We start from the raw sequence: 115343 nt of genomic DNA, 5'->3' as shown, positions 1-115343 counted from the left end.
TTTTCGGCTGCCTCCGCCCCTTCTCCTCGGCGATCTCCTCGCCCAAAAACGAGAGCGCGAGCGCCCGCGTCACGAGCTTCCGCGACGGATCCCGCGTCGCCTCGTCGAGCGCCTCGGCCAGCGCCTCGGCCAGCGCGTCTCCGTCCTCGAACCGATCCTCCGGCCGCTTCGCCAGGCAGCGCATCACGATCCGCGAGAGCCCTCGCGGCAGCACGATCCCGTGCCGATCGAGCGGCTTCGGCTCCTGGCTCCGCACCCGCCGCGCGAGCTCGTCGCGCCCCTCCGCGCCCTCGTCCCACGGCCGCGCCCCGGTGAGCATCTCGTAGAGCACGACCCCCAGGGAAAACACGTCCGATCGCGGGCTCGCCGGCTCCCCCACGATCTGCTCCGGCGCCGCGTACTCCGGCCCGGACAGCCGCTCGCTCCCGTCGAACGGCGAAGGCGCGGCGGGCGCCGACAGATCCATCGCCGCCCCGAAATCCACGAGCACGCTCCGCCCGTCCGGCGCGAGCGTGATCCCCTCCGGCCGCACGTCCCGATGCACGATCCCTCGTGCATGCGCGTGCCCGAGCCCCGACGCGACGCCGAGCGCGATCGCCGTCGCCACCTCGTGCGGCAGCCGCTTCGTCCGCGCGAGCACGGCCGCGAGCCGCGGCCCCGGCACGTCTTCGAGCGCCACCCACGTCGCGCCCGACCCCGGCGACACGTCGAGGCACCGCACCACGGACGCGTGCCCCATCTTCGCGAGGATCCGCGCCTCGCGCCCGAGCGCCGACCCGAGCGGCGACCCTTCCGCGAGCGTCCCCTTCAGCGCCTTGACGATCGCCACGCGCCCGAGCCGCTCGTGCTCGGCGCGGTAGAGCGTGGCGATCGCCCCTTCGGACAGCTTCTCCCGGACCCGGTACGGCCCTATCTGCGCCTGCAACACCAGCCCCTAACGCGGCGAGCGGCCACCCGTCATCCCGCTCGGCGCCTCGATCCCGAGCACCTCGAGCACCACCTTCGCCACGTCCGCGAGGCTCTGATCCTCGGCGAGTTTTCCACGCGGGTGCGTCGAGACGTACGGCACCACGTTCGTCGTGTGACCGCCGCGCGGCTTGCCCTCCGCGTCGAGCATCTCCTCACAGCCGCCGTGTGTCCCCACGACGAACAGCGCGCCGCCCTTCTCCTCCGTCGCCGCCGCGATCTGTGCGACCGCCGCGTCCACGGCCTCGACCGCCGCGATCGCCGCCGCGAGATCACCCCGGTGCGCCGCGTGATCCGTCGCCGCGAGGCTCACGATGACGACGTCGTGGCTCCCTTCGCGGATCGCGCGCGTCGCCGCCTCCGCGATGTTCTCCGCCTCGACGACGCGGATCTCCTCGCCGTCCTTGCGGGTCCTGCGACCCCCGTCGAACCCTTGCGCCACGTGCCTCGCGCGGTCCGGCTCCGCGATCCGGAGCTGCGTCAACCCGGCTGCCGCGAGCACATCGCCGAGCGTGCCCTCCGGAGGCTCGTCCGGGAACGCGCTCATCACTTCGAGCGCCGGTTCGAGCCCCACGAGCGAGAGCAGGCCGAACTCGTCGAACGCGTACACGGGCTTCTTCCGGTCGGTCAGGTACGCCTCGACCTCGGGGGGGATGCCGCGACGAACCATCATCGCCGCGAGCTGCTCCACGCGATCCGCGCGGTGCGTGAGGAAGAGCCCCGCCTCCTCGCCGAACCACGACCAGCCAGCGCTTTGCCCCGAGGCGAAGTCGGCCATGAACGACCCGACCATGCCCTCGTACTCGCCGATCCGCGTGGGCTCGACGTTCCCGTCCGTCTGCTTCGCCTGATACGCCGCCTGCAGCGCCTCGTACGGCGTCTCCTTCGTCTTCGCCTCGCCGCGCACGATCGCCGCGTAGGCCTTCTCCGTGTGGTCCCAGCGGCCGCTCCGATCCATCGCGTACGACTGCCCGGAGATCGTCCCGATCACGCCTTTGTCTTCGAGCTCGAAGGCGAGCGGCTCGAGCAGCTTCCACGCGCTCCGCGGCGCCGCAGCCTTCTCCTCCAGGAACGCGTGCACCACGACCTTCACGTCGTGCGCCTCGCACACCCGCACCATCATGCGCAGGTGCTCCAGCGTCCCGTGCGCGCCGTCCGCCGAGATCGGCGCGAACAGGTGCAGGCGGCAGTTCCGGTCGTGGGCGATCCACATCGCCCGCTCGATGACCTTGTTCGACCAGAGCTTCTTCGCGGCGATCGCCTCATCGATGCGCGTCCGGCCAGGGCGCGGCGTCCGGCCCGTCCCGATCGCCTCGTACCCGAGCGCGCCGGCGCCGACCTTGCCCGCGCCGAGCCCCACGGCCTCGCCGCTCGCCCGCAGGCGCGTCTTTCCGAACTGCTCGCCGAGCCGCGTGAGCGCCTCCGTCTTCGCCAGCCGGACCGCGTTTCCCTCGCGCGCGTCGCGCTCCCCGAGCCCGTCGAGCAGGCACAACACCACGGGCTTCTGCCTCGCCACCACCATGCGTGTACTCTACTCGCTCTTTGGGCTCGCTTGCCGGGTCGTCCGCCGCGATCGCACGGCTTCCCGGGCCAGCGTGTCCGCGCGTTCGTTCCCGCGGACGCCCGAATGTCCAGGGACGTACTCGAGCCGCGTTTTGCTGCGCTTCAGGGCATCTTTGACCTCGGCCACGAGGTCCGTGTTGGCCTTCGCCTTCCAGCCCTTCTGGAGCACGCCGATCGCGTACTGGCTGTCCGTGCGGACGAGCAGGGATTTCCCCGTGTCCGCGACGGCTTCCACGGCCCGCAAGATCGCCGTCAGCTCCGCGATGTTGTTCGTTCCGTTGCCGAGATACTCGCTGATCTCGATCCGCCGATCCCCATCTTCCACCAGCACCCCGAGCCCCGCCGGCCCCGGATTGCCTGTGCAAGCGCCGTCCGCGTAGGCGACGACCTGCCCCTCCGCAGGCGGCGGCGCCGCGTCATGCGCGGCCTTCGCGGCGGCTTTGCGCTCCTCGGACGTCGTCGCCTTGGCCCGGCTCGTCCCCGCGGACTTCGTCGCGCCCTTGGCCTCGCCCTCTTTTTTCTCGACGGCTTCGGCCTCCCCACACGCGTCGTCCGGCAGCACCTCGCCCGGGACCACCTTCAGGTTGTCCTCGCGTGCTCCGTACTTCCGCCCGTCGTTCGGCTTGTACCGGATCTCCACACGACCGCCGTCCGAGACCAGGCGGCCCGCCTCGTCGGCCTTCGCATACACCTTTTGCCCGCGCAGGAGCGCTCGTACCCACGGCACGCGCGCACCTTGGCACAGACCCCCGCCCTGACGAAAGCAATCGTCATCGGTTCCGTCACGCCGTCGCCCCCGTGACAGCCGGCCCGGCCCGTTGTACACGCCCCCTTCGTGAACGAGAACGAAGACGTGCGACCCTTCTTTGCGCCTGGCCTCTTCGAGGGGCAGGTGGCCATCGTCACCGGAGGCGGCAGCGGCATCGGGCTCTCCGTGGCGCGGGAGCTCGGTCGGCTCGGCGCGAGCATCGTGATCTGCGGGCGAAAACCCGAGAAGATCGAGGCCGCGCTCGGCACGTTGCGCGAGGCAGGCCTCGCCGAGAGCCGCCTCCTCGGCTTGCCTTGTGACATCCGTGAGCCTGCGCAGATCGAGGCGTTCGTCCGCGCCGCGATGGATCGCTTCGGCCGCGTCGACATCCTCGTGAACAACGCGGGCGGCCAGTTCCCGAGTCCGGCCGAGCAGATCTCGCCGCGCGGTTTCGAGGCCGTCGTCCGCAACAACCTGAACGGCACGTTCTACATGACCCGCGAGGTCGCGAACGTGGCCATGATCCCGCAGAAGCGCGGCCGCATCGTCAACGTCACGGCCATGGTCGTCCGCGGGTTCCCGGGCATGGCGCACACCGGCGCCGCGCGCGCGGGCGTCGAGAACCTCACGCGCACGCTCGCGGTCGAGTGGTCCTCGCATGGAATCCGGGTCAATGCGGTCGCGCCGGGCACGATTCGTTCGAGCGGCACGGCGCAATATGGCGACGGGATGCTCGAGGTCGCGCGCAAGGCGACGCCCTTGAAGCGCCTCGGCGGCGTGGACGAGGTCGCGCGTGTGGTCGTGTTCCTCGCCAGCGAGCGCAACGATTTCATCACGGGCGCGGTGATCCCGATCGACGGGGGCGCCTCGCTCTGGGGCGACATCTGGCCGATCTCCGACCCCTAGCGTGAACGCCGGCGATCCCCATACCTCCCCGGGGGGAGGAGCTCCCGAGAGCCCGCGGCCCGCGCCCGAAGCGCTCGCGCCCGCGCCCGCGGCGCCCGTGCCCGCGGCGCCCGTGCCTGCGCCCGCACCCAGGACAAACTATTTTCGCGCCGCCTACGCGTGGTGCCGTGAATACGTCCTCGGGTACGACCCCGGGTTTTTCTGGGTCCTCGCGCCTTTCATCCTGCTCTGCATGGTGCTCTATACCCGGGCGCCCACGACGAACTACATCTTCGACGAGCAGGAAGCGCTCCTCGCGAACCCGTACGTCAACGCCACCGGGGGCTTGCGCTACATCGACGCCATCTTCCGCGATTTCTGGGGCCTGCCGCCCGATCGCAGCGTCGGCTCGTATCGCCCGGTCCCCAATTTCTTGTGGCGCGCGCTCTGGGCCATCTCCAAGCAGCCCTTCTTTCACCATTTCTACAACGTCCTCTTCCACGCCGTGAATGGCGCGCTCCTCTCGCTCGTGACCTTCCGGGTCACGCGCAGGCGGGGCACGGCCTATCTCGCCGGCGCGATCTTCGTCTCCGCCGCCATTCTCACCGAGGCCGTGAGCGGCATCGTCGGCATCGCCGACGTCTTCGGCGGCATGGGCGCCCTCCTCGCCGTGCTCGCGCTCGCGCTCCCGGGCTGGCTCATGCCCGCGGGCGTCTTTTTCGCCCTCCTGTTTGGCCTCTTCAGCAAGGAGAGCGCGGTCGTCTGCGTCCCGCTCGTCCCCTTCGCCGCGCTCGTCTTCGCGCCGCACCTGCACCCCGAGCGCCCCGCGCGTTTCCTCCGCACCACGGCCGCGCTCGTCGCCTCCGTCTTCGCGTTCGTCTTGTACGTCGAGCTGCGCAAGCGCTGGTTCCCTTCGCCGACGCCGGCCGAGCTGCTCGAACCCTTGCCCGAGGGTGCCTCGCAGCTCTCGCGGGCCGCGCGCGCCTTCCTCCTCTGGTTCCACCAGGCGCCGCTCCCGCGCGACCCGCTGAACAACCCCCTCGCCGAGATCGATCTCCCGCACCGCATCGCCGGCGCCCTCCGTGTCTACTTTCGTGGCCTCGTGCAGGTCGTTTTTCCACGCACCCTGAGCGGGGATTACTCGTTCCCGCAGGAGCCCGCGCCCGAGCGCCTGGTGTTTGCCGAGAGCGTGCTCGGTGGTCTCTTCTTGATCGGGCCGCCCCTTGCGGGGATCGTCGCGTGGATCGTCGGCGTCGTCCGGGAGCGCGCGGCGCGGAGGGAGATCGTGCGGCTCGGGCTCGCCGGACCCACGGCGCCGGGCCGTCCTCGGCTCGCCGTCGTCGCGGCTGTCCTCTTTGCGCTCGCGCCCGCGCTCGTGGCCATCGAAGTCTTCGTCCTCCGGCCGCGCGGGATCTCGCTCACGTTGCGCGGGTTTTCCTGGGCCATCCTGGCCGTGCCCGTCTTCGCGATCTCGCTCGGTCTCTTCGCCGAGGGCACGCGCGGCGTCGTCCCGCCCGACGCGCCCGGGGCCCCGCGTCCGCTCGGCCGCGCGGGGCTCGCGCTCGTGGCGGTGGGCCTCGTCTGGCTCGTCGTGAGTTATTTCCCGCACTCGAACATCCCGGTCGTCCTGCCGACCGTGCGGGCCGAGCGATTCTGGTATTTCCCGGTCATCGGCACCTCGCTCGTGCTCGCGGTCGCCTTCGCGGCGGTGCACGAGCGTCTCGCGAAGCGCCCCCGCCTCCGCTTCGTGGTCCCGGCCGTGTTCGTGGCATTTTTCGTGTTCCAGTGCGTCAAGGCCTATACGCACGCCATGGATTACCGCTCGGACCTCACGTTCTGGGAGGCGACGAAGGACGCGGTGCCGATGTCTGCGAAGGCGCACCTCAATTTCTCCGTCATGAAGGGCGCGCGCCAAGACATGGAGACGCGCCTCGCCGAGAGCCGGAAGGCGCTCGAGCTCGCGCCCGACTGGGCCATGGCGCACGTGTATACCGGCGACACGCTTTGCCGCATGGGCCGCCCGGACGAGGCGTGGCCCCATTACGAGATCGGCTTTGGCAAGGGCGCGAACGAGATCGGGCTCCTCGCGCTCGGGCTGCAGTGCCTTTACGACGTGAAGAAGCTGAAGGAGCACGAGGACGCCCTGCGCGCGCTCGCGGAGGAGCACCCCGGGACCTGGCTCGCGTACCTCGCGATCGACACGCTCGACAACGGCGAGAAACACGGCGGCGTCGATCCGAAGCACCGCCCGCGCAACTACAACGAAGGGCCGAAGGACAACGCCGAATAAAGTCCGGGGCCTTCGAAACGAGAAACCCCGCCTCGGCTGGACCGAGGCGGGGTTTTTCCTTTTATCCGACGATCAGACGGAGAGGCTCACTTGTTCTTGCGGTACGAGGCCCACTGGGCCTGCATCCGCGAGCTCTGGCCCTCGGTGAAGGTGTTCATGCAGGCGTCGTCGGTGTAGTCCATGAAGTTCAGGATGGGATCGACGCCCGAGAAGCTCGAGCCCGTGCAGGTGTCGCGGCCCGTCGGGCAGCCGTACGCGGCCGATTTCTCGGCCGGCGTGTCGGCGACGCCGTCGCCGCCGGTGCTGGCGTTCTTCGCGCAGGCACCCTGGAACGTGTGGTAGAGGCCCATCCAGTGGCCGACCTCGTGCGTGCCCGTGTCGCCGAGGTTGTACGGCGTCGCGGTGCCGCCGGGGACCGACGAGTAGAGGATGACGACGCCGTCATCCTTCGGGTTGCTGTTGTAGCTCGAGGGGAACGTCGCCCAGCCGAGCAGGCCGCCGCCCGGGTTCGAGCTGTAGACGTTGAGGTCGTCCGCCGTGCCCTGGCGGAGGGCCGTCTTCATGTTCTTCTCCCCCGTCGAGCCCGGGGCCGCCGTGTACCACGTGCTGTTCGTCGTGCGGTCGACGCTGATGAGGTTGAAGCTCACGCCCCAGGGCGCGTATGCGTCATTGAGGACCTTGATCTGCGCGTCGATCTGGCTCTGCGGGATATCGCCGTTCGCGATGCCCGTGCCCTTGTTGATGACGTGCCAGTAGACGGGGATGGTCGCGCCGACGCTGACGTTGAGGTTGTCCTTCCAGGGAGCGAGCTGCTCGAACTCGGCCTCGAGCTTGGCGAACTCCTCCGCCGTCAGCTCCTTCGTGCCGCAGGTGCGCACGACGGGCACGCCGGCGGCTTCCGTCTCGCCCCCGACATCCACACCCTCGCCGATCTCGGTCGAGTCGGCGCTGCAGCCCGCGCCGAGCAGCGCGAAGGCGGAGAAGAGACCCCCGAGAATGACCGTGTACTGAAGATTGCGCATGCGGCTCTCCTTGTGCTGTCGGAAAAAAAGGACCCACGCAATGTACAGGGCGCGCACCGTTTTATTCAAGTGAAATCGATTCGAAATCGACGCCATGCCGGGGCGCGTAATGACGCGGCCGGTATCAAAAGCAATCAAATTGCAAAACAATTGGCCGCGGCACTTGCGGAGGGAAGCCCACGTCCGCCTGGGGCGTGACGCGTAAATATCCGAAGCAGCGGATAATTTGGTCCAGCTTCGTCAATCGCGGCGCTGCTGGCATGGGTCGCGTCACACGCTCAACGGTGCAATTGCAAATGAATTACAACGGTTCGTTCGCCGCGACGTCACTTCGGCCGACATGTGGTCATTCCTATGACCACGGCATTCAATCAACGGTGGCAGAATATTCCAGTGTTGGCGCTGTATACGACGGCGTCGAGCCGATGCTCCGGACGCACGAGACCGAGCTCCGGCGCCCCGAGGTCGACCTCGATCTCGCCCCCGACATCCGAGAACCCACACGCCCGCGCCCCGAGCTCGGATCCGATTCGCCAGAGCGCCTCGGCCGGCGTCCGCTCCGCCGCATCCTGGGTCCGCAAGGCGATGCGCTTGCCCGTGCGCAGCCGCTCGCCGAGATCCACGCACCGAAGATCCTCGAGCGGCGCCGTCATGACGTGGCTGTCGATCCCCGTGCAAAGCAAGGCGCCCGCGTCCACGAGCGCCGTCACGTCCGGCAGTCCATCACCGAGATCCCGCTCCGTCGTCGGACACAAGCAAACGAACGCGCCCGCCTCGCCGAGGTGCCGCGCCTCGTGTGGCGCGAGGTGCGTCGCGTGCACCGCCACGAACCGCGGCGAGAGTACGCCCCGGTCGGCGAGGAGCTCGACCGGTCGTTTCCCGGTCTCGGCGAGGCACGCCGTGATCTCCGCGGGCTGCTCGGCCACGTGCGCGTGCAGCATCATGCCGCGCGCCTCGGCGAACGCCGCGATCGGCCCGAGCCAATCGGGCGGGACCGCGCGCACGCTGTGCGGCGCGACGCCGATCCGCACATCGGGGTCCTGCGCCCATCGCGCGGCGAGTGTCTCCACGTCGGCGAGCGAGCGATCGAGGTCCGCATCGGAAAACCTGCGCTGCGCCCCCTCGGGCGGCTTCCCGGCGCCCGCGCGCGTGTAAATCACCCGGAGCAGCGCGATGCGGAGCCCCTCGGCCTTCGCCGCGCGGATCACCTGATCGGCGAGCACGACGCGATCGTCGTAGGGCACTCCGCCCGGCTGGTGATGCACGTAGTGGAACTCGCCCACCGTGCGCACGCCGGCGCGGTAGAGCTCGCGGTACGCGACGCGCGCGATCGCGTGGATGCTCTCCGGCGTGAGCGTGTCCGCGAGCGTGTACATCGAGGTCCGCCAGGACCAGAAGTCGTCCGTGCCCGTGGGGCCGGGCCGCTGCGCATCGCCCCGCATCGCGCGCTGGAAGGCGTGGGAATGCGCGGTCGCAAGGGCGGGCAGGAGAAACCTCTCGTTCATGAGCGCCTCGTCGCGAGCGTCACGCACGGCCGCGGTTCATTTGCCCCAGTTGACCTTGGGGCGACCGGGCGGGGTGACGTTCGGCATCACATGGTAGAGCGAGCGCGCGAAGAGCGGGAGCGATCCACACGCGGCCTCGCCGAGGTTCTTCTCTTCGTCGGGATCGGTGCGCAGATCGAAGCAGTGGTACTCGGCGTCCCACTCGCGTGCCTGCACCTTGAGCGGCCCCTGCATCGCGCCCCAGTTGCGGAACGAGCACTCCCACACGCCCGTGCAGTTCGTGAGCGGCACGGGCTCGATCGTCCGCTCGGGCCGCGTGAGCGGGTGGCCGATCATGCGGCGCCGGAAGGGCACGAGCGCAGGATCGTCCCATACGCCGAGGAGATCGAGGAACGTGGGCGCGAGGTCGAGGTGGTAGACGTACGCGTGCTCGGCCGCGCGGATGCTCGCCTCTTCCTCCGGCGCGAGCGTGCCCGCGGGCGCGTCGATCCACGTCGGCACGCGGATCTCCTCCTCGTAGAGCGAGCTCGTGTGCCCCATCTGCCAGTGCTCGCGGAACGACTCGCCGTGATCGGACGTGTACACGACGACCGTGCGCGCGCCTTTGTCGGTCTCGCGCACGTGCCGGAGCAGCTTGCCCACGGCCATGTCCGACAGGTACACGACGTTCTTGTAGTAGTTCAGGAACTGGTCGTTGAGCTCGGGCGCGTTCTTGAAGACCGCCGGCTGGAACGGCGCATGTTTCTCATCGTAGACGTAGGGGTAGTGCACGTTCGAGTAGTGCACGACGGCGAAGAAGGGCTCCTCGAGCTCGCCGAACTCCTCGATCACGCGCTCGGTGAGCAGCGCGTCGTACGCGCCCGCGTCGAGATCCGCCATCGTGTCGAGGTGCGTCGCGACCGCGAAATGGCTCGCGGGGATGTCTTGCACGTAGAGCCGCGCGTTGCCGAAGATGAGGTTCTGGCTCGTCCAGTACGCCGTGTCCCAGCCCGCCGCGGCCGCGTACTCCCAGAGCAGCGGCACCGAATGCAAGACGGCGCGTGGCTCGGTCGGGCGCACGCCGGACCAGATGTTCGAGATGGAGATCGCCGTCGTCGAGTCGTGCGCGTGCATCTCGTGGAGGGGCATGCGGTCCGGCACGGCCTCGTTCGAGAAGGGCGTCGCGCAGTCGCCGGCAGGGTCGTAGGCGACGCAGGACACGTCGGCGCGCTGGCTCTCTTGCAGCACGAGCAGCACGTTGCGCGGCCGCTTCGGCTTCGCGGAGAGCTTCGGCACGGGCTCGGGGCGCCGGCGCTCGACGCGTAGATCGGGCGAGTCGTTCGTGAGGTCGAGGTTCTCCTTCACCGTCGCCGTGACGCCGTGGAAGTAGAGGAGATCCGGCGGCGACGACATGACGACGCGGTAACTGACGGGCGTCTTCACCGCGAGGACGAGCACGGCCGGGACGAAGATCGGCGCGACGAGCCGCGGGATCCGACGCGGTCGTACGAACCTCCGCGCGAAGACGAGTATGCCGATCGAGGCCGCGATCGCGAGCACGACCTCGAAGAGCAGGCTCGGGCGGGCGAGCGGGAGGTAGCCGTAGAGCGAGTGCGCGACCGACTTCGAATGGATCTGCCCGTCGAGCGTGAGGTACGTGTTCCACTGCCTGTGGAACGCGCCCTCGACGCCGAGCGCGACCGAGAAGAGCAGGACGAAGAGCCCGCCCACGGCGACGCGGAAGACCCCGCGGGCGCGTGACGCCACGTAGAGCAAGACGGCCCAGAAGACGAAGCTCTCGCAGAGCCCCGCGAGGTAGCCGAGCCGATGCCACCGATCGAGCCGCAGCAGGTGATCGTGCCGGCGCAGGAGGTCCGTGGCGAGCACCCAGAGCATCGGCGTGAGCAGCGCGAGGAACCCGATCCACCTGCGCCGCCGCCTTCGCTGCTTGCGCCGCTGCCCCGCGGGTCCGAGCTGTTTCTTCGCCTTGCGCTTGCCGGGCTTCGTCGTCGCCGCCGTCGCCGTGGTCGCGGCGGGCCCAGGGCTTCCTTCGGTCACGTCCGTCACGTCTTTGATTCGTTCATTTCACGAGGCCCGGCAGCCCTCCGTGCAGGGCCTCCGCGCGCGCGGCCATGTCCCCGCACGCCGCCGCGCCGAGATCGTTCCGCTCCTTCGGATCCGCGAGCACGTCGTAGCAATGCCACGCCGTGTCCCACTCCCGGGCTTCGAGCTTCAAGTTCCCCCGCATCATGCCCCAGTTGCGGAACGCGCAGCCCCACACGCCCGAGCAGTTCGTGAGCGGCACCGGCTCCGTCCGTTCGATCGGGCCGAGCAGGCTCTTGCCGATCATCGCGCCGTACCAGCGCGAGAAGCCCGCCTCGTGCTCCAGGCCGAGCATGTCGAGGATCGTCGGCGTGAGATCCGTGTGGAACACGATCGATTCGCGGTGCGACGCGAGCGCGGCCGCCTCGGCCTCGGTGAGCGTGCCCTCGGGCGCGTCGATCCAGCCCGGCACGTGGATCTCCTCGTCGAGCACCGCGCCCGTGTGCCCGAGCTGCCCGTGCTCGCGGAACGACTCGCCGTGGTCCGACGTGAACACCACGATCGTGCGCTCGCCGAACGGCTGCTCCCGGACGAACCGCAGCATCTCGCCGATCGTCCGATCCTGCAGGTGGACCGCGTCGAGGTAGTAGTTGCGGTACGCCTCGTTGTCCTCGGGCGCCTTGCTGTCCATCGCGGGCTGGAACGGGGCGTGCTCGGCGTCGATGCGGTAGGGGATGTGCGTGTTGCCGTAGTGGGCGACCGCGAAAAACGGCTCGCGCATCTCGCGGATGTCCTTGCGGATGCGCTCGGTGAGCAGCTCATCGCGCGCGCCGAGATCCATGTCCGCGAGCGGATCGAGATCGGTCGCGCCGGTCTGGTGCGAGGTCGGCAGGTCCTGCACGTAGAGGCGCGAGTTCGCGAACATCATGTGGTGGCTGGTCCAGTACGCCGTGTCGTACCCGGCCGCGTTCGCGTAGTCGAAGAGGAGCGGATGGCCGTGCAGGTCCTCGCGCGAGGACGTCGGCGGCAGGCCCGACCAGAGCACCGCGAGCGAGATCGCGGTGGTCGAGGCGTTCGATCGCATCTGGAGCAGCGGGAAGCGCTTCCTCGCCGCGGCGTTCGTCGCCGGCGAGAAGGGGCAGTCATCGGTCGGCGCGATGCAGTGCGCGTCGGCGCGCACGCTCTCGGTGATGACGAAGAGCACGTTCGGCCGCGTCACGCGCGCGCCGCTCGGGATCGCCGTGGCGCGGGGGAGCGTGGGCGGCGTGCGAACCCCGGGGCGGACGTGCTCGGGCGGCCGGAGCCCGGTGATCTGCTTGATCACGCCGCCCATCGCGTGGAGGTAGATCACGTCCGGCGTCGACGCCTGCACGGTGCGGTACGAGCAGGGGATCACGAAGCCGAAGAAGATCGCGATCGGCGCGAGGATCCGCGCCGCGCGTCCGCTCCGCGTCTGCCGCGGCCGCACGAACCTGCGCGCCGCGACGACCAGCGCCGCGGCGCAGACGAGCGGCGGCGCGACGGCCGAGACGAGGTTCCCGCCGTCCGCGCGCAGGTGCCCCATGACGCTCTCCGAGAACGACGTCGCGAAGAGCAACGCGTCGAGGTTCACGTACGTCGAGTAGCAGCGCTGGAAGTAGATCTGGACGCCGAGCGTGACCGTCGCGAGCAGCACGAAGAGCGAGGCCGAGACCCAGCGGACGGCGCCGCGCCGCGAGGACGCGGAGTAGAGCAAAAGGCCCCACAGGACCGCGCTCTCGAGGATCGCGCCTGCGTAACTCACGACGTGCTTGCCGCGCAGATCGAGCAGCCTCCCGCCGCGGATGCCGATGTCGACGGCGAGCACGAGGACGGCCGGAGCGAGGAGCACGAGCCAGGCGAGGCGGCGCCGCGCCCGGGCCAGGCGCCGGAGCTTCTGGCTCTTCGGCGCGAGGGAGGCGGGATCGCTCGTCCGCGTGCCTTCCGCGCTGGGGTCGAGGGGGTAGTTCGTCGCGGACACGCTGCGCGCCCCATCCTAGCCCAAATCACGTCCCCGCGACGAATGGGTGACGTGATTGCAACGACCGTGCTGGAGGACCGGGGCCTCGCGTTGCCCCGGCCACGGGAGCAGGCGGCCACGAGGGCAGGGGGCCATGCTCCTCCGGACGGTTCGATTTATGCTCCGCCCCGGCCGAAGGGCCGTCCGGAGTCAGCCCATGTCGACGAACACCGAGCCCACGGAACACGCGCGCCTCACCCTGGAGCTCGAGACGGCGCTCCTGCGCGAGCTGCGCTCGACCTACCAGGACCTCAACGCCTCGTACTTCCGGCGCGCGTTGAAGATCCCGACGATCGAGCTCGGCGACGCGGAGCGTTACCTTGGTCGCTGGCACCGGGAGACGCGCTGCATCGAGATCGGCCGGCGGCTCGTGATCGAGCGACCGTGGGGGATCGTGGTCGAGGTGCTGAAGCACGAGATGGCGCATCAGTACGTGCACGAGGTGCTCGGTCAGACGAGCGAGCAAGCGCATGGCCCAGCCTTCCGCGGGGTCTGCCAGCGGCTCGGGATCGACGCCCACGCCTCGGGGCTGCCCGACGCGCGAGGCGAGGACCCGGGCGAGGCGCGTGTGCTCGAGCGGATCGCGAAGCTGCTCGCCCTCGCGGAGAGCGCGAACGTCAACGAGGCGCAGGCCGCGATGAACGCCGCCCAGCGCTTGATGCTGAAGTACAACATCGACAGCGTCGCGGAGCGGCAAGCGCGAGGCTACGGCTTCCGCCACCTCGGCAAGCCCACGGGCCGCGTGACCGAGGCCGAGCGGCGGCTCGCGTCGATCCTCGGCAAGCACTTCTTCGTGGACGTCATCTGGGTACCGGTCTACCGGCCCCTCGAAGGCAAGCGCGGGAGCGTGCTGGAGATCTGCGGCACGCACGCGAACCTGGAGATGGCGAGCTACGTGCACGCGTTCCTGACGCGCACGGCCGAGCAGCTCTGGACCGCGCACAGGAAGGCGAAGGCGCTCGGCGGCAACCGCGATCGGCGCACCTTCGTGGCGGGCGTGATGGCGGGGTTCGACGAGAAGCTCGGGGCGCAACGCGAGATCAACACGAGCGACGGGCTCGTGTGGGTGAAGGACGCGGACCTCGGACGCTACTACCGGCAGCGGCATCCGCGCATCCAGCACGTGAAATACGCGGGCGGGCCCCGCAGCGAGGCGCACGCCGAGGGACGCGCGGCCGGCCGGCGCATCGTGCTGCACAAGCCGGTGGGGCAGGGGCCCAGCGGCGGGATTCGCCTTCTGCCAGGGAAGTCCTGAGCGAGGCTCGTCAGGAGCAGCAGAAAAAATCGCGACGCTCGACGAACCCGAGCGCGGCGAGATCCTTTCGGATGATGTCCCGCGCTCCGCGCGCGCCCACGGCCACGAGCACGAAGTGCCGCGCGGGATCGAGCGTCGCAGGCGGGACGATCGGCGCTCCGTACGCCGTGCGGCCGATCTTCCTCGGATCGATGTCCACGAACGCCGTGGCCTTCGCGCCCTCGGCCGCGAGCGCACGCGCGAGCTTGCGCCCCGTCGGCCCCGCGCCCCACACGACGAACGCGCGTGCGTCTCGCGCGAGCCGCGGCGCGAGGTAGTGCGCCTTCGCTTCGATGAAGCGCACGATCGCGTAACGACCGTCGCGGAACGTCGCGCGGCCGGGATGGTGACGCCAGCGCAGCAGCGTTCGATCCACCTTCGCGAGCCCGTAGCCTGCGGCGTGGAGCCGGAGCCAGAGGTCGTAGTCCTCGGGCCAGTGCACGTCGCGGAATGCGCCCACGGCCTCGAACGCCTCACGCCGCAGCATCACGGAAGGGTGGCAGAGCGGCGCCTCGACGAAGATCTCGCGGTCGTGATCTTCCGGCGTGACGATCGCGTTTTGCCACGCCACGTACCGCGCGAGCCCCTCGCCGACGGCCTCGGCCGGGAAGGGCTCGACGCGTGTCCCCACGACGCCGAGACGCTCGTCCTTGCGAAGCGCGTCGACCTGCCATCGAAGCCTCTCCGGGAGCGAGACGTCGTCCGCGTCCATGCGCGCGAGGAAGGGCGCGCGCGAGGCCGCATGTGCGCAGGCGAGCGCGCGCGCGATCCCCACGCCGCCGGTTCGCAGCGGCACGACGCGCGGATCCTCCGCGGCCCTACGCGCCACGATCGCCGGGCCGCCGTCCGTCGAGCCGTCGTCGACGACGAGGACCTCGATCGGCACCTCCCGCTCGGCGAGGATGCCCGCGAGCGCCTCTTCCAGCGTGCTCTCTGCGTTGCGGTAGGGGATCAGGACGGAGACGAGCGGCGACACGGAAAGGCGGAGCTATGGCAGCCTGCGGCTCTTCCGCAACGACTCGCCGGTCGCGAGCCACTCGCGCGCCTCTTGCTCGTCCGTGAAGCGGCGGATGAACTTATCTGCGCCCGTCTCGCGGGCGAGGCGGCTCATGTGCAGCGCGAGCACCTCGCTCTCGAGCACGGTCGCCATGCGCCGCACGCCCATGGTCTTCGCGAACTCCTGCACGTCGCGCACCACCTCGACCACGTCGGGCGACGCGGGCCGGAACTTCCGCAGATCCGCGAAGATCTTGAGTTCGGGGCCGGTCATCGTGACGGCCGAGCGGCGCAGCTCCACGACGAACTGCTTCATCTCGTCGACCTGCACGAGCCCTTCCATCGAGAACTCGATCGCCGTGTTCAGCTTGTCGAGCTTGATCTGGAACATGCGCGGAGCTCCGGGAGTAAGCGCGACCATACCACGCTCCCCCGCTCGTCGAGAACGTGCCGCGCGACCTCGCCGCGCGGCTCGCTACTTCTTGAACTTGCTCAGGTGCGTGATGAACCAGCGGCCTTGCCACGAGATGATCACGCGCACCTCGATCGACTCCGTCTTTTCGCCGATCCGGTAGCGGAGCTTTCCGCGGAAGGTGCGGTAGTAGCCGATCTTGTTGCCCTCGTCGCCGGGCGGCACCCACTTCGGCTTGGAGCCGAGCTCGAAGGCCTCGAACGTCGCGCCTTCCCAGGACTTGCGCTTCTTGTGCAGGGCGTGGATGTCGCGCGCGTAGGTCCGGTGAAGCTGGTCCCAATACTTGTCGGGGCCCTTCACGTCCTTCAGCGAAACGAAGGGCTCCTTCGGGAACCAGAACGACTCCCCGCGCGCCGGATCATCGTTCACGATCGCGTCGAAGAGCGCGGCCGCGCGCTTCTGCAGCTCCTCGCTGCTCTCCGGCGGCAGGACCTTGTTGTTCGCCACGTACGGCGCCGCGACCTCGGCCGCGTCGCTCCCCGCGTCCGAGAGCTCGGCCGTCGACGAAGCATCCGCAGACGGCGCCTCCGCGTCCGCCGCGCCGCCGTCCGCGACGAGGGGCGCAGGGGCGGGCGGCGCGGGCGCGGCGGCGCTCGCTGGGGGGGCTACGACTTCCTTTTTGGGAGGCTCCGAGGGCGCCTGCGCGCTCGTGCATGCGGAGAGCACGACGAGCGCGAAGGCGCGCAGGAGCGCGAGGCCGTGGCGCAGGATGTTATTTGTCCCTCTCGAGGATGATGAGCTGCACGCGGCGGTTCTTCGCGCGCTGCGCGCTCGTCACGTTCGGCCCGAGCGGCTTGTCCTGCCCGTAGCCCTTCGCCACGAGGCGCGAGGCGTCGACGCCGGCCGAGACGAGCCACGTCCGCACGGCCTGGGCGCGCTGCTCGCTGAGCGTCTGGTTGCGCTCGCGCGTGCCCGTGTTGTCCGTGTGGCCCTGGATCTCCATGCGCCGGATCTTCGGGTTCTGCTGCAGGACGTCCGCGATCTCCTCGAGCAGCGTGTTCGAGTCGCCGAGGATCTTCGCCGAGTCGCTCTCGAAGTGCACCTGCCGCGAGATCTTGATCTCGTTGCCCTGCACCTTGACGCTCGCGGCCCGCGCGGCCGGGCGCTTGTTCATCGCGAGCGAGACCTTCGCCTCGTCGTTCAAGCGCACGTCCGCGTCGCTCACGTGGTTCATGAAGCCCGCGGCCTCGGCGCGGATCTTCGTCGCGCCCAGGGGCAGATCACGGAACGACACCGCGCCCTTGCCGTCGGCCGTCGCCGTGCGCTCCTTGCCCGTCGCGTCGACGATCCGCACGACCGCCGCCGGGATCGCATCCCCCGTCTCGGCGTCACGCACGACCGCCGAGATCGCGCCGATCTTCGGCAGCGCTTCGAGCGCGCAGTCGACGTCCACGATCGTCGGCCCTTGTTGCGGCGGAGGCGTCGCGGGGGCCGGCGCCGCGGGCGGCGGCGGCGCTGCGCCGGGCTGACCAAAGGGCGCCGGCGGCGAGAACTGTCCCGGCGCGCCGAACTGACCTTGCGCGCCGAATTGCCCCGGCTGCGCGCCGAACTGGCCCTGCACGCCGAACTGCCCCTGCGGGTTGAACTGCCCCGGCGTGGGCTGCGCTGGCGGCGTCGGTTGCGCGGGCGCCTCCGCCTTCGGCAGCGTGGGCGGCGGCGGCGCGACCACGGTCGCCTGGCACGTCGTCGGCTTGTAGCCCGGCGCGCGCACCGAGAACGTGTACGTCCCCGGCTCCAGGTGACGCGTGAGGAACGTGCCGCCGGCGCTCGTCGCGAACGGCGGATCCTGGTTCCCCTCGATGGACACGATCGCGTCGGGGATCACGGCCTCGGGCTTGTTCGTCTCGTGCACCGTGCCGCGGACGAACGACTGCGGCGCCGGCAGGATCACCGGCTCCGGCGGAGGCGGCGGGGGCGGCGGCGGCGGAGGCGGCGGCGGCGGCGGGATCTCCTTCGTGTCGTACGCGTACGCGAGCCCGAGGTAGACGGTCCACGGCGCTTGCGGCGCGATCTCCTCGACGAACACCGAGGTCGCCGAGAGGCCGATGTCCACGGCCGCGTGCCCCGAGAGCCCACGGAACGCCTTGCTGAACGGCGTCACGCGTGTGCCGATCGTGAGGCGCGAGGGCAACCCTGCGTAGCCGGGGCCGCCGGCGGCCTGCGGATCATCCGCGCCGAAATCGGCGAGCCCGAGGCACACGTCGCCGCGCGACACGCGGCCCGTATGACACTCGTAGCCTTGCCGGTTCACGGGGACGTCGACCGTGTACTCGACGTAGGGCTGCGCGTACCGGAAGGGCAGCTCCACGCCGATCCACGGCGTGAAGAAGTCGACGCGGTTGATCCCGAGGCCGAAGCGCTCGATGCGCGAGATCGGCTGCCGATCGCGGCCGTCGCGGTATTCGAGCGCGCGCCCCTCCTCCACCTCGCGCACGAGCTGGCCGGAGTTGTCGACCTTGTAGCCGAGGTTCACGTTCACGCGCAGCGGGAAGCCTTGCCCGCCGGGCTTGCGGAAATCGGCGCTCGCGAGGGCGCGGAAGAACGCGCTCGTGCCCGCGCCCGAGACGCCCACGCTGCCCGTGCCGTTCAGCAGCATGAGCTGCGCCTCGGCGCCGAACGAGAAGTACGAGCCGACGCGCGACGGCGTGAACAACTTCAGGCCGAAGTTCGTGTCGCCGAGGACCTGCAGGAGCTGCGGCTTGCCTTGATCGTTCGAGTTCGCGTACGTGCGGATCGCCGCGAACGCTTCGAGGAACGAGAACGGCGTCGCGCTGAGCGCGAAGAACGCGCCGACGTGGCTCGACGCGTCCGCGAGGTTGTCACGCGTGCAGGTGATCCGCTGCCCGGTTGCCGTCGACAGGTTCGGATCGCAGAGGAAGTTCGAGGTCGAGAAGAAGTCGCTGAGGAACGAGACGCGGAACGTCCCGGCCGCGCCCGAGCCGGCGTACGACGTGCGCAAGAGGCCGGTCGAGCCGAACGAGTTCGGCTGCTCGAGGAGCGTCCGCGCGCGCTCCTCGAGCTCGTCGACCTTCGGCGGCTCCACGGCCGTCTCGTTTGCGGGCGGCTGCTCGGGCGGGGTCGCGCCCTGCTGTCCTGGAGCAGGAGGTAGCTGTCCTGGAGCCGGAGGTAGCTGTCCTGGCTGCGGCTGGAACTGTCCTGGCTGCGGCTGGAACTGTCCTGGAGGGGGCTGGAACTGTCCTGGCGGCGGCGGCTGGAACTGACCAGGCGGCGGCTGGAACTGTCCTGGTTGCGGCTGGAACTGCCCCGGTTGCGGCTGGAACTGCCCTGGCGGCGGCTGCGGGCCGAACGGCTGCTGCGCCTCCGCGTCCGCGGTGACCAGGAGGCAGAAGGCCATGGGAAGCGCGGTGAGCGCGACGAACCGCCGCGTCTCGGCAAAGGAGGCGTTCTCAAGCGTACGCATCGACCCTCGAAAGGCAGCAGGGGAGGGGTCTCTCCCCCCACGGGAGTGGACCGTCCTCGCTGCGCGGGCGGTTGTATCATTCCCATGAGAAAGCAGAAACTATCCGGTTGTGTCCCCGTACGGATCCGGCCCACCCGCGGGAAGAACCCCGTGCTAGGAAGGGGCCAGCATGGGTTCCCGCGGCCGAATCCTGATCGTCGACGACGAGGCCAACGCGCGGGCTGCGCTCGCCGAGATCCTGCGTGAAGAGGGGTACACGACCGAGACGGCGGCCGACGGCTTCAAGGCGCTCGGCAAGCTCGAAGAGTTCGCGCCCGACGTCGTCCTGACCGACCTCAAGATGCCGGGCCTCGACGGGATCGGCCTCATGGAGAAGGCGCAGGAGTCGCGTACGACGGCGACGTTCGTGGTGATGACCGCGTTCGGCACCATCTCGAACGCGGTCGAGGCCGTCAAAAAGGGCGCCTACAACTACCTCACGAAGCCGCTCGACTTTCAGGTCCTCGAGGTCGTCGTCGAGCGCGCGGTCGAGCAAGCGCGCCTGCTCCAGGAGAACTCGCGCCTCCGGCAGAAGCTCCGCGAGCGCAACGCCTTCGGGCACGTGATCGCCTCGCACCCGAGCATGGTCAAGCTGCTCCGGCTCGTGGAGCAGGTCGCGCCGAGCCGCGCCAGCGTGCTCATTGTCGGCGAGACGGGCACGGGCAAGGAGCTCGTCGCCGAGATGATCCACCGCGGCAGCCCGCGCGCGAAGGCGCCGCTCGTGCGGCTCAACTGCGCGGCGCTCAGCGAGTCGCTCCTCGAGAGCGAGCTCTTCGGCCACGAAAAAGGCGCGTTCACGGGCGCCGTCGGCCGGCGCGAGGGCCGCTTCGAGCAGGCCAGCGGCGGCACCTTGTTCCTCGACGAGGTCAGCGAGATCCCGCTCGCCACGCAGGTCAAGCTCCTGCGCTTCTTGCAGGAGCGCACGATCGAACGCGTCGGCGGCAACGAGACCTTGAAGGTCGACGTGCGCATCATCGCTGCGACGAACAAGGACCTCCGGCAGCGCATCACGGAGGGCCATTTCCGCGAGGATCTCTACTACCGGCTCAACGTCGTCACGCTGGAGATCCCGCCGCTCCGCGCGCGCGCGAGCGACATCCCCGAGCTCGCGGCCTTCTTCCTTGGCCGCTACGCCGAGGAGAACGGCAAGCGCATCGAGGGGTTCACCGACGACGCCCTCGCGGCCCTCGCGGCGTACGCCTGGCCCGGCAACGTGCGCGAGCTCGAAAACGCGGTCGAGCGCGCCGTGGTGCTCTGCGAAGGCCCGCGCGTCGAGCGGCGCCACCTGCCGGCGTCGCTCGACGTGGGCGCCGGCGAGGGCGTGATCCCGCCGATCCCGGGCAGCACGATCTACGATCTGGAGAAGTACGCGATCCTCCGGACCCTGGAAGCGTGCAAGGGATCCACCTCGAAGGCCGCGACGATCCTCGGCATCAGCCCGCGCAAGATCCAGTACAAGCTCCACGAGTACACGAGCACCGTGCCCGGCGCGCGCCGGGAGGGCGGTGAGGAAGGCGCATGAGCGAGGCCGGGGCGATCGACGCGGGCGGCGGCGCGGACAGCGGCGGCGGGGCGGACAGCGGCGCGGCGAGCGAGAGCGCGGCCGCGGGCGAGACGTTGATCGAGGTGCGGGGCCTGAAAAAGACCTTCCGCGTGGGCTTCTTCGGCCGGCGCGTCGAGGCGGTGAAGGGCGTCGACTTCGACGTCCGGCGCGGCGAGATCTTCGGCTTCCTCGGGCCGAACGGCGCGGGCAAGACCACGACGATCAAGATGCTGACGGGCCTCATCAAGCCCACGGGCGGCGAGGCGTTCCTCTTCGGCGCGCGTGTCCCGAGCGCGGAGGCGCGGCGCCGGATCGGGTTTCTGCCCGAGAACCCCTACGTCTACCCGTACCTGACCCCGCGCGAGTTCATCACGCTCTGCGGCCGCCTCTCGGGCCTCGCGGGCGCCGCGCTCGCGTCGCGCACGCAGGCGATGCTCGCGAAGGTGGGCATCGCGTATGCGGCCGACCGGCCGGTGCGCCGCCTCTCGAAGGGCATGCTCCAGCGGACGGGGCTCGCGGCGGCGCTCGTCTCGGATCCGGAGCTGCTCGTGCTCGACGAGCCGATGAGCGGCCTCGATCCGGTGGGGCGCAAGGAAGTACGTGACCTCATCCTCGAAGAGCGCGCCGCGGGCCGAACCATCTTCTTCTCGACGCACATCCTGAGCGACGTCGAGGCGATGTGTGACCGTGTGGCCATCCTGCGCGAGGGCCGGGTCGTCGTGCGCGGCGCGCTCCGCAAGCTCCTGCGCGGCGACGTGCTTCGGACCGACGTGACGCTCGCCGGCGCGAGCGTGGCGCTCTGCCGATCGTTCGAGCAGCAAGGACACGGCGTGCGGACGCGCGCGGACGTGGTGGTCGTGGAGATCGAGGGCGAGAAGCAGGTCGGCGACGTGCTGCGGGCGGCGCTCGACGGCGGCGCGCAGGTCCTCGAGGTCGTCCCGCGGCGCGAGACGCTCGAGGACCTCTTCATGCGCCGGGCGCTCTCGCAGGGGCTTTCCCGCGAGGATTGAATCCCTCCCGGAATCGCTCTGCGAATTCTTTCATCAACGGTCCATAGTCCGCGGGATCCGGGAACGCCTCGAAGCTGTGCACGGCGGGTGTGCTCGCCCAGGGCAGCTTTTCCCGGGTGCTCGTCTCGAGGAAGGGCCAGAACCAGCTCGGATCGTCGAGCATCGTCGCGCGGACGATGACGAACGCATCCATGCCGGGGGGCCGGTTGAACATCCAGCTCTTGCAATGCGGGCAATAGAAATGGCGCGTCGGGCCGTGCAGCGCGCCGATCACGGGCTCGCCCTGCGTCACCTGAAAGCCGTCGCTCGGAAGCAGAATGCTGAGCGAAAAGGCGCTGCCACTCATCCGCTGACAGCCGCTACAGTGGCAGGCCACCGTGACCATCGGCGGGGCCGTGATCTGGAGCCGGACCTGACCACAACGACATCCGCCTTCCCAGGGCAATTTCCAATCGTTCATCTCGCCTCCCGGTCGCGGATATGTGGCAGGTTTGCCTGGCAGTCAAGACGAGCGCACGTCGTGGTTTTGGCGGCGGCGTCGGGGTCGGACACCGTCCGATTCACGGTGCGGCGCACGCAGAAGGCCGCGCTAGGCTCGCGGCCTTCCTGGAGGAAACATGCACTTTTGGCTTCGATCGCTCGTCCTTCTCTCGGTCGCCTCGGGCCTGCTCGCCTGTGGGGATGATTCGGATGGCGGCCCGGATGGCTCCGGCGACTGCACCTGCACGGTGACGATCAACGAGGACACGCAAGAGATGGCCTGCGGCCAGTCGATGTGTGTCGGGTACTCCGGCGACGACCGCTGGGTGACCTGCAAGGAAGGCGGCGCGGTCGTCGGAAACCGCCTCTGCATTCAAGATCAGTGGGATGCGACCACGGCCACGGCGTTCGATTGCGACGGTCGGCAGACCTGCGCCCCCGACACGTATTGTATCCTTCGCGCCGGCCCGGAGCCGCGGCAGACCGAGTGCCGGCCCATTCCCAGCGGGTGTACGCCTCCGACGAGCGACCAGCAATGGTGCGACTGTCTCGAACCGGACGCGATGAGCGCCGGCATCTGCGCCGGAACGACCGGCGGGCTCGCGAGCTGCGACGTCACCAGCCCGCGCAAGACCTCGGTCGTCTGCGCGGATTGAGCGCCCACGCGCGCAGGCTCAGCTCGGGAACAGCAGCCGCAATGCGACCCGGGCGACGTGATCTTCCACGATCCGTCGCCCGGCTTCGCCTCCCACGCCCGCGATTTGCTCGAGGTCCGCGTCCGCGAGCAGCGCGAGGTGCATGATGAGGCCGGTCATCGTCTGGATCGTCAGCCGCGCCTCGGTGGCGCCGAGGCCGCCCATGTTCCCGAGCAGCGACGCGAACGCGTCGAGCATGGGGCCGCGCACGTGCTGGGCCCGCTGGGGTTCGAGTTGCCCGCGATGGACGTTGAGCCGCGCGCGTAGCTTGAGGCTGTGCCGCTCCGAGACCGCGAATCCGTAGATCCGCCGCGCCGCCTGCTCGATCCCGAAACGTGCGTCCGGTTGGGTGGTGAGCGGCGCGAGCTCGACGACCAACGCGCCGAACCGCGCATAATAGGCGTCGAGGCACGCCTCCAGCAGGCTCTCCTTGGTCGGAAAGTAGTAGTGAATCGTTCCCAGGCTCACGCCCGCACGCGTCGCGACCTGCCGGACCGACACGTCGACCTCGCACTCGTCCGATTCCATCAGCTCCTGTCGCGCGGCGGCGACGATCCGGTTCCAGGTCTCCTCGGAGCAAGCATCCTTGGGGCGCACCATCGATGTGCGCGGTAGCATACCCGCGGCCGATTTCCCGTTCAGAGCAGGCAAATGTGCGGCGGCGTGAATCCCTCGATCGCGAGGTGCACGATCGTCCCCCGAGCGCCCACGAGAAACCCGTCCGTGAGCTCGTACGCGACATCGTGGAAATCCACCTCGAAGGGCAATTTTACCCGTTCGAGGGGGCTCTTCTCCGGGAGCCCGTGCCCCAGAAACCAGATCGTGCTCCGACGTCCCACGGCCAGCATTTCGCTGATCCCGCCCCAGTGGTTGACCTCCGCGGCGCGAATCTCTTCGCCCGACAGGACCGCATTGCCCGCGGGCCAGGGCGCGTACGAGGGCGGCGGCGTCGGCTCGGTCTGGTTCGGCTGCACGTACTTGAGCCAGATCCCGTCCCCCATGACGTTCCCCGCCTCGGTGACGACGCGCAACGTCGCCTGCGCCGGCGCGCGCGGAATGCATACGCGCTCGCCATCCCGGGAGGCGCATTGCACCAGGGTCCCGCCCGCGCCCACGGCGCACACGTACGCCCCGCAGCTCCCGAGGCCATAAAGATCCGCGGTCGTCCGCGTCTTGACGGTCCGCCAAACCCCCTCGCGCGATCGCTCCACCATCACGCCGCCCGCGCCGACGGCCACGGTCGAGGCGCCGAGGTGGAGCAACGCAAAGAGATCGGCCGAGGTCCCCGTGGATTCGGCCCGCCAAACCCCGTCGAGCCCCCGGGCGACGGCGGCCCCGTTCGAGCCCACCGCGATGTAGGGCTTGTTTTTCCGGAGCTCCTCCGTGATGACCGTCCCGTCCTTCTCATGAGGCGAGGCGACGAGGGCATAAAGGTTCTCCGTCGTGCCCGGGTCCTCCTTTTGCCAGCCTGTCTTCGCGTCCCGCGTGAGCACCGTCCCGCGGTCGCCCACGACGAGGATGCGCCCTCCGTGAATCATGTGGACGGCGCGCAGCGACTCCGTCGTGCCGCTGTCCTCCCGCTCGAATCGATAGAGGTAGCCCGGACGTCGTCCCCCGAAGTCGGTCTCCGGCAAATGCCGGATCTCGAAGGGTTTGGTATCGTAGCCCAGCGACGGGAGGGGGTGGGCCACGCCGGGCGGCGGACCACATCGATCCTCGAAGCTCGCGGGCACGTACGAGGGGCCGCACGCCGGAAGCCCGAACAGGCTCGCGAGCACGAGCGCGCGTGTCGTCGTCATGGCCTCACCTCCTCGGCGTCGATCACGTAGGCCCCGACGAGCCGGGCCTTGTCGAGCTGGCTGCCGTTTCGGTTCCGCTCGCCGAGCTGCGGCGAATCCAGCACCACGAAATGGTCTCCCGCCGGCAGGTCGGCCGTGACCTCGACCTCGTAGTGCCCGGCGTCCGCGCGCGCGCAGGCGACCGGTTTCCCATGACAAGCGCTCCGGATCTCCAGCGCCGGCTGAAAATGCGCCGCCGCGCGCAGACGAATGCGCGTCGGCGCGGCGAGGGAGAGCCGATGCACGGAGCCGCCCCCGGCGAGGCCACACGAGGCGCGCGCGCCTCCCGGCTGCGATTCGAACGTTCCGTACGAGCGTTCGCCCGGGCGGACGAGCGGCGCATTCGCGCAGAGCGGCGCGACGAGGGCGGGCTCCTCGGGGCGGATCACCGCGGTGTTCGAGGTGTCGCGATCGACGCGGAGCGTATACGTCCCCGCCTCGTCCCAGAGGTTTCCATCGACGATAACCCAGTAGGCACCAGGTTCGAGCGGAATCGACAGCGTCGCCTTTCCGCCCGCCCGCGCGGCTTTGCAGCCGATCCCGAAATGACCCGGCCCTGCTTTGTCCTTTTGCTGGATCTGGATCACGCCCTCGAACGTCTCGGGGACGAATTCGAAGCGGTAGCTCGCCGTCTCGCGCACCTCGAAGCCGTAGAGGTGATCGAGATCCTGGCCCGTGCGCCCGCCGTTCTTGCAGGTCGAGCCGCCGCTATGGTCGGGCGAGCTCGTATCCCCGCGTGCAACCTCGCCGAGCACGAGGGTTCTTTTCGGCTCGGTGAGGGTCGGCGTATCCGGAGAGGTGTTGATCCGCGGAACGTTCGCGCAGGCCGAGAGCGCGCAGAGGAGCGCGGCGAGCGTGAAAATGCCCGTCCGTGCGACGAGCGTGACGATACCAGCCACGGTTGGCACGCTAACGCGGCTGTTCCGAAGGGAGCAACACAAAACGGAGCGGAAACCTGTGTCGAGCCTCGACGCAGGCGCTCGGGCGGCTGGAGGGGCGTGGTGCGCGACGCGGGGGGGATCCGGGCGGCCGACGGGCCAGCGTCGAGGGCCTTTGGCGCGCGGGGGGCGGCGGGCGTATCGTGCTCACACTTGACGCTGCATCTGGCTGTGTGTCGTATGGACGACAACATGTCGATGCGCAAGATTCGATACGGTCTGACCAGGGCGGTGTGGCTGCTGGTCGCTCTCTCCGCCGCGTTGAGCATCTCCTGCGGGAACTCCAACTCCGAGGTCGTGCGGGACACGACAGGCGCGACGTTCTCGTGGACGTGCTCGGACGACGAGCCATGCGCGATAGAGCCCCTCGATGCGCCACGGCCGGCGCAGTGCGACGGCAGCAGGGTTTTTTATGCTTATAGTCTGGATAACTTCATCGAGATTTGCTCGGCCGTCGAATTGGACAGCGGCGGGTGGTTCACCAACACGCCGCTATGCAGGCCCGTCGCGTGCGACGCGGACGACGAGTGCCCGCAAGTTCTGAACGCCGCGTTCGCGTGCTCCGCCGGTCTGTGCCAGAATGTCGAGCCGACGAGAGGGATCACCGGGAAGGACGTGATCATGCTCTGCATGGCCGACGCGCCGCGCCCCTCGCATTGCCGAGCGCAGGTCGCCGTCCCCGAGGTAGCGGCGGAGGTCGCTCGCGCGCTCGCGAGCTGCGATGACGCGACCGGCGTCTGCACGGTCCCTGCGGATTGCCGGCAGCCCTGAGAGGGTGTTGCCGGTGCGTCCTCCCCGGCCGATGGGGTCCCTCCCGCCACGGGGGCGAGAGGGGTCTCGGATGCCGGTTTGGTGAGGATCGGCGTCTCAGCTCTCGCCCACCGCATCCTCCAGCTCTGCCACACGCGCGGCGAGCTCCGCGGCGGCCTTCTTGGCGGCCTGGAGCTCCGCCTTTTTTTGCGTCTTCTCCGCGTCGGCCCTGGCGCGCGCGACGGCCTCCTCCTGCGCGACCTTCTCGTCGCGTTGCTTCTTCATGGCGAGGAGCTCCACCTCGGCCGCCGCGATACGCCGGTCGAGCTCTTTCACGGTGAGCCGCTCCGCGCTCGATCCCGGACGGAAGAAAGAATCGGCCCATCCGGTCCCGAGCTCGGGCGTCTTGTGCTGAATTTCGCCGAGCTTGCCGTGGAGCGATTTTCGCAGGGCATTGAACTCGTCGACGAGCTGCTTGCGTGAGCCGATGGTGCGGAAATCGGCGATCTTCTGGCTCACGGCCGCCTGCGTCGTGGTCTTTTGATCGGCGCGCTCGACGAGGTCCGCGAGCGCGGCGCCGATCGTCTGGAGTTGCTGGCTCGACGCCGCCTGAAGGGAAGGGGGCCAGTGGCGCATGGTATCGAGCTGCCCGCCGAGGATGGGGCGTTTGAGCTCGCTGGGCCTCTGACTCCCGAAGTAATGGGCATACGGCAGGGCGCCGCGGTCGTTCTTCGATTCGATGAGCGTCAGGGCGGCGATGGCGTCGGTCAATCGATCGAGGTCGTCGTCCACGATCTCGACGGCGGCGTTCGCCGCGAAGCGCTCGCCGATCAGCGCGAGCTCCTCCGTCAAGGAGGCGTCGAGCTTGGGGCGGAAGGCGTCGAGCTCGGGCACGAGCGACGTCGTGAGTGGGTGCGAGAGGAGGCGCCCGCGTGTGTGAAAAAACTCTTCATAAAGCGTGAAAATGCCCGTTCGTACGACGAGCGTGATGATTCCAGCCATGGTTGGCACGCTAACGCGGCTGTTCCGCAGGGAGCAACACAAAAACGGGGCGGAGAAGCTGCGTCGAGGGTCGACGCGGGATGGGGGGTGGCTGGAGGGGCGTGGTGCGCGACGCGGGGGGGATCCGTGCGGCCGACTGGCTGCGGTCGAGGGTCGGCGGTGGGCGGTGGGCGCCGAACTGGCTTTCGTCGAGGGGCGACGCGGGGCATGAAGGAGGGGACTTCGGTTCGTCGAGCGCACGCGGCGGGGGTTCGGGCGGGGATCGGGGACCGGCGGCGTTTTGCGGGCGGGTGAGGGGCGGCGCGTCGCGGGCTGTGAGGCGCGGCGCGGCGGGGGAGGTGGGCGAAGGAGGAGCGTGGACGTCGCCTCCACGATTCGGGGGGACGCAGGGGCGGGTGGAAGGTGCGCAGGAGGCGGTGGGCCGAGCGAAAAGAAGCGTGGAGCGTCGGGACGGCGTCACGCCTCGTCGTGAGCGTCGGACCTCACCCAACGCAGCAGGCGGCAGGCGGATTCGTGCTTACACTTGACACAACATGCGGCCGTATGCGTATGGACGGCAACATGTCGATACGCGAGATTCAATACGGTCTGACCAGGGGGGTGTGGCTGCTGGTCGCTCTCTCCGCCGCACTGAATATCTCCTGCGGGAACTCCAACCCCGAGGTCGTGCGGGACACGACAGGCGCGACGTTCTCGTGGACGTGCGCGGAAGATGGCTCTTACAACGAGGGCTGCGCGATCGAGCCCCTCGATGCGCCGCCGCCGGCGGAGTGCGACAGCGGCAGCGGCGAGCGCGGCAGGGTTTTTTATTCGTATGCCTGGGGTAGGTTCATCGCGATCTGCTCGGCCGTCGGATTGGACGGCGGCGCGTGGTTCACCGATGCGTCGCTGTGCAGGTTCGTCGCGTGCGACACGGACGACGAGTGCCCGCAATTTCCGAACGACGCGTACACGTGCTCCGCCGGCCTGTGCCAGAAACCCGAGCGGAAGGGAGAGATCCGCGATGCAGGGGACGTGGTCACGCTCTGCATGGCCGACGAGCCGCGCCCTCCGGATTGCCGAGCGCAGATCAACGACCCCGAGGTCACGGCGCAGTTCCAGCTCGCGCAGGCGAGCTGCGATGGCGCGACCGGCGTCTGCAAGGTCCCTGCGGATTGCTGGCAGCCCTGAGAAGGGGGTCCGGTGCGTAGCGCCGGGGTTCAGGGACTTGCTTCGGCGATGACGTGATTGCGCAGCGTCCCGACGCGCTCGACCTCGACCTCGAAGACGTCTCCCGGCTTCAGGAACACCGGCGGATTACGCACGAACCCTACGCCCCCAGGCGTGCCGGTCGCGATCATGTCGCCGGCTTCGAGCGTCATCACCTCGGATAGGATCGCAATGGCGTCGGCGACGCTGAAGATCATGTCCGAGGTGTTCGCCTCCTGCATGACCTTTCCGTTGAGGAGGCCGCGAAGCACGAGGCCCTTGGCGCCGAGCGGCAGCTCGTCGGCCGTGACGAGCTCGGGGCCGAGCGCGCCGGTGGCATCGAAGTTTTTTCCGATCGTCCACTGGTGCGTGCGCAATTGATAGTCACGAATCGAGCCGTCGTTCAGCAAGGTATACCCAGCGACGTGATCGAGCGCCTGCGCGCGAGAAACGTTGCGGCAGGTCTTTCCGATCACGACGACGAGCTCGGCCTCGTAGTCGAAATGCGTCGACACCGAGGGCCGCACGAGCGGCTCCCCATGCCCCACGAGGCTCGTCGGATACCGACCGAACACGACCGGGTACTCCGGCGGCCGAGCCGCATTCTCCGCCGCGTGATCGACATAATTGAGCCCGAGGCAAAGCAGCTTGCCCGGCGCCGGGAGGACCGGGCGAAACCGGACCTCGTCGTCGCGGAGGAGCGCGCTCGCCGCCGTTCGTGCGACGACGTCCGCGAGCGCTTGCGCGTCATAGGCAGGCGACCGGAGGAGCGCGCCCACGTCCCTCGGCAATCCCGGGAGGGCCGCACTCACGTTGACGATCCCGTCCGCGCGGCGTACGCCGATAAAGGGTGTTTCGTTCGCATGGAGCGACGATAGCTTCAAGGTCTACCTCCTAAAGGGCATCGGACGGTGCGCTGGTTCGATGCTCTGCACCAGCGGCGACGAGGGCGTCGAGATCGCCGACGATCTTGCCCTCCAGGATCGGCGTGACGGAGACCGGAAGGTCGGTGACGAATTCGATTCCCTCACGCTCCGCCGCGTCGAGGAAGCCTTCGAGCCCGGCCAGACATGCGCCGGGGATGTCGTGCAAGACGACGACCGCGTGCGGCTGGGCCAGGCAATCCGCGAGCGCGCGCGCGGCCCATCCCTCCGGGTCGACCCAGTCGCGCGGGACGGAGGTCCAGAGGACGCACGAAAAGCCCAGCTCGACGAGGTGGGTGACGGCGGCGCGGCTGAGCAGATGCGGCCCGAGGAGGCCTCCGCCGCCGAACGGTCGAAATCGCTTGGGGCCCGGGACGAGCGGATCGAGCAGCACGTCGGTCGCAGCGATCTCCGCCGCGACGGCATCAGGCCGCGGATCGTCGCCGAGCGGGATCTCGTGGGTGAACGAGTGATTGCCGACGAAATGCCCTTCAGCGACCGCGCGGGCGACGAGCGCGCGGCCTTCGGGCGCGACGAGATGCTTGCCGAGAACGAAGAAATGCGCTCCGACGTTCCGTCGACGCAAGATGTCGAGCACCGCCTTCGTGATCCCAGGGTCGGGCCCGTTGTCGAACGTGAGCGTCGCGCGCTTCAAGCCCGGCATCACCGGTAGGTGTTGTTCGACGTGTGGTCGCCGGCAAGCCAGCGAGCGAGCTCGCGATGCGCGTCCTTCCGCCGCGCCTCGTCGACCTCCGGCGCGATCGCCTTCGGGGCGTCACACGTGAGCTCGACAATCATGTCGTTCGGGTCTTTCACGTAGACCGACCGGCAGTACCCGTGCTCGAGCACATACGTATCCGGCGCGCGATACCCCGCCTTCTCGATACGCGACTCGATCGCGCGCTGCGTCTCGGCATCCACCGATAACGCGATGTGGTGAAAGGGCGACGCGGGCATCGGCGGACCAAAGAGGCTCTGATCGCGGTTGTTCGCGAACTGGAAGAACGCGAGCGCGCTCCCGTCCTCGAGCCCAAAGAAACAGTGGCAATAGGTCCGCACCTCACCAAAAAGCTCGTCGGCCTCGCACCACGTGGCGACCAGAGGCAACCCAATGATCTCCTCGTAGAATGCGCGCGTCTTTTCGAGGTCCTTCGAGACGTACGCCGTGTGATGCAGCCGGGCCGGCCGTCGTGCGCTCATGCCATCTCCTTCCTATCAAAAGGCTAGGTTTTCGGCGTTCCAGCGGTCAAGCCGTTTCGTCTCTTCCAGGGGGGGCCACACAGCCCTCGCGCTCGGACGTCGTCGAGCAGCCCGCGATCACGAGGGCTGAGCATGGGTCTCTCATCGCGAAGCCGTTTTGCTGGGGCTTCGCCCCAGGCCCCAGCAGGGGCTGTCCGCCCCTGCACCCGGACCAGCGAGGCGCTGGACCCAGGATCGATGAACTGCGCTCCGCGCAGCTCATCGAACAGGCCCGGTCAAGACCGGCAACGGCGTTGCCGACCAAGACAGCCGCGCTGCGGGTTCGGCTGGCGACCTGGGTTCTTCGTCGGCCTGTTTGAAAAACTGCGCACCGCGCAGTTTTTCAACCCTGGGTCCAGCGCCTCGCTGGTCCGGGGTCGAGGGGGCGGACAGCCCCCCGCGGGGACCGGGGCGGCGCCCCGGTGCGGCGCATCTTCAGGGAGGCGTGATGATGTGGTGTTCGTCGTCGGGCGATGCGTTCATGGTCGCCCGCTTGCCGAGCCGATCCTCGTACCAGCGACGTGCCACGCGGCCGGCCACGTCACGGCTGCCGAGACCGAAGGCGAGCGCCGCGGCGAGCGCGATGGCCCCGAGCGTCAGCGAGAAGGCGAGCGTCACGATCTCCTCGGCGATTTGCAGCTCCCGCAGCGCCATGAACGCGCCGAGCGCCAGGATGCCCGCCCGGATCGCGCCGGCCACGAGCGGACGTTGTGACGTCGTCGGCGCCTCGCCCGGCACGCTTGCCCCGTTCGTCTCCAGCATCCGCGCGCGTACCCAGTTCGCGAACAGGAGCGCCGCGCCGAAGATCACTGCCGCTGCCAGCACGTGCGGCAGGTACGCGATGATCGCCGCGATCCCCGCGGCCACCGCGCCGAGCCGCCACACGTCGGCCGCGTACATCACCACGATGAGCATCGTCACCCAGAAGACGATCGACGCGCCCCAGCGGGATCCTTGCTCCGTTCGGTCCGCTCGCACCGCGATGCCCAGCCGGTCGACCAGCCGGTCGAAGCCCACCCGATGCAGGAGGGGCCTCGTGATCGAGGCGAACAGCCTCGCGATGAAATAGCCGACCACCAGGATGGCGAGACCCCAGAGGAGATCCGGCAGAAACGCGAGGAAATCGTTCCACGCAGCCCTGAGCCAAAACGTGCTCCGATCCATGTTCGGTCCTCCGACCCGGGCGCCAATGCAATGCGCGGACCGGCTCGACGGGGCCTCGTTCTCCGCGCGCTCCACGCCGTTCGTCCGGCGCGCGCGGGAACATCATGCATCGACGTGTCGTCAGGAGTGCGGCGCGGCGGGCGCGGGCGCGGGCGGAGGCGGCTCTTTCGCCGGCATGTTCCGGCGAATGTAGAGCGCGGCGCCGGCGCCGATGAGCGCGGCCAGCACGACCGCGAGAATCCAGATCGCCGTCGCCGGGTTGCTTGCGGGCTCGGGGCGCGAGGAGATCTTCGCCGACGAAGGCGCGCTGTGCGGCGCCGAATGCGGCACGAAGAGCGCGGACGGCGGGGCCGGGCGTGGGCTCGCCGGACCGAACGGTGACACGAGCGCTTCGGGCGGCGCGGGGCGCTCGCCCGGGGCGAGCGGGGGTTTGGCGCGTCCTGCCGAGATGCGCACGGTGGGCATGCGCCGCGGGTCGACGCTGCTTGCGATGGCGACCTTGCCTGCGGTCTCCGCGGGGTTCGGCACGTGCGCCGCGGGGAGCGCCGTCGGGCCCACGTAGGCCCGCGCCTCGCGCTCGCCGCCGCCGACGAGGACGTTCGCTTGGTTCGGAGGGGCCGAGGGCCTGAGAACGGGGGGCGGCTCGGGCGACCCTCCCGCTCCGAACGAGGGATCGACGAGATCGCCGTCGTGCTCCGAATCCGAGGGTCTTCTCGAGCTCATGCGTCTCTTCACGCACCCCCTCGTCGCCGCGCTCCGCGGCGGCGGCGCCGTCTCGACGACGGAAGGACGGGGGCACTTTTTGCGTATCCCAGGCCCGCGAGGCCGCCAAGGGGGTATCGCGCGGCATGCGCCACTTTCCGCCCGCGCCGCTCCCGGGCCTCGTTCGCAGGGCTTTCGCGCGTGCGCATGGGACGACAGCCAACGCCAGCGGGATCGCTTGCGCCTTGTCGACAAGCTTCCGTTGATTTTTGCTCGCGTCCCTTGCACTCTGCGTTCTGGCGTCGCGTGGCGCCCACGCCCGCATCGGGCATCTTTGCTCGGTGCGTCGTGGGGGTCGCCGGAGCGCCGCGGCGGCGCAAGCTTGCCGCTTTCGGAGCGCCGGAATCCACGGACATGAACCCGCTCGTCCCCGACTTCATCCTGTACCAGGACACGAGGGGGAGGACCGAAGGCAACTTCGCGGCGGCGGCGCTCTTCATCGACATCCCGGGCTTCACGAACCTGACGGAGAAGCTCTTCCCGCACGGCCGCGAGGGCGCCGAGATCCTCGCCGGCACGCTGCGCTTCTACTTCGACCCGCTCATCGGCGCGGTGCACGAGCTCGGCGGGATCATCGTCGGCTTCGCGGGCGACGCGTTCACGGCCGTCTTCCCGCACTCGACGGGGCGCAACGTCGCCGAGCACGCGCTCGCCGCGGCGCTCAAGATGCGCCAGTTCTTCTTGAACCGCGCCGTCCGCGCGACGCGCTTCGGCACGTTCCCCTTCTCGTACAAGGTCGGCCTCTCGTGGGGCGCCGTCGAGTGGGGCATCGTCCGCACCTCACCCGAGCGCGCGTACTGCTACTTCCGCGGCCCTGCGATCGACAAGTGCGCGTTGATCGAGCACCACGCCGAGAAGGGCGACATCCTCATGGATCTCGCCTTCCAGCAGCGCATCGCGGGCCGCGCCGTCACGCCGGTCGCCGAGGGCGTGCTCAAGCTCGCGGACACGTCCGACATGCCGCTGCCGCCCGTGCCGCGCGTCCGCCCGCACGGCGAAGGCGCGCACTTCGTCCCGCCGGGCATCCGCGACATGCCGCCGCAGGGCGAGTTCCGCCATGTCACGAGCGTCTTCGTCTCGTTTGATCAGATCCCGAGCTTCGAGGATCTGATCAAGCTCGTCGACGTCGAGGCGAGCCGCTACGGAGGCACGTTCACGGGCGTCGACTCGGGCGACAAGGGCATCAACTGTTTGATCCACTTCGGCGCGCCGATCACGCACGAGAACGACACCGAGCGCGCGCTCGACTTCGCGCTCGGCCTCCGCAAGAACGCGCCGAAGGGGATGCAGATCCGCGCCGGCATCACCCACGGCCTCCGGTACGCGGGCTTCAATGGCGGCACCGAGCGGCAGGAGTTCGCGTGCCTCGGCCCCGCGACGAACCTCGCGGCGCGCCTCATGATGAACGCGCCGTGGAAGGAGCTCTGGTGCGACGGCGAGGTCTCCGGGCGCGCCCAGGGCACGCACCACTTCAAGCCTGCGGGGGATCACCTCTTCAAGGGCTTCGAGCAGCCGATCAGCGTCTACACCCTCGATCGCAAGCGCGTCGCCGTGCAGCGCGAGTTCCTCGCCCGCGGCCTCGTCGGGCGCGAGCAGGAGCTCGGGGTCCTCACGACGCACCTCGGCCCGATCTTCGCCGGCCAGAACGCGGGCATCGTCTACGTCGACGGCGAGCCAGGCCTCGGCAAGAGCTTCCTCGTCGACACGTACCGCCGCAAGCTCGAGGACAACAAGAAAGAGCGCCCGATCCTCTGGATCGACGCGCGTTGTGATCAGACGCTCCGGTCGAGTTTGAACCCCTTCGAGTACGCGCTGAAGGAGTACTTCGTCCAGACGTTGGCGACGGGCCGCGAGGAGAAACACGTCAACTTCGACGACGCCCTCGATCGCTTGATCGACCGCCTCCCGGACACCGAGGCCCTGCTCAAGCGCGAGCTCGAAAAGGCCCGCAGCGTCTTCGCCGCGATGATCGGCATCCGCTGGGACGGCTCGGTCTACGAGCGCATGGATCCCAAGCTCCGCTTCGCCGGCACGCTCGCCGCGCTCTCGCTCTGGCTCCGCGCCGAGAGCCTCCTCCAGCCCGTGATCTTCCACCTCGAAGACGCGCACTGGGCCGACGGCGACTCGCTCGAAGCGGTCAGCCACGTCGCGCAGGCCGTCAAGGATTGCCCCGTCGCGATCCTCTGCACCTGCCGCAACAACGACGACGGCAGCCCCTTCCGCATCGAGCTCGACGAGAACGTCCCGCAGCACGCCGTCACGCTCGGCCCGCTCTCGCGCGACAAGCTGCGCGAGCTCGCCGAGGGCCTCATGGGCGGCCCCGTCTCCGAGGTGCTCGCGATGTTCCTGAGCGAAAACGCGAACGGCAATCCGTTCTTCGCGCAGGAGATCATGACGTACTGGCTCGAAGCGAATCAGCTCGCGGGCAAGAAGAAAGAGAAGGAGGACACGGGCGTCTCGACGCCGAGCATTTTCCTCCTCCCGAACGACGTCAACAGCCTGCTCATCGCGCGGCTCGATCGCCTCGAACCCAAGGTCAAGCGTGTCGTCCAGGCCGCCGCCACGCTCGGCCGCGAGTTCGATCTGCGCATCCTCTCGCGCATGATGGACGACGATCCGCACCTGCCCGAGCTCGTCCGTGTCGGCGAGGAGCAGTGCATCTGGTCGCCGATTCTTACGCATGGGGGCTACGCGCAGGCGAGCGGAGCTACGCCCCCAAACCCCCCGTCGAAGGGCCGCTACCGCTTCAGCAACGTGCTCTTGCGGAACGCGGCCTACGAGATGCAGTCCCGCGCGCGCTTGCAGGAGCTGCACCGCCGCGCGGCCGAGGCCATCGAGGTCGCACACGAGGACGACCTCACGGGGCAGCTCACCGCGCTCGGGCGCCACTGGCAACGCGCCGGACAACCGAAGCGCGCCCGCTGGTACTTCCTCGCCGGCGCGCGCAAGGCCGCCGAGCGATACGCCCACGGCGAGGCCAAGCGCCTTTACCGCGCCTACTTCAAGCTCACGACCGAGCCTACGCTGGAGAGCGTCGTCGTGCGTTACGAGTTCGGTCGCGACGTCCTCGAGCTCCAGGGCCGGCACGAGGAGGCCATGCAGGAGCACGTGCGTGTCCTCGACGAGGCGCAGAAGCTCGGCGATCGCGCCTCCGAGGCGCTCGGCCTGCTCGGCCTCGGCCGCGTCAACTGGGCGACGGGGCGCATCGAGAGCGCGCGCGCCTTCTACGAGCAGGCGCTCACGACGGCGCGCGAGGCGCAGAGCTTGTGGAACGAGGGGCTCGCGCTGAAGAGCCTCGCGGTCTTGCACAAGGAGCAAGGCCGGTTCGAGCTCGCGCGCACCTTCTTCGAGCAGGCCCTCGACATCGCGCGCAAGGTCGGAAATCGCCGCGACGAGGGCAAGATCCTGGGAGACCTCGCCAGCCTGCACCACCAGCAGGGCCACGTGAACGAGGCCGTCGCGCTCCAGGAGCAGGCCCAGGCCATCGCCCGCGAGCTCGGCTGAGTTCAAACGAACGCTGTCCCGGGGCGGCGGCTGTGGGCTCGGGGGCGACCATGTGCGCTGCTCTTGCCAGGGGTGCCCCTGTTCGCAGAAGATGGCGGCCCCCCGAGCTTCTCCCGACGACGACGATGGAAGGGCAGCAGAGTCCGCCGATGCCTTCGACGCCCGCGCCCTCTCTCAGGGGTGGGCTCCGTGGATCGCGCGTCCTGTCCGGCCTCTTCGCGGGCGCCATGTCGGGCACCCTCGTCGCCACGTTCAGCATCACGCTCGCGGCGCTCATTTTCTCCGGCAACCTCACGAAGTACCTGCCGGCGGGCATCGGCATGGCCCTCGCGGGCTCGGCCATCATCGGCGCGATCGTCGCCCTCGGCAGCTCCTACCGCGCTGTCATCGCCGCGCCGCAGGAGAACACGGCCGTCGTCCTCGCCCTCGTCGCCTCGGGGATCGGCAGTCACATCACGGCCAAGGGCGGCGATCCTTTCCCCACGATCGTCGCGGTCTGTTCGCTCTCCGCGCTCGTCACGGGGGGCCTCTTCCTCGTCCTCGGCGGCCTTCGCCTCGGCACCCTCGTTCGCTTCATCCCGTACCCCGTCGTCGGCGGGTTTCTCGCGGGCACCGGATGGCTCCTCTTCACGGGATCCATCTCGGTCATGGTGGGCACCGAGTTCTCCCTCGCGTCCTTGCCGCTGCTGCTCCGCGCAGATGCGATCGTCAACTGGGTCCCGGGCCTCACGCTCGGGCTCTTCTTGACGATCCTGCTCCGGCGCTACCACCACTTCCTGCTCTTGCCGGGCCTGCTCGTCTTCGCCGTCGCCATGTTTTACGGCGTCTTGTACGCGGCGGGCGGCACCGTCGCCGAGGCCCTCGATCGCGGCATGCTCCTCGGCCCCTTCCCGAGCGGCGCCCTCTGGCCGCCGATGGCGCCATCCGAGGCGCTACGCATCGACTGGGCCGAGATCGGCGCGAACGCGGGCAACCTCTTCGCGATCACCATGCTCGCGACGATCTCGATCCTGCTCAACGCCTCGGGCCTGGAGATCGCGACCGAGCGCGAGATCGACCTCGATCGGGAGCTCCGCGCGACGGGCATCGCGAACCTCGCGGCGGGCCTTGGCTTCGGCATGGTCGGCTACCTCTCGCTCAGCGAGTCGACCTTGAACCACAAGGCCGGCGCCGAGAGCCGCATCGCGGGCATCCTCTCCGCGTGCATCTGCGCCGCGGCCCTCTTCTTCGGCGCCTCGGTCTTCTCGTACTTCCCGAAGCCCGTCCTCGGCGGCTTGCTCGTCTTCCTCGGCGCGGGTTTCCTCCTCGAAACCCTCTACGACTCCTGGTTCCGCCTCCCGCGCGTCGAGTACGGCCTCGTCGTCATCATCCTCGTCGTCATCGCCTGGATCGGCTTCCTCCCGGGGATCGGCGTCGGCATCGTCGTCTCCTCCGTCCTCTTCGCGGTCAACTACAGCCGCATCGACGTCATCAAGCGCGCGGCGGTCGGCTCCGACGTCCGCAGCAACGTCGAGCGCAGCGCCGGGGACGAGCTCACGCTGGAGGAGCGCGGCAGGGAGCTCTACATCCTCCAGCTCCAGGGCTACATCTTCTTCGGCACCTCGTACACGCTGCTCAAGCGCGTGCACCACCGCATGCTCAGCGAAGATCCCGCTCCCACGCGGTACGTCCTGCTCGACTTCCGTCACGTCGACGGCATCGACTCCTCCGCCGTCCTCTCCTTCGTCCGCCTGCGCAAGCTCGCCGTGTCGAACGGCGTCACGCTCGTCCTCACCGACCTCCCGAGCGCCGTCCGCAACCAGCTCGAACGGGGCGGGTTTGCCGACGGATCGAGGCGCGTCCGTTTCTTCCCCGACCTCGATCATGGCCTCGAGTGGTGCGAGAACGAGGTCTTGCGCGCTGCGCCGCCGAGCATGCTCCCGCCGACGAAGCTCGTCGACGAGCTCGAAAGTGTCTTCCGCACCCGCGAGTTCGTCTCTGGCTTCCTCGAATACCTCGAACGCGTCGAGGCGCCCGCGGGCTACCAGATCTACCGCCAGGGCGACGTCTCGAAGGACCTTTACCTCATCGAGTCCGGCGAGCTCACGGCCTGGCTCGAGCTCGACGGCGGCAAGACCAAGCGCCTGCGCACGATGGGCCCGGGCACCGTCGTCGGCGAGTCGGGCCTCTACCTCGGTACGCGCCGCTCGGCCACGGTCGTCACCCTCCGGCCCACGGTCCTCTATCGCCTCTCGCTCGGCGCGCTCGAGCGCATGACGCGCGAAGCGCCGCACCTCGCGGCCTCGTTCCATCAGTTCGTCGCTTGCCTGCTCGCCGAGCGGATGGTCCTCGCGACGGGCGCATCGAAGACCCTCTTCAATTGAGGATGGAGCCCCGGGCGCCATGAAGACCCTCCCGAGGCTCCTCTGCACGGCGACGATGGCCGGGGCGCTCCTCGCGCCGCGCCTCGCGTCGGCCGACGGCGCGCTCCGCACGGTCCTCGTCATCGACGCCTCCTCGTCGATGCGCGGCACCGATCCCAAGGAGCTTCGCAAGGTCGCGGCCGAGCTCTTCGTCGACCTCACGCGGAGCGGCGACGAGCTCGCCGTCGTTGGCTTCGACGGCGCCGCGCGGGATGCCATGGCCTCCCTCGTCGTCGTGCGGACTCCCGACGATCGCGCCGAGATCAAGCGCGCCGTCCGCGCCGTCGGCAACGACGGCAACTGGACCGATTTCACCGCCGGCCTCGAAGGCGCGCGCCGCCTCCTCGAGGCCAAGCCGCGCGCCCCGGGCGACCAGGACCTCATCGTCTTCCTCACGGATGGCCGCTGTGATCCCGACCCGCGTGGTCCGCTGGCAGACGCCGCGCGCGCGTCCGGCGGCAAGGCCCGGGTCGAACAAGTTTGTCAGGCCAAGGTCCTCGACGACCTCGTCCCCTCCCTCGGGAAAACCCGCATCTATGCCGTCGGTTTGTCGAAGAGCGCCCCCCGCGCCTTCCTCGACGACCTCGGCCGCCGCACGGGCGGCATTGGCGTTGCGACGGACCGCCCCGACGAGCTCCCGCGCCTCTTCGCCGACATCTACGCCCGCCTTTTTGGCAGCCGCCTCTCCGAGGGCGCGTCCGCGCCTTCGATCTCGGTCCCCGTTGACGAAGGCGCGAGCTCGCTCGACCTCGTCCTCGTCGGCCCCCCGAAGCTCGGCATGCGCCTCTTCGACCCGAAGGGCGCGGAGGTCTCCACCACGGGCGACCGCCCCGGCGTGTATTTCTCGGACAACCCTGCGTACCGCCTCCTTCGCCTCGACGCCCCCGAGCCCGGCGCGTATCGCCTCGACGTCGCCGGCGGCGGCACCGGCGGCCGGTATGCGGTCCTGCAAAACCTCGATTTGCACCTCGCATTCCCGGGTTTGCCCGAGGTCCTCGAAATCGGCAAGAGCGCCACCCTGAAGCTCCGCCTCGCCACCCCGGGCGGCAAAGCCCCCTCGAAGACCTTCCTCGACCGCCACGCGTTTTCCCTCGCGGCCGTGGAAGGCGTGAACGCCTGTGACGACGTGGCCCTCGCCGCGGCGGCCCCCGTGCCCCTCCGCGCGCTCCCGGATGGCTCGTTCGAGGCCACGATCACGCCCTCGAAAAAGGGCGCGTTGTGCCTTCTCGGCCGCATGAGCCCGGGGGAATCCGGCGTCCTCACGCGCGAGACGCGCAGCGCCGCCGTCCGCGTCATTCCTCCGATTCACCTGAAAGCCGCCGTCGCCTCGCCGTTTGGCCCGGTCAAACAAGACAGCCGCGCCAGCGCCAAGATCTCCCTCGAAGGCAGCGATGTCGGCGAGCTCATCTTCGCCGACATCGAGGCCGACCTCGAGAACCAGGGCAACCGCTCGGGCATGTCGCTCTCGCCTCGCGACCTCGAGATGGGCCCTACCACGAAGAAACAATTCGACGTCACCCTCGACGTCGGCCGCGAGATGCCGCCCGGCCCGCGCGAGATCACGCTCCGCATCGTCCCCAAGAAGCCGCAGGGCTTCGAGGATCGCGCCGTCACCGTCCGCATCCCCGTCACGATCGTCCCGCTCACGTTCTGGGAGCGGTATGGCCGTACCATTCAAATTGGCCTCGCGGCCCTCGTCACCCTCTTCCTGATGGTCGGCCTCATGCTCCCGGCGCGATTCCGGCGCACGGCGATCCTCCATTACGAAGATCGCCGCGACCCCGATCTCCCGCGTCAGGCGAAATTTCCGCTCGGGACCAAGGCGCGCGCGGGCCTTTATCGCTCGGCGCGCGTCACCATCGGCCCGATGGGCCCCGTGCCGCGCGGCGGCGTCGTCGAGCTCCGCGCCGGCCCCGGCGGCGCCGTCCTCGCACGTCCTGCGGCGGGCAAACGCGCGACGGAGCTCCCGCGCGACGACGATTTCAGCGCGGGCGAGCCCCGCGAGCCCCGGCTCGTGAAAGGCTGGTTCCGCGTCTCTCCCGGCGTGAAATATGCGATCGAAGGAACGGGGCTCGTCTTCTGGTGGAATCCGCGGTAAAAGAGGGTCGGGAGGACCTATGAGGACCCACCACTTTGCCTTGGCTTTTACGATTCCCTTCGCTCTCGCCACCGCCGCTTGCGGGTCGGACATCGAGGAAGACGCGTTCGCCGACTGTGAAGGCCGCGCGTACACCGCGACGATCGTCGCTCCGCAGGACGGCGCGACCGACGTCCCCACCGACGTCCGCGTCCGGATTCAGTGGGCGGGCGGCATTCCCGATCGGTATCTCTCGATGACCACGCAGGCCGGCCAGCCCGTCGCGACGGACGGCGGTGGCACCGACGAGAACGGCGACTATGAACTCTACCAGTTCGTACCGGCGACGCAGTATACGCTGAGGGTGGGCTGGTTCTGCGTGATCGACGGCGGCGCGAGTCAGAAGGACTACCCGCTCGCCACGTCCACCTTCACCACTGCCGCGCCCTGACACGACACGCTGTCCGCCCGTGCGGCATCACTGCCGGAGGTTCATCACCGCTTCCATCACGCGGTTGAGATTGAAGCTGCCAGGCTTCTGGCGCGGCGGGAATTCGCGGAAGCTCTCGAGCCACTGCGCCACGTACGCCACCGCGGGCAGGACCACGAACATGTGCTCCATGTACCAGCGCCCGTAACTCATGGACTCGTACTCGGCACGCTCGAACGGGTCCATGCGCAGATTCGTCAGCAGCGGCGCGCGAAGCTCCGTGAATGGCTCGATCCAGACATGCAGCCCGTGGGCGTCTTGCCGCAGAAAAATGACCTTCCAATCGTCATACCGCAGCGCCGCGATGCTGCCGTCGTCGGTCCAGTACAGGAACTCCCGTCGCGGCCATGGCCCCTGACCCTGGAGCGCGGGCAGGAGGTTGTAGCCGTCGAGGTGGACCTTGTACGTCATGCCGCCGAGCTTCTTGCCCTTCAACAATTGTTCCTTGATGCCGGGCTCTCCCGCCGCTGCCAGCAGCGTCGGCAGCATGTCTTCATGCGCGGCGATGTCGTTGATGACCGTGCCAGGCTCGACGACGCCGGGCCATCGAATCAGGCAGGGCACACGGTAGCCACCTTCCCAGCTCGTATTTTTTTCGCCGCGGAACATCGTCGTGCCGCCGTCGGGCCAGGTGAAGGCTTCCGCGCCATTGTCGGTGGAATACATCACGATCGTGTCTTCCGCGAGGCCCAGCTCCTCGAGCCTGTCCAGCAATTGGCCGACCTGGCCGTCATGCTCGACGAGCCCATCGGCGTAAATGCCATAGCCGGTCTTGCCCTGCGCTGACTTCTTCAGGTGCGTGAAGACGTGCATACGCGTGGAGTTCCACCAGAGGAAGAAGGGTTTTTTTGCCTTCTTGGCGCGCGCCATGAAGTCGAGCGCCTTTTCGGTGATCTCTTCGTCGATCGTCTCCATGCGTTTCTTCGTCAGCGGGCCGGTGTCCTCGATGCGGCCATCGGCGAAGCTGTGAATGACGCCGCGCGGGCCGAACCTCTTCCTGAACCGCGGATCCTTCGGATAGTCGGGGTGCTCCGGCTCTTCCTCCGCGTTCAGGTGGTAGAGGTTGCCAAAGAACTCGTCGAACCCGTGGTTCGTCGGCAGCATCTCATCGCGATCACCGAGATGGTTCTTCCCGAACTGGCCGGTCATGTAGCCGCGCGCCTTGAGGCAGTCGGCGATCGTCGGATCTTCCTTCTTCAATCCCTCGCGTCCGCCCGGCATTCCGATCTTGGTGAGGCCCGTGCGGATGGGCGACTGCCCGGTGATGAACGCCGCGCGGCCGGCGGTGCAGCTCTGCTGACCATACCAGTCCGTGAACAGCGCACCTTCCTTGGCGAGCCGGTCGATATGGGGCGTCCTGTAGCCCATCAAGCCCCTGTTGTAGGCGCTGAGATTGAACTGACCGATGTCATCGCCCCAGATGATGAGGATGTTGGGCTTCTTGCCCTGCGCGGTTTTCTTGTACTTTCGCATGGCTGGTCCCCCCCTTGGTGGTGTGCGCGGAACCTAGTGCGAGGTGGTCGGGGAGGTTAGCAAGCAGCCCCCTGCGCCCTGACGAGGGCCGCTTCCGTGGGTCGTCGTGGAAGTGCAGGGAGTTGTTCTGGAACATCGCTCTTTCCTCGGCCGCCACGTCTCTGGTACGCTCTGCGCCCCCCGTTCTCGGGGAGGGGAAATCGCATGCCGCTCAGCGAAAAGAAGATCGCCCCCGCGTTTTTCATTGGCCTCGGGGGCGCGGGAGGCGCCATCGTCGACGAGCTCGCCCGCAAGGTGAAGCAGGAAGACTCGTTCGAGCGATACAAGGACCTCGTTCACTTCTTCGCGTTCGACACCGACGCCGACGATCTCGCGCGGCTCGTCTGGATCGACGCGGCCCACAAGTTCGTCCTCTCGGACTTCGACAAGCCCGAGTACGTCGAGCTCAAGCGTGGAAAGCTCCACGCCAAGCCCGATCCCCTCTTCGAGCAGTGGTGGCCCGCGTGGTACCAGCCCCGCGCGCAGCGCGGCAAGGGCGCCGGCCAGATTCGCATCGAGAGCCGCCTCTCGCTCTACCACCACCTCGAAAACGATCGCGCCAAGATCCTCGAGACCCTGGAGAAGGCGATCCGGCGCGCCTACGACGTCCACAACCCCTTCCGCGCCAACAAGGCCGCCAAGATCCACATTTATGCCTCCCTCGCCGGCGGCACCGGCTCCGGCGGCTTCGCCACGATGGCGCTCACGGTCCGGCGCCTCCTCGGAGGCCAGCGTGGGCATCGCATCATCGGCACGTTCGTCCTGCCGAACGTCTTCCGCGGCAAGGGCCTGCCGCCGAACCAGTTCGACAAGATCATGTCGAACGGTTATGCGGCCCTGCAGGAGCTCGAGCTGCTCCAGAGCGCCAGCCCCGCTGCGCCCGCCCGTTTCCACTACGACCCGGACAACCCCGAGCGTGTCCTCGTCGACCGGCCGCCGTTCGATCAGGTCTATCTCGTCGAAGAGAAGACCGAGAGCGGCGTCGTCCTCGCCGACTCGCAGGAGGTTTACCCTGCGATCTCCGACGCCGCGCACGCGCAGATCTTCACCTCCATCCTCGATCGCGAGGGCTCGACGCTCGACAACGACACGCGCGAGCTCATGCAGCTCGACGAGCAGGCCTTCACGAAGTCGTTTGGCTCCTTCGGCATCGGCGCGCTCGTCCTGCCCGTGGAGGACGTCCTCGAACACGCGGCCTTGAAGCTCGGCGCGGAGCTCTTGCTCGCGGCCGTGCCCGGGGGCAGCGCGGCCCTCGGTGACGGCGCCGATCTCGACGCGGCCGATCAGGCCTTCGTCCGCGGCCTCGAGAGCAAGGCCGAAGGCAAGGGCGAAGAGTCCGAGCCGTATCGCCGCGCCGTCGAGTGGGCGCGTGGCGGTGGCAGCGGCGGCGAGGGCACGATCGGCGCGTTCCTCCGCCGCACGCGCGAGGACGTCGCCAAGCGCATCGACGAGGCCATCAAGCTGCGCGGCTGGGACGAGACCGAGCTCTCGGCGTTCGAGCGCGACCCCGAGCGCGTCCGCTCCGAGACCGCGCAGGCCTTCGCCGCGCTCAAGGTCCAGGTCGGCAAAAGCGAGGACGCCGCGCGCGAGCGTGCGCGCGAGGCGGCGTTGCGCGTCGCGGCCGAGTCCGGCGAGCTCTCGCTCACCGAGCTCGCGAAGGACAAGGGCCCGACCGAGGCGCGTTACTTCCACGCCTTGCTCCGGCAGGCCGTCGCGGCCGAGCAGGAGACGGCGCGCAAGGCCTACGAGCGTGGCCTCGTCCTCACGGACGGCCGCCTCGGCGAGGACTTCAAGCGCCGCGTCGACGAGCTCGCCGCGGCCGCGCCCGAGACGCTGCTCGAAAAACTCCCGGGCCGGGAAAACGATTACTTCGAGGTCGCCGCCTCCTTCGCCGGCTGGTATCGCGACGTGCTCGACGGCCTGCGCGCCCGCATCCGCGCGAATGCCTTGATCGAATACTTCTCGGCTGTCCTGCGCGAGCTCGATCGCCGCCGTTTGTCGAGCTTCCATTTCTTCGCGCGGGTCGATCGCATCCAGCGCCGCCTCGAAGAGCGCGCGGCTCGTATCGTCGCCGCGGGCGGCCGGCGGCACGAGGGCGGTGATGCGAATCGCTATGTCCTCGATGTCGAGGTCCTCCAGGATCACCGCACCGGCCGTCGCTTGTGGGATCACCTTTATGCGCGCCTCGTGCGCCCGAGTGATCTCCAGCTCTCCGGCGCGCTCTCGCGCCTCGCGACGGTCGCGAGCCAGGGCGGCGCCGAGCAGGACATCGAGCGCCGTATCATCGACGACCTCGTCCAGCTCGCCTCGGCCGCGCTGCGCGCCCGCATCGCGGGCGGCCTCGAAGAGCGCGGCTTGCGGATCGACGAAGAGCTTCGTTTCGAGGCCCAGCTCGCCTCGGCCACGCGCAGGCTCGAGCGCCGCGGCGGCCCGCTCCCGCCCGCGTCCGATCCGCAGTGGATCGAGGAAGCGCGCCGCACGCCCGAGGATGAAATTCAGAAATACGTCAAGGACAAGCTCGAATTCGCGGCTGCGAAATGCGCGCCTTTCCTGACGCTCGGCGCGGGCGCGCCGCTCCTGCCCGACAAGGCGTACGTCGTCATGCACGGCGATTACGAGCGCACGCTCGGGCCCATGCTCGCGCACCTCGCCACGCACCGCGTCGATCGGGGCCAGATCGTCGCTTCGGACCACCCGTACGAAATCATCTTCTACCTCGCGCGGCTCGGCTGCCCGCTGCACGCCGTGAAGAGTTTGTCCGATTATGAGCGCCGGTACCGCGCCGTGAAGGACAAGGAGCTCGCCGAGGGCGCGAAGGTGCCGGGGTTGCCCAAGGGCGTCCCGCAGATCCCGCTGCACATCGATCGCAACTGGGAGGGCGCGCCGGACGCGGAGACGCGCCTCTTCCGCATCTCGATCGACGGCGTGCGTGAAAACGACTCCAAGCTCGCCTGGACCGAGCGGCTCTCGCATGTCCAAAAAAAGGCCGGCGAGGAGCAGGTCCGCACGGACGACATCCGGGATTTCACGCTCGCCATTGCGTTTGGCATCATCCGCCGCACCGAGGGTGTCTACCTGATCGAGGACCCGGACCTCCCGGAGGAGCGCCGCAAGCTCGGCAAATTCCGCGACCAGGCCTTTACGAGTTACAGCGGCCGTATCGACGCGCAAAAGACCTGGGTGCGTCGCGCGTATGCCGCAGCGCTCCTCCGGATCGAGGAAGACCGCAACCTCGCCGCGCTCGTCTCTCTCGTCGCGGCCCACGTCGCCGACATCGAGCGCCTGGTCAAGCTCGCCGACGGCGCGGGCGGCAAACCCGAGCTCGACCACCTCGCCCGCGAGCTCGAATGCCTCGCGGGGTTCCGCCGGGAAAAAGGGCTCTGAGGCCCCGGGGGGCGCGTGCGCGGAATCGACGATCGAACGAGGCGCCCCATGCTGCTCGTCGGCGTGGGCGCCTTCGGCCGTGACGTCGCGCGCGCGGCCCGCGGCGCCTCGCTCGTCGCGCTCGACGTCGCCCTCGGCGCGGACGGCAAAACGGACGGCGCCACGCTCGATCCTTCCGCGAAAGATCCATATACGCCCGTCGTGAAGCGCGCCGAGGACGCCCTCGCCGCGCTGCTCGACGTTGGCCATTACCTCGGCTCCTCGTCCCCCACGGACCCGCGTGGCCCGCTCTGCGACGTCCTCGTCGTCGCCGACCTCGGCGAGCCGTCCGTCGCGCCCCTCGTCGCGCCCCTCGCCGCCGCGCTCGCCTCGGGCCTGCGCCGCGCCTTTTCGGCCATCCTCCGCTCCGGCGACGGCGCGCTCGTCGTTTGCCCCCTCCTGGTTTGCCCCCGCGCCGGCGATCGGGCGGTCATCGCGCGGGCCGCCTCCTCCCTCGCCGAGCTGTCCCGCCAAACCTCCTCCTCGGCCCGCGCGCGCCTCGGCGGCCGCATGTATCTCGTCGAGGACCAGAGCGGCAAATACCTCCTCTCCCGCGCCGAGATGGTCCGCTCCTTTGCTGCGTTCCTCTCGACCTTGTGCTTGCCGCCCGTGCGCGACGACGATCGCGGCGTTCGTCGCCTCGTCGAGGACGACGGGCCGCCGGGCACCTTCGCCACCTTCGCCTGCGCGAGCCTCGTGTTTGATCACGCGGCGCTCTCACGGATCGCTGCTGCGCGCCTCGGCCGCGAAATCCTCGCGCTCCTCCGCGCGCCCGTGGATCCGGCCGCGCTCGACATTGCCTCGCTCGCCGCGCCGCTCGTCCCCACGCAGAGCCGCCTCGACACCGAGCTCGGCGAGGCCGAGCCGCTCGCCGAATTGCTCGCGCCGCCGACGATCGACGTCCCCCCGATCGAATGGGACGACGATCCCGAGACGCTCCTCGAACGCAAATTCGGCTCCCTCTACCGGGCGCGCGCCGAGGCCACGATCGCCGCGTTCCGGGACGAGGTCGAGCGGTTCCGCATGGACAAACTCGCGGCCGCGCTCGAACAACGCGGCAAGGTCCGCCTCGAAGGCGGCGCGCGCGCCATCGAGACGCGTGTCGCCGAGCTCGTCGCCGAGCGCCCCACGGGCCACGCGCGGGCGCTCCTGGTTTTACGGGACGCACGCACCCGGGCCAAGGGGTACCTCGATGAGGTCGTCCGCGCGATCGAGGCGCCCGAGCTCTCGCCGCTCCCGGCCTCGCCGCTCGCGGAAAAACTCGCGGCCCTGGAGGAGGCCATCTCCTACCGCCCGCGCCCGCGCCGCATGGTCGTCCTCGGCGCGGCCCTCGGCCTCGTCTCCGCGCTCCTCCTCTCGGGCGTGCTCGTCTCTTCCTATCGCGCCCTGCTCGCGCCCTTCCCACCTTTTTTCGACGCCGTCTCGCCTTTGCCGGCCGGCCGCCTTCGCCCTTTTTTTACCCCGCCCGTCCCGCTCCTCGCCGGCGTCGCCCTCTCGGCCTATTCGACGGGCTATCGGCTCTGGAAGCACCGCAAACGCCACCACAACTGGGCCTGCGAAGCCAGGGACGACCTCGCGCAGTCGATCGCGCGGCACATCCGCGAAGACCTCGTCGGCCATTACGAGCGCCGCTTGCATTACGCGCGCCTCCTCTGGGTCCAGCGCGTCCTCGCCCACCTCCTCGGCCGCATCGAGCAGACCCTCGCAGCGCTCGAAGCCACGCGCGCGGCCCTCGCCGCCGCCGACCGCGCCTTGCACCGCGAAGAACACGAGGGCGAGCGAAACCTCTTTTCCGGGGGCATGCTCGCCTCCTCGGTCTTGCACGCCTCCATCGTCGGCCCCGACGACGTCGACGCCATTTACGCTGAAATTCGCCCGCCCGAGCCGAGCGCCGCGGCCGAACGCTGGCTCCGCGAGAGCCTCGCCGAGCGCCCCTGGACCGAGGCACCGTTCGCGGCGCACGACGACCTCCTCGCCTTTTGCCGCGCCGAGCTCGAATCCTTCGAGAAGACCTCGCCCTTCGAGGAAGGCAAATCCGCGCTGCACAAGGCCGCCGAAGCCTCGGCCAAGGGCTTCCTCCGCCGCCTCTTCCTCAAGCTCTCGCCCGGCCTCGAGCTCGCCCCGAAATACGCGGCCGAGGCGCCCGCTCCGCTCCGCCTCCTCTTCGCGCCGCCCGAGGCGCGCAAGCTCGTCGACGCCACGCTCGCCGAGGGCGGCTTCGAGGGCGCCTGGGACGTGCGTGCGCTCTCGCCGGATCCCGATTCGATCCTGCTCGTCGTCGCGCGCACCGGCCTGCCGCTCGAAGCGCTCGCCCTCGCGCAGCCAGACGATGGGGGCTCCGCTCGGACGAACCGAGCTGCGCCCCCAAACCCCCCGGAGGAATCGTGATCGACGCGATCCTCACGCTCCTCGGCGAATTGTCGCGCCTCGCCCAGGCCAAACCCATTCGCACGAGCCTCGGCGGCATGGCCGTCGCCCTCGCGATCCTCCTTTACCTCGGTGCCCTCGCCAAAGCCCGCTTCGAGCTCCGCGCCGTCCGCGTCTCCACCGGCCCTCTTTTTGCGCTCGCCGGCCTCGTCGTCCTCGCGCTCTCGCTCGTCGTGGCGCTCGTCGACGCCCTGCTCGCCCATTACGACATGCTCCTCATCGAGGAGCGCGTGCTGTTGCTCCTCGCGCCGGGGGAGGGGTGGGAAGCTTATGAGGCCTTGCGCCGGATCCTCGCCCTCGCCGCGGGTGGGCGATTCATGCTCCCCGGCCCCGTGCATTTGCCGCTCGCCTTGCTCCTCGGCGCTGTGGTGTACCTCGGCCTCGTGTTCTGGGCCGCGCGCACGCTCGAAGAGCTCGGCTCGCTCGAACAGAAGCCCGACGACGTCCTCGCGCGCGAGCGGCTCGAACAGCAAAAAGCCATCGCCAAGGCCCTCGCCGAGGGCCGGCCGCTCCCGGTCAAACCCGTCGAGAGCGCGCCGCTCGCCGACGATCGCTTCGGCCGCGTCTTCAAGCTCCTCGGCCACTGGACGAGCGTCGAATACGTCGAGGCGCGTTTCGTGCGCTGGCAAGGTCCGCTCGTATGGGCCCTTTCCGGCCTCGCCGCGCTCGCCCTCCCGGCCGCGCTCGCGGGGCATTTCCCGGCCCCGCTCTGGGTCGGCGCTGCGATTGCGCTCGACGGCCTGCGCAGAAACCTCGCGACCCGCACGAAGAGCCCCGACCCGCCCGAGGCGGAGAAAAAGGAAGAACCGCCCGCGCCGAAGCCCGAGCTCCGCCCGCTCGTCGAGGCCATTCATGCGGCCCAGGGCCCCTTGCTCCTTCCCCCCGAGACGCCCGGCGTCGAGCCCGCCCGCATCTCGCCCGGGACCGATTTACGCGCCAAACGTTTGCTCGACGATCTCTCGCGCGAGCTCGGCGCCGCGAAGGGGCTCTACGTCCACCAGGGCCTCGCGTGCGACGCCTTCGAGGATCGCAAGAATATCCTCCTCTGCACGCCGCCGCTCTCGGGAAAAACCACGACCCTCGACTTGCTCCTGTTTTACGCGCTCCTCGTCGAGGCCGAGAACGTCCTTTGGCTCGCGCCCTCCGCCGCCGCCGCGCGCGTGGCCGAGCGGCGTGTCCTCGCGCGGGCCGAGGCCTTGCGCTGGAAATGGAACGTCCACGCCGCGAACATCGCGTCCGGCGCGGGCGCGGCCGATCCCACGCACGCATCACCGTCGCTCGTCTTCGCCGACCCCGAGGGCGTGCACCGCGAGCTTTGCGGCCGACAAAAAGAATGGTCCGCGTTCCTCGGCGGCCTCGGCCTCGTCATCCTTCCGGACCTCGAGGAATGGCACGGCGCCCCCGGCGCGCACCTCGCCTTGCTCCTCCGCCGCCTCCGCCGCGCCGCCTCGCGCGCCTCCTCTCGCACCTTCGAGCGAGGCGAGCGGATTCGTTTCCTTTGCACGGCCGATCCATCGTTTCGCGACCTCGGCCAGCTCGGCGAGCGCCTCGTCGGCCGCCCCATGCTCGTGCTCGGCCCCGAGGTCGACGGCGCGCCGCGTCCGCCGATCGTCTCGTATTTCCTCCCCCCGCGCCCGCGCGCCCAGGCCGATGTCCATCCCGCCGTGCGCGCGCTCGGCGAATCCCTCGCGCAGGGTTTTTCCGCGGAGCTCTTCGGGTATGACGACGTCCTCTCGCGGGCCGACGTCGCGCGGGCAAACGAATGGACCCTCGGCCGCGACGTCGCGACCCGCGGCCGCGCTTTCGCCGAAGAACGCCACGAGCTCTCGCGCGCCCTCTCCGAGGCCGAAGTCGTCATCGCTCGCGTCCGCGCCGCGACGTACGGAAAGAGCCCGATCCTCGCCGCCCACGTCGGCTTTCGCGCCGCCACCGTGCCCGAAGCGCGCGTCGCCGCCCTCGGCGCCGGCGAGCGTGTCGGCAAGGCCATCGCGCCTCCGAAGCCCGAGCCCAAAGAGGTTTCGCCGGCAGAGCCGGAAACCCCGCAATCACCTGGCGAGCTTCAGGCCGACGCCATCGCGCAGGCGGATCTCGAACGGAAAGTCCTCGTCCTCTGGCAGCCCGATCCCGACCCGTTCTCCTCGCTCCTCGCGGCCGAGCGCCCGCTCTTTCGCCACCCCGACCTCGACCTCGGCTGCGCGCTCGTCGTGGATCCGCTCGCCGAGGCCATTCAACGCGCGCACCTCCGGGCGGCGCTCGTCGAGGCCTCGTGGACCGAGGACGAGCTCGCCGCGGACTTCTCGCGCCCCCTCGTGCAACATGAGCTTTCCCCCGCGGAAGGCGCCTCCATGGAGGCCACGCGCCTCGCGCGGACTGCGCATACCGTCCTCGATCCGGAGACCGGCGAGCGCCGCGAGGTCCTCCGGATCTCCGCGGCCGGCGAGGCGCACCCGGCCCTTTGCTTCGACGTCGCGGCCGAGCCTGCGCGGCTCGTCGATCGCCACACGGGCGAGGTCCTCTACGGCGTCGAGCGCGCGCGTATGCTCTCGGCCGCGTATCCCGGTCGTATCTTCGTTTTTCGCGGCGGCCGGTACGTGGTCAAACCCGCCTCCGAGCAGGACGGCCTCGCTGCCGGCCGCGTCGCGTGCGAGCGCGAGGAGCGTTTGCTCGTCACGAGCCCCATTCGTGAGGTCTCCGTCACGCCGATCGAGCGCCGCAAAGAAGCGTCGTCGAAGGAGGGCAGGGAAGGGGAGCGCGCCGAGCGCCGCGCCGAGCCGCTCCGATCGCTTGGCGGTGCGCAATTCGTCTTCGAGCGCAGGCTCGTCGAGGTCGAGGAGCAGAGCCTCGGCCTGCGCCGCCACGGCCCCGACGGAAAGCCGCGCGACGTGACCCTCTACGCCGAGCCGCTCGTGCATCGTTATGCCACGAAGGCCGCGGTCCTCGCCCTGCCCGAGACCTCGTTCGGTGCGATCGGCGAGGGCACGCTCCACGCGCTCGTGCACCTCTTCCGCGTCACCTTGCCCGCGTTCGTGTGGTGCCGTGAGGAGGACCTGCTCATCGTGCGCGCTGCGCGTTTCGGCGCCGCCGCGACCCCTGCGATCGCATTCGTCGACGCGCATCCGGGCGGCGTGGGTTTCTCCGAGGCGGTGACGCTCGATGTCCTGCGCGTGGTCGCCGGGTTTTCCCTGGCGATCGTCGAGCGATGCCCCGCGCGCTGCGCCGCGCCGGAAGGGTGCCCCTCGTGCCTGCAAATCCCGCAATGCCACGCGGCGCCGGGGGACGAGACGAAGCTCGACAAGCGGGGGGTGCGGGAGCTGCTCGGAAAGATCCTCGGCCGGGGCTAGCGCCTTTCGGGTATCCTCGCGCCCCTCGATGCGTTTCTCCTCCCCGTTCGTCCTCGCGTTCACTGCGCTCGCCGCCTCCTGCGCCGCCGCGCCCACCGGCCCCACGGGCGGCGCTGCCTCGGATCCTCCCGAGGAGCCGCCTGCGCCCGTCGTCCCGCGCGAGGTCCCCGTCGAACCGCCGAGCGGCGCGCTCGGCACCGCCGCGCCCGTCGTGTCGCGCGAAGCCGTCCCGCTCAAAGGGTTGCGGGTCGACGCCCGCCCGGGCGATTTCGTCCTCTCGCACGCGGGCCGCGTCGCCGTCGTCTCCGCGCGCGGCCACCTCGTCGATTATGGCCCCGAGGGCGGCGCGGATGGAATGGTCTCCCTGCAATCCGTTCTCCAGGTCGGCCTCGGCGTCGCGGCCACCGACGTCGTCCGCGTGGAGCTCGTCGGCGAAAAGAAAAATGTCGTCCGTGTCGATCGCGCTGTGCGTGGACAGCCCCTCTCGCACGTGAGTTTTTATTTCTTCGGCCCGGGGGATGCGCTCTGGATCGAGAGCGTCGCCGTCGCCGCGCCCGAGATCGAGCCCGTCGATCCGGGCCCCGTCGGCGCCGCCAAGCGTCTCCCCGCGCTCGCCGTCACCCTCGGCGAGAACATTCATTGGGGCAACGTGCCCACCTGGGTCGAGGGCGCCGGTCCCGTCGCCAGCGCCCTGCATATGCGGACCGAGTTCGTCGCCCGCCACAGCCTCGGCACCGCGTACGCCTTGTGCTCCGCAGAGGGCCCGCTCCTCGCCCGCTTCGGCTCGCCCGAATACGGGTTTTTCGAGGCCGCCTTCACCGGCGAGCGGGTCGTCCCCGTCGTCCACGCCGGCGCCTCCGAGCGACGCCGCGTCGCCGTCACCCTGAGCGACCGCTCCTCCGGCGACGCTGCGCTCGCCTTGCCCTGCCGCGCGCCCGCCGCCCGCCGCCGCGTCTCCCTTCCCACGATTCCCGTGCGCGGCGCCCGTGTCGAGCTCGCCCGTTGCGACGCGGCCGGCCGCCGCCGCGTGTATGCCGAGCTCGCCGCCGACGAGCGCATGTTTGGCAAGACAGACCGTGCGGTCGACCTGCCCGAGGGCTGCATCGACGCCCGCCTCGTCGCGCCGGGCCACGCCCCGGGCCCGTGGATCCGCGTCGAATCCATCGTCGCAGAGGCGGCCCGCGCCAAACCCTCTGCTGGGCGTCTCCGGATTGCCGCGACCGAAGGGGGAAAACCCGTCCCTGCGCGGCTCCTCGTGCGCGGAAAGGAAGGCACCCCCGATCCCGACTGGGGCGACGAGCCCCTCGCCGGCGCGGCCCTCAACGTCGTGTACCTCGACCGCGGCGAGCGTGACCTCTTCCTGCCGCCCGGCAAATACCACGTCGCCCTCACGCGCGGCTTTTCGTACACGGCCCACGAGGAGGACATCGATGTTGCCGCGGGCCGCGACGTCTCCGTCCGCGCGAAGCTCGAACGTGTCGTCGATACAAAGGGGTTCGTCTCGGCCGATCTGCACCTCCACGCCGAGCCTTCCCCCGACGCCCCCGCGCCGCTCGCCGAGCGCGTGCGCAGCCTCGTCTCCGTGGGCGTCGACGTCGCGGTGGCGACCGATCACAACGCCGTCACCGATTACGGCCCCACGATCCGCGAGATGGGCCTCGCCGGGGATCTCATGAGCATCGTCGGCGACGAGGTCACCTCGTCCGCCTGGGGCCATTTCAACGTCTTCCCGCTCCTCCCCGCGTCCCTGCCGCTCCCCTGGATCGGCGTCCTGCCGGCCGAGATCTTCGCCGCCGCGCGCGCGCAAAAGCCATATGGCACGAGCACGCTCCTCCAGGTGAACCACCCGCGCTGGGGCGGCATCGGTTATTTCGAGCTCCTCCGCCTCGATACGGACGACCTCAAGGGCTCACTCGACCGCTCCCCGATCGCCGACATGGGCTTTGATCTGCTCGAGGTCTACAACGGCGACCATTCTCGTTACATCGCCGGCGTGGAGCCGGTCCTGCGCGACTGGTATGCGCTGCTCGACGCCGGCTTCCGCGTCGTCGGCACGGGCAACTCCGATTCGCACAAGCTCGTCTATCACGAGGCGGGTTTGCCCCGGAACATGGTGTTCGTCGGGAACGACGGAAAAGGCCCGGTTTCGGAGGCGGCCTTCGTGGACGCGCTGCGGAAGGGAAATGTCAGCGTCTCGGGAGGGCCCTTCGTCCGGATCGAGGTCGGCGGAAAAACAATGGGCGAGACGATCGCGCCGGGCGAGGCCGAGGTCGTCGTGCGCGTCGACGCGCCGCCGTGGATCGAGGTCGATCGGATCGAGCTCGTCAAGCGCGGAAAAACCCTGCGGACCTTCCCGGTCGCCGGCCGCAAGGGCCCGATCGAGCAACGCAGCCGCGAGACGTTCGAGAAGGGCGACTGGATCCTTGCCATCGCGCGCGGCAACAAGCCCATGGACGCCTACGTGCCCGGCGTCCCGCCGCTCTCGTTCACGAACCCCGTCTTCGTGCGTTGAGGAAAAACCCTCAGCGCACAGGCGTGCTCGGACACGCGAGGGCGGCCTTCGCTTGCCGCGCGTAACGCTCCTCCACCGCGCGCTTCAGGATAGGCTCGTCGACGAACGGGAGCTCGCCGTCCTTGCGCCACCCTTCGAGCACGCGCGTCGTGGCCGCCTGGCAGGGCATCTCCTGCCGGATCGCCCGGCATATCAGCGCCTCCAGGCTCCTCGCGTCGCGCACCGTGCAGGTCTTCGTGTCCTCGCAGTCCTTCGCCGCGTCCTCGCCGCAGGGCCGGCAGTCGAAGGCGTCGAGGTGCTCCTTGGAGGTCAAAGGACACGCCGCGAGATCCTCGCAGGCCTCCGTGGTGCAGGCGGGCAGCTCGGGGACGGCCGGCGTCTTCGGCGCCTCGCGCGGGGCGCTGGCCCCGCTGCCCCCGCACGAGGCGGCGAGCCCCGCGAGAGCCAAACCCATGACGCACCACGCACCCAACCGCCCGAACGCTCGTTTGCCGCCGCGCCGCATCGCCGCGAGGCTATCGCAGGGCCGGGCTCGAAGGGAAGGCTCGGCTCGTGTTTGTCGGCTTGTCGTCGGGCCGCGTTCGTTTTATGCGGAAGACCGTGGATCTGGAACTACAGGGCTCCGTCGTCTTCGTGACCGGCGCCTCCGGCGGCATCGGCAACGAGATATGCCGCGCGTTCCTCGAAGAGGGCGCCTCCGTCGTCGCCTTCTCGCGCCACGGCATGCCCGATGGAGACCCCGCGCGCGCCGTCTCGCTCATGGGCGACGTGCGTGATCCCGCCGCCATGGACCAGGCCATGCGCGACGCCGAGGCGAGGTTCGGCCGGGTCGACGTCTGCGTCGCGTGCGCCGGCATCTGGCCGCCCGACGCGACGCCGCTGCACGAGATGGATCCCGCCCGCGCCCGCGACGTGGTCGAGACGAACCTGCTCGGCGCCCTTTGGACCGCGCGCGCATTCCTCGCCTCCCTCGCGCGAAAAGGCCCCCGTGAAGGCGAACGCGGCGCGAGCCTCGTCTTCGTCGGCTCCACCGCCGGCCGTTTCGGCGAACGCGGGCACAGCGAGTATGCGGCCAGCAAGGCCGGGCTCCGGGGCCTCATGCTTTCGCTGAAGAACGAGATCGTATCGCTCGATCCGCGCGGCCGCGTGAACCTGGTCGAGCCGGGCTGGACCGTGACGCCGATGGTCGAGGCGTGCCTCGCGCAGCACGGCGCGCTCGAGACCACGCTGCGGACGATGCCGCTCCAAAAGCTCGCGACCCCGACGGACGTCGCGCGGGCGGTCCTGTTTCTTTCGTCTCCCGCGATGGCGGGGCACCTCTCGGGCGAGGCGCTCCTCGTCGCCGGCGGAATGGAGGGGCGCGTGCTCTGGTGAGCCCGGCGCGTGCCGATGCAAGACCTCGTCCAGACCTTCCACGACCGGTTCGGCATCCTCCCGCCGGAGGGCATGCTGCCCACGGGTCCGCTCCGTCCTTTCGACGGGACGGCGACGCTCGTCGGCTCCGAGGTCGCGCACGCGCACGGCGTCGCCCTCGCGCAGGACGAAATCGGCCCGTTTCTCCGGACGGCCCCCGAGGGATACTTGCTCGTCGGCTTCTGGGGGCACGGCGTGCAGAGCCACGCCTTTTATTACGTCCGCGTCGACGCGCAAAGCCGCGTCTATTTCCGCCTCCCGCACGGCGGCGTGTACATGGACAACGAGCGCGCGGCGCAGCGCATTCGCGTGTTTTTGACCCGGTATTTTGCGATCGAGCCCATCCTTCGCACCCGGACGACTTCGTTCGTCGCGGTCGACGCCATGGGCGAGGCGCGATACCGGCTCGTCGGCAAGGACGGAACGAAGGTCGAGCTTGATCGCAGCCTGCTCGTCGACGCCTCGTTCGAGGAGCGATTCGCGCCCGTCCTGCCTCCCCCCGCGCCACGTGACGTTTCGTGATACGTTGCTCCGTGCTTGCGAAGCGCGTCGCGTCGCGGTACCGCGTTACCGCATGGGAACGCGCCGCATCGTCCGCACGTACATGACCCGGAGCCCGCTGACCGTTCCGCGCACGACCACCATGGCGCGCGCGATGAAGCTGCTCGACGAGCACAACTTCCGGCACCTGCCGATCGTCGACGAGGCCGGCAAGCTCATCGGCCTTTTGTCGGAGCGCGAGCTCAAGATCGTGGAGAACATGCGCGTCGTCGACGCGGGCATGGCCTGCGTCGAGGACTTCATCCTGGGCCCGCCCTACAGCGTCTCGCCCGAGACCCCGCTCGCCGAGGTCACGCGCACCATGGCCGAGAAGAAATACGGCTCGGCCGTGGTCGTCGAGGGCGATACGGTCGTGGGCCTCTTCACGACGGTGGACGCGCTCCGGGCCCTGACCACGATGCTCGACGAGGTCGAGGGCGGCTAGTCCGCGCTCATTGCACCACGCCCGGCAAGGTGCCCGGGCCATACCGCGCGACGACGCCCTTGCGGCGCACGCCCGCGGCCTTCGGTGCATAAAAATCGCCCCCCACGGCCCAGAACGAGCCTTTCCCGTCCGACCAGGCCGCGTGCAGGTCGTCGTACGGCTCGATCACGAACTCGTCGATCCACGCCCCGTCCACGAGCCGCTGCTTTTGCCCGCCGTCGCCCACGAGGAGCGCCGAGCCCGAGGGGCCGCAGGCGACGCCGCTCACGAGGTTCGTCAGGGAAACGTTCACTTCGGAAAAACCGTCCCCGTCCGAGCGGAGCACGACGGCGCCGCCGACGGCGTACACCTCCTTTGCCCCGCACCCGGACACGGTGAGCAGCTTGCCCTGCGTGGGCGCAGGCTCGACGAGCGACCACGCCGCGCCTTTTTTGCGCCAGATCGTCCCTTTCTCGCCCACGGCATACAGATCCTCCGGCGTGTTGCCCCAGATCTTGTAGAGCGTGCGGCCGAGGGGCGCGCCGGGCAGCGGCTCGGGCTTCCAGGTCGCGCCATCCCAGCGGAGGATGATGTCGTTTGGCGCGCCAACCTCCCCGCCGGGCGTGCCGCCGACGGCGAAGGCCTCGGTCTTCGAGAAGGCCATGACGCCCCAAAGCGTCGCCTCCACGCCAGACGTGTGCTCCGTGAACGACACGCCGTCCCAGTGCGTGATGCGCCCTCGTTCTCCGACAAACCACACGTCGTCGGGGTCCGTGCCGTGCACCCACCAGTACGTCTCGGCGCCGCCCGGGGAGAGCCGCTTCCACGCGGCGCCGTCGAAATACACGACGAGCGTCTCGAATCCGTCATTGCCGAGCGGCCCGCCGACGGCGAACACGTGCGAGGGGCTCGCGCCCCAGATCGAGAGCACCGCGCCGTCGAGGTCCTGCGCATCCAGCACGGTTTGCCAGGCCGAGGGCCCTGGATCTCCGCCGCTCCCGCCCACCCCCCCACCGCCACCCGCGCCTCCGCTGCCCGCGTCACCGCCCTGGCCGCCTGCGCCGCTGCTTTGCTGGGCTCCGCTCGACGCCGCGCCGCCGCTGCCGGAGGCCTCGGAGGGGCCGCAGGCGGGCAGGACGAACAGCGTGGCGAGGGTCAGGGGCAGGGCGAGGGCGCGAGGCATGGGGAGCCATCGTGCCTCATCGAGGTTGCGAACGTAAAGAGCCGCGCCCGCGCATGGGAGATGCTCAAGGATCCGCGAAGACCTCGTCGACCGTCGTCGCGGAGAGCAGGCGCAGGATCCACGCGTCGAGCGTGGCGCGGCTCGCCCCGGTGATCCGCGCGTCGGCGTCCGCCGAAATCTCGCCGAAGCGAGCCCGGAGCAGGGTCCGCAGCGCCTCGCGGCGGCCTTCCTCGCGACCTTCTTCGCGACCTTCTTCGCGACCTTCTTCGCGTGCGTTCTCCTTCAGCTTTGCGAGCTCCGTGTTTCCTTTTCGTTCGAGCGCGCGCACCACCTCGTGCTCCGCGTTCTGCGCGTCGAGCAGCGCGCGCACCGCAATGGGCCGGACGAAGCACGGATCTTCGAGCATGCCGTCCAAGAGGAGCGGCACGAACGCGTGTTTCTCCGTCGACCACTCGCAGACCTCGCGGCGCTTGACGAAGATCGCGAACACCCGACGAACGCCGCGCTCCGCGAGATCCTCGGCCTTCTCGACCACGTCGCGCACGCTCTGCTCGTTCACGATCTCGAACGAGCTCTCCTCCAGGAAACGCCGCCCTGTGGCAGGATCCTGCCCTTCCCGCCGGATCGATAGGTCGGTCGCGAAGTTCGAGCCTTCGGACACGCGGGTGAGCAGCTCCGTCGAGGGCCGGTAGCCCGGTCGGACGTGCGGGAGGATCAAAAAATCCAGGCTCGTCTGCAGGTCCGCGTGAGGTTCGAGCGCCGGCTGCGCGACGACCTTGCGGCCGCGGATCATCTCGTCCCGCGTCGTCTCGGGCATGACGACGTGCTCGTCGACCGGCGGAAAACGCCCCGGGCGGGAGCCTGACGGAGGGAACGACAGCGCCGCGCCGCCGCCGCGAGACGGCGCGAGGAGGACCGTCGACCGATCCGGCTTGGGATCCATGCCCCTCAACTTAGCAGACGCGAACCCTCTTCGGGAGCCCCAAAACGCGCTTCTCACCCTCCGCGGGCAAACCCCTCGCGTCCGCCGAGGATCGGCTATAGTCCCCCGCCGTGGACGCGCGCCGAATGCCCCCGAACGAGGTGCCGCGAGCGCGTTTCTTCGCGTTCGTCCTGGCCCTTGCCGTGTTCGTCGGGTGCGGCGCGCCCGACGAGCCGCCGGGACGCTCTGTCGAGGGGCCGGAGCCGGCCGTGCCTGTGGCGTCGCTCGCTTCGGGCGGCGCGCTCCCGCTCCCGCCCGAGCCCTCGGCCGCGAGCGAGCCCGAGCCCGAGGGCCCCGCGCCGGCGGACCTCGAGCCGGGCCAGGGTCACGAGCTCGCCAGCATCGCGATGCGCAACTTCGTGTACATCGAGCCCGATTACCAGTCCACGCGGCTCGGATACCTGCGCGCCGGCGCCATCGTCCCGCGCGCCGCCGAGCCAGCCGGGTTCAAGCGGTGCAAGGGCGGCTTTTATCGGATCCACCCGCGTGGTTACGTCTGCGTGGGCACGGGCGCGACGCTCGACACGAAGCACCCGATCGCCCTCGCGGCCGTCCGCGGCCCGCGCCGGGGCGAACCTTTCCCGTACCATTACGTCGTTTCGCGCAGCCCCCCGCCGCACCTCTACGTCCACCTCCCCACGCCCGAGGAGCAACGCACCGTCGAGGGCCGCCCCCTCGGCGCCCGGGGCATGAATGCCTGGATCGTGCAGGAGATTGGCAGGACGATCGGCGACGCCGATCCGATCTCCGCGTTCCTCGAATCCGGTCGTGATTTGCCGAAGCCCGCGGGCGCCGAGGAGAAGGTCCGGTTCCATGCGCACCGCGGCCGCGCGAAGGCGCGCTCGGCCTTCGGGCTGATGGCCTCCTTCGATTGGACGGGCCGCCGCTTCGGCCTCACGACCGAGCTCGACCTCGTGCCGATCGATCGCACGCGGCCCGCGCACGTCTCCGAGCTGCGCGGCGTCGTCTTCAAGGCCCCGGGCGTGCCGGCATTCGTCATGCACCAGGGCCTCCGCGCGCTCCGGGCCGACGAAGAGGGCAAGCTCCGGCCTGCGGAGTACGTCCCTTTCCGGAGCGGCTGGGTGCTCACGGGGCGCGCGTCGAGCGGCGGCGCGCATCGCGCCGAGGGCAAACCGGGCGAGGCGCTCGCGGCCTACCTGGAGACCACCGAGGGCGTGTGGCTCGCGGCGAGCAGCCTGCGGATCGGCCGGCTCGGGCAGGATCTCTGGGGCCACGCGAAGCGCGGCAAGCGCTGGATCGACATCTCGATCGAGCTGCAGATGCTCGTCGCGTATGAGGGAAATACGCCGGTGTTCGCCACGCTCGTCTCCACGGGCAAGGGCGGGCTCTCGGACCCGGAGATCACGGGCGCCACGGTCCAGGGTACGTTTTTCGTGCAATCGAAGCACGTCACGGCGACGATGGACGGCGATCCGGCGAGCGAGGCCGCCTTCGAGCTCCACGACGTGCCTTACGTCCAGTACTTCCACCAGAATTACGCCATTCACGGCGCTTACTGGCACGACGAATTCGGCAAGGCGCGCAGCAATGGCTGCGTGAACGTCTCGCCCGCAGACGCGGCCTGGCTCTTCGAGTTCACCGATCCGCCCGTCCCGGCCGCGTGGCACGGCGCGATGACGCCCGCGGGCGGTACGCTCGTGTACGTCCATCCTTGAAGAGGCGCTCCCTGGAGAGCACGATTGGTACCCGCGCTTCCCACTTGATCCTTCTTCCCAGCATGGGTTAGATCTTCGAGATTTCGTGTCTCATTTTTCGCTGACGGAAAGGACGAAGGTCATGCGGGCTCTCCGGGCCGGATTCTCCCTATCACGTGCTGGGCTTTGTGGTTCCCTCCTCGTGCTCTTGTGCGCCGGTTGCGGGGCCGAGCCGACGGGCGGTCCGCTCGGCGGAGGCAGCGGTATCGACCTCGACCCGGTGCCCCCGGACGTCGACGATCCGCAGGATGTCCGGCCGTTCCCGCCCCTCCCGACGGGCCCCGAGGCGCGCCCCGACCCGCCGCCGCTGCCGTCGCAAGGCGCCACGTCGTTCCTCTCCGCCGACGAGCCTTGGCTCCAATGGGGCGAAGAAGAGGAAGAAGAGGAAGAGGAAGAAGAGGAGGAAGAGGAAGAACGCGAGCTCGAGGAGGGCGATATCTATCGTGTCCTCAGCGACGGCATGCTCCTCAACCTGAACCTCTATCGGGGCCTTCAGGTCATCGACATCGGCGACCTCTCGGACACCGAGATCGTCGGCCGTTTGCCCATTCAGGGCACGCCCGTCGAGATGTACGTCGACGGCGATCGCGCCGTCATCCTGCTGAACGAGTGGTCCGGCTACGAGGGGCACCCCGAGAAGCTCGTCGTGCAGAACCGAACGGGCGGGACGATTTTGCTCGTCGACGTCGCCGATCGGCACCACCCGAAGCTCCTCTCGCAGCGATACATCCCGGGCAGCATCCAGACGAGCCGTTATGCGAACGGCCAGTCCAAGGATTCGCTGTACGTCGCCGCCAGCGAATGGAAGTACAAGAAGGTCGACGACGAGTGGCAATACGTGCTCACGAGTACCGTGAAGAGCTTCGACGTCGCCCCCACGAAGCTCATCTCGAAATCGGAGATCACGCTCGGCGGCGACGTGACGGACGTGCACGCCGAGGGCGACGTCCTGCTCGTGGCCCGCGGCAACTCCGCGTGGTCGGACCAGAGCAGCAATGTCGCGGTCGTGGACATCTCGAACATCAACGGCTCGATGACCCTGCGCGACGAGATCACCGTCCCGGGCTTCGTGCGCTCACAGTTCCACATGGATATGCGCGGCGACGTGCTGCGCGTCTTCTCCGGCCCGCGGTGGGGCGTCGGCAAGCAGAGCCACCTCACGACGTTCGACGCGTCGAACCTCGACACGCTCGTCCCTATCGATCATGTCGCCTTCGGGACGGATCAGGCGATGTTCGGCGCGATCTTCCTCGACGATCGGGCGTTTGCCGTGACGTACATGCAGACGGATCCGTTCCACGCCTTCTCGGTCGGGGCGGACGGCAGCGTCGAGGAGAAGAGCGAGTTCATCGTCTCCGGGTGGAATGATTTCTTCCGGCCTGCGTTCTCCGCGTCGCGCCTCATCGGCATCGGGGTGAACGACGAGAATGGCTCGCGCAAGCTCGCGGTGAGCCTCTACGACATCACGAACCTCGAGAACCCGAACCCGCTCGTGACGCGGTCGGAGGTCGGCGGGCAGGGCGGCGGATGGAATTGGTCCGAGGCGAGCTGGGATCACCGCGCGTTCACGGTGTCGGACAATGCGGTGAACGTACTCTCTCCGAGCGGCGAGACGGAGACGGGCCTCGTCCTCCTGCCGTTTTATGGGTATCAGTACGGAGCGGGCGGGGCGTGGGAGGCGAAATCGGCGGTCCAGATCTTCACGTTCTCGAACCATACGGTGACGCGGCGCGGGGTCATGTTGCACTCGGATCCCGTGCGCCGCACCTTCCGCTTGCCGAACCAGAATGGTGCGAACCTGTCGGAGCGCGAGCTCCGCGTCTACGACCAGACGAACCCGGACAGCCCCGTCCTGCGGGATCAGCTCGAGCTCGCGCCGGAGTTCAGCGAGGTGTTCCCGGTCGGCAATTCCCACATCGCGAGGGTGAAGGAGCCGAACTGGTTTTACTGGTGGTGGGATCCGAACAGCCCCAAGGTCGTGGAGATCGTCCCCAAGGGCCAGGATGTCGAGCTCGCCACGCCCGTCGCGAGCTTCGGGGTGCCCCAGAATGCGTCGCTCTTCCCGGTGGGCGACAAACTCGTCGCGGTGACGTCGATCCCGAACAACTGGCCGAACTACCAGACCACGGCGCGTGTCTTCGATCTCTCCGACCCCACGAATCCCACGGAGGTCGGCTCGCTCGTCACGGACGACCTGCCCGGCGTGCAGACGTTGTACGAGGGCAACCAATACGCCTCGTCCGTCCGCGTGATCGGCGATTCGCTCGTCTTCACGAACGCCGAAGTCGTGTGGCACGAGCCGATCCACGTGAGCCAGTGCTGGGAGTACATCCTGACGAACGCCGATTGCTTCGGCGAAGAGGGCTGCACATACCTCGCGGGCCAGCGTGATTGTTACGAGATCAATGGCAACCCCGAGGTGTGCGTCGGCGGTTTCGCCACCTGCACGGACCACCCGGACGCCGAGCCGTCGTGCGTGCCGCTCCCGGAGGGCGCGACGCCGGAGCAGCTCTCCGGTTATTGCTACAGCACCGAACAATCCCCCACCACCTCGCGATACTCGTTCAAGGTGCTCGACCTCTCGGATCCCACGGATCCGAAGGTCAGCGGCGTCGTCCAGACGCCCGTCGACGAGGATGGGGTTCGTTTGCTCGACGACGGCAATTCGCTCTACGTCACGGTCAAGAAGTCCGTGGATGTGCCGCTCGATGCACGGCCCTACGCGCAATACTTCGTTCGTCGCCTCGACGTCACGAACCCCGCGTCGCCCGTCCTCGGCCCGGCGATCAACGTCCCGGGCGAGATCGTCGCCAAGCAGGGCGCGGTCCTCTTCACGCAGGACAAGCTGTGGGGCCAGCAGTTCGTGGATTCGGGTATCGCCAAGCTCGAGCTCTCGGGCGGCCTCGCGCATCTGCAGAACTACGAGCACCTGCCGTTCCGCCGGGTGAACTCCTTCGGCGTGGACGAGGGCGGCCTGCCCGTCGCCGTGCACGGGCTGCAATGGCAGCCGCACGCGTACTCTTACGCGAACATCTCCCCCTCGTTCTCCGTCTTCGCGCCGCGCCCGAACGGCGACGATTTCGTCGCGCTATCGACCACGCTCCTGCCGTCCTACCTCTGGCTGCAGCACGTCGAGCGCAACCGCGCGTTCCTCTCGACGTACGACGGGGTCCTGATGGTGAACCTCGACGCGCCGGAGACGCCGTTCGCCCAGGCCTTCTTCAAGACCTGGTATTATGGCGGCTCGGCCGCCCCGCGGATCCTCGACGATGAGGTCTACCTCCCCGCGGGGCCGTCCGGCATTCAGCAGCTCGGGATCAACGCGTCGAACCTGCTGCAAACGCCCTGATTCAGGGTACCTCGAAGGCGCCGATGCCCGTCGGCGCCTTCACGCGCACCCCCGCCCAGGCACACACGGACGCGGCGCGGCTCAGGGCGCCGCCATCTCCAGCGTGGGCTTGGGCTTCTGGCCCGGCTTGGTCTTGCGCACGATCTCGAGGAGGTCGTGCTTCTGCTTGCCGTATTCCAGCGTGATGACCTTCTCGGTCGCCTTCTGCGCGCTCGTGCCGAAGTCCTCGAACACGATCACCTGCACCTTCGTCCGCGTCGAGGCGCGGTTCCGGTCCGACGCGAAATAATGGGCCTGGATCTTGTACCTGCCGTCCGTCGCGTTTTTCAGGACGTACATCTCCGGGCCGTAGCCCTGCGTGACGTCGAGGGTGAGCATGCCGCCGATCTGCGTCTGGCGATTGCCGAAGTAGCAGACGTCGCCGTTCGGCTCGGTCACGTGCAGGTCGATGTCGGTCGCGTCCGTGTTCCAGGTGATCATCACGACCAGATCGGCGCTCTGGAGCTGGGTCTCGCGGGCCACCTGGGGCAAGCGGCCTTTGACATACTCGGGGACGCTCGTTTTGAGGTCGCCGCGGGCCGCGCGCTGGAGCAGGTCGAAGTATTCGAGCGCGAGGATCTTGCGGAACTCGCCGAACCGCGCTTCCCATTGCCCGGCGAGGCCGACCTCGAAATACGCCATCGCGAGGTCCGTGCGGCCGAGCCGCGCGAGGGTCTGCGCCATGGCGCGGTAGGTCTGCGGCTCGTAGGGGCGCGCCACGGCGACGCGGCGGAAGAGGTGGAAGGCGTCTGCAGGCAGGCCGAAGCTCATCGCCGTGACGCCGATGTCGCGCGCGAGCACGGCGTCGCCGGGGTTCTCCTCGACGAGCGAGCTCAGCGCTTTGAGGGCGTCCGCGGGCCCGAGCGAGGCGCGCCGACGCTCGGCCTCGGTCGTCATGCGATCGTAATCGAGCTTGTGCGCGGCGAGGTCGGCGAGCACGGGGGCCGGGATCGATTTCTTGTCGCGCGATTTCACGGCGAGCGGGGCTGCGTCGACGCGGAAGCTCTCCTCGGGCATCTGGTTCAGCGCCTGGCGGAAGGAGGGCGGCACGGTGAGGCTCACGCCGGGCGTCGAGGGCAAACCATCGATCCAGCGCAGGAACGTGGCTTTGGGATTGCCGAGCGCGGAGGCCGAGAGGGCCAGCGTGTCGTCGACGATCCGCGACGCCGCTGCGGATTGGATGGACCGCGCGAAGTCCTCGGGCACGATGCCGAAGCGCTGGTAATCGGCCTCGGACTCCAGCATGAGCAGCGACGAAGTTTTGCCGGGGACGCGGAAGTGGATCGAATACGCCTTCGCCATGGTCTCGGTGGCGGGCGCGAGCTCTTCGATTTGCGCGACCGCGATCTGGCCATACCCACGGATGGCGAGCGGGGAGGGGATCGCCTGGCCGAGGGGCGCCTTCACGACCTGCGTGCCGCTGCCGGATTCGAGCGTGAGCTCGACGGCCGCGTCCTTCTCGGGCGCGCCGCGGCCGGCGACGCGCAGGGTTTGTCCGGGGAAGACGAAGCGGGGACGGCCGGCGAAGAGCACATCGCTGCCGCCGGCGACGCGCGCCGAGACCAGACGGAAGGGGCGGCTCTTGTGCGCGGTCGAGGCCTTCTGGACCTCGGCGTCGCCGGTGACGGAGAAGAGCGCGCCGCCGGTCTCGCGCGTCAGCAGCGTGAGCGCGTCGACGTCCGTACCCGCGAGGCCCGTTTGGTACGCGTAAATCGCGCGGACCGGGGTTTTCTGCAGGCGCCGCGTGATCATCTGCGCGTCGGGCTCGCCCCAGGTCGCGGCGCCGTCGCTGAGGAGGAAGACGTCGAACTGCGGGGCGCCCGGCGCCGTCGCGGCCCGGCCGAGCGCGGCGCCGAGATCGGTCGCGCCTTCGAGCGCGAGGCCCTGGGCGAACGTCTGGAGCTCGCGGCGCGAGGCGGCGTCGTTCGCGACGAAGCGCGGCTTCCAGAGGGTCTGCTCGATGTTGAAGAAGAGGACGTTGTAATGCTTGATCGCGTCCTCGTTGTTCGCGAGGATCGCGTCGAGCAACTTCAGCCATACGTTGAAGCGGTCGGGGTTCGACGAGAGCGAGGTGTCGACGAGGAAAAGCGCGTTCTCCTCGCCCTTCGCCGCCGCCGCCGCGGGGAATTGCGGCGCGATGTCGGCCGCGAAATACGGCCCCGTCGCTGCGTCCGTGGCGACGACGTGCGCGGCGCCCGGCTTTTTGATGCGGAGCGTGACCGTTTTTCCGGACGGATCGTCGAAGCGATAGAACCGTTTGTCCGGGCCCGAGAAGGCCGGCACGGCCGGCGTGACGTCGACGGACGCGCCCTGCGGGGCTGCGACGGCGAAATCGATCGCCTTGCTGCCGACGTTCTCCGGCAGATCGAAGCTGTATTCGAGGTCCTCGCCGATCCGCGTGAGCGGCACGTCGTAGCCGAGGACGATGCGGTGGGATTTGCCCCCGACGAGGGGGAAGACGCGCGTGTTGAAGACGTTCGGGCCGGCCCATTCGAGCAGCGCCGGATCCACGTTGCGGCGCACGGTCTGCGTGTAGGCGAGCGCGGCCTTCTCCTTCGGCACCATGCGCGCCTCTTTCACGCCTTGCCATGCGGACTCGCGCGCGCGGCGGATCTCGGCCGGCTCGCCGCCCATGCCTCGAGCACGGTCGGCCGGGAAAAACGCCGGCACGGCGTCGCCTGCGATGGCCATCGCGTCCTGCCCGAACGCGAAATAATACGGCGACGCGCCCACGGGCAGGCGGAGCTTGAGCGTGCCTTCGTAGGTCTCCGGGCGGTTGTTCTTGACGACGATGTCGAGCACGACGCGGGCCATGAAGCCGTCGATCGCGACCTTGGCCTGCACGCTGCGCACCGGCAGCGCCTCGCGATCGCCGATCTCGACGCGCACTGCGTGCGCTCCGCTCTGCGCGCGTTTCCACGTCGTCGCCTCGTCCGAGCCCGCGACGCTCTTGGGCTTCGCCGCGGCCGCGCCTTTTTCGCTCGACTTCTGCTCGACCGCGAAGCGCGGCGCAGCGCCGCCGCCCGGCGCTTGCTGCGGCGCCGAAGTGGGCATGGGCGCCGCGGCGCTGGGCTCCATGGGGGCCGCCGGGGCCATCGACGGAGGCGGAGGCGGCGCTTCGGCTTCTGCTTGGTCGGCGTCGTAGGGGGCCTCCGGCGCCGCCGCCGAATCCATGGATTCGAGGGAGGGGGTGGCCTCCCCAGCGGCCGCGGGGGCTCCCGCCATCGAGGCCGGGGGCGAGCCGCCGCCGCAGCCGCCCGCGGTCGAGGCGAGGGTGGCGAAGAGCGCGAGGAGGACGAGGAAAGCACGCGCGCGCGAGGTCATGGCCCGAGCATAACGGAGGTCGATGTCGGGACTTACAGGAAGATCGACGGATCGCGCCGCGCGTGGCGTATCCTCGCGTTAGGACTTTGGTTTGGGGTTTTGGAGGAGACATGAAGCTCGGCAGCGTGGCGACCGAGACCCTCGACATCGTGGCGCGGGACAAATACGAGAGCGCCGGGGGCCTGCACGTCCGGATCGGCGCCCTCGTCGAAGCCGCCGCAGCGGGGACCGTGCTCTACGCGCCGGGTGATCTCGCAGGTGCCGAGCCTCGCGAGCGGCGTCCTGGAGCGATCCGCGTCGAGGTGACGGACGAGACGACCGCGGCCGCGGGGCAGAGGCTTTGCCGCGAGGGAGAGGCGCGCGTCGCCGCGTTGAATTTCGCATCGGCGAAAAATCCGGGCGGCGGATTCTTGGGGGGCGCCAAGGCCCAGGAAGAGGACCTCGCCCGATGCTCGGCGCTTTATACCTGCCTGCTCCGGCAGCCGAAGTATTACGAGGCAAACCGCGCGACGGCGTCGATGATCTACACCGATCACCTCATCTACTCGCCCGACGTGCCGTTTTTCCGGGACGACCGGCTCGTGCTCCTCGACGAACCCTTCACGTTGTCGATCGTGACGGCGCCGGCCCCGAACGCGGGCGAGGCGCTCCGCCGCGACAAGAAGGCGGGCCCTGCGATTCGTGAAGCCCTCGAGCGGCGTGCGGCATATGTCCTCGCCGCCATGGCCCTCCACGGGCACCGCACCCTCGTGCTTGGCGCGTGGGGCTGCGGCGTGTTCCGCAACGACCCGCGCGAGGTCGCGGACGTCCTTGCGAACGGGATCGCGCACCCGCGCTTCGAGGGCGCCTTCGATCGTGTGGTTTTCGGCATCTACGATCGCAGCGCGGGCCGGCAGACGTTGCGCGCGTTCGAGGAGCGGATGGCGAACCTGTGATCGGCCTCTTGTGCCGCGACGCGCTTCCCGGCACGATCGGCCGACGCCTATGGCTTCGATCTTCCGCCCTCGTCGCTCTGCTGGATCCGCGCTCGTCGCTGCGGCGCTCGGGCTCGCCTCGTTCGCCCTGCCCGCGCCGGCGGACGCCCAGGTGTTCCCCGCGGCTGCTGCGTGGAAGCCGCTCGTCCGGGGTGGCGTGCGGCTCGCGGATCCACCGGGGGATGCGGGGTCTGCGCCCGACGTCGTCAGCGACCCCATGACGGGCGGCGCGGCGGCCTACTTCGCGGGCGACGCCAATTTCCTCTACCTCCGGCTGCGGATCAACGACGCGGTGCTCCAGGCGCCGCCCTCGGATTTCAAGGCGTATGGCTGGGTTTGTCTCATCGATACCGACGGCAACCTCGCGAGCCACGAGCTCTCCATCGGGGTCCTCGGGAGCACGGACGTCGTCGAGCTCCGGCGAAACACGAGTCCGCAGAACGATGGATCACCCGCGGACATCTCGGAGCTTCTCGTGAAGAGTTACCCGGCGTCGACGCACGCGCGCGCTGTCGCGGCTCCCACGATGGTGAGCGGAGACTCCGACGTTTTCATCGACTGGGCCGTCGTGCGCGTGGATCTCAACATCGCCAACCTGGCGCCGTTCCGGCTCGTGTGTGGCTCGTCGAGCGACGCGCAGAGCCTCACGGGCGACCTGATCTCGGACAAGGGCGCCCTCACGCTCGCCGAGCTCGTGGCCGATCCGATTGCCTTTTATGGCGCGACATGCCTTTACGACTGCTCCGATTTCGGAGCGCCCTGCGACGTCGGCGTCGGAGCCTGCCTCGCCACGGGCTCGATCCAGTGCGACGGGCTCACGAGGTCCTGCGACGCGTTCCCCGGCGAACCCGGCATCGAGACGTGCAACGGGATCGACGACGATTGCGACGGCGAAACCGACGAGGATTTTCTTCTCGGCGAGCCGTGCGACGTGGGCATCGGCGCCTGCGCGGCGTCGGGCGTCATGGTCTGCACCAGCGACGAGCTTTCGAGCGAGTGCAACGTCACCCCCGGGACCCCCGGGACAGAGATGTGCAACGGGATCGACGACGATTGCGATGAGCTGACCGACGAGGATTTTGATGTCGGCGAGGCCTGCACGTCCGGGCTCGGCGTATGCGAGGCGACGGGCGTGAAGGTGTGCTCGGGGGCCACGACGACGCAATGCGACGCTCAGCCCGGCATACCCGAGGCCGAGGCGTGCAATGGCATCGACGACGACTGCGACGGCGTCGTGGACAATGGGCTCGGGCTCGGCGATCCGTGCACGGTGGGCGTGGGCGCGTGCCTCGCGCAGGGCGTCGTCGTCTGCGACGCGTCTTTCGGCACGACGTGCAACGCGATGCCGGGTTTGCCCTCGAACGAGACGTGCAACGGCGTGGACGACGACTGCAACGGCGTGACGGACGAGGGCTGCGCGGACACGGACGGCGATGGGCTGACCGACGCGGAGGAGGCCCTGCTCGGCACGGATCCGAATGACGCCGACACGGACGACGACGGCGTGCCGGACGGCGCCGAGCCGTCGATGGCCGAGGACACGGACGGCGACGGGCTCATCAACGCGCTCGATCCGGACAGCGACGGCGACGGCCTCTTCGACGGCACCGAGATGGGTTACGGTTGCGACGAACCCGCGACGAACCCCGCCGCGATGACCTGCGTGCCCGACGGTGATCTCGGGGCCACGACGACGGATCCGACGAAGGCCGACACCGACGGCGGCGGCAAACTGGATGGGCTCGAAGACGCGGATCACGACGGCGTCCTCGATCCGGGCGAGACGAACCCGAACGATCCTTCCGACGACGCGTACGCCTGTTTCAAGGACGTCGATTGCGGCAATCCCGTGAGCGGCTCCGTTTGCGAGGCGGGCGTTTGTGTGCCCGGCTGCCGTGGGGAGGGGGGCAATGGTTGTCCTTATGGCGAGGTGTGCTCGTCCTCGGACGCGTCGCGCGGCGTTTGCGCGCCCGCGCCGAACGAGTGCGCGAAGGACGCCGATTGCGGCGCGGCAGACAGCGGGCGCGTCTGCGACATCCCCGCGCGCCTCTGCCAGGCGGGTTGCCGCGGCGCGGCGGGCAACGGTTGTCCCGCGGGATCGTTCTGCACCTCGGAGACCTCGACGCCCGGCGTCTGCGCCCCTCTGCCCGTCGTGGACTTCGAGGGCAACGGCGTGTTCTGCGAGGCCGCGGGCGCGGGCAGGGGACGAAGGACCGGGGGCGTGCCTTTCGCGCTCGTCCTCGGGCTCTCCACGTTCGTCGTGAGGCGCCTCTCCCGGGAAAAACGGCGCTCCCGCGGAGAGATCGAGGGGTGACCCCGGCCCCGGCCTTTGATAGCCTCGGCCGAACGGTCTTCGCATGCTCTTCACCCTTCGCGCCACGGGCCCCCACGCGTCGGGGCTCGGGTACTTGCTGCACAAGCACCCCGACAAACTCCAGACGTTCCCCCTCGCGTTCGGGCGCGCGCACGTCTTTTATCCCGAGGCCTCGGCCGAGGCGGTGACGGCCGCGCTGCTCGTCGACCTCGACCCGGTCGCCCTCGTGCGCGGCCGGCCCGGTTCGTCCGAGGGTGGGCTCGTGGATCAGTACGTGAACGACCGGCCTTACGCGGCGTCGTCGTTCCTCAGCGTGGCGATCGCGCAGGTGCTCGGCTCGGCGCTCGCGGGGCGCTGCAAGGATCGGCCGGAGCTCGTGCAGACGTCGATCGCGCTCGAAGCGACGCTCTCGGCCGTCCCGTGCCGCGGCGGCGCGACGCTGCTCCGCGCCCTGTTCGAGCCGCTCGGGTACGAGGTCACCGCGTCGCGTTTGCCGCTCGACGAGCGTTTTCCCGCGTGGGGCGAGGGCGCGCACCACGACGTCCGCCTGCGCAAGGCGTGCCCGCTCTCGGAGCTGCTCTCGCACGTGTACGTGCTCGTCCCCGTGCTCGACGACGACAAGCATTACTGGGTCGGCGAGGACGAGGTGGAGAAGCTCGTCTACCACGGCGAGGGGTGGCTCGCGACGCACCCCGAAAAGGAGCTCATCGCGCGGCGGTACCTGAAGCACCGCGCCCGGCTCGCGCGCGCGGCGCTCGATCGGCTCGTCTCGGGCGAGGCCAAGGATTCCGACGCGGAGGCCGAGGCGCACGCCGAGGAGGAGGCCGCGATCGAGGCGCCCGTGCGCCTCGACGAGGCGCGGATCGAGGCCGTGGCGCGGGCGCTTTCGGACGAGGGCGCGAAGACGGTGGTCGATCTCGGCTGCGGGGAGGGCAAGCTCCTCGCGAAGCTCGTGCGGAACCGTGCGATCACGCAGCTCGTGGGGGTCGATGTCTCGCAACGCGCGCTCGATGTGGCCTCGGAGCGGCTGAAGCTCGATCGGCACGGCGGCCGGAAATCCGAGCGGATCGAGCTGCTGCACGGCTCCTTGCTCTACCGCGACGCGCGCCTTTCGGGCTTCGACGCGGCGACGCTCGTGGAGGTCATCGAGCACCTGGAACTCTCGCGCCTCGGCGCGCTCGAACGTTCGGTCTTTGCGCACGCCCGTCCCCGCGTCGTCGTCGTGACCACGCCGAACGCCGAATACAACGTCGTGTTCACCTCGCTGCCCGCGGGCCACATGCGCCACAAGGATCACCGCTTCGAGTGGACGCGCGCTGAATTCGAGGCGTGGGCGCGCGGCGTCGCGGAGCGAAATGCATATACGGTTCGGTTTGCCCCCATCGGGCCGGCTGACGATACCCTCGGTTCTCCCACGCAAATGGCGGTGTTCTCCCGATGAGCACGGAAGCCCCGGGCGCGGAGGCGGCTGCCGCGAAAGGCCTCACGATTCCTCTGCCGACGCCGAGCCTCGTCCTGCTCGTCGGCGCGTCGGGCTCGGGGAAGAGCACGTTCGCGCGGAAGCATTTCGCGCCGACCGAGGTCGTCTCGTCCGACATGTTCCGCGCGATGGTGTCGGACGACGAGAACGATCAGAGCGCGTCGGCTTCGGCGTTCGAGGTGCTGCACCTGGTCGTGGACAAACGCCTGGAGGCCGGCAAGCTCGTGGTCGTCGACGCGACGAACGTGCGGCCCGAGTTCCGCAAGCCGCTCGTGGCGATCGCGCGCAAGCACCACGTCTTCGCGACCGCGATCGCGCTCGACGTGGGCGAGCGGGTCTGCGCCGAGCGGAACGAGGTCCGCACGGATCGCAACGTGGCGGCCCACGTGGTGCGGCGCCAATCGCAGGATCTGCGGGCGTCGTTGCGGGGGATCGAGCGCGAGGGCATCCGCGTGGTGCACGTGCTGCGCAAGCCCGAGGAGATTGAGGGCGTCCGCATCGAGCGCACGCGCCTCTGGACCGATCGCCGCGACGAGCACGGGCCGTTCGACATCATCGGTGACGTGCACGGTTGCTGCGACGAGCTCGAAGCGCTGCTGGAGGATCTCGGCTACACGGTCGAATGGGATCCGGCCGCGGGCCCGCACGGCGTGCGCGTGACGCCGCCGCCGGGGCGGCGCCTCGTGTTCCTCGGGGATCTCGTCGATCGAGGTCCGCGGATCGTGGACGTCCTGCGGCTCGTCATGACGGCCGTGCAGAGCGGGGCCGCGCTCTGCGTGCCGGGCAACCACGAGGTGAAGCTGCTTAAGGTGCTTCGCGGCCGGCAGGTCACGATCATGCACGGCCTCGCCGAGACGCTCGCCGAGCTCGCCTCGACGACGGAGGCATTTCAGGCGGAGCTCGCGCAGTTCATCGACGATCTCGTCAGCCATTACGTGCTCGATGACGGCCGGCTCTGCGTCGCGCACGCCGGCATGAAGGCGTCGATGCAGGGGCGATCCTCGGGCGGGGTGCGCGAGTTCGGGCTGTACGGCGACACGACGGGCGAGACGGACGCGTATGGTTTGCCCGTGCGGCACAACTGGGCGTCCGAGTATCGCGGCCGCGCGACGGTCGTGTATGGCCACACGCCGGTCCCGACGGCGGATTGGCTCAACAATACCATTTGTGTCGATACGGGCTGCGTTTTCGGCGGCGCGCTCACGGCGCTCCGGTACCCAGAGCGCGAGATCGTCAGCGTGCCGGCGGCGCGTCAATATTGCGAGCCGAAGAAGCCGCTGATCCCCGTGGCGCCCGAGGAGGGGCGCACGGCGCAGCAGGCGTACGACGATACGCTCGATATCGACGACGTGATCGGCAAGCGGCCCGTGAGCACGCGCCTCGCGCGGTGGGTCACGGTGCGCGAGGAGAACGCGGCGGCGGCGCTGGAGGCGATGAGCCGGTTCGCGGTCGATCCGCGCTGGCTCGTCTACCTGCCGCCGACGATGTCCCCGACCGAGACGAGCGAGCTGCCGGGCACGCTGGAGCACCCGGCCGAGGCCTTCGCGTATTTCCGGCGGAACGAGGTCCCGCGCGTCATCTGCGAAGAAAAACACATGGGCTCGCGGGCCGTGATCGTCGTTTGTCAGGACGAAGCGACGGCGAAGAAGCGGTTTGGCACGACGGACGGTCGCGCGGGCATCGTGTACACGCGCACGGGCCGGCCGTTTTTCGACGATCCAGCGCTCGAAGAGGCCCTCCTTTCGCGGGTGCGGCGCGCGGCCGAGGCGAGCGGGCTCTTCGACGAGCTCGGCGGATGGTTCGTGCTCGACGCCGAGATCATGCCGTGGTCGGCGAAGGCGCAGGCGCTCGTCCGGGTGCAATACGCGCCCGTGGGCAGCGCCAGCCGGTCGGCGCTCGGGGCCGGCATCGAGGCGCTCGTGCAGGCGAACGAGCGCGGGATCGAGGCGGGCGAGCTGCTCGCGCGCATGCGCGATCGGGCGCGGGCCGCGTCGCGTTACGTCGACGCGTATCGGCGTTACTGCTGGCCGGTCGCGGGTATCGAGGATTATCGCGTCGCGCCGTTTCACTTGCTCGCGGCCGAGGGGCGCGTGTTCGTCGATCGAGACCATCCTTTCCACCTGGCCATGGCCGCGCGGCTCGCCGAGGCGGACGGGCAGGTGCTCGTGGCGACGCGGCACGTGGAAGTCACGCTCGGGGACGAGGCGAGCGAGCGGGCGGGCGCGGCGTGGTGGGAGGAGCTCACCGCGGCCGGCGGCGAGGGGATGGTCGTGAAGCCCATTTCCTTCCTCGCGCGGGGCAAACGCGGGCTCGTGCAGCCGGCCGTGAAATGCCGCGGCCGCGAGTATCTCCGGATCATTTACGGGCCGGAGTACGATTTGCCCGAGAACCTCGCGCGGCTCCGCAATCGTGGCCTCGGCGCGAAACGTTCGCTCGCTCTCCGGGAGCTCGCGCTCGGCGTCGAGGCGCTCGAGCGTTTTGTCCGGGGCGAGCCCTTACGTCGTGTACACGAATGCGTCTTTGCGATCCTGGCGCTGGAGAGCGAGCCGGTGGATCCGCGACTTTGATGCCATATCGAGACGGGATGCTCCACGTTTGCTAGTCTCTTCGCGCGGCCGCAAGCGCGCCGGATGGAGGATGCGGATGAACGAGAACGAGTCGAACGAAGGGGGCGGGGCACTTCTGTCGCCCGAGCTCGCGGAGGATGCGATGCTCTCGGCCGTGGCCATGGGCGAGGCGACGCTCGCGCGTGGGGCGAAGAGCGGGAGCGTGATCGTGCTCCAGAAGGCGCTCGTCGAGCTCGGCGCGTCTCTCACTCCGGATGGCTCGTTCGGACCGAAGACACACGCTGCGATCGCCGCCGAGCAAGCCGCGGCGGGGATGCCGGAGACAGGCGTGCTCGATGCGGCGACGCTCGGGGTCGTCGATCGGCGCCTCGCGGCCCGGCGCAAGGGTCGGCTGCACGACGCCATGGCCGCGGCGGTCGGGGGCGCGCCTCCGAAGCCCGCGGGCGCGGCGCAGGTGGCGGCGGGCGGGCCTTCGCGGCAGGATCAGGGCTATTTCGACGACGCGGCCGCGCTCCGGGGGCCGGGCGCGGGGGCGGTGGCGGATCCGGATTCACCGCCGCCAGGTCAGGATCGCACCGGCACGAAGGCGAAGGGGCCGCTGCCTGCGGATCGGGCCGGGCAGTTCGACGCCGTTCGCCGGTCGATCGGCGACGACGCGCCGGCGAACGCGGCGCTCGAGCGGCTGCTCGCGGCGGGGCGCCTGCACGAAGGGTCGCTCTTGCCGAACCTCGCCACGTTCGCGCAGACGCCGCGCAACCCGGCGCTTTTGCTGGAGGCGGGGATCGAGCCGGAGCTCTTGCTCGGGCAGGTGGTCCGTCACGTGGACAACCCCCTCCGGGTGCAGCAGGGGCGCGGGCACGGGACGTGTGGCGCCGGCGTGATGGAGTATGTGGTGCTCCGGGGGGATCCGGCCGAGTTCGTGCGGCTCGTCGACGGCATCACCCGCGAGGCGCGCGCGGTCACGCTTCGATCCGGCAAGAAGCTCGAGATGCCGCGCAGCGCGATCGCGCGGGACGACTCGGGGCGCGTGGACCTCGACCGGCTCTTCCAGTCGGCGATCATGAACCACGCCTCGGCGATGAGCTGGCTCTTCGATTACGACAACCCCGAGGACAACGACACGTTCTGGGCGGCCGTACGAGGCAACAGCCAGATGGCCGTGTATGGCTTCACCAGTTTGTATCAAGCCATCCAGGGTGGGACCTATACGAGCGTGTCCAAGCTCTCGCGTCCCAAGGACGAGATCGCGGGGCTCGTGGCGACGTCGGCGGCGCGCGGCGAGCGGGTGCCGGTGATCCTGGAGTTCAAGACGTACCACTGGCTCTCGGTCGAGTGGCTCGAAGCGGGCAAGGACGGCAAACCCGCGTCCATCGTCCTTCGAAACCCGTGGGGCAAAGACGAGGGCGGTGACAAACCGCCCCGCGTGGCGATGCCTGAAGGCGGAGGCCGTGTCCGGATGAAGTACGCCGACTTCCTCGAAAACGTATTCGGTGCCACGGTCCGCGGCTGACCGGCGCAGGTCTCGACGCCCCCGTCGACCTCTCATCAAGGGGTACGGCTCACCCGCGTCGCAGCTTCATACCACTTTGGTAGTAGCTGTCTGGTGATCCGTATTGCCGTATCCCCCAGCCCGGTCGGAGCGTTGCTCCTCGCTCACCCCACAAGGGATTACGGACCGTGCATCCTTCGGCTTCATACCACTTTGGTAGTAGCCGTCTGGTAATCCGTATTGCCGTGTCCTCGGCTACGGTCGGAGCGTTGCTCCTCGCTCACCCCACAAGGGATTACGGACGGTGCATCCTTCGGCTTCATACCACTTTGGTAGTAGCCGTCTGGTGATCCGTATTGCCGTATCCGCGGCCACGCTCAGCGCGTCGTCCCTCGCTCGGCCCACAAGGGATTACGGCTCGTACGCCCTTCGTCTTCGTACTACTTTCGTCGTAGTGATTGAGTAATCCAACTTGCTATATCAGCAAGACGGACGCCGGCTTGCTCGATATTTGTCCCATTTTGACGGCCCGGCTACAAATGGTCCTCATGAAGGATTGGAATACCTGGACCATGGAAGCCGATCGGGGGCTCGAGCTCCGGACGCACAAGATTCGCGTCGAGGTGAGCCGAGGGCCCATGGCAGGGATCGTCACCGAAGTCATGGGGCCGGAGGTGCGGGTCGGGAGCGGGAAAGATTGTGAGCTCGTTCTCGAAGATCCGACCGTGAGCAGGCATCACCTGCTCCTTCGTATCGAGGGAGACCTCCTGCGCGTGCTCGACACGAGCAGCCGCAATGGCACGACCGTCGACGGCGTTCGGATCCGCGACGCCTACGCCCGGCCCGACTCGACGATCGGGCTCGGCGCCTCGGCCCTGCGGCTGCAAATGCTCCGCGACGTCGTGACGTTGCCGCTCTCGTCCAGCACGCACTTCGGGCGCCTCGTCGGCGCGAGCGTGCCGATGCGGCGGCTCTTCGCGTTGCTCGAGAAGATCGCGGGGACCCACGCGACGGTGCTGGTCGAAGGAGAGACCGGGACGGGCAAGGAGCTCGTGGCCGCGGCGATTCACGCCAAGAGCAAGCGGGCGAGTGGTCCGTTCATGGTCTTCGATTGTTCGTCGGTCGGCGCAGGCGTGCTGGAGAGCGAGCTCTTCGGGCACCGCCGCGGAGGGTTCACGGGCGCGACCGAGCACCGCGTGGGGAGGTTCGAGGCCGCGCACGGCGGGACGCTTTTCCTCGACGAGATCGGAGAGCTGCCCCTGGAGCTGCAGCCGAAGCTGCTCCGAGCCCTGGAGACGCGCACGATCACGCGGATCGGCGAGAACGAGCCGCGGCGTGCCGACGTGCGGATCGTGGCCGCGACGAACCGATCGCTGGCGGCCGAGGTCGAGCGGGGCAGGTTCCGCGAGGATCTCTATTACCGGCTCGCCGTCGTGCCGGTGCGGATGCCGCCGCTGCGGGAGCGGCTCGACGACATCCCCCTGCTCGTGCGCCATTTCGAGAAGGAATGGCAGGGGCGAAAGGACGCGCCGGCGCTGCTCCCGAACGAGGTGCTCGAGCGCATGAAGGCGCACCCGCGTCCCTGGCCGGGGAACGTGCGGGAGCTCCGAAACAAGGTGGAGATGATGCTCTCGCTCGGGCTCGCCGAGCCGCCTTGGGCCGCAGAGGAGCCGGAGACCGCGGGGCCGATGTCGGTGCCGTCGGTGCTGCCGGTGAACCTCGAGCTGCCTTTGCACGTGGGGCTGGCGCACGTGGAAACGGCCTACAAACGAGCCTATGTGGAGCGCGCGCTGCGAGAGACGGGATTCAACGTATCGCAGGCTGCAAAGATCGCGGGCGTGGGGCGGGCGTTCGTGCAGCGGGTGATGCGAAAGCACGGGATCCGATCGAGCGAGGAGGGAGGCGGGGCCGAGGGCGGCGGGGGCGGGGCCTCGCCTGCGCCCACGCTCGCGCCGCCGCCGGTCCCCGCGCCTTTGCCTGCGCCTGCATCTGCGTCGGCGGCGGGGCACGGGCTCTACCAATGGTATCGAAAACATCCGCTGGCATCGTCGGAAGCGCGTGGCTGGACCGAGGGGTTCGGCCCGCAAAACGGGCACGGACCGAAGCGCCGGGACGAAGGCGGGCGTTGAACGGCGGTCCGTTCGGGTTCATCATGACCGCATGAGGGGGCGTTCCAGTCTCACCGAGCATGAGCAGGGCCTCATGCTGGATCTCGTCGCCGAGCTCGGCGGATCGCTCGATTTGCACGAGGTGCTCGGCCACGCGTACGGCCTGCTCTCGCAGCTCGTGCCCGCGGATCACGGGGCGCTCTGCGTGAGCCGGCCCGAGGGGCACGCCGTCTACGACTGGGCGGTCGCCGAGATGCCCGAGAGGTTTTTCCAGGGATACGCGGAGATGGTCCCGCACGACTTCGTCCGGATCGCCGTGGCCGAGCAGCCGAACGAGGTGCTGCGCGACACCGAGATGCTCTCGCGCGCGTCGATGGAGCGCAGCTTCCTCTACAACCACTGCCGCGACATCGGCATGCAGCTCGAGCACGTGATGGCCGTCATGCTCCGCGACGATCCTTCCTGGCATGGGGGGCTCATCCTTTACCGGGACAAGCGGATCGCATTCTCCGATCACGAGCGCGCGATCCTGCAGAAGCTCTCCCGGCATTTCACGAACGCCGTGAAAAACTGCCGCCTCTTCGGGTCGATGGCCCAGCGCGCGTCGCTGCTCGACGGGGTGCTCGCCGGCATCGGGCACGAGGCCATCGTGTTCAACGCGTCGGGGGCGGAGGTCGCGCGGACGTCGAGCGCGGAGAAGATGCTGCGGGCCTGGTTCAAGCCGACCGAGCTCGACCCGGGCGGGCTCCCCACGCAGCTCGCCGACCGCGTCACGTGGATGGTGAAGGATCCGTACACGCCGCGCGAGCCTTACTGGCGGGGCGGCGCGCTCGCCGACCTGAAGGTCTCCATCCAGAGGCTCCCGGGCGGCGTGGGCGCCTCCTTCGTGATGCTGCTCGAGGAGGTCCCGCAGCTCGTGCCCATCCCCCTGCCGTGGCTGCGGATCCTGAGCAGCGCGGAGATCAAGGTGGCGGAGCGCGTGTGCTGGGACAACGCGCTCATCGCCTCCGAGCTCTCCATCACGGAGCTCACGGTGAAGAAGCATTTTTCACGCATCTTCGACAAACTCGGCATCCCGAACCGCGCCGCGCTCATTCATATGGCGTGGCGGCAGCGTTGATCGCCGACGTGTCCCCCGCGAACATCCCCAGATAAAGCGCCGCCGTCACGGCCGCGGACAACGTGATGGCGCGGCGGTCGCCTTCGACTTCGAGGCGCGCGAAGAGGCCACGCAGGACGCAGGTGTGCTCCTCGTCGGCGTCGGCGTGGCCGCGGAGGAAGCGGACGCCGCGCTCGATGCCGGGGATGCGTCGCCGCGCGACGAGGTGCGCGGCCGTGGTGCCGGCGCGGGCCTGGGAGAGGGCTTCGAGGATGTAGGCCGTGCCGAGGAAGGCGAGGGGCGAGCCGGCCTCGACCTGAAACTGGTTCCACGTGATGTAGGCGGCGACGGCCGAGCAGGGGCGCGGCGCGGCGGCGGGGCTCTGCGCGCGGCCGATGGCGGCGAGGTCTTCGAGCACCCAGAGATCGTGCCCCTGCTCCTCGTCGGCCTTTTGCAAGAAGAGCCGCCCCAAATCGAGGGCCTTGCCCGCGCGCACGAGCCGCTCGCCGGCGCGGCGCAGCAAGGGGCGGGTTTGGCGGACGTAGAGATAGGTTTGTCCGAGGAAGCCGGCGTATTCGTCCGTGTCGAGGTCACCTGCGAGCAGGCGGCGGGCGGCGGGGTGCGCGTCGAGGGCCGAGAGCAGGTCTGCGACGGTGGTATCGAGGGTTTCGACGAGGGTGTTCATGGTCCGCGGCTCCTTTCGTTCAGGCGGCGATCGAGCCCGGCGTGGGGAAGACGGGGGGTTTCGCGCGCCGGACGGTGCGTTGCTCGGCGACGTCGGCGAGGAGGGGGAGGGCGCACATGTGGAAGCGCGTGTCGTAGACGGGCGGACCCACGAAGCGGGCGCGCATGCGGCGCGTGTACAGGTCGAGGGTGCGGGGGAGGCGGGATCGCGCGGGGGCGGTGGTCGCTGCCGTGCGGCCGTGGTCGTCGTAGAAGGGCCGCTTCGGCGGGGTGGGGGCGGGCAGCGGGAAGCGCGGGGCGAGGGATAGGTCGTTCCGGACGAACCCGCGCTCGCGGGCGACGTGCTCGATGAGGCGAGCGTCTTCGATGCCGTCGGTTTCGGTGTTTGCCGTGGCAATCCAGTGGCCAATGCCGAGGAGCCGGCTCAGGTGGACGGCGGCCGCGTGGAGCTCGGCGACGGCCATGGAGTGTCTGTGGGTGGCGAGGACGCAATAACGCGAGGTTTCGGCGAGGCGGAGCCCGGCGGCGGCGAGGGGCGCGAGGTCGAATTGTGACTCGACGGAGAGGCCAAACGAGGTGCCGTTCGTGGTGGCGATCTCGGGGTTCGGCAGGAGGAGGCGGAGGGTGCCGACGGCGAGGTCGCCGTCGTAGGTGATGAGGTGGAGGGTCGTGGGGAGGGTATCGAAGGGATCGAGCTCGCGGGGGACCGCGTGGTCTTTCGTGTCGAGGTAACCGAGTTCGCGGGCGAAGACGTCGAAACGAACGCGGACGGCGTCGTCGAGGTGTCTTTGGGTTTCGGCGATGATGCAACGGATGTCTGGCATGATGTCCTCCGGCGGCGCGAGCGAATTTCGGCTCGGTCGTCGAGAGGGGCCTGATTGCAGGCGACGTGCCCGACGTCGGTGGGCCGATTTTCGGGCCGAACCGCAGGGAAGACGCGCGCGGTGGATCCGGATGGATGCAGTGAGCGTCGAGAAATGTGGGCGGGGTGGATCCGGGCGCATGCAGCACCCTGGGGGCTGCCGTTCGCACGCGGCTTGCTCAACTTGTGCAGACGCGCGCTGCGCGATCGCGCAACGAAGCGCGGAGCGAAACGCGGAGCGATCGGAAGGCTCGACCGAGACGGACGCTTGATGCGCGGCGCGACCGGGGCTGCCCGTCGGCCCTGGGCGATCACGGTTTCGGGTGCGAGAGGAGCCACTCCACGACCTTCGGCGCGAAATTCGCCCCGAGGCCCGGGACGTGGGTCCCGCCGTCGATCGTCCAGAGCTCCGCCGCGCCGCCTGCCTTGCAGCCCGTCGTGTATTGTGAGACGCTCGTTTCGGCGCCGTCGATCGTGGCGTCGAGGTCGAGCGCTTCGCCCATGGACGGCGTGAGCGCGCAGCCGTTCTTCTGGGCCCATTGCTCGGTCGTCGCCACGGCGCCCGGGATACTTACGCCCATGATCGACTCGCCGTCGTAGGGGACGGTGTCGTCCGCCGTGCCGTGGATTTGCAGCACCGCGACGGGTTTTTCGGCCGCGCATTTCGCCGGATCGTTCCACGTCGCGCCCGCGAGGCTCGCGATGCCGGCGACGAGATCCGAGCGGTCGCAGGCCATCCGGTGTGACATGAAGCCGCCATTGGAATGGCCCACGAAATACACGCGCTTCGAATCGACCTTGTAATGCTCACCGATCTCGGTGACGAGGCCCGAGAGGTAGGCGACGTCGTCGACGCCCACGCCGCCGAAATCGCAACAGGCGTCCGTCGCGTTCCAGAAGCGCTTCGAGCTCGTGTCGAACGTGCCGTCCGGGTGCGCGTACAAAAAGCCGTGTTTGTCGGCCTGGGGTTTCAATTGAAACAGGAGCTCCTGGACGAGGCCGGAGGCGCTGTAGCCGTGCAGCAGGATTACGAGCGGGGAGGGTTTGGCCGGGTCGAGGCCAGGCGGGACGTGGACGGTGACGGGGCGATCGCCGCCGACCACGAGCTCGCCGGGATCCTCGCCGCCAGTGCCCCCGGCGCCGCCGGTGCCTCCCGAGCCCGCGGTGCCGCTCGACGCCGGGGGATTCGAGGAGCAGGCCAGGGCGAATACGAACGGTATGGATGCGAAGACGAGGGAGCGGTAGAAGCGCGTCATGGCGCGAGCTTACCGCACGTTCCGTCGGATCTCCTCGGTGTTCCTCCTCGCAGGGGTGATGCTCGCCGCGGCGCCGGCCCTGGGCGCGCCGCCGTCGGCGCCGAGCGCGGCGCCCGCGAAAGGCCCGCTCACGAGCGCGCAGCAGGCGGCGCTGAAGGAGTCGCAGGAGCTCGCCGTCGAGGCCCAGAAGCTGCTCGAAAAGAAGCAATACGACGCGGCGCTCGTGCCGGCACAGAAGGCCCTCGTGATCCGGGAGAAGATCGAGCCCGAGAGCGTCTGGACGAAGATGAGCGTGCGCCAGATGGCGGAGATTCACGAGGGGAAGAAGCAGTACGCGCGCGCCGTGCCGTATCGGGAGCGCGTCCTCGCCCTCGTCGAGAAGAATCCGAGCAACGACGCGGATATCCGTTATCGGATGCACGAGCTCGCGGTGACGTTGCACGCCGCGGGCGAGCACGCGCGGGCCATCACGCTGCTCGAGCGCGAGGTCGCCCTCGCCGTGAAGGGCAGCCGCGGCGTGGAGGGGGAAGACGCGATCGGGCCGATCGCGGCGATGGCGGAGCCGCTGAAGGCGCTCCGGCGTTACGACGAGGCCGAGGCCGCGCTGCTCCGCGCGATCAAGATTTGCGAGAACGTCACGCGCAATCGACAACCGTATCCGTATCTGCTCGTGAACCTCGGCCGGTTGTACCACGACACCGGCCGGTACACGCGGGCCGAGCCGGTGCGCGCGCAAGCTGTCGAGCGCGTGGCGGACGTGGGGGGATTTCGATCGAACGCCACGGACGAGATGGCCGAGCTCGCGCAGACGCGGATGGCGCTGCAGGACTATCCGGGCGCGCAGATCGTCCTCGACGAGATCGTGGCCATCACGAAGGAAAACGCGGGGGAAGCGAGCCTCGCGTACGCCGGCGTGCTCGTGCTGCGCGCCGTGCTCGACGTGGAGACGGGCGCCTACGACCAGGCCGAGCCGCGGCTCTCCCGCGCGCAGGTGATCCTCGACAAGAACGCCGAAAAGGGAAGCGACGCGCCGGACTTGCGGGTCGTCTTGCAGTGGATCTTCGGGCGTATCGCGACGCAGAAGGGAGACTTTTCACGTGGCGACGTGCTGCTTTCGCGCACGCTCGCCCATTACGAGAAGACGAACGGGCCGAAAACCAAGTCCGTGGCAGAGGTCGCGGCGGACCTCGCCGATCTCTACCGACGCGCGCAGAAGCTCGACAAGGCCGAGGCCCACGCGGCGCGCGCGCTCGCGATCGACGACGAGCTGCTCCCGCCCATGCACCCGGCTCGCGCCGAGGCGCGGGCGATCCTCGGGCGCATCCGCGAGATGCGCGGCGATGCGGCGGGCGCGAAAAAGCTCCACGAGGAAGCGCTCGCGGCGCGCGAAAAGACGTTCGGCAAGGAGCACCCGTTCGTCGCGTCGTCGCTGCTCGATCTCGCGGATCTGGCGCGGCGGCAGAAGAACGCGGGCGAGGCCGAAGGGCTCTCCAAAAGGGCGATCGGGATCTTCGAGAAGGCGTTCGGCGCCGAGCACGAAAAGGTCGCCGCGGGGCTCGAAGGGCTCGCCGCATTGTACGTGGAATCGGGCAAGCTCGCTCTGGCCCTGCGCGCCGCGACGCGGGCGGCTGAGATCCGCGAGCGGCAGGCGGCGCTCGTGATCGCCGGCGGATCCGAGGCGCAAAAGCGCGCGTTCGTGGCGACGATGCGCGTGGGGACCGATTTCCTGACGAGCCTGCACGCGCGGACGATGCCCGCGGACGCGGACGCGCGGAAGCTCGCGCTGACCACGATCTTCCAGCGCAAAGGGCGCGTGCTCGACGTCATGGCGAGCTCGCTCGCGGCGCTGCGGCGCAAGCTCGGGCCCGAGGAGGCGAAGCTCGCGGACGAGCTCGCGGCGGCGCGCAGCGAGGTCGCGCGGCTCGCCATGCGAGGGCCCGCAGGCGCGCCGCTCGACGATTTCAAAGCGGAGCTCGCGCAGCGTGAGGAGAAGGCGCGGTCGATCGAGGAGAAGATGGGCGGGCGGAGCGACGTGTTCCGCGCCGAGGAGACGCCCGTCACGATCGAGCGCGTGCAAGCGCTTGTGCCCGCGGGAACGGCGCTCGTGGAGCTCTCGGTGTACGTGCCGCGGCGCTCGGCCGACGTGGACCTGCCGAGCCGCGAGGGGCCGCCGCGCGTCGCGGCGTACGTGCTCGACGCCGCGGGGAAGGTGGCGTTCGTCGATCTTGGCGAGAGCGCGCCGATCGAGGCGGCGACGAAGGCGCTGCGCGAGACGCTCACGTCGTCGCTCGACCAGGATCCGAAGCCGCCCGCGCGTGCGCTCGACGAGCTCGTCATGCGCAAGATCCGGCCGCTCCTCGGGGGAAAAACCAAGCTCATGATCGCGGCGGACGGCGCGCTCTCGCTCGTGCCGTTCGCGGCGCTCGTCGACGAGGACGGGCGGTACCTGGTCGAGCGGTACGAGATCTCGTACCTCACGAGCGGGCGGGATCTCCTGCGGCTCGCGCGCACCGCGCCGTCGCGGCAAGGCGCGGTCGTGGTGGCGAACCCGGCGTTCGGGCGGCGCGAGCAAGGGGAGAGCGCGCTCGCTGCGCTCGAGGACAAACCCGACGCGAAATCGCGGGGCCTCGACAAGGCGTTTTTCGAGCCGCTGCCGGCGACGGCGGCCGAGGCGCGCGCGCTCGCCCCGATCCTGCCCGGCGCCGTGGTGCACGTGGACCTGGAGGCGACGGAGTCGATCCTGAAGAAAGCGCAGGCCCCGCGGATCGTACACGTGGCGACGCACGGGTTTTTCCTGTCGGCGAAGGGCATCGCCGCGCGCGCGGCCGAGCCAGGCGAGCGTGGGCTCGAGCTCGAAGCGGCGCCGGACTGGCTGCCGGACGATCCGCTGCTGCGATCGGGGCTCGCGCTCGCGGGGGCGAACGCGAGGAAGGGCGGGGGCGGCGAGGACGGGATCCTCACGGCGCTCGAGGCGAGCTCGCTTGATCTTTGGGGCACCAAGCTCGTCGTGCTCTCGGCGTGCGAGACGGGCCTCGGCGACGTGCAGCGCGGCGAGGGCGTGTACGGCTTGCGGCGCGCGCTTTTCGTGGCCGGCGCCGAGTCGCTCGTCGCGAGCTTGTGGAAGGTCGCGGACGAGGAGACGCAGCGGCTCATGGTGGCCTATTACCAGCGCGTCACGAAGGGCAGCGGTCGGAGCCCCGCGCTCCGGGACGTGCAGCTCGCGATGCTCGCCGACGCGCCCACGTCGCATCCATACTTCTGGGCGAGCTTCGGCGTGTTCGGCGATCCCTCGCCGATGGGCGTCGACGTCGTGGGCGACCGGCGAACGCCACACGAAGCGCCGCGGGTCATGCCCGTGCAGCCCGGTCCGCGGGGGTGCTCGTGCACGTTGCCTGCATCGACGGGGGAGGAGCCGCTCGGGCTCGTGGGGATGTTCGGGCTCCTCGCGCTCGTCGCGCGGCGCCGGCATCGGTGATAGGGTCTCGCCATGCTGGCCATCGAGGCCCGGGGGCTGCGCAAGACGTACGGCGGGGGATGGCCACGGGGCGCGGGACGGGAGGCGCTCGCGGGGCTCGATCTCTCGGTGGACGAGGGCGCGGCGTTTGGGCTGATCGGGCTCAATGGCGCGGGAAAGACCACGTTCATCAAGTCGCTGCTCGGCGTCGTGCGGCCGAGCGCGGGCGTCGTGCGGGTTCTCGGCAAGGATCCAGAGGATCCGACGGCGCGCGCGCAGGTCGGATATTTGCCCGAGCGCCTCTTTTTGCCGCACGCGTTCACGCCCGTGCAATTTTTGGCGAGCGTGGCGCGGCTGAAAGGGCTCCCGCGGGCCGACGACGAGGTGCGGCGGCAGATCGGGCGGGTGGGTTTGTCGGGGGAAGAGGGGCGGCGCATCGGGGGGTTTTCCAAGGGAATGCGGCAGCGGCTCGGGCTCGCGGCGGCGCTGCTCGGCGGGCCGATGCTCCTCGTGCTCGACGAGCCGACGGACGGCGTCGATCCGCTCGGCCGGGCCGAGATCCGGCGGATCCTCGCGGAGGAGCGGGCGCGGGGCGCGACGTTGTTTCTGAATTCGCACCTTCTCTCGGAGACGGAGCGCGTCTGCGATCGGATCGGCATTCTCTCGGGCGGGCGACTCCTCCGGGAAGGGCCGATCGAGGCGCTTTGCGGGAGCGAGACGCGGTATCGCGTGCGGTTGGCCCCTCCCTTCGATAGCGCGGCGCTCACGCCGCTCGGCTTTCGGCCCGGCGACGGCGAGGGCGTGTTCGTCGTGGATGCGTCTGATCCTACGGCATTGAACGATCTCTTGGATCAAGCCCGGCGCACGGGGGCGCGGCTCGTGGGGCTCACGCACGACGTGCGGGATCTCGAGGACGTGTTGGCGGAGGCGCTCGGCCAGGGACGGGAGCAGGGACACGCGTGAAATCGTTTGTCGTGGCCAGGGATCTCCTGCGCGAGGCGGCGTCGCGGCGCTGGTTCCTCGCGCTCGGCCTGGGGATCACCCTGATGCTCGTGGTGATGGGTTTGTCCTTGCGGATGGACGTCGTGGACGGGGCGCTCGCGGCGACGCGGCTCTTCGGCAAATCCATGAACACGCAGATCCGCGCGGCGGACGTGGCGCTCCGGCCGGCGTTCGTGGCGTCGTCGTACCTCATCTTTTACGGCGGCCTCCTGTTCGGCGTGGTCGCGTGCGCCGATTTCGGCCCGAGCTTGCTCGCGCCGGGGCGGATCGAGCACCTTCTATCGCTCCCGGTGCGGCGCTTCGAGCTCGTCGTGGGCACGTTCCTCGGCGTGCTCGCGCTCGCGTTGCTCGGGGCGCTGTATGGCGCGGGCGGGCTCGTCTTGATCTTCGGGGTGAAGACGGGCGTGTTTTCGGGGCGGCTCATCGTCTCGGCGTTGCTCGCCAGTGTGACGTTTTCCGCGATTTACGGCGCGATGCTGACGGTGGCGATTGCAGCCCGGAGCGCGGCGCTCTCGGCGGCGTCCGGGGGCGCGCTCGTGCTGCTCGGGATCGTGGCCGGAGAGCGGGAGCGGATTGCGGAATTTTTCGATTCGGGGATCTCGCGCACGGTATTTCGGGGGCTGACCCTGTTCCTCCCGCGGGTCTCGTCGCTCGCGCGTTCGGCCGGGGAGATCGCGGGCTCCGAGCCCGTGGACCCCGCCGCGCTGACGAGCATGCTTTTGGGGCTCGTGGTCTTTGGCCTCGCGGCGCTCTCGCTCGGCATTCACCTCTTCGAACGGAAGGATTTCTGATGAGACGGGTGGCATGGCTCGTCGCATTCGTCGCCCTCCTCGGGCTCTCGGCGTTCTTGATGTCGCGGGGGGACAAACCCAAAAAGCCGGAGCGTGTGCTCAAGGCCGAGTTCCCGCGGCACCCGAGGGACTGGGAGGAAGAGCGCAACCGGAAACGAAGGACCTTGCCGCCGGCGGCCCCACGTCCGGGGGAGGACGAGGGCATTCAGCGAAAGCGAGACCCGCTGCTCGTGGCGCTGCCGGTGGAGAAGGGAAAGAGTTCGGTGGTGTTCGAGGTCGCGGCGCTGAAGGAGTCGCCGATCGGGCAGATCTGGCTCGATTGCATGCTGGAGGAGCAAGCCGAGAACAAGCGCCGCGGGCGAGGGCGGGACGATTTCAAGGAGCGATTCGGGATCGACCTCTTGCAGGACGTCGAGCGAATCGCGATGTCGTCGAGCAAGGTGGCGGTCTTGTCGGTCGCGCAGGGCGCGGGGCGGTTCGACAAGTCCGGCTGGCCGAAGCGCACGTTCGGTGAAAAGGGCGCGATCTGGGAGGACACGGAGGGCCGCTCGGTGTTCGCGACGTGGGGGGACGAGCTCGTCCTCGCCGGGGTGGACGTGAAGGAGATCGAAGCGGCGATCGCGCGGCTCGAATCGAAGTCGCCGCCACAGGCGCCGCCGATCCCGGATTGGTCGGCCTACGGCGACATTTACGGGGTGCTCTCGCCCGAGGAGCTCGCGGACATGTTGCCGGAGGAGCAGGGCGAGATCGCGGCGCGGATCCGGGCCGCGATCGATCGCGTGGATCTGCACGTGGATACGTCGGAGGACGTGGCCATCGTGGCGGACGTGAATGGTTCGAACACGGACGACGTGACGGACCTGGCGAAATCGATGGGCGCGGCCCTGAGCCTGGCCCGTGCGGGCGCCGAGGACCAGGGCGACGATCGGCTGCGGGATCTGCTCGATTACGCGACGATCAAGCCGCGGGACGGGCGATTCACGGTGGACGTGGCGCTGCCGCTCGAGGTGCTCAAGCAAATGGGGCCGTGCCGGAAGCGGGACGCGGCGCCGTCATCCTCACAGTGAAGGGAAGGGCGACCAGGAGGTGCACCGTTCGCCGCCGCGGATGGTGATTTCCTGGCGTCGCACGGAGGCCGTCAGGGGCGCGCCTTCCATTTCGGCGAGCGCCACGGAGAGCGCAGCCTCGACGGCGCCCCGCGCGGCGTCGTTCGGGGCGAGCAGGTGGCCGCGAAGGAGCGCCGTCGCGGCATCCGGGCCGAAGACGCAGCCGAGGGCGATGGCGGCTTGCTCGGCGGCCGGCGTGTGGTCGAGCTCTTCCCCGGCGTGATCTTCGAGGAGCGCTCGCTCGAAAAGGGCACCATGCTCCCGGGCCTCGTCGATTCTTCCGAGGAGCTGGAGCGCTTCGGCGCGCAGTTTTACGTCGGCGGAGGATTGCGCGGCTTCGGCGAGGGCTTGTACCTGCGAGGCGTGGCCGCGGCGCGCGCGTGCGCCGATCACGCGGAGGCGAACGAAGGGATCGGGATCCTCGGCGAGGCTTTCGAGCGCGGTTTGGAGGGTGGGGCCGTCCTCGGCGACGGCGTCGAGCACGTCGAGGGCGAGGAAGCGGGCCTCGGGATCCGGGAAATGGAGCGCGGCGAGGAGCGCGGACCTGTCGCGCGTATCGGGGTTTTTCGCGATATCGCGGAGGAGCACGCGGGCGAGGTCGAGGTTTTCAGGGGCGGAGCCGCGCCGTTCGAGATACGCGACCGAGATGCGCCTCTTTCGTCGATGAAGGACGAGGCCGAGGTCGGCGCGTATCGTTTCGTGGAGGCGCGCGCGGGCGAGCAGATCGGCCGCGAGCGCGGGGCCTTCTTCGTCCTCCTCCAGGAAAGCGAGGGCTCCACGATAGCGGTGATGGACCCGCGGTTTTTCGATGGGGCAGCGGAGGGCGAAGTTATGGTCGAGGACGGCTTTTCGCACAGCCTTGCGGATCTCCGCGGCGCTCGAGAATCGCAACAGCTCCCGTCGCGGAAGGACGAGGGCCGCGGCCGATTCGGCGCGGATTTCGTCGCCGAGGAGATCAGCGAGATCCGGCGAGCGGCGAATGTCCTCGAAAAGCTCGGCGTCCCGGGGGCCTGTGCGCCGGTACGCCGCGAGCACGTCGAGCGCGTCCGGGTGCGTGTCGGCCAAGGAAAACGCGAGGGCGGCGTCGTCCTCGTCGGGGGACCTTCGCGCGACGTCTTCGCGCCAGCGCGCGACGAGCCAGGCTTCGAGCTCCTCGCAAGGTTTGTCCACGAGGAAGCTCATCGACCTGAGCCACCCGCGCCGCGCCTCAGGGCTCGCCCGTTCGAGGCGCGCGCGCAGGTCCGCCCTGCGTGGGCCGCTCTTCGCAAAGGGGAGGATCTCGATGAGTGACGGCGTCGTGACGTAGTCAGCGCCGCGCGCGAGCGGCGTCTCGGGTTCGTCCGCGAAGACCTCGTCGAGCAAGCGCGCGAGGGTTTCGTCGGGCAAACCGACCGAGGCCCGCGCGAGGGCGCGGAGCGCGTAGATGCGATGCCCGCAGGGACGCGCGGGATCGGTCGCGATTCGCATCAACGCGGGGGCGAGCGACCGCGGCGCGAGGAACGAGAGGAGACGCGCGGCGCGGAGGCCTGCGCAACCCGGGAGGTCGAGCCAGGGGAGGAGACGTTCGCCGACCTCGTCAAGGGAGGTCCAGCACAGGGAGGAGACGTCGAACACAGGAGGCGCGTGTGGTCACCGGAGCGCCATGCCGGGAGCACCTGGGCCTCGGGCCGGGCTCGACGTTCATGCGTACCACGGTGCGCGACGACACGCGAACCGATCACGCGCGCATGCGAGGTGCACGACACGGGCTCGACCTGGGTTCGCTTGACGCCCCATGCTCGCCCTGGGATCCTCTGCGCATGTCCCGCCGCTTCAACACGGCTGGCCCGAACGATCCGGCGCGCCACCACACGGTCCCCGCGCTGTCCCGTGTCCCCGGCGTCCGGGAAATCATCGAGCAGGGCAGTTATTTCATCCTTCACGCTCCCAGGCAGACCGGCAAAACGACCGCGCTGCTCGACCTCGCCGCCGCGCTGAACCGGGAGGGCAAGTACGTCGCTGCGGTGCTCTCGCTGGAGCCCGGCGCCGCGCTGACGAGCATCGACGCGGCCGAGCTCGCGATGCTCGACTCGTGGCGATACGACCTCGCCGCCTACCTGCCCGCCGACGTCTCGGTCCCGCGATGGCCCGACGCGCCCCAGGGAAACCGCATCGGCGCGGCGCTCTCGGCGTTCGCCCAGGAGGCGCCGCGGCCGCTCGTCATCCTGCTCGACGGCCTCGACTCCTTGTCACGTGATGTGCGGAGCTCGCTCGTCCGGCAGATCCGCGCCGGCAAGCTACGCCGTCCGCGCGCCTTCCCCTGGTCGATCGGCTTCGCCTCGGTGCGCGAGCCCCGCGAGCTCGAGGCAGGCCAGGCGCCTCCGAGCTCCCGCGCCCCCGCGAGCTCGACCGGCCTCGACGCCGAAGTGCTCACGCTTCAGGGTTTTTCGCGCAGCGAGGTGGCGACGCTCCTCCAAGGGCTGGAAGAGCGGACCGGGCTCGAGCTCTTGCCCGGCGCCGTAGAGCGCGCCCACGAGCTCACCCAGGGACATCCGTTTCTCGTGAACGCGCTCGCGCAGCGGATCGCTGACGGCGCCGATGGTCGCAAGGGCCCGCTGACGGCGGTGGACATCGAGCGAGCGAAGGATCTCCTCCTCGATCGTCGCGGCGGCCTGCTCGACGAGATCAGCGATCGCATGCGCGACGGAAAGCTCAGGGCGGCGCTCGAGCAGATCCTCGCCGAGTCGCAACGCGAGCCGCCGGCCGAGGACCTGCGGGGCGGCATCGATCTCGGTCTCGTCCGGCGCATGCCCGACGGGACGATCGCGCTGGCGAACCCGATCTTCCACGCGCTCGTCGCGAGGCTCTTGCCGGGCGCCGTGCGATCGGTGTTCCCGGTCGGACAGCCGGCGTGGGTCGGCCCCGATGGACGACTCGACACGGACCGGCTGCTCGAAGCGTTCCTCGACTTCTGGCGGCGGCACGGCGACGCGCTCTTCTCCAGCGCGCCCTATGGCGAGCTCTCGCCGCTCGTGCTCACGGCGTTCTTGAACCGCGTCGTGAAGAGCGGCGGCCTCATCGAGCGGGTCTACGCCATCGGCCGCGGCCGCATGGACGTGTGCATCCGGCAGGGAGGAGCCGCGGTCGCGCTCGTCGTGAAGGTGCGTCGCGACCGCGATCCGGATCCGATCCCCGAGGGGCTCTCGCAGGTCGACGAGGCGCTCGCGCGGCTCGGGATCGAGAACGGCTGGCTCGTGGTGTTCGACCGGCGCAAGGGCGTCTCGCCCGTCTCGCAGCGGCTCGGCGCTGCGAAGGAGAAGACGCCGGCCGGGCGCGAGGTCGTGCTCGTCCGGGCGTGAGCCGCGTCGTCACGATCGGAAGCGCAGAAAGTCGCTGAGGATCGCGGCGAACTCGTGCGGTCGTTCCAGGAAGGGCGAGGGTCCTGCGTTGGGCATCTCCGCGACGACGACGCGCGCGTCGGCGAGGCGCGAGAGCGAGCGCGGCGAGATCCCGCCGCGGCTGCCCGTGACGAAGAGCGCGGGCACGGACAAACGAGCGAGCTTCCACGCGAGCGAGCCTTCTTCGGCGAGCGACACGAGCTCGCGGCCCCACGCGTGAAGCAAGCGCGCGTCGCAGGGGACGCGGCCCGGGTCTTCGGCCGTCGTCGCTCCACGCGCTGCACGCCTCACTGCGTCGCGCAGCGCGTTGATGCCCGGGCCTCCGAGATCGGTGAGGGTCAGCTCCGCGGCGGGGCGGAGGCTCGTGCAGTCGTCCACGGTCTTCGGGCCGTCGATGTCCACGAGGGCGCGGACGAGGCCTGGGTGGCGCTCGGCAATGAGCGCGGCGATCGTCCCGCCGAGGCCGTGCCCGACGAGGGCCACGCGCTCGCCGAAGCGGCCCGCGAGCCACCGCGCGAAGTGATCGGCGAACGCCGTGAGCGGCGCGGGCCGCGGGGCTGGGACGCTGCGCCCGTGCCCCGGCAGATCGGGCACGACGTGCCGGTGCGCGGCGAGCCGCGCGTGCAGCGCGACCGCCTCGAACACGAGCCCGTGTCCTGCGAGCCCGTGCAGGTACACGAGCGGGGTGCCCCGCGCGGACGGGTGATAATCCCGGACGAACATCCCTGCATCGACCCCGTGCGCCACATCGACCGACAGCATCCGTCCCCTCCTCGATCGCCGCGATCCGGACCCGCGCCCTCCTCGGGAAGAGCCTGAACCGGTCCGTCCGAAACCACCGACTTCGCGTCGTGTCCGATCCCTGTCTGGCCGGAAGCCTCACGGTCCTCCGGCTCGTTCGCGCTTTCCCAATCGATGCGCGAGGCCGGTCCTCGGGCGCGCCTTCGCCGTCAAAAGCCGCGGAAAAGGGCGGGCGGATCGTCACGTACGGGGCGGCTTTCGGGGCCTCTGCGGAAGTTTGTCTAGGAAAACCAGTCCGTGCGCGACTTTGGGTACCGTGCCCACATGCCGCGACGACGCGAGCCCGATCCGTTCGCCCTCCAGGTTGGAATCCGCATCAAGCAGCTCCGCGAGGAGCAGGGCCTCACGATGGAGAAGCTCGCCTTCGAGAGCGAGCTCGGATCGAAGGGGCATCTGTCGAACCTGGAGCGAGGGCTCGCGAGGCCCACGATCCACACGCTGAGGGTCCTCGCGGAGCGGCTGGAGGTCGACGTGCTCGACCTCCTCACGTTCCCCGAGCAGGGCGATCGCCAGAAGCTCGTCGACCTGACGCGTTACCTTGGGCGTGGGACGATCCGCAAGCTGCTCAAGGACATCCTCAAGGACATGGCGCCGCTCGAGTCCGCGAAGGAGCCCGCGGCTGCGGTGCCTCCGCCGAAGAAGGCCGCCAAGCGGAAGAGCGCGCCCGCGAAGGCGCGCAAGAAGAAGCGCTCGTCGTAGGTCGGCATTTCGTTGCTGGTCAAACGGATCGGTTCGCCCACGGACGATCCGGCGGTGCAGCTCTTCGTCAAGCGATCGACCTTCGTGTCGTCCGGGTGCGAAGCGCCGTATCCACTTCCATCCACGCGCGAGCGCGTGGTGCGTAACGCGCTTCCAAGGATCGGACGATCTGCGTCCGATCCTTGGGCTTTGCTTGCGTCTTCACGCGTTGCGTCGTTACGCTCGACGTCCTCATGCGCTGGAGGAGAGGGACGATGGGGAAGGGCATCCGGCTGCGGAAATTCGAACTCAAGAAGACACTCTTCTTGCTGCCGAACCTGATCACGCTGACGAGCATCTTCTGCGGCTTCGACAGCATCCGGACCTCGGCGACGGCGCAAGGCGAGGCGGACTTCTACCGCGCCGCGTTGCTCATCGTCTTCGCGATGTTCTTCGACACGCTCGACGGTCGCGTCGCGCGGGCGACGAAGACGCAGAGCGCGTTTGGTCTTCAGATCGACTCGCTCGCCGACGTGGTGTCGTTCGGCGTGGCGCCGTCGCTCCTGCTCTACCAGTGGACGCTGCACCGGCTCGGCACGCTCGGGCTCGTGGCGTCGTTCCTGTTCACGGCATGCGGGGCGATCCGGCTCGCGCGGTTCAACGTGCTCTCGACCGGCGACGACGGCAAACCCTCGAAGCCGTCGAAGTACATCGTGGGCCTGCCGATCCCGGGCGCCGCGGGCATCCTCGTCTCGCTCGTCGTGGCGAGCCACGCGGCCGGCGGGCTGCTCGGGCGCGCCGAGTACACCGTGCTGATGCTCGGCGTGACGATCGGTTTGTCGATGCTGATGGTGTCGACGATCCGGTTCCGCTCCTTCAAGGACGTGAAGCTCAACGCGGGGACGGCCCTGCTCGCCGCGTTCATGGTGGGTTCGTCCGTGGCCGTGTCCCTGAAGATGCAGCCGGCGTTCGTGCTGGTGTGGCTGCTCGGCTGTTACGTGACGATGGGGATCCTGGAGTCCTTGTGGCACCTGCCCCGGCGGCTCCGCGCGAGTCTGCTCGCCGGTGACTCGAACCAGCCCCCGCCCGCGGCGTCGGCCTGAACCTGGGCTGTTCGGAACGGCTTTGACTTTGCGGCAGGGCCGAACCATGTAGACTGCGCGCCGTCCATGAAGAATCGCGTATTTTTCCCGCAGGTCGCGCTCGACGAGTGGCTGGTCGAGGACAGAGTCGACCTCAGGAACGACGAGCTGACGATCAAGAGCGAGGGGCGAAAATACCGCATCATCGAGGCGATTCGTGTCATGAGCGAGGTCAGCGGCTCGCCCGACAGCCACGAGCTGCTCGGCAAGGTGAAGTCGAAGGCCTTCCTCGCCGAGCTCGGCGCCGAGATCCTGGAGACCTCGATGATCCTCGGAGACAACGCGTACGACGTCGTGCCGGGGTTCGTGGGCGCGCCGATCGGGACGTTCGCCGATCACCAGCGCGTCGGGCCTCCATCGCAGACCCGGAACCTGACGACCGACGAGGATCTGCTCGCGGCCTTCCTCGCGACGAAGCTCTGACGATTCGATAGGTCCCCGCGCGCATCGGCCTGCCGCCGCACCCAAGACGCGCTACCTTCTCCCGCCATGACGCGCGCTCTCTCCACGGGGACCTTCTTCGTGGCCGTGTTGCTCTACGGAGCCGCGAGCGCCCTCTTTTTCCTCGACATCGCCCGCAAGGAGACGCGGATGACCGCGTCGATCGGCTCCGTGCCGCCGCCGCGGCGCACCTCGTTTGCCGCGACGAGCCTCGGCGTGGCCGCGGCGTTTCACCTCGCGTACGTGACGTTCGCGAGCCTCGTCGCGCGCGTGTGCCCGGTCAACTCGGTGCATTTCTCGCTCTCCATGGCGTCCATCCTGGCGATTGCGGTGTACCTGCCGGCGCGGCGCTGGGTCCGCATCGACGCGATCGGCGTCTTGCTCGCGCCGCTCGGGCTCGTTTTCGTGCTCGGCACGTATTTCCTCGGGCAGCCGGGGCCGGCGCACTCGCTGAGCCCCGTCTTCCTCGCGCTGCACGTGCTCGCGAACCTCGCAGGGACGGCGCTGTTCCTGCTCGCGGGCGGCGCGGCGATGCTCTACCTCGTCCAGGAAAAGCGCCTGAAAAGGAAGCGCACGGACCGCCTGCGGATCGGCAACCTGCCGCCGCTCGAGGTTCTCGATCAGGCCGTGCACCGCTTCCTCGTCGCAGGCTTCCCGCTGCTCACGCTCGGCGTGCTGACGGGCACGATCTGGGCGAAGGGCCTGGAGACCGGCTCCTTCGAGGAGATCCTGCGGGCCGTGCTGGGGTACACGACGTGGCTCGTGATCGCGGCCGTGCTGCTCCTGCGCGCGGCGGCGGGGTGGCGTGGCAGGCGGGCGGCGTACGGGACGATCGCGGGGTTCTGCTGCGTGGCCGCGGTGCTCGTGATCTACCTCGTGCGGCCCGTGGTCGAGCTCGGCTCGCCGAGGCTCGGAGGCTAGGGCGGGCGTGATCGTCGTCGTTGGCCTCTCCCACAAGACAGCGCCGATCGCGGTGCGCGAGCGGCTCGCCGTGCAGCGCGACGCGCTCCCCGCGCTCTACGCGCGGCTCCTCGCGGATCGGTCGATCGGGGAAGCCGTGGTGCTCTCCACGTGCAACCGCGTCGAGGTGTATGCCGCTCCGCCGCGTGGAGGTTCGCTCGAAGCGACGAGCCGCGCGACGATCGGCGCGCTCGCGGCGATCGGCGGAGATGCGGTCACGATGCACCTCGGGCGCAAGGAGGGCGGCGACGCGGTGCGGCACCTGTTCCGCGTGGCCTCGTCGCTCGACTCGCTCGTCGTGGGCGAGCCGCAGATCCTCGGACAACTCAAGGACGCGATCGAGCTCGCGCGGGAAGGCAAGGCGCTCGGGCGGACGCTCGGCAAGGCGATGCTGCGGGCGGTTCGCGTGGGCAAACGCGCGCGGAGCGAGACGGCGATCGGCGAAGGGCAAGTGTCGGTGTCGAGCGTGGCCGTGGATCTCGCGCAGGAGATCTTCGGCGATCTCACGGGGCGCAAGGCCGCGCTCGTGGGCGCGGGCGAGATGGCCGAGGCCGCGGCGAAGCTCCTCGCGAAGGCGGGCGCGAAGATCATCGTGCTGAACCGGAGCCCGGCGCGCGCGAAGGTGCTCGCGTACGAGGTGTCCGGCGAGCCGCGTGGGATGCAGGAGCTCGAACGGACGCTCGGCGAGGTCGACATCGGGATCGGCTCGACGTCGAGCCCGACGCCCGTGATCACGGTGGATCTCGTCAAGCGCGTGCGGAAGGTGCGGCGCGGCAAGAGCCTGTTCTTGATCGACATCGCCGTGCCGCGTGATGTCGAGCCCGCCGTGAACGACCTCGACGGCGTGTACCTTTACGACGTCGACGATCTCTCGCAGATCGTGGCGCAGTCGCTCGAAGGTCGGGCGGCGGAGGCGGCGCGCGCCGAGGCGATCGTCGAGGAGGAGGCGCGCGCGTTCGAGCACTGGACGCTCGAACGAGAGCTCACGCCGACGATCGTGGGGCTCTTCAACCGGACGCGCGCCGTGCTGCTCGCCGAGCTCGAACGGAGTTTTGCCGGGCGCCTCAAGCACCTCGGCGCCGCAGAGAAGGAAGCGCTGCTCGTGATGGTCGACGCCGCGACGAACAAGCTGCTCCACGCGCCGGTGACGCGCCTCAAGGAGCTCGCGGGCGATGCGCGCGCCGAGGGGTACGTCGAGGCCGTGCACGATCTCTTCGACCTGTCGGCGATCGCCCTGGATGCGATCACCTTGGGGGGCAGCGACGGCAGCGCGATCGACGGAGCGATCACGCTGCCGACTCCGGGCACGAACGGCAAGGCACAGAGCCCGTCGTCGTCCATCCCGCGCGCGACGGTGCAGGCTTCGACTGCGGGTACGCCTGCCGCGGCGACGCTCGCTTCGACCTCGGCCTCGGCCTCCCCGCGCGAGGTCGCGGGCGCAAAGGATCTCGGATGACTCGCCTGACACTCGCCACCCGACGTTCGGCCCTCGCGCTCGCCCAGTCCCGCGCCTTCGCGCGCGCCCTCGTCGAAGTCTCGCCCGGTCTCGAGGTCGGCGAGCTCGAGGTCGTCACGTCGGGCGACAAGATCACCGATCGTCCGCTCCAGGAAGTCGGCGGCAAAGGGCTCTTCGTGAAGGAGCTCGAAGAGGCGCTCCTCGACGGCCGCGCTCACTTCGCGGTGCACTCGTACAAGGACGTGCCTGCCGTGATCCCCGACGGGCTCGTGATCTCGTGTGTCCCGCGGCGCGAGGATCCGCGCGACGTTTTCATCACGCGGACGGGCGCGACGCTCGCGGAGCTGCCCGCAGGCGCGCGCGTGGGGACGTCGAGCCTCCGGCGCGCCGCGGCGATCGGCGTGGCGCGGCCCGATCTCGGGATCTTGCCGCTGCGCGGGAACGTGGACACGCGGCTGCGCAAGCTCGAAGAGGGGCAGGTGGACGCGATCGTGCTCGCGCTCGCGGGGCTCAAGCGTCTCGGGCTCGAACGACGAGCGACCGAGATCCTCGATCCCACCGTGATGCTGCCCGCGATCGGGCAAGGCGCGCTCGGGATCGAGTGCCGCGAGGCCGACGAGGAGACGCGGCGCGCGCTCGCGCCGCTCGACGATCCCGAGACGAGCGTGCGCGTGGCCGCCGAGCGCGGGGTGATGGTCGCGCTCGGCGCCGATTGTCGAACGCCCGTGGCGGCGCACGCGGTGCGCACGGACGAAGGGCTCTGGATTCGGGCGATGATCGCCGAGGTCGACGGGACGCGGTTGCGAACGGGCGAGCGGCGCGTCGCGTGGCCCTCGGCGGCGGAGGCGACGCGTGTCGGCCTGGATCTCGGGCAGGAGCTCCTCCGCGCCTGAGGGCGCTCGCTCTATTCTGCGGCCGATGCTGGGATACGTCGCGATCGTCCTGCACGCGCACCTGCCCTGGGTGCGCCATCCGGAGCACGCACGCCCGCTCGAAGAGCGATGGCTGCACGAGGCATTGTGGGAGTCGTACCTGCCGCTGCTCGACGTGCTCGCGCGGCTCGAAGCGGACGGGATCGCGGCGCGGATCTCGGTGTCGGTGTCCCCGACGCTCGCGGCGATGCTCGCCGATCCGCTGCTTCGAAAGCGCTTCGTTCTGCACCTCGACAGGCTCGACAAACTCGCGGCGCAGGAAGAGCGGCGGACGAGCGGTGACGCGGCGATGCGTCCGATCGTGGCGTTTTATCGGTCGCGGCTCGAGGCCACGCGCGCGGTGTGGGAGCGGATCTCCGGCGACATGCTCGGCGCGCTCGCGGGCCATGAAGATCGCGGCTCGATCGAGTTCCTGACGACGAGCGTGACGCACGCGTATCTACCCGCACTCACGCGTTCGAGCGCGCGTGCGCAGGTAAAACTCGGCCTGCGCGCGTTCGAGGCCCTCGTGGGGCGAAGGCCGCGTGGGTTGTGGCTCCCCGAGTGTGGCTACGATCCTTCGCTCTTGCCGGAGCTCGCGGCGGCGGGCGTGGGGTACTCGGTGCTCGATGCGCACGGCCTCGATCTCGCGTTGCCGCGGCCTCCGCGGGGCGTGCTCGCGCCGATCCTCTCCTCCGCGGGCGTCGCGTTTTTCGGCCGTGATCCGCGGGCCTCGCGGGAAGTGTGGTCCCGCGAGGCAGGGTATCCGGGGCACCCGGACTATCGTGATTTCTACCGCGACATCGGCTTCGATCTGCCGGAAGCCGCGCTCGCAGGGGAGATCGGCCCCGACGGCACGCGCCTCATGACGGGCCTCAAGTACCACCGCATCACGGGTCCGGAACCCCACAAGGCGCTGTGGGATCCGGCCGCGGCTGAGGCGCGCGCGCGCGCGGATGCCTCGCATTTCGTGGCCGAGCGGGCCGCCGCGCTACGCGCAGCACAAGGGCGCGGCCCGCGGCCCGTCGTGGTGGCGCCGTACGATGCCGAGCTCTTCGGCCACTGGTGGTTCGAAGGGCCGATCTTCCTCGAACACGCGCTGCGAGCGTTGCATCACGCAGAGCGCGCAGGCGAGATCGCACCCGTGACGCTCGGCGCCTACCTCGCGACTGAGCCTTCGCTCACGGTGGCCGAGCCTTCGGCTTCGTCGTGGGGCGAGGGCGGTTTTGGCGAGGCGTGGCTCGGGCGCGCGCTCGATCCCGGCCGCACGGAGGGCATGTCGCCGGCGCACCTCGTGCGGCACGTGCGCCATGCCGAGAACACCGTGCAGGGGCTCGTGCGGGCGCGGCGCGGCGCGGACGGGCTCGCAGGGCGCGCGCTCGATCAGGCGATCCGCGAGCTCGTGTTGCTCGAAGCGAGCGATTGGGGCTTCATGATCCGGCGCGGAGAGATGGCGGCGTATGCGGCGGCGCGAGTGCGCGCGCACGCGAGTCGCGTGGATCGGCTTTGCAGGCTTGCGGGGCGCGACTGGATCGGCGAGAGCGAGGCGCGGTGGATCGAGGCGACGTGCGAGCGGACGCCGTTCCTCGCCGAGCTCCGAGGCGAGCGCTTGCGCGACGCGTTCGATGCGTGACGACCGCATCTTGGGCTTGTCGATCCGCCCCTGGATCACGGATGCTCATCTTCGCGATGCGCGTTCGTTCGAGCTTGCCCCGTCTCGCGTCTTTGTTGCCGTCGTGCTTCGCGCTCGCGTCGATCGCCTGCGGCAGTGATCTCTTCCACGCGACCGACTGGGCCACGCTCTGCGACACGAACCCGACCGCGAAGGGCTGCGCTGGTGAGGGCGGCGGCGGCACGGGTGGCGCGGTGGTCGCCGAGTCCTGCATCCCATGCGCCCATCTCGCGAGCGCGCGTGTGGCGAAGCCTGCCGACGTCCCGGTGTGTCCGAGCTCGGTCGACGTCCACGCCGTGCTCGAACAGTGCCGGTGCGAGGCGACGAGCGTCTGTTCTCCGAGCTGCTCGCTCACGCCGGTGTGCGGTGGCACCGAGGTGGACGTGGAGGCGTGTGACGCTTGCGTCGAGACCTCGTGCGGCCCGTATCTTCTCTCCTGCCTCGCGCAAACGGCTCCTTGAGCGGCACGAGTTGACAGCGATCGCTGCACGCGGAGACGATCGCTCCATGCTTCGCTTCGATCGCCTCTTCGGGCTCGGTGTTGCTGGTCTCGTGTTTGCGGCTGCGTGCGGAGGCGGAGGGGACGGTAGCTCCGCGTCGGCGTCGGCGTCGGGCGGCGGATCGGAGCCCGTGTGCACGAGCGACGCGCAGTGCGGCGCGAGTGATCCTTGCAAGATCGCCGCGTGTGTCGCCGGCGCCTGCGTCGAGACCCAGGCGCCCGAGGGCAAACTCGTCCTCGACGGCCTCGTCCCCGGTGACTGCAAACGCAAGCAATGCAAGGCCGACGGCACGATCGAGGAGGTCGTCGACGACACGGACAAACCTGAGGACTACAACCCCTGCACCCTCGACACGTGCGCGGCAGGCATGCCGAGCCACGCACCGGATCCTGCGATGGACGGCGCGTCGTGCGGCGCGAGCAGCGTGTTGATGTGCTCGGGCGGCCTGTGCATCGGTTGCACCGAGGCGGCGCAGTGTCCGCAGGGCGGCCTCTGCCACGTGGCCGTGTGCAACACGATGACGAACGCGTGTGGCCTTGGGTTCGACGTGGGCAAGTCGGTCTCGAACAAGGATCTCGGTGATTGCCTGCAAGCCGTTTGCGACATGAACGGCCTCGTCGTCCCGGCGCCCGCGCCGAGCGACGTGCCCCCGCCCGACGCCAACGAGTGCGACGTCGAGTCGTGCGGCGAAACCGGCGCGATCGTCCACACGCCGCAGCTCGACGGCACCGCGTGCGGCGGCTCCTCCACGTGCAAGCCGAGCTCATGTGCGGCGGGCGTGTGCGTGACGCAGATGCCCTTGCCCGGCACGGATGTCGTCCTGGAGACGCAGGTGCCCGGCGATTGCCACAGCACCGTGTGCGACGGCATGGGAGGCACGCTGGATCAGCCCGACGACGCGGACGTGCCGATCGATCTGACGCCGAATGACTGCACGATCCCCGTGTGCTCGGGCGGCACGGCGTCGACGGGCCCTGCTCCGGAGGGCGCCTCGTGCACGAATGCGGGCGGCGCGCTCAGCAAGTGTGATGGGAGTGGTAGCTGCATCTGACGTCGCGGGCGCGACGTGATCAGAACGTGACGCGAAGCCCCGCCGACGTGGGGCTCACGAGGAGGCGCAAGCTCGTCTGCGGCGCGGCCGGCGTGGTCGTGGAGGGCGCGTCGGGTGTGGTCTCGTCGCTCTTCACGGGCACACGCTTGCTACCGATCACCCACAGCGGCACGCCCACGCCGAGCGCCACGACACCCGTGATCAGGATGCCGTAGCCCACGGCTTGCTGCGTCTCGTCGGAGCGCGTCTCGCAGATCGTGGGGCCGAACTGTGACTCGCAGTAGATCGGGATCTGGCTCACCGCGGTGCTCGCGATCGCCGAGCCGGCGAGCACACCGACGATGCCCGCGGTCGTGGCCAGGATGCCGCCGACCATCATCGGCGTGCTCTTGCGCTCGTAGCGCGGAGGCGTCGGCTGCGGCTCGCCGTAGTAGGGGCCGTAGTACGGATATCCGTACGGGTATCCTTGCTGCGGCGGACCGTACCCTTGCTGCGGCGGACCGTATCCGGGCGGAGGTGGGCCGTACTCGCCGCCTTGCGGGGGCGGGCCGTATCCGGGCGGAGGCGGGCCATACCCGGGCGGATAGCCGTATCCTGCGGGCGGCGGCGGTGCGGGCGGAGGCGCTGCCGCGCCCGTACCGGTCGGGGGCGGCGCGCCGGGAGTGACGCCTGGCGCGGGCGGAGGTGCGGCGAGCGGAGGCGCGGCAGGCTGCTCTGCGGGCGCCTGTGCCGTGCTCGGCGGAGGCGGCGCTTGCGGCGCCTGGGCGTGCGCCGCGGGGCCCATCGCGAGCAAGGAGAGGCCCAGCGCGGAGGCGGCGACACACGCGAGGGAAGCGCGCGCTCGGCGAGCGGCGGGCGTCGCGCGAAGAAGCTCCGGATCCGGCAACGTGGGCATCGAGGACTGTCCTTTCGGCAGGGGCTCTGTGCGAGGGGAATCGAGGTCCCGCGGGCTGCGCTCGCTTTTACGATAACGAAAAACGAGATGCACGTGGCGCGTCAAGCGTGCTCCCGCGTCGAGGGAGCGATCACTCGTAGGCATCCTCGGCGGGACGGCTCGGCGCCTTCGGTGCTGCGGGCTTGCTCGCGCCGGTCTTCGTCGCGGCTTTCGGCTTGTCCGCGGGGGTCCCCGTCGGGCTCGCGGTGGGCTTCGAGGCCGTCTCCTTCGCCGCGGGCGCTTCCTTCGCCGCGGGCGCTTCCTTCGCCGCGGGCGGCTCTTCCGCAGTCACCGTGGCGCTCGCCTTCGTGGGGGCGTCGCTCGTGGGCGTCGGTGCTTCCGTCGGCGCGGCCTGGATCGGAGGCAACGGCAGCGAAGCGGGCCTCGTCTCCGGCTGCGCCTCCGGCTTCGGCGCAGGCTTCTTTTCCTGCGTGTTCGTGGCAGGTTTGTCCGGCGCAACCGTTGGGGACGAACCCCCTTGCCCGAGGTAGACGAACACGAACGCGATCGCCACGAGGCCGAGCAGCACGAGCACTGCGTGCTCCTTCTTCGGGCCCTTCCTCTTCGCGGGCTCGATCGCGTTGCTCGTGCTCTCCTCTTTCTCCGTCGTCGGCGTCGCTTCTGCGGCGCGTGAGGTCGCCTTCGCAGACTTCTTCGCGGCCTTGCTCTCCGACGCTTTCGACGCGGGCGCAGCGCTCTTGCTCGCGACGGTGTCCGAGGTGTTTTTCGTGGTGGCCTTCGTGGCCTGGCGCGTCGCGGCGGGCGCGGCTACGCTCGAGGCGCGCGTGGCCTCGTTGGATTTCGTCTCGCTGGGGGCGGCCGGCGAGGCCTGCGCCGGGCTGGCCGTCGGGGTCGGCTTGGAGACAGATGTGGAGACCGACGGGGAATGCGCGGCGCGCGCTCGGTGCTCCTTGCGCTGGGCACGGGAAAGCTTTTTGCTCACGATCCGACGCTAACCGAAGCGGGTTCGATCAGGCAAAACCTCGGATCCAGGGCAGGAAAAGCAACCGGGGTGGAAAGTCCGTTCTCGGACGGCTTGACATGGCCCCTTCGCCGAGTATCCTCCGCGTCCCCCGATTCCGGGTAGACGAACCACCATGCCGACCATCAGCCAGCTCATCCGAAACGGCCGCGAAGCCGCTCGTTACAAGACGGCCTCTCCGGCGCTCAAGTCCTGCCCGCAGCGGCGTGGCGTGTGCGTCCGCGTGTACACCACGACGCCGAAGAAGCCGAACTCGGCCCTCCGCAAGGTGTGTCGCGTGCGCCTCACCAACCAGATGGAGGTCACGAGCTACATCCCGGGCGAGGGGCACAACCTGCAGGAGCACTCGGTCGTGCTCATTCGCGGGGGTCGCGTGAAGGATCTGCCGGGCGTTCGTTACCACGTCGTGCGCGGCACGCTCGACGCTTCGGGCGCCGCGGGGCCGAGCTCGACCAACAAGGCGACCCGCAACCGCAAGCGCTCGAAGTACGGCGTGAAGCGTCCGAAGAGCTGAGCCGAGCTCGCTCTCCCCCGATCACAGTCCGCCAGAAGGAAGCACCATGCCTCGTCGACGTGAAGTTCCGAAGCGCAGAATCATTCCGGATCCGAAGTTCAAGGACAAGCTCGTCGCCAAGTTCACCAACTCGCTCATGTTGAGCGGGAAGAAGGCGACGGCGGAGAGCATCCTCTACGGAGCGTTCGACGTCATCCGCGACCGCTTCAAGGAGGAGCCCATCGAGGTCTTCCGGAAGGCGCTCGACAACGTCAAGCCGAAGCTCGAGGTGAAGAGCCGGCGCGTTGGCGGCGCGACCTATCAGGTCCCGGTCGAGGTTCGGCCGGAGCGTCGCGTGGCGCTAGCGATGCGCTGGCTCGTGACGTACTCGCGTTCGCGCGGCGAGAAGACGATGCGCGAGCGCCTCGCGGCGGAGCTCATCGACGCGGCGCAGAACCGCGGCAACGCCGTGAAGAAGAAGGACGACACGCACAAGATGGCGGAGGCGAACAAGGCCTTCGCGCACTACCGCTGGTGATCGTTCGGACCTAGAGCGGTCGGACACGGCAGGAGACACGTCGAGCGAGATGGCGAAGGCGACATAAGGATCGGGTTACGTGCTCGAACATGGCGGCGCGAAGCGCGCCGCCAACGAACGTACCCCGACACCCTCTCCAGGTTCTCGAAGCACGCCAAACGGAGGCGGGCAGGGCTGGAGAGGGTGTCGTGCGTTCGGGGTTCGAAGCGACGAACGGCGACGACAGCGACGCAAACGAGACTGACGCCCGACATCAGCAAAGACAAACCGACCGCAGGAGGAAGCAGTGGCCCGCGAATACAGCCTGGAGCGCACGAGAAACATCGGGATCATGGCCCACATCGATGCGGGCAAGACCACGGTGACCGAGCGCATCCTCTATTACACGGGCGTCAACTACAAGCTGGGCGAGGTCCACGAGGGCGCTGCGACCATGGACTGGATGGTCCAGGAGCAGGAGCGCGGGATCACGATCACGGCTGCGGCGACAAACTGCTTCTGGGAGCCGAAGGAAGGCCCGAGCGCGGGGATCCGGCACCGCATCAACATCATCGACACGCCCGGCCACGTGGACTTCACGATCGAGGTCGAGCGCAGCTTGCGCGTGCTCGACGGCGCGGTCGCGGTGTTCGACGGTGGCAACGGCGTCGAGCCGCAGAGCGAGACGGTCTGGCGTCAGGCGGACAAGTACCGGGTCCCGCGGATCGCGTTCATCAACAAGATGGACAAGATCGGCGCGGACTTCGACATGTGCGTCGACTCGATGAAGGACCGGCTCGGTACGAACGCGGTGGCGGTGCACTACCCGCTTGGCGCGGAGGACAAGTTCCGCGGCGTCATCGACATCGTCCGCATGCGCGCGGCCGTCTTCGACGACGAGACGAAGGGCGCCGAGTACAGGTGGGAAGCCATCCCTGCGGATCTCGAGGCGAAGTGCCGGGAGCTCCGGGAGCGACTCATCGAGGCGTGCGCGGACGCGAGCGACGCGGTGATGGAGAAGTTCGTCAGCGGCGACTCCGCCTCGGTCACCGAGGAAGAGATCTACGCGGCGATCCGCGCGGGCACGCTGAACTTCAAGCTCGTGCCGGTGCTCTGCGGCTCGGCGTTCAAGAACAAGGGCATCCAGCTCTTGCTCGACGCGATCCTCCAGCTCCTGCCTTCGCCGGTCGACATCCCGCCGGTGCAGGGCACGGATCCGGACAAGAAGGACAAGGTGGTGACGCGCAAGGCGGCGGACAACGAGCCGTTCGCCGCGCTCGCGTTCAAGGTGATGAACGATCCCTTCGGCCACCTCACGTACTTCCGGGTCTACTCGGGCACGGTCGAGAGCGGCTCGAGCGTCCTCAACTCGACGCGCGGCAAGCGCGAGCGTTTCGGGCGCATCCTGCGCATGCACGCGAACAAGCGTGAAGAGGTCAAGACCTGCTACGCCGGCAACATCTACGCGGCGGTGGGTCTCCGTGACACGCGCACGGGTGACACGCTCTGCGAGGAGAAGCACCCGATCGTCCTCGAGCGGATGGAGTTCCCGGACCCGGTCATCTCCATCGCGATCGAGCCGAAGACCAAAGCGGATCTCGACAAGCTCGGCGTGTCGCTCCAGAAGCTCATGTTCGAGGACCCGTCTTTCCGGACGTTCACGAACGAGGAGACCGGGCAGACGATCATCGCCGGCATGGGCGAGCTGCACCTCGAGATCATCGTCGACCGCCTGAAGCGCGAGTTCAAGGTCGACGCCAACGTCGGCAAGCCCGAGGTCGCCTATCGCGAGACGGTGATGCGCAAGGTCACCGATGTCGAGGGTCGGTTCGTCCGGCAGACCGGCGGGCACGGTCAATATGGTCACGTCGTGATCGATCTCGGCCCTGCGCCCCGCGGCGCTGGGTTCGTCTTCGTCAACGACATCACTGGCGGCATCATCCCCAAGGAGTTCATCCCCTCCGCGGAGAAGGGGATTCGAGACGCGCTCGGGCGCGGGGTGCTCGCTGGTTATCCGGTGGTGGACGTCGAGGTGCGGCTGCACTTCGGCAGCTACCACGAGGTCGACTCGTCGGGCCCCGCCTTCGAGGTGGCTGGCTCGATTGCGTTCCAGGAGGCAGCCAAGCGCGCGGGCCTCGTGCTCCTGGAGCCGGTCATGTCGGTCGAGGTGGTTTGCCCGGAGCAATACCTCGGCGACGTCATCGGCGACCTGAACAGCCGTCGCGGGCGGATTCTCGACATGGGGCAGCGGGGAAATGCGCGCGTCGTGCGCGCAGAGGTTCCGCTCGCCTCGATGTTCGGCTACGCGACGGACGTGCGTTCGAAGACGCAGGGCCGCGCGACGCACACGATGCAGATTTCGAATTACGCACCAGTCCCGGTCGCGATCCAGGAAGAGATCGTCGCCAAGCAGCGAGGTTAGGCAATGGCCAAGGAGAAATTCAGTCGAACGAAGCCCCACGTGAACGTCGGCACGATCGGTCACATCGATCACGGCAAGACGACGCTCACGGCGGCCATCGTCAAGGTCCAGTCCAAGCAGAAGCTTGCGAAAGAGATCAAGTACGCCGACATCGCCAAGGGCGGCACCGTCCGTGACGAGACGAAGACCGTGACGATCGCGGCGGCGCACGTGGAGTACGAGTCGCCGAAGCGCCACTACGCGCACGTCGACTGCCCCGGCCACGCCGACTACATCAAGAACATGATCACGGGCGCCGCGCAGATGGACGGCGCGATCCTCGTGGTCAGCGCGCTCGACAGCGTCATGCCGCAGACCCGCGAGCACGTGCTCCTCGCGCGCCAGGTCGGCCTGAACTACCTCGTCGTCTTCCTCAACAAGTGTGACGCGGTGGACGACCCGGAGATGCTGGACCTCGTCGAGATGGAGGTCCGCGAGCTCCTCAACAAGTACAACTTCAACGGCGACAACGCGCCGGTTGTCCGTGGTGCTTCGTTGCCTGCGCTCCAGGGCGACCCCAAGTGGGAGGCGAAGATCGGCGAGCTGCTCGAGGCGCTCGACACGTACATCCCGGAGCCGGAGCGCGCGATCGACAAGCCGTTCCTCATGGCGATCGAGGACGTGTTCTCGATCAAGGGCCGCGGCACGGTGGCCACGGGCCGCATCGAGCGTGGCGTGGTCAAGGTCGGCGAAGAGGTCGAGATCATCGGCTTCAAGGACACGCGCAAGACCGTGGTCACGGGCGTCGAGATGTTCCGGAAGCTGCTCGATCAGGGCATCGCCGGTGACAACGTCGGTTGCCTCCTGCGCGGCGTCGAGAAGGACGACATCGAGCGTGGCCAGGTCCTCGCGAAGCCGGGCTCGATCACGCCGCACACCCACTTCATGGGTGAGGTGTACGTTCTCAAGAAGGAGGAGGGCGGCCGTCACACGCCGTTCTTCACGAACTACCGCCCGCAGTTCTACATCCGGACGACGGACGTGACGGGCACCGTCAACCTCCCCGAGGGAGTGAAGATGGTGATGCCGGGCGACAACATCACGATGAACATCGAGCTCATCGCGCCGGTCGCGCTCGAAGAGCAGATGCGGTTCGCGATCCGCGAGGGTGGCAAGACCGTCGGCGCGGGCATCGTGACGAAGATCCTCAAGTAAGGAAGAAGCAGCGTCATGGCCGACACCACGAAGATCCGGATCCGCCTCAAGGCGTTCGATCACCAGCTTCTCGACAAGTCCACGAGCGACATCGTCGAGACCGCGAAGCGAACGGGCGCGCATGTCGCGGGCCCCATCCCCCTGCCCACGGAGATCCGTCGTTACACGGTCCTCCGCGGCCCGCACGTCGACAAGAAGTCGCGCGAGCAGTTCGAGATCCGCACGCACAAGCGGCTCCTCGACATCATCGAGCCGACGCAGCAGACCCTCGACGCCCTGATGAAGCTCGATCTTTCGGCAGGCGTCGACGTCGAGATCAAGAGCTAGGAGCGCGCCATGAAAGTCAACGTCTACAACCTCAAGCGGGAGCAGGTCGGCGAGATCGACCTTTCGGACGAGGTCTTCGGCGCCGAGGTCAAGGAGCAGCTCTTCTACGAGGTCGTCAAGGCCCAGCTCGCCTCGCGGCGCGCCGGCACCAAGGCCACGAAGGAGCGCAGCGCGGTCGCTGGCTCGACGAAGAAGCTCTACCGCCAGAAGGGCACGGGCCGCGCTCGCCAGGGCTCGATCCGCGCCCCGCACCACGCGGGTGGCGGTGCCGCGCACGGGCTCGAGCCGCAGGACTGGTCCTACCGTCCGCCGCGCAAGGTGCGCATCGGCGCGCTGAAGAGCGCGCTCTCCCTGTACGCCAAGGAGGGTCGCCTCATCGTCCTCGACAGCCTCGAGCTGCCCGAGATCAAGACGAAGGCGATCGTCGACGCGCTCGGGGCCCTGCAGGCGGGCAAGAAGTCGCTCGTCGTCGACAGCGCCTCGAATGAGAAGCTGGTGAAGTCGATCCGCAACCTCGACGCACACCAGTTCTTGCCGCCGGAGGGCGTCAACGTGTACGACCTCCTCCGCCACGACCACCTCGTCGTCTCGAAAGAGGCGGCCAAAGCGCTCGAAGCGCGCTGCCTTCGGTAGAGGAACACGCCATGCAGCCCGAGCACATCATCCGTCGGCCGATCATGCTCACCGAGAAGTCGGCCCGGCTCCGCGAAGATAGCAACAAGGTCATCTTCGAGGTGCGCCGCGACGCGAACAAGATCCAGATCAAGGACGCGATCCAGGCGCTCTTCAAGGTCGGCGTGGTCGAAGTGAACACGCTCGTCATGCGCGGCAAAGACAAGCGCATGGGGCGCGGCTACGCAAAGCTGCACAACTGGAAGAAGGCGATCGTCACCCTCAAGCCGGGCGACCAGATCCAGTTCTTCGACGAGGAGAAGTCGGAGTAAGCCATGGGTATCAAGAACTTCAAGCCGACCTCTCCGGCGCGGCGCTACTACTCGGTCAGTGATTTCAAGGAAATCACCAAGGCCGAGCCCGAGCGCTCCCTCATCGAGAAGCAGACCTCGACGGGCGGGCGCAACAACTACGGCCGCATCACCTCGCGGTTCCGCGGCGGTGGCCACAAGCAGCGCTACCGGATCATCGACTTCCGGCGCGACAAGATCGGCATCCCCGCGACCGTCGCCGCCATCGAGTACGATCCGAACCGCACCGCCCGTATCGCCCTGCTCCACTACGTCGACGGCGAGAAGCGCTACATCCTCGCCCCCGATGGCCTGAGCGTGGGCGCGAAGCTGGTCGCGAGCCGCAACGCCGACATCAAGCCCGGCAACAGCCTCACGCTGCGCCACATCCCGCCCGGCACCTCGATCCACAACATCGAGGTCAAGAAGGGCAAGGGCGGCCAGCTCGTGCGCTCGGCCGGCGTCGCCGCGCAGCTCATGGCCAAGGACGGCGACTACGCCCAGGTGCGTCTCCCGAGCGGCGAGATCCGCAAGGTGCACCTCGATTGCCGGGCCACCATCGGCCAGGTCTCGAACCCCGACCACGCGAACATTACCCTCGGCAAGGCCGGCCGTTCGCGATGGCTCGGCCGTCGTCCGCACAACCGCGGCGTCACCATGAACCCCGTCGATCACCCGATGGGCGGCGGCGAGGGCCGCTCCTCCGGCGGTCGTCACCCCTGCTCGCCGTGGGGTCAGCTCGCCAAGGGCCTCAAGACTCGCAACAACAAGCGGACCGACGGAATGATCATCCGTCGGCGCGGAACCAAGGGTTGATTGAGCCATGCCGCGTAGCATCAAGAAGGGCCCCTTCGTCGACGGCCACCTGATGGAGAAGATCCAGACGGCGCAGGCCACGGGCGGCCCGAAGAAGGTCATCAAGACCTGGTCCCGCAGGTCCACCATCGTCCCCGACGCCGTGGGACTCACCTTCGCCGTGCACAACGGCCGCAAGTTCGTCCCCGTGTTCGTCACGGAGAACATGGTCGGCCACAAGCTCGGCGAGTTCGCCCCGACCCGCACCTTCCACGGCCACTCCGGCGACAAGAAGGCGAAGGTCGGCAAGGCCCCCGGCGGTCGCTGAGGGTCATTCGAGGGAGCTTCCCAGGGGAAACCCTGGGGAGCTCGCTCGCAAGGAGCTCGTCTCTCCGCTTCGGCGAGGGGCGAGCTCCTTCGCTTTTCGAATCCCAGCTGCGATCGCGGTCGGCGCGCCGCGGACCCTCAGCGCGACTTGAGCGCGTCCAGCGTCTCCTGGACCTTCGGGTCCTTGGACATCTTGCACGTCCGGCCCATCACCATCACCCAACTGAGCGCGCGGCTGTCCCCCTCCTCACGCGCTCGGTCGAGCAGCGCCGCCTTATCCGGACAGCTCTTCGCGGCCCAAAGGTCGAAGGCGATCCGCGTCGCAGGCGTCGCGCGGCTTCGCACCGCCTCCTGCTTCATGAGCTCCACCGCGCGGTCGGCCGCCTTCGAGCCGCCCTTGCTCGTCGCAAGCGCGTAGAGGACGTCGGGCCCGCGCGTGCCCATCTTCGTGCTGATGAGGTCGAAGACCTTGTCGACCTCGGCGCCCCCCGCGAAGGCCGCCTTCGACGCGAGCTCGAGGATGTCCGAGCGCACGTCCGCGTCCTCCGGTGAGCGCGGATCCGCAGCCACGAGCGACTCGAGCGTCGCCGTCGCATCCTTCACCTTGGCCGCACGCACCTCCTTCGCGAGCCGCGCGCGAAGCTCGCGCGAGTTGCCCGCCGAAGCTTGCGCCCGCGGCGCGTCCTCGTCGTCGGAAGGCGCCTCAGCCGCCGCCCCCGGATCCTTCGAGGCGCTCGTGTCGTCGCGGGCCTCGTCGAGGTCCGGGAACGGCGACGAGCGGAGCATGATGGCGAGCACGATCACGGCCACGATGCCGGCCGCGCCCGCGATCCCGAGCATGACAGGGCGGGGCAGGGGCGCAGCGGAATCCGGGGCGCGACCGGGCGGCAAGCCGACGATGGTCATGACGTGGGGAGAGGATACCGGGCGGTGGCGGCGTCCCTCAACAGCCTGCGAGGCTTGTTCAGGGGGTACTTGACGGCGTAGCGCCGGGGTTTCACCCCGGACCCGACTGGTCCACGATGGGGCTGCGCTCGGCAAGCCGAGCTACGCCCCAAACCCCGGGGTTGTCCACCCCTCGACCCGGACCAGGGCACGGCCCTGGACCTTGGGTGCATCGACCGCGATGCGGTCGATGCAAAGGCGTCGTGGTTGGCCACCCGCTCAGAACGTCCCGCGGACGCCCAGGTGGGCCGGGCCGACGACGAGCTCGGTGTGAGCGGCTTCGGGCTTCTTGTCCTTTTTCAGGCTGAGCACGAAGAGCGTCGCGCCTGCAGCCACGCCGACGGCGCCCACGATGAGGCCCACGTTGGCGACCGTCTGCTGCATCTTGCCCTTGTCGACGTCGCCTTGCCGATCCGCAGGACACGGACCGCCGCAGGTCGCCTTGAGGTCGTCGTACGTCGCATTCGACATCGAGCCGAAGACCGCGAACGTCACGAAGCCCGCGACGCCGAGCCCGCCGGCCGCGAACGCGCCGATCCGCATCCCCGACATGCCCTTGCTGCCGGTCTCGCCGCCGGAGCCGCCGTCGCCGCTGCCGTCGCCGCTCCCATCGCCGCCGCCGGTCTTGGGGCTCGCGAAGCCGATCGACACCGTCTTCGACTCGCCTGCGGCCGTGGTGAGCGATTGCGACGCAGCCGGCTTCGCGCCGGACTCGAGGCGGATGTCCACGGTGCCGGGCATCGCGGGGAAGGGTTTGCCCCAGCGATCCTGGGGCACCTCGACGCCTCCGATGGTCAGACGCGCGCCGCTCTCGGGCGTCGCCACGTCCACGCTCACGAGCGTGAGCTTCGTGTTGAGCTCGTCGCGCTCGACCTTCGCAGTCTCGCCCGTCTGTGCGTACTTCTCGCCGGCGGTTTGGGCCTCGGCTGCGACCTTCTCGAATTCGAGGTAAGCGTCGACGAGCTTGCCCATCTCCCGCAGACAGCGCGCCACGTAGAGGTGCGAGTTCGGGCTGTTCACCTTGGCGTACGAGGCGCGGAACTCCTCGATGGCCTTCTCGAACTTGCCGGTCTTGAACAGGTTCGAGCCGGCCTCGAACTTCTTCTTGGCTTCGGCGACGTCCGCTGCGGAGGGCGTTGCTGCCGCGGCGGGGGCTTGCGCATGGGCGTCCGTCGGCCCGAGGACCGAGAGCGCGGGGAGAGCAACGAAGAGAGCTGCGATCGCGGTTGTTCTGGTTCGCACGGCGCTCAGATTCCGGTGGGATCGAACTTGGTTGTTTTCTTGGTGGTCTTGTTCGTCGTCTTGCTCGTCCCGGTGGACGGCGGACGAACGGTCTTCGTCGTGTTGACGGCAGGCGCCTTCCACGTGGTCGGCGCCTTGTTCTCGCCGGCGGCCGCTTGGGTCGCCTCGGGCGCCGGGACGGCGGGCTCCTCGGCCTTCGGCTCCTCCGCCTTCGACGGTTCGGCCGTTGGCGTCGGCGGCGGCTCGGGCTGCTTCGCCTCCGTCGGCTGCGGCGGCGGCGTGGTGGCTTGCGCCGCAGGCGCCTGCTCCGTCGCCGTGGGCGTGGGCGTCGGCTTTTCGGTCTTGTCCCCGCCGCCGGAGAGCACCACGGCGGCGCCGATCGCGATCGCCGCGAATGCGCCGACCCCGATGAGGACCCGCTTCTTCTGCGACGCTTGCGCGGCGAGCAGGAGGTCGTCGTCGTCCTTTGCGGCCGGCTGCGCGGTCGTGGGGGTCGGGACCGGCACGCTCTGCAGCGTCTCGAGCCTCGGCAAGGGCGGCGCGGCCGGTACGGCGGGGCTTGCCGCGCCGATGTCGCCGAACACAGGGACGTCCGCGGCCTCGCTGCCGGCCTTCGCGGGCGCTTCCGGCTTCGAGTCGACCTTCGGCTCGCTGGTGATGGGCGGCGGGATGCTCGCGCGATCCGCCGCGAGGCTCGCGTCGGCTGCGGCGATCGCGGCGCGCAGCTCGGCCGCGCGTTTCGCGTTTGCCTCGCCGATCACCTTGCGCACGAAGTCGGCGACGTCCTCGTCCGTGATCGGCGTACCGACCTGCGAGGACACCTGATCGATCGCGCGCTGCATCTCGCCGGCCGTCGAGTAGCGCTTCGTCCGGTCCTTCTCGAGCGCCTTCAGGATCACCTTCTCGAAGTCCGCGTGGATGCTCGGGACGAGCTCGCGCGGCGGGATCGGGTCCTTCAGCGCGATGTTCTCCACGGTCTTGAACTCCGTCTCCCCGCGGAACGGGTGCAGGCCCGTGACCATCACGTAGAGCAGCACGCCGAGCGAGAAGAGATCGCTCCGGCGATCGAGCGGCAAACCGCCGAGCTGCTCGGGTGAGAGATACGGCGTCTTGCCTTTGACGACGCCCTCGGCGCGCGTGACGTAGAGACGCCCGCGCGACTTCGCCACGCCGAAGTCGGCGATCTTCGCGAAGCCTGACGTCGAGATCAGGATGTTGCCCGGCGAGATGTCGCGGTGGACGAGATCGACCAGCGCGCCGTTGTCGTCGCGCAGCTCGTGCGCGGCGTGCAGGCCTGCGCAGATCTGCGACGCGAGGCGCAGGATGATGTTCTGCGGGATCCCGCCGAGCGTCTTCGCTGCCTTCTGCACCGTGCTCAGCGTGTCGCCCTCGACCCACTCCATCACGATGTAGAGGATGTCGTCCTGCTCCCCGAGGTCGAAGATCTCGACCACGTTCGGGTGCCGAATCCGCGCCGCGACGCGCGCCTCGTCGAGGAACATCGTCTCGAAATCCGGATCGTCGGAGACGTCCGGCAGCATCGTCTTGATCGCGACGGTCTTCTGGAAGCCGCGCGAACCCTGCAGACGCGCGGCCCAGACGGACGCCATGCCGCCCTTCGCGACGCGCAGGAGGATCTCGTAGCGCCCGAGCGTGCTGCCGGGCTTCAGGCGATCGAGCGCCGTCGCCTTCGTGCGCGACACGGGCGCCTCGGAGCCGTCGCTCTCGGCTGGCGAAGGCCCGGTCGTCGGCGTCTTCGTGACGACCGTCGGCATCTCGGACTTCGTCACCACGACGTGCTCGGGTTTGTCCTCGGCCTTGGGCTCCTCGGCCTTGGTTTCCTCCGGCTTCTTCGCTTCGGCCTTGGGCTCCTCGGCCTTGGGCTCTTCGGGCTTCTTCGCCTCGACCTTGGGCTCCTCGGCCTTCGGCGCGTCCTTCACCTCGACCTTGAAGGCGTCCGCGTCGTCGTCGATCTCGATGTCTTCGCCGGGCAGCGACTCCGCGACCGGCCGGACGGGCGGCGGCGGCTTGGGCACCTCGGGCTTCGCGCCGACCACCGGCGGGGTCGGGGGCTTCGGGATGCTGATGCCGGGCTTCTGCGGCAGCGGCGCGGCCTTCGCCGGCGGCGGCACGACGGGCTTTTTTGCCTCGGCGGCCGGGGCGCCTTCGGGTTTGTCGGCCGGCTTGTCCGCGGCCTTCGCCTCCGCGGGCGCCTTCGCCTCGGCGGCGGGCTCGACCTTCGCGGCGGGCTTCGGCAGGGCGGCGGCTGCGGGCTTCGGCGGCTCGACGCCGCCCACGAGCGTCCGCTGACGCGTCATCGGCTTCGGGGCGCCGAGCTTCGGCACGGTCGGGCCTGCGGCCTTGTCCTCCGCCGCGTCTTTTTTCTCGGCGGCGGGCGCGGCCACGGGCGCCGACACGGCGGGCGCCTTCACGCCGAGCGGCGCCTTTCCGTTGGCCCCGGGCGCCGCGACACCGACGACCGTGGGCTGCGGCGGACGCGCGGCCGCAGCGGGGACGGGCTTCGGCCCGGCGGCGGCGGCCGGCGCCACGGCGGGCGACGCGGCCGGCGCCACGGCGG

Annotated in this window: 87 protein-coding genes (1 of these 87 running past the window's edge); 51 read left to right on the top strand and 36 right to left on the bottom strand. The window is 69.3% G+C overall.

Annotated elements, in window-relative coordinates:
• The 3 genes in view from QHF89_RS28715 to QHF89_RS28705 are tightly spaced (at most 9 nt apart) and all read right to left on the bottom strand, a layout consistent with a single transcriptional unit that may run on beyond the window.
• Positions 1-925: the 5' portion of a serine/threonine-protein kinase gene (locus tag QHF89_RS28715; protein WP_284721053.1), read on the bottom strand. The gene continues 416 nt to the left of window position 1, outside the view; only the first 925 of its 1341 coding nucleotides appear in the window; its start codon is at positions 923-925; its stop codon lies off the left edge, out of view.
• 9 nt (positions 926-934) lie between these two features.
• The gene (locus tag QHF89_RS28710; protein ID WP_136968246.1) at positions 935-2488 is read right to left on the bottom strand and encodes an alkaline phosphatase family protein; all 1554 of its coding nucleotides are present in this window, start codon (positions 2486-2488) and stop codon (positions 935-937) included.
• Positions 2489-2497: 9 nt separating this feature from the next.
• Positions 2498-3256, bottom strand: coding sequence for a ribonuclease HI (locus QHF89_RS28705; protein WP_136968247.1), 759 nt, complete (start codon positions 3254-3256; stop codon positions 2498-2500).
• Between the two features lie 108 nt (positions 3257-3364).
• Here QHF89_RS28705 and QHF89_RS28700 point away from each other — a divergent pair, with 108 nt between their 5' ends.
• The gene (locus QHF89_RS28700) at positions 3365-4183 is read left to right on the top strand and encodes an SDR family oxidoreductase (RefSeq protein WP_284721052.1); all 819 of its coding nucleotides are present in this window, start codon (positions 3365-3367) and stop codon (positions 4181-4183) included.
• A 1-nt stretch (position 4184) separates the two neighbouring features.
• A complete protein-coding gene (locus QHF89_RS28695) occupies positions 4185-6452 on the top strand; it encodes a tetratricopeptide repeat protein (protein WP_284721051.1) in 2268 nt (755 codons plus the stop codon).
• Between the two features lie 86 nt (positions 6453-6538).
• Here the strand turns inward: QHF89_RS28695 and QHF89_RS28690 are convergent, their stop codons facing one another.
• The 4 genes from QHF89_RS28690 to QHF89_RS28675 form a co-directional block, all read right to left on the bottom strand.
• On the bottom strand, positions 6539-7474 hold the full coding sequence (locus tag QHF89_RS28690; protein ID WP_136968248.1) for a zinc metalloprotease: 936 nt from the start codon (positions 7472-7474) through the stop codon (positions 6539-6541).
• A gap of 371 nt (positions 7475-7845) precedes the next feature.
• Entirely contained in the window at positions 7846-9006 is a 1161-nt protein-coding gene (locus QHF89_RS28685) for a formimidoylglutamate deiminase (RefSeq protein WP_284721050.1), read from the bottom strand.
• 9 nt (positions 9007-9015) lie between these two features.
• Positions 9016-11025, bottom strand: a complete 2010-nt coding sequence (locus QHF89_RS28680) for a sulfatase-like hydrolase/transferase (protein WP_284721049.1) — start codon at positions 11023-11025, stop codon at positions 9016-9018.
• A gap of 13 nt (positions 11026-11038) precedes the next feature.
• Positions 11039-13000 carry an LTA synthase family protein gene (locus tag QHF89_RS28675; protein WP_136968249.1) on the bottom strand — a complete coding sequence of 654 codons (1962 nt, stop codon included), beginning with the start codon at positions 12998-13000 and terminating at the stop codon, positions 11039-11041.
• Between the two features lie 196 nt (positions 13001-13196).
• Here QHF89_RS28675 and QHF89_RS28670 point away from each other — a divergent pair, with 196 nt between their 5' ends.
• Positions 13197-14294, top strand: a complete 1098-nt coding sequence (locus QHF89_RS28670) for a SprT-like domain-containing protein (protein WP_284721048.1) — start codon at positions 13197-13199, stop codon at positions 14292-14294.
• 10 nt (positions 14295-14304) lie between these two features.
• Here QHF89_RS28670 and QHF89_RS28665 read toward each other — a convergent pair whose 3' ends face one another.
• From QHF89_RS28665 to QHF89_RS28650, 4 genes are all read right to left on the bottom strand, one after another.
• On the bottom strand, positions 14305-15309 hold the full coding sequence (locus QHF89_RS28665) for a glycosyltransferase (RefSeq protein ID WP_136968250.1): 1005 nt from the start codon (positions 15307-15309) through the stop codon (positions 14305-14307).
• A 12-nt stretch (positions 15310-15321) separates the two neighbouring features.
• Complete coding sequence (locus QHF89_RS28660; RefSeq protein ID WP_232379792.1) at positions 15322-15720, bottom strand: STAS/SEC14 domain-containing protein; 399 nt, start codon at positions 15718-15720, stop codon at positions 15322-15324.
• Positions 15721-15804: 84 nt separating this feature from the next.
• The gene (locus tag QHF89_RS28655; protein ID WP_136968251.1) at positions 15805-16467 is read right to left on the bottom strand and encodes a hypothetical protein; all 663 of its coding nucleotides are present in this window, start codon (positions 16465-16467) and stop codon (positions 15805-15807) included.
• A gap of 46 nt (positions 16468-16513) precedes the next feature.
• Positions 16514-19222: an OmpA family protein gene (locus QHF89_RS28650; protein WP_284721047.1), complete on the bottom strand. Its 2709-nt coding sequence runs from the start codon at positions 19220-19222 to the stop codon at positions 16514-16516.
• A gap of 169 nt (positions 19223-19391) precedes the next feature.
• Here QHF89_RS28650 and QHF89_RS28645 point away from each other — a divergent pair, with 169 nt between their 5' ends.
• On the top strand, positions 19392-20783 hold the full coding sequence (locus QHF89_RS28645) for a sigma-54-dependent transcriptional regulator (protein WP_136968254.1): 1392 nt from the start codon (positions 19392-19394) through the stop codon (positions 20781-20783).
• Positions 20780-21814 carry an ABC transporter ATP-binding protein gene (locus tag QHF89_RS28640; RefSeq protein WP_136968255.1) on the top strand — a complete coding sequence of 345 codons (1035 nt, stop codon included), beginning with the start codon at positions 20780-20782 and terminating at the stop codon, positions 21812-21814. Before QHF89_RS28645 ends, QHF89_RS28640 begins: the two co-directional genes overlap by 4 nt.
• On the opposite strand, the gene QHF89_RS28635 is transcribed toward QHF89_RS28640, so the two are convergent.
• A complete protein-coding gene (locus QHF89_RS28635) occupies positions 21771-22274 on the bottom strand; it encodes a GFA family protein (RefSeq protein WP_136968256.1) in 504 nt (167 codons plus the stop codon). The genes QHF89_RS28640 and QHF89_RS28635 overlap by 44 nt on opposite strands.
• A gap of 157 nt (positions 22275-22431) precedes the next feature.
• On the opposite strand from QHF89_RS28635, the gene QHF89_RS28630 reads away from it, so the two are divergent.
• Positions 22432-22950, top strand: coding sequence for a hypothetical protein (locus tag QHF89_RS28630; RefSeq protein ID WP_136968257.1), 519 nt, complete (start codon positions 22432-22434; stop codon positions 22948-22950).
• A gap of 18 nt (positions 22951-22968) precedes the next feature.
• Here QHF89_RS28630 and QHF89_RS28625 read toward each other — a convergent pair whose 3' ends face one another.
• From QHF89_RS28625 to QHF89_RS28615, 3 genes are read right to left on the bottom strand one after another with little or no spacing between them, the layout of a single operon-like run.
• On the bottom strand, positions 22969-23589 hold the full coding sequence (locus QHF89_RS28625; protein WP_284721046.1) for a TetR/AcrR family transcriptional regulator: 621 nt from the start codon (positions 23587-23589) through the stop codon (positions 22969-22971).
• 38 nt (positions 23590-23627) lie between these two features.
• The gene (locus tag QHF89_RS28620; RefSeq protein ID WP_136968259.1) at positions 23628-24788 is read right to left on the bottom strand and encodes a beta propeller repeat protein; all 1161 of its coding nucleotides are present in this window, start codon (positions 24786-24788) and stop codon (positions 23628-23630) included.
• Positions 24785-25726: a hypothetical protein gene (locus QHF89_RS28615; RefSeq protein WP_136968260.1), complete on the bottom strand. Its 942-nt coding sequence runs from the start codon at positions 25724-25726 to the stop codon at positions 24785-24787. The genes QHF89_RS28620 and QHF89_RS28615 overlap by 4 nt, the downstream gene beginning before the upstream one ends.
• A gap of 231 nt (positions 25727-25957) precedes the next feature.
• On the opposite strand from QHF89_RS28615, the gene QHF89_RS28610 reads away from it, so the two are divergent.
• Positions 25958-26536, top strand: a complete 579-nt coding sequence (locus QHF89_RS28610) for a hypothetical protein (protein ID WP_284721045.1) — start codon at positions 25958-25960, stop codon at positions 26534-26536.
• A 96-nt stretch (positions 26537-26632) separates the two neighbouring features.
• Here the strand turns inward: QHF89_RS28610 and QHF89_RS28605 are convergent, their stop codons facing one another.
• On the bottom strand, positions 26633-27517 hold the full coding sequence (locus QHF89_RS28605; RefSeq protein ID WP_136968262.1) for a hypothetical protein: 885 nt from the start codon (positions 27515-27517) through the stop codon (positions 26633-26635).
• 561 nt (positions 27518-28078) lie between these two features.
• Here QHF89_RS28605 and QHF89_RS28600 point away from each other — a divergent pair.
• Positions 28079-28687, top strand: a complete 609-nt coding sequence (locus tag QHF89_RS28600; RefSeq protein ID WP_136968263.1) for a hypothetical protein — start codon at positions 28079-28081, stop codon at positions 28685-28687.
• 29 nt (positions 28688-28716) lie between these two features.
• On the opposite strand, the gene QHF89_RS28595 is transcribed toward QHF89_RS28600, so the two are convergent.
• The 5 genes from QHF89_RS28595 to QHF89_RS28575 form a co-directional block, all read right to left on the bottom strand.
• Entirely contained in the window at positions 28717-29589 is an 873-nt protein-coding gene (locus QHF89_RS28595) for a fumarylacetoacetate hydrolase family protein (protein ID WP_136968264.1), read from the bottom strand.
• Positions 29590-29599: 10 nt separating this feature from the next.
• Entirely contained in the window at positions 29600-30292 is a 693-nt protein-coding gene (locus QHF89_RS28590) for a polysaccharide deacetylase family protein (protein ID WP_284721044.1), read from the bottom strand.
• Positions 30292-30828, bottom strand: coding sequence for a VOC family protein (locus QHF89_RS28585; RefSeq protein WP_136968265.1), 537 nt, complete (start codon positions 30826-30828; stop codon positions 30292-30294). Before QHF89_RS28585 ends, QHF89_RS28590 begins: the two co-directional genes overlap by 1 nt.
• Before the next feature lie 474 nt (positions 30829-31302).
• Positions 31303-32031 (bottom strand): mechanosensitive ion channel family protein, encoded by a 729-nt coding sequence (locus tag QHF89_RS28580; protein WP_136968266.1) that lies wholly within the window; start codon positions 32029-32031, stop codon positions 31303-31305.
• 120 nt (positions 32032-32151) lie between these two features.
• Positions 32152-32754 carry a hypothetical protein gene (locus QHF89_RS28575; RefSeq protein ID WP_136968267.1) on the bottom strand — a complete coding sequence of 201 codons (603 nt, stop codon included), beginning with the start codon at positions 32752-32754 and terminating at the stop codon, positions 32152-32154.
• Between the two features lie 393 nt (positions 32755-33147).
• Here QHF89_RS28575 and QHF89_RS28570 point away from each other — a divergent pair, with 393 nt between their 5' ends.
• The 4 genes from QHF89_RS28570 to QHF89_RS28555 all read left to right on the top strand — a co-directional run bounded on the left by QHF89_RS28570 (position 33148) and on the right by QHF89_RS28555 (position 41227).
• Positions 33148-36297, top strand: coding sequence for a tetratricopeptide repeat protein (locus tag QHF89_RS28570; protein WP_136968268.1), 3150 nt, complete (start codon positions 33148-33150; stop codon positions 36295-36297).
• A 227-nt stretch (positions 36298-36524) separates the two neighbouring features.
• A complete protein-coding gene (locus tag QHF89_RS28565; protein ID WP_284721043.1) occupies positions 36525-38660 on the top strand; it encodes an SLC26A/SulP transporter family protein in 2136 nt (711 codons plus the stop codon).
• A 19-nt stretch (positions 38661-38679) separates the two neighbouring features.
• Complete coding sequence (locus tag QHF89_RS28560) at positions 38680-40797, top strand: vWA domain-containing protein (protein WP_136968270.1); 2118 nt, start codon at positions 38680-38682, stop codon at positions 40795-40797.
• A gap of 40 nt (positions 40798-40837) precedes the next feature.
• Positions 40838-41227 (top strand): hypothetical protein, encoded by a 390-nt coding sequence (locus QHF89_RS28555; protein WP_284721042.1) that lies wholly within the window; start codon positions 40838-40840, stop codon positions 41225-41227.
• Positions 41228-41254: 27 nt separating this feature from the next.
• On the opposite strand, the gene QHF89_RS28550 is transcribed toward QHF89_RS28555, so the two are convergent.
• On the bottom strand, positions 41255-42739 hold the full coding sequence (locus QHF89_RS28550) for an arylsulfatase (RefSeq protein ID WP_136968272.1): 1485 nt from the start codon (positions 42737-42739) through the stop codon (positions 41255-41257).
• 204 nt (positions 42740-42943) lie between these two features.
• Between QHF89_RS28550 and QHF89_RS28545 the strand changes: the two genes are divergently transcribed.
• From QHF89_RS28545 to QHF89_RS28530, 4 genes are read left to right on the top strand one after another with little or no spacing between them, the layout of a single operon-like run.
• Complete coding sequence (locus tag QHF89_RS28545; RefSeq protein ID WP_136968273.1) at positions 42944-46162, top strand: tubulin-like doman-containing protein; 3219 nt, start codon at positions 42944-42946, stop codon at positions 46160-46162.
• Positions 46163-46210: 48 nt separating this feature from the next.
• Positions 46211-48589: a hypothetical protein gene (locus QHF89_RS28540; RefSeq protein WP_136968274.1), complete on the top strand. Its 2379-nt coding sequence runs from the start codon at positions 46211-46213 to the stop codon at positions 48587-48589.
• Entirely contained in the window at positions 48586-51969 is a 3384-nt protein-coding gene (locus QHF89_RS28535; RefSeq protein WP_136968275.1) for a Zn-binding domain-containing protein, read from the top strand. Before QHF89_RS28540 ends, QHF89_RS28535 begins: the two co-directional genes overlap by 4 nt.
• Before the next feature lie 28 nt (positions 51970-51997).
• Positions 51998-54481, top strand: coding sequence for a CehA/McbA family metallohydrolase (locus tag QHF89_RS28530; RefSeq protein ID WP_136968276.1), 2484 nt, complete (start codon positions 51998-52000; stop codon positions 54479-54481).
• Positions 54482-54491: 10 nt separating this feature from the next.
• On the opposite strand, the gene QHF89_RS28525 is transcribed toward QHF89_RS28530, so the two are convergent.
• Positions 54492-54935 (bottom strand): hypothetical protein, encoded by a 444-nt coding sequence (locus QHF89_RS28525; protein ID WP_136968277.1) that lies wholly within the window; start codon positions 54933-54935, stop codon positions 54492-54494.
• Between the two features lie 146 nt (positions 54936-55081).
• Between QHF89_RS28525 and QHF89_RS28520 the strand changes: the two genes are divergently transcribed.
• Genes QHF89_RS28520 through QHF89_RS28510 form a run of 3 tightly spaced genes read left to right on the top strand, consistent with a single transcriptional unit; the run spans position 55082 to position 56879 of the window.
• Positions 55082-55855: an SDR family NAD(P)-dependent oxidoreductase gene (locus QHF89_RS28520; protein WP_170229461.1), complete on the top strand. Its 774-nt coding sequence runs from the start codon at positions 55082-55084 to the stop codon at positions 55853-55855.
• A gap of 9 nt (positions 55856-55864) precedes the next feature.
• Positions 55865-56416 (top strand): hypothetical protein, encoded by a 552-nt coding sequence (locus QHF89_RS28515; RefSeq protein ID WP_136968279.1) that lies wholly within the window; start codon positions 55865-55867, stop codon positions 56414-56416.
• A gap of 52 nt (positions 56417-56468) precedes the next feature.
• A complete protein-coding gene (locus QHF89_RS28510; RefSeq protein ID WP_136932361.1) occupies positions 56469-56879 on the top strand; it encodes a CBS domain-containing protein in 411 nt (136 codons plus the stop codon).
• A 7-nt stretch (positions 56880-56886) separates the two neighbouring features.
• Here the strand turns inward: QHF89_RS28510 and QHF89_RS28505 are convergent, their stop codons facing one another.
• Positions 56887-58041 carry a sialidase family protein gene (locus QHF89_RS28505; protein WP_284721041.1) on the bottom strand — a complete coding sequence of 385 codons (1155 nt, stop codon included), beginning with the start codon at positions 58039-58041 and terminating at the stop codon, positions 56887-56889.
• Positions 58042-58105: 64 nt separating this feature from the next.
• Positions 58106-58984: a PDDEXK family nuclease gene (locus tag QHF89_RS28500; protein WP_136968282.1), complete on the bottom strand. Its 879-nt coding sequence runs from the start codon at positions 58982-58984 to the stop codon at positions 58106-58108.
• 110 nt (positions 58985-59094) lie between these two features.
• On the opposite strand from QHF89_RS28500, the gene QHF89_RS28495 reads away from it, so the two are divergent.
• Positions 59095-60699: a L,D-transpeptidase gene (locus QHF89_RS28495; protein WP_284721040.1), complete on the top strand. Its 1605-nt coding sequence runs from the start codon at positions 59095-59097 to the stop codon at positions 60697-60699.
• Positions 60700-60880: 181 nt separating this feature from the next.
• Positions 60881-64087 (top strand): beta-propeller domain-containing protein, encoded by a 3207-nt coding sequence (locus QHF89_RS28490; RefSeq protein WP_284721039.1) that lies wholly within the window; start codon positions 60881-60883, stop codon positions 64085-64087.
• Positions 64088-64168: 81 nt separating this feature from the next.
• On the opposite strand, the gene QHF89_RS28485 is transcribed toward QHF89_RS28490, so the two are convergent.
• Positions 64169-67450, bottom strand: coding sequence for a DUF2135 domain-containing protein (locus QHF89_RS28485; protein ID WP_136968284.1), 3282 nt, complete (start codon positions 67448-67450; stop codon positions 64169-64171).
• A 110-nt stretch (positions 67451-67560) separates the two neighbouring features.
• On the opposite strand from QHF89_RS28485, the gene QHF89_RS28480 reads away from it, so the two are divergent.
• From QHF89_RS28480 to QHF89_RS28450, 7 genes are all read left to right on the top strand, one after another.
• Positions 67561-68385: a TIGR02452 family protein gene (locus QHF89_RS28480; RefSeq protein ID WP_136968285.1), complete on the top strand. Its 825-nt coding sequence runs from the start codon at positions 67561-67563 to the stop codon at positions 68383-68385.
• Between the two features lie 49 nt (positions 68386-68434).
• A complete protein-coding gene (locus QHF89_RS28475) occupies positions 68435-70738 on the top strand; it encodes a MopE-related protein (protein ID WP_136968286.1) in 2304 nt (767 codons plus the stop codon).
• 43 nt (positions 70739-70781) lie between these two features.
• Positions 70782-72179, top strand: a complete 1398-nt coding sequence (locus QHF89_RS28470) for a 3' terminal RNA ribose 2'-O-methyltransferase Hen1 (protein WP_136968287.1) — start codon at positions 70782-70784, stop codon at positions 72177-72179.
• Complete coding sequence (locus QHF89_RS28465; RefSeq protein ID WP_136968288.1) at positions 72176-74785, top strand: polynucleotide kinase-phosphatase; 2610 nt, start codon at positions 72176-72178, stop codon at positions 74783-74785. Before QHF89_RS28470 ends, QHF89_RS28465 begins: the two co-directional genes overlap by 4 nt.
• Before the next feature lie 76 nt (positions 74786-74861).
• Complete coding sequence (locus tag QHF89_RS28460) at positions 74862-76295, top strand: peptidoglycan-binding domain-containing protein (RefSeq protein WP_136968289.1); 1434 nt, start codon at positions 74862-74864, stop codon at positions 76293-76295.
• Positions 76296-76822: 527 nt separating this feature from the next.
• Positions 76823-78403, top strand: a complete 1581-nt coding sequence (locus QHF89_RS28455; protein WP_284721038.1) for a sigma 54-interacting transcriptional regulator — start codon at positions 76823-76825, stop codon at positions 78401-78403.
• Between the two features lie 73 nt (positions 78404-78476).
• Entirely contained in the window at positions 78477-79502 is a 1026-nt protein-coding gene (locus QHF89_RS28450) for a LuxR C-terminal-related transcriptional regulator (protein ID WP_284721037.1), read from the top strand.
• Here the strand turns inward: QHF89_RS28450 and QHF89_RS28445 are convergent.
• The 3 genes from QHF89_RS28445 to QHF89_RS28435 all read right to left on the bottom strand — a co-directional run bounded on the left by QHF89_RS28445 (position 79474) and on the right by QHF89_RS28435 (position 82283).
• Positions 79474-80166: an iron-containing redox enzyme family protein gene (locus QHF89_RS28445; protein ID WP_136968292.1), complete on the bottom strand. Its 693-nt coding sequence runs from the start codon at positions 80164-80166 to the stop codon at positions 79474-79476. The two genes, QHF89_RS28450 and QHF89_RS28445, sit on opposite strands and share 29 nt — an antisense overlap.
• 19 nt (positions 80167-80185) lie before the next feature.
• Positions 80186-80989, bottom strand: a complete 804-nt coding sequence (locus QHF89_RS28440) for a GNAT family N-acetyltransferase (RefSeq protein ID WP_284721036.1) — start codon at positions 80987-80989, stop codon at positions 80186-80188.
• 349 nt (positions 80990-81338) lie between these two features.
• The gene (locus QHF89_RS28435) at positions 81339-82283 is read right to left on the bottom strand and encodes a CE1 family esterase (protein WP_136968294.1); all 945 of its coding nucleotides are present in this window, start codon (positions 82281-82283) and stop codon (positions 81339-81341) included.
• Between QHF89_RS28435 and QHF89_RS28430 the strand changes: the two genes are divergently transcribed.
• Genes QHF89_RS28430 through QHF89_RS28415 form a run of 4 tightly spaced genes read left to right on the top strand, consistent with a single transcriptional unit; the run spans position 82282 to position 88597 of the window.
• The gene (locus QHF89_RS28430; protein WP_136968295.1) at positions 82282-85758 is read left to right on the top strand and encodes a CHAT domain-containing protein; all 3477 of its coding nucleotides are present in this window, start codon (positions 82282-82284) and stop codon (positions 85756-85758) included. The two genes, QHF89_RS28435 and QHF89_RS28430, sit on opposite strands and share 2 nt — an antisense overlap.
• 12 nt (positions 85759-85770) lie before the next feature.
• Positions 85771-86700, top strand: a complete 930-nt coding sequence (locus tag QHF89_RS28425; RefSeq protein WP_284721035.1) for an ABC transporter ATP-binding protein — start codon at positions 85771-85773, stop codon at positions 86698-86700.
• Positions 86697-87530 carry an ABC transporter permease subunit gene (locus QHF89_RS28420; protein WP_136968296.1) on the top strand — a complete coding sequence of 278 codons (834 nt, stop codon included), beginning with the start codon at positions 86697-86699 and terminating at the stop codon, positions 87528-87530. Before QHF89_RS28425 ends, QHF89_RS28420 begins: the two co-directional genes overlap by 4 nt.
• Positions 87530-88597 (top strand): hypothetical protein, encoded by a 1068-nt coding sequence (locus QHF89_RS28415; RefSeq protein ID WP_136968297.1) that lies wholly within the window; start codon positions 87530-87532, stop codon positions 88595-88597. The genes QHF89_RS28420 and QHF89_RS28415 overlap by 1 nt, the downstream gene beginning before the upstream one ends.
• Here QHF89_RS28415 and QHF89_RS28410 read toward each other — a convergent pair.
• Positions 88589-90103, bottom strand: coding sequence for a HEAT repeat domain-containing protein (locus QHF89_RS28410; RefSeq protein WP_136968298.1), 1515 nt, complete (start codon positions 90101-90103; stop codon positions 88589-88591). The genes QHF89_RS28415 and QHF89_RS28410 overlap by 9 nt on opposite strands.
• Positions 90104-90435: 332 nt before the next feature.
• On the opposite strand from QHF89_RS28410, the gene QHF89_RS28405 reads away from it, so the two are divergent.
• A complete protein-coding gene (locus QHF89_RS28405) occupies positions 90436-91974 on the top strand; it encodes an ATP-binding protein (RefSeq protein ID WP_136968299.1) in 1539 nt (512 codons plus the stop codon).
• 9 nt (positions 91975-91983) lie between these two features.
• Here the strand turns inward: QHF89_RS28405 and QHF89_RS28400 are convergent, their stop codons facing one another.
• Positions 91984-92775, bottom strand: coding sequence for an alpha/beta fold hydrolase (locus tag QHF89_RS28400; RefSeq protein WP_136968300.1), 792 nt, complete (start codon positions 92773-92775; stop codon positions 91984-91986).
• 303 nt (positions 92776-93078) lie between these two features.
• On the opposite strand from QHF89_RS28400, the gene QHF89_RS28395 reads away from it, so the two are divergent.
• From QHF89_RS28395 to QHF89_RS28355, 9 genes are all read left to right on the top strand, one after another.
• A complete protein-coding gene (locus QHF89_RS28395; RefSeq protein ID WP_136968301.1) occupies positions 93079-93513 on the top strand; it encodes a helix-turn-helix domain-containing protein in 435 nt (144 codons plus the stop codon).
• 254 nt (positions 93514-93767) lie between these two features.
• On the top strand, positions 93768-94595 hold the full coding sequence (gene pssA / locus QHF89_RS28390; protein ID WP_136968302.1) for a CDP-diacylglycerol--serine O-phosphatidyltransferase: 828 nt from the start codon (positions 93768-93770) through the stop codon (positions 94593-94595).
• A 66-nt stretch (positions 94596-94661) separates the two neighbouring features.
• Positions 94662-95057: a hypothetical protein gene (locus QHF89_RS28385; protein ID WP_136932387.1), complete on the top strand. Its 396-nt coding sequence runs from the start codon at positions 94662-94664 to the stop codon at positions 95055-95057.
• A gap of 66 nt (positions 95058-95123) precedes the next feature.
• Positions 95124-95996, top strand: coding sequence for a cytochrome C assembly family protein (locus tag QHF89_RS28380; protein WP_136968303.1), 873 nt, complete (start codon positions 95124-95126; stop codon positions 95994-95996).
• Between the two features lie 7 nt (positions 95997-96003).
• Complete coding sequence (hemA, locus tag QHF89_RS28375; RefSeq protein ID WP_284721034.1) at positions 96004-97491, top strand: glutamyl-tRNA reductase; 1488 nt, start codon at positions 96004-96006, stop codon at positions 97489-97491.
• The gene (gene hemC, locus QHF89_RS28370; RefSeq protein ID WP_136968304.1) at positions 97488-98384 is read left to right on the top strand and encodes a hydroxymethylbilane synthase; all 897 of its coding nucleotides are present in this window, start codon (positions 97488-97490) and stop codon (positions 98382-98384) included. Before hemA ends, hemC begins: the two co-directional genes overlap by 4 nt.
• Positions 98385-98409: 25 nt before the next feature.
• Positions 98410-100035: a glycoside hydrolase family 57 protein gene (locus QHF89_RS28365; protein WP_136968305.1), complete on the top strand. Its 1626-nt coding sequence runs from the start codon at positions 98410-98412 to the stop codon at positions 100033-100035.
• A gap of 41 nt (positions 100036-100076) precedes the next feature.
• On the top strand, positions 100077-100535 hold the full coding sequence (locus tag QHF89_RS28360; protein ID WP_136968306.1) for a hypothetical protein: 459 nt from the start codon (positions 100077-100079) through the stop codon (positions 100533-100535).
• Positions 100536-100581: 46 nt separating this feature from the next.
• Positions 100582-101625, top strand: a complete 1044-nt coding sequence (locus QHF89_RS28355) for a hypothetical protein (protein ID WP_136968307.1) — start codon at positions 100582-100584, stop codon at positions 101623-101625.
• Positions 101626-101644: 19 nt separating this feature from the next.
• Here the strand turns inward: QHF89_RS28355 and QHF89_RS28350 are convergent, their stop codons facing one another.
• Both QHF89_RS28350 and QHF89_RS28345 read right to left on the bottom strand, forming a co-directional pair.
• Positions 101645-102520, bottom strand: a complete 876-nt coding sequence (locus tag QHF89_RS28350) for a hypothetical protein (RefSeq protein ID WP_284721033.1) — start codon at positions 102518-102520, stop codon at positions 101645-101647.
• A gap of 130 nt (positions 102521-102650) precedes the next feature.
• Positions 102651-103502 carry a hypothetical protein gene (locus QHF89_RS28345; protein WP_136968308.1) on the bottom strand — a complete coding sequence of 284 codons (852 nt, stop codon included), beginning with the start codon at positions 103500-103502 and terminating at the stop codon, positions 102651-102653.
• 154 nt (positions 103503-103656) lie between these two features.
• On the opposite strand from QHF89_RS28345, the gene rpsL reads away from it, so the two are divergent.
• The 9 genes from rpsL (at position 103657) to rpsS (ending at position 110579) form a co-directional block, all read left to right on the top strand.
• Positions 103657-104055 (top strand): 30S ribosomal protein S12, encoded by a 399-nt coding sequence (gene rpsL / locus QHF89_RS28340; RefSeq protein WP_136932396.1) that lies wholly within the window; start codon positions 103657-103659, stop codon positions 104053-104055.
• A 46-nt stretch (positions 104056-104101) separates the two neighbouring features.
• Positions 104102-104572, top strand: coding sequence for a 30S ribosomal protein S7 (rpsG, locus tag QHF89_RS28335; protein WP_136932397.1), 471 nt, complete (start codon positions 104102-104104; stop codon positions 104570-104572).
• Between the two features lie 286 nt (positions 104573-104858).
• Positions 104859-106973, top strand: coding sequence for an elongation factor G (gene fusA, locus QHF89_RS28330; RefSeq protein ID WP_136968309.1), 2115 nt, complete (start codon positions 104859-104861; stop codon positions 106971-106973).
• Between the two features lie 3 nt (positions 106974-106976).
• Positions 106977-108167 (top strand): elongation factor Tu, encoded by a 1191-nt coding sequence (tuf, locus tag QHF89_RS28325; RefSeq protein ID WP_136968310.1) that lies wholly within the window; start codon positions 106977-106979, stop codon positions 108165-108167.
• A 15-nt stretch (positions 108168-108182) separates the two neighbouring features.
• A complete protein-coding gene (gene rpsJ, locus QHF89_RS28320) occupies positions 108183-108494 on the top strand; it encodes a 30S ribosomal protein S10 (protein WP_012233476.1) in 312 nt (103 codons plus the stop codon).
• A 9-nt stretch (positions 108495-108503) separates the two neighbouring features.
• Positions 108504-109127, top strand: coding sequence for a 50S ribosomal protein L4 (rplD, locus tag QHF89_RS28315; RefSeq protein ID WP_136936253.1), 624 nt, complete (start codon positions 108504-108506; stop codon positions 109125-109127).
• 11 nt (positions 109128-109138) lie between these two features.
• Positions 109139-109438 carry a 50S ribosomal protein L23 gene (gene rplW / locus QHF89_RS28310; protein WP_136936254.1) on the top strand — a complete coding sequence of 100 codons (300 nt, stop codon included), beginning with the start codon at positions 109139-109141 and terminating at the stop codon, positions 109436-109438.
• 3 nt (positions 109439-109441) lie between these two features.
• Positions 109442-110272 (top strand): 50S ribosomal protein L2, encoded by an 831-nt coding sequence (rplB, locus tag QHF89_RS28305; RefSeq protein ID WP_136973381.1) that lies wholly within the window; start codon positions 109442-109444, stop codon positions 110270-110272.
• A 7-nt stretch (positions 110273-110279) separates the two neighbouring features.
• A complete protein-coding gene (rpsS, locus tag QHF89_RS28300) occupies positions 110280-110579 on the top strand; it encodes a 30S ribosomal protein S19 (RefSeq protein ID WP_136936256.1) in 300 nt (99 codons plus the stop codon).
• A gap of 137 nt (positions 110580-110716) precedes the next feature.
• On the opposite strand, the gene QHF89_RS28295 is transcribed toward rpsS, so the two are convergent.
• The 3 genes from QHF89_RS28295 to QHF89_RS28285 all read right to left on the bottom strand — a co-directional run.
• Positions 110717-111484: an HMG-box domain-containing protein gene (locus QHF89_RS28295; protein ID WP_136973380.1), complete on the bottom strand. Its 768-nt coding sequence runs from the start codon at positions 111482-111484 to the stop codon at positions 110717-110719.
• A gap of 258 nt (positions 111485-111742) precedes the next feature.
• Positions 111743-112765, bottom strand: coding sequence for a tetratricopeptide repeat protein (locus tag QHF89_RS28290; RefSeq protein WP_136973379.1), 1023 nt, complete (start codon positions 112763-112765; stop codon positions 111743-111745).
• Between the two features lie 5 nt (positions 112766-112770).
• Positions 112771-115343 (bottom strand): serine/threonine-protein kinase (locus QHF89_RS28285; protein ID WP_284721032.1); only part of this gene is annotated, 2573 nt, incomplete at its 5' end.

This window comes from Polyangium sorediatum (genome assembly GCF_029946465.1).
GTDB classification, from domain to species: domain Bacteria; phylum Myxococcota_A; class Polyangia; order Polyangiales; family Polyangiaceae; genus Polyangium; species Polyangium fumosum.
Note: the sequence above shows the minus strand (reverse complement) of the source record. Positions and strands in the feature narration are given on the sequence as shown.

Coding starts and splice junctions, on each gene's coding strand:
- QHF89_RS28710 (WP_136968246.1), bottom strand. CDS start 2,488: ATGGTGGTGGCGAGGCAGAAGCCCGTGGTGTTGTGCCTGCTCGACGGG.
- QHF89_RS28690 (WP_136968248.1), bottom strand. CDS start 7,474: ATGCGCAATCTTCAGTACACGGTCATTCTCGGGGGTCTCTTCTCCGCC.
- QHF89_RS28670 (WP_284721048.1), top strand. CDS start 13,197: ATGTCGACGAACACCGAGCCCACGGAACACGCGCGCCTCACCCTGGAG.
- QHF89_RS28660 (WP_232379792.1), bottom strand. CDS start 15,720: ATGTTCCAGATCAAGCTCGACAAGCTGAACACGGCGATCGAGTTCTCG.
- QHF89_RS28650 (WP_284721047.1), bottom strand. CDS start 19,222: ATGCGTACGCTTGAGAACGCCTCCTTTGCCGAGACGCGGCGGTTCGTC.
- QHF89_RS28645 (WP_136968254.1), top strand. CDS start 19,392: ATGGGTTCCCGCGGCCGAATCCTGATCGTCGACGACGAGGCCAACGCG.
- QHF89_RS28640 (WP_136968255.1), top strand. CDS start 20,780: ATGAGCGAGGCCGGGGCGATCGACGCGGGCGGCGGCGCGGACAGCGGC.
- QHF89_RS28635 (WP_136968256.1), bottom strand. CDS start 22,274: ATGAACGATTGGAAATTGCCCTGGGAAGGCGGATGTCGTTGTGGTCAG.
- QHF89_RS28630 (WP_136968257.1), top strand. CDS start 22,432: ATGCACTTTTGGCTTCGATCGCTCGTCCTTCTCTCGGTCGCCTCGGGC.
- QHF89_RS28625 (WP_284721046.1), bottom strand. CDS start 23,589: ATGGTGCGCCCCAAGGATGCTTGCTCCGAGGAGACCTGGAACCGGATC.
- QHF89_RS28620 (WP_136968259.1), bottom strand. CDS start 24,788: ATGACGACGACACGCGCGCTCGTGCTCGCGAGCCTGTTCGGGCTTCCG.
- QHF89_RS28610 (WP_284721045.1), top strand. CDS start 25,958: ATGTCGATGCGCAAGATTCGATACGGTCTGACCAGGGCGGTGTGGCTG.
- QHF89_RS28605 (WP_136968262.1), bottom strand. CDS start 27,517: ATGGCTGGAATCATCACGCTCGTCGTACGAACGGGCATTTTCACGCTT.
- QHF89_RS28600 (WP_136968263.1), top strand. CDS start 28,079: ATGTCGATACGCGAGATTCAATACGGTCTGACCAGGGGGGTGTGGCTG.
- QHF89_RS28590 (WP_284721044.1), bottom strand. CDS start 30,292: ATGCCGGGCTTGAAGCGCGCGACGCTCACGTTCGACAACGGGCCCGAC.
- QHF89_RS28585 (WP_136968265.1), bottom strand. CDS start 30,828: ATGAGCGCACGACGGCCGGCCCGGCTGCATCACACGGCGTACGTCTCG.
- QHF89_RS28580 (WP_136968266.1), bottom strand. CDS start 32,031: ATGGATCGGAGCACGTTTTGGCTCAGGGCTGCGTGGAACGATTTCCTC.
- QHF89_RS28575 (WP_136968267.1), bottom strand. CDS start 32,754: ATGAGCTCGAGAAGACCCTCGGATTCGGAGCACGACGGCGATCTCGTC.
- QHF89_RS28570 (WP_136968268.1), top strand. CDS start 33,148: ATGAACCCGCTCGTCCCCGACTTCATCCTGTACCAGGACACGAGGGGG.
- QHF89_RS28565 (WP_284721043.1), top strand. CDS start 36,525: ATGTCGGGCACCCTCGTCGCCACGTTCAGCATCACGCTCGCGGCGCTC.
- QHF89_RS28560 (WP_136968270.1), top strand. CDS start 38,680: ATGAAGACCCTCCCGAGGCTCCTCTGCACGGCGACGATGGCCGGGGCG.
- QHF89_RS28550 (WP_136968272.1), bottom strand. CDS start 42,739: ATGCGAAAGTACAAGAAAACCGCGCAGGGCAAGAAGCCCAACATCCTC.
- QHF89_RS28545 (WP_136968273.1), top strand. CDS start 42,944: ATGCCGCTCAGCGAAAAGAAGATCGCCCCCGCGTTTTTCATTGGCCTC.
- QHF89_RS28540 (WP_136968274.1), top strand. CDS start 46,211: ATGCTGCTCGTCGGCGTGGGCGCCTTCGGCCGTGACGTCGCGCGCGCG.
- QHF89_RS28530 (WP_136968276.1), top strand. CDS start 51,998: ATGCGTTTCTCCTCCCCGTTCGTCCTCGCGTTCACTGCGCTCGCCGCC.
- QHF89_RS28525 (WP_136968277.1), bottom strand. CDS start 54,935: ATGGGTTTGGCTCTCGCGGGGCTCGCCGCCTCGTGCGGGGGCAGCGGG.
- QHF89_RS28510 (WP_136932361.1), top strand. CDS start 56,469: ATGGGAACGCGCCGCATCGTCCGCACGTACATGACCCGGAGCCCGCTG.
- QHF89_RS28505 (WP_284721041.1), bottom strand. CDS start 58,041: ATGCCTCGCGCCCTCGCCCTGCCCCTGACCCTCGCCACGCTGTTCGTC.
- QHF89_RS28500 (WP_136968282.1), bottom strand. CDS start 58,984: ATGGATCCCAAGCCGGATCGGTCGACGGTCCTCCTCGCGCCGTCTCGC.
- QHF89_RS28485 (WP_136968284.1), bottom strand. CDS start 67,450: ATGACCTCGCGCGCGCGTGCTTTCCTCGTCCTCCTCGCGCTCTTCGCC.
- QHF89_RS28480 (WP_136968285.1), top strand. CDS start 67,561: ATGAAGCTCGGCAGCGTGGCGACCGAGACCCTCGACATCGTGGCGCGG.
- QHF89_RS28475 (WP_136968286.1), top strand. CDS start 68,435: ATGGCTTCGATCTTCCGCCCTCGTCGCTCTGCTGGATCCGCGCTCGTC.
- QHF89_RS28470 (WP_136968287.1), top strand. CDS start 70,782: ATGCTCTTCACCCTTCGCGCCACGGGCCCCCACGCGTCGGGGCTCGGG.
- QHF89_RS28465 (WP_136968288.1), top strand. CDS start 72,176: ATGAGCACGGAAGCCCCGGGCGCGGAGGCGGCTGCCGCGAAAGGCCTC.
- QHF89_RS28460 (WP_136968289.1), top strand. CDS start 74,862: ATGAACGAGAACGAGTCGAACGAAGGGGGCGGGGCACTTCTGTCGCCC.
- QHF89_RS28455 (WP_284721038.1), top strand. CDS start 76,823: ATGAAGGATTGGAATACCTGGACCATGGAAGCCGATCGGGGGCTCGAG.
- QHF89_RS28450 (WP_284721037.1), top strand. CDS start 78,477: ATGCTGGATCTCGTCGCCGAGCTCGGCGGATCGCTCGATTTGCACGAG.
- QHF89_RS28445 (WP_136968292.1), bottom strand. CDS start 80,166: ATGAACACCCTCGTCGAAACCCTCGATACCACCGTCGCAGACCTGCTC.
- QHF89_RS28440 (WP_284721036.1), bottom strand. CDS start 80,989: ATGCCAGACATCCGTTGCATCATCGCCGAAACCCAAAGACACCTCGAC.
- QHF89_RS28430 (WP_136968295.1), top strand. CDS start 82,282: ATGGCGCGAGCTTACCGCACGTTCCGTCGGATCTCCTCGGTGTTCCTC.
- QHF89_RS28435 (WP_136968294.1), bottom strand. CDS start 82,283: ATGACGCGCTTCTACCGCTCCCTCGTCTTCGCATCCATACCGTTCGTA.
- QHF89_RS28425 (WP_284721035.1), top strand. CDS start 85,771: ATGCTGGCCATCGAGGCCCGGGGGCTGCGCAAGACGTACGGCGGGGGA.
- QHF89_RS28415 (WP_136968297.1), top strand. CDS start 87,530: ATGAGACGGGTGGCATGGCTCGTCGCATTCGTCGCCCTCCTCGGGCTC.
- QHF89_RS28410 (WP_136968298.1), bottom strand. CDS start 90,103: ATGCGAATCGCGACCGATCCCGCGCGTCCCTGCGGGCATCGCATCTAC.
- QHF89_RS28405 (WP_136968299.1), top strand. CDS start 90,436: ATGTCCCGCCGCTTCAACACGGCTGGCCCGAACGATCCGGCGCGCCAC.
- QHF89_RS28400 (WP_136968300.1), bottom strand. CDS start 92,775: ATGCTGTCGGTCGATGTGGCGCACGGGGTCGATGCAGGGATGTTCGTC.
- QHF89_RS28395 (WP_136968301.1), top strand. CDS start 93,079: ATGCCGCGACGACGCGAGCCCGATCCGTTCGCCCTCCAGGTTGGAATC.
- pssA (WP_136968302.1), top strand. CDS start 93,768: ATGGGGAAGGGCATCCGGCTGCGGAAATTCGAACTCAAGAAGACACTC.
- QHF89_RS28385 (WP_136932387.1), top strand. CDS start 94,662: ATGAAGAATCGCGTATTTTTCCCGCAGGTCGCGCTCGACGAGTGGCTG.
- QHF89_RS28380 (WP_136968303.1), top strand. CDS start 95,124: ATGACGCGCGCTCTCTCCACGGGGACCTTCTTCGTGGCCGTGTTGCTC.
- hemC (WP_136968304.1), top strand. CDS start 97,488: ATGACTCGCCTGACACTCGCCACCCGACGTTCGGCCCTCGCGCTCGCC.
- QHF89_RS28365 (WP_136968305.1), top strand. CDS start 98,410: ATGCTGGGATACGTCGCGATCGTCCTGCACGCGCACCTGCCCTGGGTG.
- QHF89_RS28360 (WP_136968306.1), top strand. CDS start 100,077: ATGCTCATCTTCGCGATGCGCGTTCGTTCGAGCTTGCCCCGTCTCGCG.
- QHF89_RS28355 (WP_136968307.1), top strand. CDS start 100,582: ATGCTTCGCTTCGATCGCCTCTTCGGGCTCGGTGTTGCTGGTCTCGTG.
- QHF89_RS28350 (WP_284721033.1), bottom strand. CDS start 102,520: ATGCCCACGTTGCCGGATCCGGAGCTTCTTCGCGCGACGCCCGCCGCT.
- rpsL (WP_136932396.1), top strand. CDS start 103,657: ATGCCGACCATCAGCCAGCTCATCCGAAACGGCCGCGAAGCCGCTCGT.
- rpsG (WP_136932397.1), top strand. CDS start 104,102: ATGCCTCGTCGACGTGAAGTTCCGAAGCGCAGAATCATTCCGGATCCG.
- tuf (WP_136968310.1), top strand. CDS start 106,977: ATGGCCAAGGAGAAATTCAGTCGAACGAAGCCCCACGTGAACGTCGGC.
- rpsJ (WP_012233476.1), top strand. CDS start 108,183: ATGGCCGACACCACGAAGATCCGGATCCGCCTCAAGGCGTTCGATCAC.
- rplD (WP_136936253.1), top strand. CDS start 108,504: ATGAAAGTCAACGTCTACAACCTCAAGCGGGAGCAGGTCGGCGAGATC.
- rplW (WP_136936254.1), top strand. CDS start 109,139: ATGCAGCCCGAGCACATCATCCGTCGGCCGATCATGCTCACCGAGAAG.
- rplB (WP_136973381.1), top strand. CDS start 109,442: ATGGGTATCAAGAACTTCAAGCCGACCTCTCCGGCGCGGCGCTACTAC.
- rpsS (WP_136936256.1), top strand. CDS start 110,280: ATGCCGCGTAGCATCAAGAAGGGCCCCTTCGTCGACGGCCACCTGATG.
- QHF89_RS28295 (WP_136973380.1), bottom strand. CDS start 111,484: ATGACCATCGTCGGCTTGCCGCCCGGTCGCGCCCCGGATTCCGCTGCG.